Below are 115343 nucleotides of genomic sequence, written 5' to 3'. Positions count from 1 at the left end.
GCAGAAAGCTGAGAAAACCGGAGTCTTTATGGGCGCCAACCCCCTGCCCGCTCGCGGTCGCTTCACGCCCTGGATAACGGATCAGTTTGATATGTTCATTGGGTTTGTCGCCGTAGAGCGAATCAAATGCTTGTTCCGGCAGTGAAAGCGACAGGGCAAAGGCGCGCAACAGCCGCAGCGACATGGCGGTCATCGCCTGCTGCCATTGCAATAACAGCGGTTTCAGTTCGGGCAATGCCTCCGGCCATTGGTTCGGCCCTTGCAAACGCGCCCAGCGTGGGGTTGATTCAGCCAACGGCAGCGCCGCTCGCTCTGCACCGATATCAAACTGTTCGCGCCAGTCCGGCTGGCCGCGGGTCAATTCAGCCGCCGCACGGTTATAGCCGCGAAAATGCGGCGAATGCACCATCTGCACCGCCAGTTTGTCGGCTTCCGGCAGGGCGAAAAACTGCCTCGCCAACCGTTGCAGCTGTGCATTCAGGGCACTATCAACGCCGTGGCCACGCAAATAGAAAAAGCCGACGTCACGCGCCGCAATACGCAAACCGTCAAGAAACGCCTGCCGCTGCCCGGCGTCGCCATCAAGCTGCGAAAGATCCAGCAGCGGCAGCTTCTTCAGCGTCAGTGGGGGTGTCATCATCCTGTTCCTCTTCATCCCCGACAAAAATCGGGCCGGTATAAAGGCGAATTATCAGCATCTTCAACTCCTGGATAGCCAGCGTATTACCCCTATAGTTACCACTGCGGCTCAAGCGTCAGCCAATATTGTTGCGTTCTAAGTTATGCAAACCTTCAACAAAGCGTCGCAAAACTGTCATCAATGCGACTTATGCTCTGCGCAATTTCGTTGTCGCCACTGGCTGGCGACTAACGCTATCCGCTATTCTATAAACAGCCCCATTCCCCCTCCCTGCCTGCCGGAGAAATACTGATGGATTTAGCCTTATTCGACCTGGATGAAACCCTGATTGATGAAGACAGCGCCAGCCTGTGGATGCGTTGGTTGGTCACTGAAGGGTTTGCACCGGCGGAACTGGAACAGCAGGAACAGCAACTGATGCAGCACTATTATCAGGGCAAGCTGTCCATGGAGGACTACATGCAGGCCACGCTGGCGCCGCTGGCCGGCCTGAGTACCGAAACGGTGGCCGGCTGGGTGCAGCGCTATATTCGCCGCGATATCCTGCCGCGAGTCTACCCTGCCGCCCGCGAGCGGCTGCTGTGGCACCGCGAGCGTGGTGATTGCATTCTGGTCATTTCCGCCACGGGCGAGCACCTGGTGGCCCCCATTGCCGCCCAGCTTGGCGCCGACGGCGCGCTGGCCATCGGCGTCGAAGTGCAAGACGGCCGCTTCACCGGCAACACCTACGGCACCATGACCTACCAACAGGGCAAGGTTATCCGCCTGAAAAAGTGGTTGGCTGAACATCCGGAACTGAGCTTCGAGCACAGCCACGGCTACAGCGACTCCCTCAACGACAAGGCGATGCTGGAATACGTCGACAGCGCCACGGTGATCAACCCCGACAGCGAGCTCAACGCGTTGGCGCTGGAGAATGGTTGGGAGATCTGCCGCTGGGAGCGCTGAATGTGTCGCCCACGTCGGCAAAAAATGCCTTCCAGTGTGACAAGCGCTGAATTGTGGAGTAGGAATAATTAGTTAGGTTGATTAACCCACGTAAAAGAGGCGTTCTATGCTGACCATTTGGGGTCGTGAAAATTCGAACAACGTCAGGAAAGTGCTGTGGTGCGCCGCAGAGTTGGAGCTGAGTTACAGCCATATCAACGCCGGAGGCGCTTTCGGCAAGGTGAACGACGAACTCTACCGTTCATTGAACCCGAATGGTTTAGTACCGCTGCTGCAAGACGGTGACTTTGTGCTGTGGGAGTCCAACACCATAGTGCGCTATCTGGCCGCGAAGTTTGGTAGCGAACCTTTCTACCCGCAGGATCTGCAGGCGCGTGCCAGTGCCGAAAAATGGATGGACTGGACCACGGCCACCATTGTCAGTCACTTTAGCGTGGTGTTCTGGGGTTTGGTGCGTACCAAGCCGGAACTGCGTGACATGGCGAAGATCGAAGCGGCGATTGCCACACTGGAAAAGCATTTCGACATTGTGGAAGACACCCTGGGTCATCAGCCTTACCTGTCCGGTGAAGACTTCGGCATCGGCGATATCCCGCTGGGCAGTTTCGCCTACGCCTGGTTCTCCATGCCGATCAAGCGCCAAGCTCGCCCGAACATGGAGCGCTGGTATAAGCAACTGACCGAGCGGCCAGCCTATCAGCGCGGTGTGATGAGTGAGTTAACCTGAGTTTCCTGCGCCCCGCATCCGCTGGGGCGCAATTCTCTCCTGGAGCCCTACCCGCAGCAGCTTGCCGTTGCTTGCATCGGTTAACAGGTAAAGATAACCGTCAGGCCCGAGCCGCACTTCGCGAATGCGTTCACCGCGATCCTCCAGCAGCCTTTCTTCAGAAACCACGTTGTCTCCCTGCAGCGTCAGGCGGATCAGCGCTTCCTGGGCCAGCGCACCAATAAACAGCGAATGCTTCCAGGCAGGGAAACGCGGCGAATCATAGAATGCCATGCCGCTGATACCCGGCGACACCGGCCAATAATGCAGGGGTTGTTCGGTGCCCGCGACCTTCTGCCCTTTCGCCTCCGGGATCGCCAGCCCGGAGTAATTGATGCCATAGGTGGCTATCGGCCAGCCGTAGTTTTTCCCTGCCTGCGGAATATTGACCTCATCGCCACCGCGTGGACCGTGTTCGTTCTCCCACATCACCCCGCTCCACGGATTCAACGCCAGCCCCTGAGGATTGCGGTGACCGTATGACCAAATTTCCGGCCGCTTGCCGGCCTGGCCGACAAAAGGATTATCCGGCGGTACCGCGCCGTCGGCGGTTAAGCGCACCATTTTGCCCTGTAACTTGTCCAGATCCTGCGCCGTCGGCCGCTGATTATTCTCCCCGAGCGCGATAAACAGATTCCCCTGACGATCAAACGCCAGCTTGCCCCCAAAATGATTGCCGACCGACAGCTTGGGTTGCTGGCGGAAAATCACCTTGAAATTCTCCAGCCGTCGGTTGTCGGTGCTAAGTTGCCCGTAGCCTACCGCCGTCCCCGCTTTACCCTCATCGCCCGCTTCGGCGAAGCTGAGGTAAACTCGTCGGCTGGTGGAAAAATCGGGCGCCAGCAACACTTCCAGCAAACCGCCCTGGCCTTCGGCATATACCTGCGGCACACCGGCGATAGGGGCCGAAAGCCCCTGGCCCGGCTGCCACAGCCGTAAACGCCCCGGCCGTTCGGTGATTAACATTCCCTGTTCGCCGGGCAGAAATGCCAGCGACCACGGGTGTTCCAACTTGTCCTGCAATTGCGTTACCGTCGGCGCGGCGTGCAGCAAGCCGCTGAACAACAGCAAAGCGGCTATCATAGTCAATCGGTGCATAGCGTCCTCCTGGACAAAAAACAACCTACTCAGTGTAGTCCAGCAGGCTGATTTTGACGTTTGTTTTAAATTTCAACGTGTTGCCTTTTAGTCAGACTGTGCTTAAGTTAAGGGTTCACCAAGGAGGAAAGATGAACATCACCGTAACCGAGACGCTCAATGAAGACACCCTCGACGTTATTCGTCAGGGGCTTAGAGCCCACAACAGCCCCTATGTGGATCCCAGCTTGCGTAAGCCGCTTGGCATTTACACCCGGGACACCGCCGGCCAGGTGGTCGCCGGCCTGACCGGCGAGACCTGGGGCAACTGGCTGAGCGTTGAATGGCTATGGGTAGCGGACTCGCAACGCGGCAGCGGCCTGGGGCGTAAAGTATTGCTGGCGGCGGAACGGGAGGCGAAAGCACGCGGCTGCCGCTATGTTCGTTTGGATACCTTTAGTTTTCAGGCGCGGCCGTTCTACGAAAAACTCGGTTATCAACTGCAGATGACGCTGCAGAATTACCCGGTGGAACATGAATGTTACTTTCTCACCAAAACCCTAATTGAATAGCAGGTGACCTGATGGAAACCGCAACCATGGTTGTGAATTGCGTGGCATACAAGGCCGGTGAACGGCTGGGCGAAGTGACCATTGATGATATCAGCGAGGTGGTCAAACAGCCGGATACCTTCGTCTGGCTCGGGCTGTGGCAGCCGGAAGACGCCTTTATGCGCAAAGTGCAGGAGGAGTTCGGGCTGCACGATCTGGCGATTGAAGATGCGCTGTGCGCCCACCAGCGACCGAAGCTTGAAGCTTACGGTGACTCGCTGTTTATCGTGGTCAAAACCGCGCAATGGGGCAATGACGAAATTGAGTACGGCGAAACACACTTCTTCGTGGGCAAGAACTTCCTGATCACGGTACGCCACGGCGAATCACCGAGCTACGCCCCAATCCGCGCCAAGGCCGAAGAGAACCATAAGCAAATGTGCCGCGGCCCGGGCTTTGCCTTGTATTCGGTGTTGGACTTTGTAGTAGATAACTACCGTAGCGTGGTGGCGAAGTTCGAGGCGACCATTGAAGGCATTGAAGCCAACATGTTCAAATCGGAATTTGATCAGGCCGCCATCGAGAACGTCTACACCCTGCGGCGGCACCTGCTGGCGCTGCGCAATGCCGCGATGCCGATGGACGAAATCTGCAATCAGTTGATCCGCCTGCATGAAGAAGTGATCCCGAAAGAGCTGCGCGCCTACGTACGCGACGTGCAAGACCATGCGCATCAGGTGGTCAGCAATATCGACGATATGCGCGAAATGCTGACCAACGCGATGCACGTCAATCTGGCGCTGGTCACCGTAAAACAGAACGAAGTGGTGAAACGCCTGGCCGGTTGGGGGGCGATCCTGGCGATCCCTACGGTGATTTTCAGCCTGTACGGCATGAACTTCGCCGACATGCCAGAGCTGAAGTTCCCCTGGGCCTACCACGCCACGCTGGGGGTCACCGTCGTCGGCTGCTTCTTCCTCTACCAGAAGCTGAAGCGCTCCGGCTGGCTTTAAACGAGGATGGGGCTGCGCATGGCAGCCCCTGATTACCGGTTACTCGGGCTGTACCTGCGGCTGTGGGCTTGGTCGGGTCAGTAAGCTGCCCATCACGAAGGCCGCGCCGCCTGCCAGCAAGCCGCCGTAGATGGGGCTGTTGGCTTCAATACCCTGATAATACATCAGCCCCAAAACGCTCAGGCTGCCGGTCAGCATGCTGGCGATAGCGCCGGTGCTGGTGGCCCGCTGCCAGAAAATCGCGCCAATCAGCGGGATCAGCATGCCGCCCACCAGCAGGTTATAAGCCAGCGTCAGCGCCGCCATCACATCCCGCACCACAAACGCCAACCCCAGCATGATGCAGCCCATGATCAGCGTAGTAAATCGCCCGGCGGTCAGTCCGCCCGAGGGACGCTTGCGAATCGCCGGCAATACGTCCTCCAGCGCGATGGTCGATGACGCCAGCAGGCAGGCGCTGGCGGTCGACATCAGCGCAGCCAGTGCGGCGGCGGCCACCAATCCGCTGACGCCCGGCGGCAGTACCGCCTGCGCAATGGCGGCAAAAGCCCCGTCGGTATTAGCCAACTGCGGCAGCACCAGCTTGCCGGCCATGCCGATCAACGCACCGGCTACGCCATACAGCACGCAATACACGCCGGCCCCTAACCCGGCATAACGAGCAATAGTGTTGCTGCGGGCGGTAAATACCCGCTGCCAGATATCCTGACCAATCAAAATGCCGAAGAAGTAGATCAGGAAGAACACCGCGATAGTATCCAGCCCGATGGATGATAGCCGGTAGTAGCTATCCGGCAGTTGGCTACTGAACGCCGTCCAACCCCCGGCTTTGACGATGCTCATCGGCATCAGCACCAACATCATGCCAACGGTCATGATGATAAACTGGATAATGTCGGTCAGCGTCAGTGACCACATGCCGCCCAACGTTGAATACAGCACCACCAAACCGCCACCGAGCAAAATCGACGTGATAAACGACAGATCAAACATCACCTGCATCACGCTGCCGATGGCAATGATCGACGTCACCGCCACCATCAGATCGTAGGCCAACATAATAGCGCCGCTGGTGACTCTGGCCGCTGGGTGATAACGACGCGACAGCACCTGGCTGACGGTGTAGAGCTTTAGCTTAAGCAACGGCTTTGCCAACACCATGCTCAGCACCACGATGCCCGCCCCCAGCGCACCGCACAGCCACACGCCAGAGATGCCGTAGGTATAACCCAGTTTGACGCTGCCGATGGTTGACGCACCGCCCAGCACCACCGCAGACAGGGTGCCCAGATACAAACAGGGCCCCAGATTACGTCCGGCAACCAGATAATCCTCTTTGGTCGTCGCCCGGCGAACGCCTAACCAACCCACCGCTCCTATCACCAAAAAGTAAAACACTACTACCAGCAGATCGAGATTCATGAGTCACTCCGCATGTTTATTATTGTTATTGGATCCAGGCGCAACGGCTCCGCCGGTCAGGTATGGCGACGTCTTATCGCCCAGGCAGCACGCATAACATTTCAAACAGCAGGTTGGCCGCCAGCAGCGCGGTATTACCGGAACGATCGTAAGGCGGTGAGACCTCCACCACGTCGGCGCCGATCAGATTCAGCCCCCGGCATCCTCGGACAATTTCCAGGCCCTGCCACACCGACAGCCCGCCAACTTCCGGCGTGCCGGTACCCGGAGCAAACGCCGGATCCAGCCCATCGATATCAAAGCTGAGATAAACCGGCCCACTGCCCATCTGCTCGCGCACTTCAGACATCAGCGGCGCTAAAGAGCGATACCAACACTCTTCCGCCTGCACCACGCGAAACCCCTGCCGGCGCGACCAGTCGAAATCGGCAGCTTCATAGCCGCTGCCCCGCAGCCCTATCTGCACAACCCGTTGCGGTGCCAACAGCCCCTCTTCAAAAGCGCGACGGAAAGTGGTGCCGTGCGCCAGTTGCTCGCCAAACATCTCCTCATTGGTGTCTGAATGCGCATCCACGTGAATTAAACCGACCGGGCCATGACGGCCGGCGGCGGCACGCAGGATCGGCAACGTCAGCGTGTGATCGCCTCCCAGCGTCAGCGGGATGCAGCCATGGGCCAGAATGTCGCTATAGGCCAGTTCGATACGCCGAACGCTGTCCGCCAGACTGTAGGGATTGATGGCGACATCCCCCAGATCGGCAACCTGCAACCGTTCGAAAGGGGCAGCGCCGCTACCCATGTTGTACGGGCGGATCATCACCGACTCCTGACGGATCTGCCGAGGCCCATAGCGCGTGCCGCTGCGGTTTGAAGTGCCAATATCAAGAGGAATGCCAACGAAGGCCGCATCCAGACCGCGCGCATTTTCGGCAACGGGCAGGCGCATCATGGTAGGGATACCGGCAAACCGCGGCATGTCGTTGCCACTTTGGGGTTGATTAAGCATGTGTTTTCCTCGTTCTGGCATGATTTAATTTCAACATTTAGATAACAAATACAGGCTACCCCGATGGCCGACAGGGCTACCATTCCATCTTTGTGATGTAAGCATTGAAAACACCGATGTTTTGTAACGCTTTGAACTATTGGTTTTATTTGTAATCTGTGACATAAAAAGAGTGATTTTGGCCCATCAGGGTGACGCCATGGATGTTACCAATCGGTTAACAAGGAAAGTTTTGCGGAGGAAAAGATGCTCACAAATCTAAGCGACATCGATCTGCGGCTGCTGCGGGTGTTCGTCGCCGTCGCAGAAGCCCATGGCGTCAGCGCCGCCCAGGAGCCGCTGTTGATGAATCAGTCGACTATCAGCACCCATCTTGCGACGCTGGAAACCCGGCTGGGGTTTCGTCTGTGCCAGCGAGGGCGATCCGGCTTTATGCTGACGCCCAAAGGGGAGCGCATATTGATCGCCTGCCGCACGCTGTTTAACGCCGCACGCGACTTCACCCGGGTCAGCCAGTCGCTGAACGGTCTGCTGACCGGCGATCTGCAAATCGGGCTGGTGGATAATCTGGTGTCGCTGCCGGGCAACCCCTTCAGCCGTGCTATCAAACAGTTTCAACGCCGCCATCAGGACGTGCAGTTGCAGTGCCGAATTTGCGCCCCCGGCGAAATTGAACAGGGGCTGCTGAATCAGCAGCTCGATTTGGGCATCGGTTATTTCGGCCAGCAGTTGGAAGCATTGCAGTATCAACCCTGGATAAGCGAAACGCAGGCGGTCTACTGCAGCAGCGATCATCCGCTGTTTACCGCAGAGCAACCGGGTCGCGAACAAATTGAGAATGCGCGTTGGGTCAAGCGCGGTTATCTGTTGGCACAGCAGCTCTGCCCGTTGGCGCCGTTAAACCTTGGTGCCGTCGCCCACCATATGGAGGGGGTCGCCCATCTGGTGCTCAGCGGCGAATATCTCGGGTACCTGCCGACCCATTATGCCGCGCGCTGGGTTGAACAGGGAGCACTGCGGCAGTTAGGCGGGCAGGCGCTCTCCTACCAGGCAACCCTGAGCCTGGTGACCCGGCCCGGAGCGCCAAAGGAGGCTTTGTTGGCGCTGATAGAGGATTTGAGCGGATTGGCGCGAGCGCCACAGACAAAAAACCCCGCAGGCGCGGGGTCAGATACTGATATTAATTGACCGGCATGCGCGCCGGATCCGGATACTGATATTCGAACCCCAGCTCATTGCAGATGCGGCTACCGTCCACCAGGCGCCCACCCTGCTCTGCCTCAATGGCGAACTGCGGCGGGGCCAGATGCAGCTGTTCGGCCAGCGCCGGGTAAAATTCACGCTTGGTGGGATGGGCCGGGGCGCAAAGGTTATAAACGTGACCGCCTTTCGGCAGTTTCAGCAACAGTTGAATCGCGGCGATCACATCGTCCTGATGCACCAGATTCACCCCTTGCGAACCGCCTTTGACGTCGACTTTGCCGGCCAGGAAACGACCGGGGTGACGATCCACACCCACCAGTCCCGCCAACCGCAAGATATCCACCGACGTGTTTGGCAGTTCATGCAGCCAACGCTCCAGTTCCACCAGCACTCGCCCCGAAGGCGAAACCGGCTGCAGCGGCGAATCCTCGCGTACCGTGCCGGTAGTTTCACCGTATACCGAAGTCGAACTGGTAAACAGAATACGCGGTACGCCAAAAGCCATCGCGCTGTCCACCAGCATGCGTACCGCATTGAAGTAGTTCTCGCTGCCCTCGACAGTGCGGCGCGCAGGTAATGTCACCACCAGCGCATCGACGCGCAGCAAAGACTCCAGATCCTCGGGTTCGCAAATCAGCTCCGGCGTCATTTCCAACTGATAACATTCAATGCCGCTCATCCGCGCGGCCTCAACGCCATCCGGCGTCGTTTTACTGCCAACGACGTCAAACCCGCGGCTCATCAGCGACAGGGCCAACGGCATGCCCAGCCAGCCCAGACCAATAATGGCTACCTTTTTCATCACCTTCCTCTCCTGAAGATCGCAGCGCTTTACCCATTAAGGCTACGCCACTGCGTGAAGTGATACAATCCACCCAGTTTAAGCTTAGGTAAAGTCGCGTCCAGCTAATAACTCAACCTGTTTCAATAAATTAAATTTATGACCGTAAAAAAGGGTTGCGTGACAGACGGCGGATAGTTTAGGTTAATTAGCAATTGAGTTTGTAGCGACTTTATACAGAGAAAACACCATGACACGCATTCAGTTCAGCCACCATCATCACCATCATCCTGACTAGTCTTTCAGGCGATGTGTGCTGGAAGACGGTTTTTTAATCTTCCAGTGGCGCGCAGAATGCAAGAGAGAGCCCTCGGAAGATTTCTTCCGAGGGTTTTTTTTTGGCTCCGGACAGACAGAAAAAATAATTTTTAAAATAAATTCAAATACCCCAAATAATTCGAGTTGCTTGTAGGCGGCAACTGAGTGAATCCCCAGGAGCTTACTCAAGTAAGTGACTGGGGTGAATGAAGGCAGCCAACACCCAAGCCACTTGAAGTATGACGGGTATAAAATTACAGATTAAACAGAGGTTACCATGCTGGACAAAACACGTTTACGGATAGCAATGCAGAAATCGGGCCGCCTGAGTGATGAATCCCAGGAGTTACTGGCGCGCTGCGGCATTAAAATCAACCTGCAGCAACAGCGCCTGATTGCCTTCGCGGAGAATATGCCGATTGATATCCTGCGCGTCCGTGATGACGATATCCCAGGGCTGGTGATGGACGGCGTGGTCGATCTGGGGATTATCGGTGAGAACGTGCTGGAAGAAGAGCTGCTCACCCGCCGCGCTCAGGGCGAAGATCCCCGTTACTTCACCCTGCGTCGCCTGGACTTCGGCGGTTGCCGTCTGTCGCTGGCTACCTCGCTCGACACGGAATACACCGGCCCGCAAAGCCTGCAAGACGCCCGCATCGCCACCTCTTATCCGCACCTGCTGAAACAATACCTCGATAAACAAGGTGTGCGCTTCAAATCCTGCCTGTTGAACGGTTCGGTGGAAGTGGCACCGCGTGCCGGTCTGGCTGACGCCATCTGTGACCTGGTCTCCACCGGAGCCACGCTGGAAGCCAACGGCCTGCGCGAAGTGGAAGTGATTTACCGCTCGAAAGCCTGCCTGATCCAACGTGACGGCGAAATGCCGGAAGCCAAACAGCAATTGATCGACCGCCTGATGACCCGTATTCAGGGCGTGATCCAGGCACGCGAATCCAAGTACATCATGCTGCACGCGCCGAGCGAGCGCCTCGACGAAATCGTTGCGCTGCTGCCGGGCGCGGAACGCCCAACCATTCTGCCACTGGCCGGTGCGCAAAATCGCGTGGCAATGCACATGGTCAGCAGTGAAACCCTGTTCTGGGAAACCATGGAAAAGCTGAAAGCGCTCGGTGCCAGTTCGATTCTGGTGTTGCCAATTGAGAAGATGATGGAGTAACGCCATGTCGACTTTCAATACTCCGGTCAATTGGGCAGGCTGCAGCGCCGAACAGCGCGCGGCACTGTTGATGCGCCCGGCGATCGCAGCCGAAGACAGCATCACCCGTACGGTGAGCGAGATCCTCGACAACGTGAAGGCCAACGGTGACCAGGCGCTGCGCGATTACAGCGCCAAATTTGATAAAACCGAGGTTGGCGCGCTGCGCATCACCGCTGACCAGATCGCCGCCGCCAGCGCTCGTCTGGGTGATGATATAAAACAGGCGATGGCAGTCGCGGTCGCTAACGTCGAAACCTTCCACAATGCACAAAAGCTGCCGCCGGTGGATGTGGAAACCCAGCCGGGCGTGCGTTGCCAACAGGTCACCCGCCCAATCGACTCGGTCGGGCTGTATATTCCCGGTGGCTCCGCGCCGCTGTTTTCTACCGTACTGATGCTGGCGACGCCGGCACGTATCGCCGGTTGCCGCCGCGTGGTGTTGTGCTCACCGCCGCCGATTGCCGATGAAATTCTCTATGCCGCGCAGCTGTGCGGGGTAAAGGAAGTGTTTCAGGTTGGCGGCGCACAGGCGATTGCCGCTATGGCATTCGGCACCGACTCCGTACCGCGCGTGGCGAAGATCTTCGGGCCGGGCAATGCCTTTGTCACCGAAGCCAAGCGCCAAATCAACCAACGGTTGGACGGCGCAGCGATCGATATGCCGGCCGGTCCTTCCGAGGTGTTGGTGATTGCCGATGCCGGTGCGACGCCGGCGTTTGTCGCCTCTGATTTGTTGTCGCAGGCGGAGCACGGCCCAGACTCGCAGGTGATTCTGCTGACGCCGGACGCCGTTATGGCACAGGCGGTAGCCGAAGCGGTCGAACAGCAGCTGGCGCAACTGCCTCGCGCCGAAACCGCTCGTCAGGCGCTGGCCAGTAGCCGACTGATCGTCGCCAAAGATCTGGCCGAGTGCGTGGCGATCAGCAATCAGTATGGCCCGGAACACCTGATCATTCAGACCCGCGATGCCCGCGCCCTGGTCGACAGCATCACCAGCGCCGGTTCGGTATTTCTCGGTGACTGGTCGCCAGAGTCCGCTGGTGACTATGCGTCCGGCACCAACCACGTATTGCCGACCTACGGGTATACCGCGACCTGTTCCAGCCTGGGCCTGGCGGATTTCCAAAAACGCATGACGGTGCAGGAACTGACGCCACAAGGCTTTATGAACCTGGCCGCCACCATTGAAACCCTGGCTGCCGCCGAGCAGTTGATTGCCCACAAAAACGCCGTCACCCTGCGCGTTGCCGCACTGAAGGAGCAAGCATGAGCATTGAAAACCTGGCGCGCGCCAACGTTCGCGAGCTGACCCCGTATCAATCGGCTCGCCGCCTGGGGGGCAATGGCGATGTGTGGCTGAACGCCAACGAATACCCGATCGCCCCGGAATTCCAACTGACCGCTCAAACCTTTAACCGCTATCCGGAGTGCCAGCCGGCACGGGTGATCGAGCGCTACGCCGATTACGCCGGGGTTAAAAAGGAACAGGTGCTGGTCAGTCGTGGGGCGGACGAAGGCATTGAACTGCTGATCCGCGCCTTCTGCGAGCCGGGCAAAGACGCCATCCTGTTCTGCCCGCCGACTTACGGCATGTACGCCGTCAGCGCTGAAACCTTTGGCGTGGAGCGTCGCACCGTGGCGGCCAAAAAGGACTGGCAATTGGATTTAGCTGCCATTGCCGACAGCCTGGATAACGTGAAACTGATTTACGTCTGCAGCCCAAACAACCCAACCGGTAATCTGATCGATCCCAACGATCTGCGCACCCTGCTGGAAATGGCTAAAGACAAGGCGATCGTCGCGGTTGATGAGGCCTATATCGAATTCTGCCCGCAGGCCAGCGTGGCCGCCTGGCTGAGCGACTATCCGCACCTGGCTGTCCTGCGTACTCTGTCAAAAGCCTTCGCGCTGGCTGGCTTGCGCTGTGGTTTTACTCTGGCCAACGAGGACTTGATCGCCCTGCTGCTGAAGGTGATCGCACCTTATCCGCTGTCTACTCCAGTCGCCGATATCGCTGCACAGGCGCTCAGCACCGAAGGGATCCGCGTGATGCGTCAGCGCGTTACCGAGATTGCCGCCAACCGCAGTTGGCTGCAGCAGGCGCTGCAAAACTGCGCTTGCGTTGAGCAGGTTTTCGCCAGCGACAGCAATTACCTGCTGGCTCGTTTCACTGCATCCAGTAATGTGTTTAAAACCTTATGGGATCAGGGCATTATCTTAAGAGACCAAAATAAACAACCTGGGTTGTCCGGCTGCCTGCGCATCACCATCGGCACCCGTGACGAATGCCAGCGCGTGGTTGACGCGCTGTCTGCCCTGCCCGGTGCAACCGAGACTCGCCAGGAGCCAATGTGAGCCAGAAATTCCTCTTTATTGACCGTGACGGCACGCTGATTGCTGAACCCCCAGAAGACTTCCAGGTTGATCGCCTGGACAAGCTGGCGCTGGAGCCGAACGTCATTCCTTGCCTGCTTGAATTGCAGCAGGCAGGTTACCAACTGGTGATGATCACCAATCAGGATGGCCTGGGTACCGCCAGTTTTCCGCAGGAAACCTTCGATCCGCCGCACGGCCTGATGATGCAGATCCTCAGCTCCCAGGGCATTCACTTCGAAGATATCCTGATCTGCCCACACCTGCCGGCGGACAACTGCGATTGCCGCAAACCCAAAACCGCGCTGGTCAAAGGCTATCTGGAGCCCGGCGTGATGGATACCGCTCACAGCTACGTGATCGGCGATCGCCCCACCGACGTTCAACTGGCGGAAAACATGGGCATTCAGGGCTTGCGCTATCAGCGCGATACCCTGGGCTGGAAAGAGATCACCCGCCAACTGACCCAGCGCGATCGTCATGCGCAGGTTAACCGCGCCACCAAAGAAACCCAGATCGACGTCAACGTCTGGCTGGATCGTGAAGGCGGCAGCAAGATCAAAACCGGCGTGGGTTTCTTCGATCACATGCTGGATCAGATCGCCACCCACGGCGGCTTCCGCATGGACATCAATGTTAAGGGCGATCTGTATATCGACGATCACCACACGGTAGAAGACACCGGTCTGGCGCTGGGCGAAGCCCTGAACAAGGCGTTGGGCGACAAACGCGGCATCGCACGTTTCGGCTTTGTGCTGCCAATGGACGAGTGCCTGGCGCGCTGCGCGCTGGATATCTCCGGCCGCCCGCACCTGGAATACAAGGCTGAGTTTAACTATCAGCGCGTCGGCGATCTGAGCACCGAAATGGTCGAACACTTCTTCCGCTCGCTGTCTTACACCATGGGTTGCACGCTTCACCTGAAAACCAAAGGCAAAAACGACCATCACCGCGTCGAAAGCCTGTTCAAAGTGTTTGGCCGTACGCTACGCCAGGCGATCCGCGTTGAGGGCAATACCCTCCCGAGCTCGAAAGGAGTGCTGTGATGAACGTGGTGATTTTAGACACCGGCTGCGCCAACCTGTCTTCTGTCACCTACGCGGTGCAGCGACTGGGTTATCAGCCGCAGGTAAGCCGTGACCCGGAGATCGTGTTGCGCGCCGATAAGCTTTTCCTGCCGGGCGTCGGCACAGCGCAGGCGGCCATGGATCAGTTGAAGCAACGCGAGTTGATCGATTTGATCAAAGCCTGCACTCAGCCGGTGCTGGGTATTTGCCTCGGTATGCAGTTGCTGGCAAAAAGCAGCGAAGAGAATGGCGGTATCGACACGCTGGGCATTATCGAGACGCCGGTCACCCAGATGACCGACTTCGGTCTGCCGCTGCCGCACATGGGCTGGAACCAGGTGTCGGCACAGGCCGGCCACCATCTGTTCCGCGGCATTGAAGACGGTGCCTACTTCTACTTCGTTCACAGCTATGCGATGCCGATATGCCCAAGCACCATCGCCCAGGCGAACTACGGCGAGCCCTTCACCGCCGCCGTGCAAAAAGACAACTTCTTCGGCGTGCAGTTTCATCCAGAACGTTCTGGAGCAGCCGGTGCGCAACTGTTGAAAAACTTTCTGGAGATGTAGGCAGCATGATTATTCCAGCTTTGGATTTGATCGACGGCAACGTGGTGCGTTTGCATCAGGGTGATTACGGCCAACAGCGCGACTACGGTAACGATCCGCGCTCACGCCTGCAGGACTATCAACAACAGGGTGCACAGGTATTGCATCTGGTCGATTTGACCGGTGCCAAAGATCCTGCTGCACGCCAGATCCCGCTGCTGCGCCAACTGCTCGCCGGGGTTAACGTGCCGGTACAGGTTGGCGGCGGCATTCGCAATGAGCAGGACGTTTCGGCACTGCTGGAAGCCGGTGCGACCCGCGTGGTCATCGGCTCCACCGCAGTGAAACAACCGCAGTTGGTGCAGGGCTGGTTTGAGCGCTATGGCGCAGAGGCCATGGTGCTGGCGCTGGACGTGCGTATCGACGCCGACGGCACCAAGCGCGTGGCGATCAGCGGCTGGCAAGAAAACTCAGACGCCACTTTGGAACAGGTGGTGGAGCAGTTCCTGCCCTACGGCCTCAAGCACGTGCTGTGCACCGATATTTCCCGCGATGGCACGCTGGCTGGCTCCAACGTGGCGCTGTACCAGGAAATCAGCCAACGCTATCCGCAGATTGACTTCCAGGCATCCGGTGGCATCGGCAACCTGGACGATATCGCCCAACTGCGTGGCAGTGGCGTTAAAGGTGTGATTGTGGGGCGTGCCCTGTTGGAAGGTAAGTTTAGCGTTGAGGAGGCAATCGCATGCTGGCAAAACGGATAATCCCGTGCCTGGATGTCAAAGACGGGCAAGTAGTGAAAGGCGTGCAGTTCCGCAACCATGAGATCATCGGTGACATCGTGCCGCTGGCGCAACGTTATGCGCAGGAAGGTGCGGACGAACTGGTGTTCTACGATATCACCGCCTCAAGCGATGGCCGTGTAGTGGACAAAAGCTGGGTGTCACGGGTGGCGGAGGTGATTGATATCCCCTTCTGCGTCGCCGGTGGGATCAAAAGCCCGGAAGATGCCAGCCAGATCCTCTCTTTCGGCGCCGACAAGATTTCCATCAACTCTCCGGCGCTGGCCGACCCCGATCTAATTAGCCGTCTGGCAGATCGCTTTGGCGTACAGTGCATCGTGGTGGGTATTGATACCTGGTTCGAAGCCTCAACCGGCAAGTATCACGTTAACCAATACACCGGCGACGAAAGCCGCACCCGCGTCACTCAATGGGAAACCTTGGATTGGGTTAAAGAAGTGCAAAAACGCGGTGCCGGCGAGATTGTGTTGAACATGATGAACCAGGATGGCGTACGCAACGGTTACGATTTGGAACAGCTGCGGAAGGTCCGTGAGGTATGCAAGGTGCCCCTGATTGCCTCCGGCGGCGCGGGCACTATGGAACACTTTCTGGAAGCGTTCCGTGATGCGGACGTTGACGGCGCCCTGGCCGCGTCGGTGTTCCACAAGCAAATCATTAATATCGGCGAACTGAAAAAGTTCCTGGCCGCCCAAGGTGTGGAGATCCGCCTGTGTTAACAGAACAACAAAGAAGCCAGCTCGACTGGGAAAAAACTGACCACCTGCTGCCGGCGATTGTGCAGCATGCCGTCTCCGGCGAAGTGCTGATGCTCGGCTACATGAACCAGGAAGCGCTGACCGCTACCGAGCAAAGCGGCAAGGTCACCTTCTTCTCTCGTACCAAGCAGCGCCTGTGGACCAAGGGCGAAAGCTCTGGCAACTTCCTCAACGTAGTGAGCATCACCCCAGACTGTGATAACGACACGCTGTTGATTTTGGTCAATCCGATTGGCCCGACCTGCCATCTGGGCAATACCAGCTGCTTCCACCCGGCCGCCAGCGATTGGGGTTTTCTGTATCAGTTGGAGCAACTGCTGGCGGAGCGTAAATACGCCAGCCCCGACAGCTCTTACACCGCCAGCCTGTACGCCAGCGGCACCAAGCGTATCGCACAGAAAGTCGGTGAAGAAGGCGTGGAAACCGCATTGGCCGCGACGGTGAACGATCGCGAAGAGCTGACCAACGAGGCCTCCGATCTGATTTATCACCTGCTGGTGCTGTTGCAGGATCAGGATCTGGATTTGAGCAAGGTGATTGGTCGACTGCGTGAGCGGCATAAAAGATAAAATTACGTCATGAATGCCACAATTTTTTGGCATAAAAAAACCGGCATTAAATATCATCGGACGATATTTTAATGCCGGTTATTGACTAGAATCTTATATCAATAATTTAGATATATTTCTTCCAGAATTTCTTCCTGTTTATACGCTTATAGCCTTCTTTCCAGTAGCTCTGCTCAAACATTTCAGAATACTTATGCCCCTGAAGCAAGCGTTCTTTTAGACTTAATTTCTCCGCCAAGGCAATGCGGCCATTATTGGCCCCCGCAGCCTCCGAATGAGTGATGCCAACCAACGCATCCAGCTCGTAGCTGCTTGGATTTGACACAAGCTCAAAGAAAGGTTCGGATAGCAACCGGCTACTCATGGCCTCTGACGGTACAACCGCAAGAATAGAAGAAATGTATTCAAAGAATGACCGAATACCTTTTTGCAAAAGCTGTGCTTTTTTAAGATATTCCAACTCCTCCTCACTCACATTTTCTTTCACTGGCTGAGTTTTACCATCAATCTTTTGGTAACCTTTGGTCGACCCGGTATTGTCCGCCATTGCAAACTCCAACAGCTCGACCCCACCAGAGAGGATCAAATCATGTTGATTTCTAGGCTCCCCAAAATTAGTCAACCAACCTTTCATGTCATTATAATAGGATTTGTTATCCTTAGCCCCTTCAAAGGTTGCCAAGTATAGCCCGCTTATTTTCTTATCTGCCCAGATATCCCCTAAAGCACGGCTGAAGACTGATTGAATGTTTCCCATCCAACCAATATCGACTAACGCCACTGAAGAATAATCACCTACTGCTTCTTTGAAATAATCTGAGAATTCATCCCGATATTTCTTGTTTTGCAGCAAAGCATGCATGAACAGCTTATTAATCAGCCAATGGACTTTATCACGCTCGCCGTGGCTTGGAACATAGTTTACGTCAGGGAAGCCAACGTCGTGAATATCGGAAAGATGCTCTTCAGCATTTAGTCCAATAACAGAAAGAATGTTTTTTATGCTTTTTCTATTCTTACCACCAAACAGATGCCAGATACGATGCATTGGCCAATCAGTCATTCCCATTTTGTAAGTAGATGCACGGGAAAGATAAACATACTGATAGTCGAACTGGCGATCTTTATTATAGAAATCAAGGAAAATATCGCGAATCAAATGCGCATCTCGCGCCAAAAACAATAGCTTCTCAACATTAAGTTTTTTGGCCGTAGCATGGATCCAGGATGTGTAACCCAACATCAATGGACCAAAGATCTTGAAACCAATCTCAGTGAGCGGGTCATCAGAAAAAAACTGTCTCGCCTGAATATTCGTTACCGAGATATTAATAGACTCGCCAATAACATCTTTAATCTGCCAATGACGTGAAACACCGCCATCATATTCAGACCAATCAGCATGTAGCCCATCTATCGAATGATGCTTTGCCATTTCAACGTCAGAATGCTTATTATCGCCAATATGCAACCAACGTTTTCCAGTAAGGTTAAGTTTATTCCTAACCTTAGGATATAACTCTCCGGAGTGTTTAGACACCCCTTCTTCACCTGAAGAAAAAATGGCAACATCATCAAGATTTTTGTAGCCAGCATTTTCCAGTAACTCGCGTAGCACTTTCGAAGGTAAATACATATCGCTGATAACGATAATCTTACATCCTGCGGCCCTGGCCTTATTAAAAAGATCTTCTGCCGCTATACTTTTAAAAAGAACAGCCTTCTCCATCTCTATTTCTAGAGAAATAAGCATGTTAATAACATGCTTAGGCAATGTCGGGATCCTTTGGCTGACCTGATCATAGATGTCGGATATCAGAATTTCAGGCTCGCCTCCGTGCAAACTTACCTTATGTTGCCTGGCTTTTTCTTCCGCCTTTTCCCTGATAACAGAAAAATTATCGACCAAATCGGGCCATGCGATATATTGACTATCATACGATAAATTGGCTTGAATCAGTGAAAACAAGTCCTTGGGCCGCGCAATTTTTCGACTCAAAAGTGTATCAAATATGTCGAAACTCACGAAGTCGTAATTATTAAAATCCATAGTTCCTTCTACTCCTGAGCATAATTATTCAATGGCCGAAGTGATGACAAATTTTATTCTCAATCGAAGCTATTCGATGAAACATAGTTTCGTTAAAGATAAAATTAGAAATAAACCGACAGGTATAATCGTCAGAGGTATTTCTAGCTATACTATTGAGAATGACTTTTGATGAAAAACCATACTCTTCGGCATGAATAATGCTATAGTTGCCCAGGTTAAAGTCATCTTCCCGGCGGAAATGATAAAAAGACAAAGATTCGGGAACGATCCACACATCATTCTTGCTCATAAATGAAATCAAGAACACCCAGAAAAACGCTGGCTCCATGATATTATGAGACACGACAGTGCGTATAAATGCAGAAAAGTCAAAAATGCATGACGATGCTGGGATACTATTTCTATAATACAACGCATCGATATTCACCGGGCCAACCGAGAAATAATGATTCCACGGTTCGGTTCTGTCGATCTTTATCCTGTTGCCTTCAGCTATTTCATAAACTTTATTAACATGGCTGGCAACAGCACCAACAGATGGGTATCTGACTTTACTCTTTTCAAAAACGGAGATACAACGGGATAAATACTCTGGCGCCCAAGTATCGTCGTCATCAAGAAAACATGCATACTCAAATGGGAAGCTGTGTAGTGTTTTAATAAGTTCTTCCTGAGAAGAGACAGCATGAATTTTGTCGCTTTCAGAAATAAAAACCAACTCTTCAATATCTGACGGTATACCAGAACCGTTAGTCATGATAAAAACTTTATAATTTTGATATGATTGATTCTTCACGGACTCAAGAGCTCGCAAAAGCAAGCGCTTCCTAGTCTCATGATGTCTCAAAATAATAGCAACTGAGCCTTTCATAATTCCTCTATGAATACTATCTAGGCAAATTAATTAACATGGAAACATATTAAATAATTATAGTAACCTCTGATTCACTACCGATATAACAATTCAAGACCGATATAACAATCAAAGATCAAATCTTATAATAGCAAAAGCCGGGCATAGCCCGGCTATCTTATATTAATTAACTTATTCCATCCATTCGGTATGGAATACGCCTTCTTTGTCGATACGTTTGTAGGTGTGAGCACCGAAGTAGTCACGCTGCGCCTGGATCAGGTTGGCAGGCAGAACCGCTGAACGGTAGCTGTCGTAGTAAGAGATAGCCGCAGAGAAGGTCGGCGTAGGGATGCCGTTTTGCACCGCGTAAGACACCACGTCACGCAGCGCCTGCTGATATTCGTCAGCAATCTGCTTGAAGTAAGGTGCCAGCAACAGGTTAGCGATATCCGCGTCCTGTGTATAAGCGTCGGTGATTTTCTGCAAGAACTGTGCACGGATGATGCAGCCGGCGCGGAAGATCTTGGCAATGTCGCCGTAGTGCAGATCCCAGTTGTTTTCTTTGGAAGCCGCTTTCAGCTGAGAGAAGCCCTGCGCATAGGAAACGATTTTGCCCAGGTACAGCGCGCGGCGCACTTTCTCGACGAATTCGGCTTTGTCACCGCTGACTGGCGTCACTTTAGGACCGGTCAACACTTTAGATGCGGCAACGCGCTGGTCTTTCAGTGAGGACAGGTAACGTGCGAATACCGACTCGGTGATCAGCGACAGCGGCTCGCCCAGATCCAGAGAGCTCTGGCTGGTCCATTTGCCGGTACCTTTGTTGGCAGCTTCGTCCAGGATCACATCAACCAGGTATTTACCTTCTTCATCTTTCTTGGTGAAGATATCTTTGGTGATGTCGATCAGGTAGCTGTTCAGTTCGCCTTTGTTCCACTCGGCAAAGGTGTCAGCCAGTTCTTCATTGCTCAGGTTCAGCGCCTGCTTCAACAGGGAATAGGCTTCTGCAATCAGCTGCATGTCGCCGTATTCGATGCCGTTGTGCACCATCTTCACATAGTGACCGGCGCCATCAGCACCGATGTAGGTCACGCAAGGCTCGCCTTCCGCTACCGCAGCGATTTTCTCCAGGATTGGCGCCACCAGCTCGTAAGCTTCTTTCTGGCCGCCAGGCATGATTGAAGGCCCTTTCAGCGCGCCCTCTTCACCACCGGAAACACCGGTACCGATGAAGTTGAAGCCTTGATCAGACAGTTCGCGGTTACGACGGATGGTGTCCTGATAGTAGGTGTTGCCACCGTCGATCAGAATGTCACCTTTATCCAGGTGCGGAGTCAGGGAAGCAATGGTCTTGTCAGTCGCTTCACCTGCTTTCACCATCAGCAAGATGCGGCGTGGTTTTTCCAGCGATTCAACGAACTCTTCGACGGTGTAGTGCGGCACCAGGTTTTTACCTGGATTCTCGGCAATAACTTCATCAGTTTTATCGCCTGAACGGTTAAAGATCGAAACGGTGTAACCACGGCTTTCGATGTTCAGTGCCAGATTGCGGCCCATTACCGCCATGCCGACAACGCCGATTTGTTGCTTGGACATTGAAGAACTCCTGTCTGAGGATGACCCTGTTAACAACTGTGGCCAACAGGTTTTGTGATGTGGCACACATGTTAACTCAGGATTGAGCCGCGTGGGTAGTGATTGGTGCGATAGGCTTTATAACAGATAATAAACCATCAGAAATTATACAGTTGTGCCAATAAACGTTGTTTGGCTTGCTGAATCAGAACCCTTCCCGGCTGGCGGTCAATGCGTACTACAGGTGACAGCAGGGGTACCAATGCGTCCGCACTGATATCCGGCCTGACCATAGGCCAGTCAGACATGGGTTGTAAGCTGGCGAATTTGTTGTCGTAATAATCTGACCACGATAACGCAATACCATCGATACCCAGACTTGCAGCAATGACCTGAAAGTGGAAGCGTGAACTGATGCAAAAATCGTTAGTGGCAAATGCTAAACCATCTTGCCAAATCTGTTCGAACGGCACGAAACTTGCGTGAGGAAAACGCTCCTGCACCTGGTGAAAAAACGTACCATCTGTTCCTGGACGAAACTCATAAAAATTGATCGCGGCCGCAGGATAAATCTGACAAAACCTGGCTACGACCGTCTGCAACAGCGTCAACAGATTCTCGGCTAGAATACCATCTTCAGACAGTTCGGTATGGATACACAGATGAAGAGTGGGTTGTTCACGCTCCACAAGACGTCCGGTTGGAGAATCAGGGAAAGCAAAATAATCGTCCCCGGAGAAACCCAGTACAGGAATTCCAAAAGATTCCAATACTTTATAGCTGGCTTCGTCTCGTACATCAAAGTGATTAAACTGACGGATGAACGGTGCTAATTTAGCAGCATTTTCAGGCGAGAGCGGCTGCAATCCAAGCCCGGTTGCGTAACAGGCCAACTGATGCTTTTCAGCAAAATAAGCCGCAAGTTCTATCAATCGCGCATTGGCCCCCCAGAGTTCATTGATGTATCCCCCCCCAACAGATGGATACTTTCCGCAGAGATAAAGACCTCGGACATTAAGCGCTCACGAATCGGTAGCGCATGAGGATCGGCAAATTTGTCCTGAACGGACCCCTTGTCACCCAGCGCTTGGGCCAAACGCCATAGATAATCTACACATTTAACCCCCGGAAACAGCTCCGACGCCACCACAGCATCAACCGCATCAAGATAGATAACGCTATCAGGAAACTGCCGTTGCAATTCATTTATCCAGTATCGCGTTAGCATGTCATCACCAAAATTTGGCATACCTGCGGCTGAAACTAAATACAATGTTTTCTTCTGTACTGATGGAGCTTGAACATCCCTATCCTGCCTTTTCGTCCATAATTTCGCGAAAAAAGCCAAAATAGTGCCCCTCAAATTAATAGTTCCCGGTGGCAATTGCGCGCTGATAAAGTTTCAGAGTGTCATCAATAATCAATGATGATGCAAATTTGCTTTCAATTCGCTCACGACTACGAACCCCCATCTCTACACGCTTGTTTGGACTGGTAAGCAACTTTTCTAACTTTTCTGCCAAAAGCTTGATGTTACGTTTCTCCACTAAACTGCCCGTGTATTCATCGATGATAAGACTTTGGCAACCACCAACATCGTAAGCGATACAAGCACGCCCTACGGACGAGGCTTCAAGCAAGATACGGGGAACACCTTCAGAATATGTGGTAGGCAGTGCCACAACGTTAGAAGCCTCGATAAGACTGTAGACATCCGTACAGCGGCCAAGCCAGTTTATCAGCCCCTGCTGATGCCACTCTTCGATTTGTGACAAGGGTATAGCGTCAGGATCATCAACAATCGAAATCCCTGCTACATTGAGAACAAAGTCCACGCCTTTAAGCGCCAGTCGCTTTTTCACCTCAACCAAGTCACCCAGCCCCTTGCTCCACAATAGGCGACTCGCAAACAACACAATCGGTTTTTCGCGGTTGATTTCCAGTGAATAATGATAAATATCCGGATTGATACCGGCACCATCGATCACCACTGTTTGGCTTTTTTTGGCTTCAGTAATGGCAATGAGTCGATCGCGATCGTGCTCATGTTCAAAAGCCAACAGACACTTTTTATTCTTAACTATATGATTATAGGAGTGTAGCGTCAGAAAGCGAATAACGTTCATTGACAGCTTATCTTCCATAAACACGCGCCCCAGCCCAACGAAGCCAAGAATGATAGGCTTGTTATAAAAGCGGGCAAAAAATCCCCCCATCAAGCAAGGCTTGATGGTGATGCAGTGTAGAACATCCGGATTAATTCTTCTGAGCAGTTGCCATACCTTGACCAACGAACTGAAAAAATTTATCGGATTAACAGACTGTTCCGAGATAGAAGAGTCATGGCAAATGAAACCTTTTTCTGTCAGCGTTTGCTGAATGTCGCCCCCCACAAAATGGCTGACAACATGAATTTCATAGCCTGCAGCCTTAGCTGCCAAGGCTCTTTCAACCCAGTGAAGTTCAAAGTACCAATCCGAGTTGATAAAATAACAAATCTTTTTCATTAAACTCTTACCGGCTAATGTCGTTTACCATTTTTAAGTGATATACCGTCAACAATACCGCGTATTACATATCTAATATATTCGATTTTATTACCTTGAGAGGTAAAAGAAAGTAAATATTTAGCAATACGTAACACGATGGCTCCAAATGAGTAAGGCCTCTCATTTTTTTTAAACAACATTCTAGAAAGAAGCAAATTCCTGACCAAGTAATACACCTTCCATGGTGGATTTATTCCCCCACCGGCTGGTGCCACATCATGCAAGAACAGCAACTCTGGTGAGTATCGAAAGCGATACCCCTGTTGACTCAACCTGTAAGAGAAGTAAAGATCATCATAATAAATAAAAAGCTCCGAGCGGATAGACTCTGTGTTGGCAGCTAAAACGTCTTTGCGAATTATTGCACCAACGAATGAAAGCGTAATCACCTCTGACGCCTCCAGCCCTGTCGGAGTGTAGCGATCAGGTCTTGCAATATAATCGAGCGTGCGCATCAGTGATGTTGGCATCTTACTGAAGGGCACGTTCATTTTACAAAGCATGCCTTGCTTATCTATCACACGGCAACAGTATGCAGCATGATTGGTTTGTTCCAACTTAGCAAAACGCGCCAACAACTCAGCTTGCGGGTAAGCATCATCATCAAACATAAATACCCAATCGGTATCTATTTTTTCAGCAATGAATTCCGCTCCGAGTTTAAACCCACCGGCACCGCCATCATTTCGACCGGCGCGGAGCACGTGCAGGCGCGTATCCTCAATACCTTCCAACCAGGCCTGAGTATCATCGGTTGAAGCATTATCAACAATAACAATGTGCTCAAATGACAACGCAGCAGTTGCCATCCAGCACTGTTTCAATTTTTCCAGGCGATTAAAAGTAACAATTAACGCCGTGGCTTTCATCTGATGCTGACCGTAAAGACTGGCATAGTCGTTTTTTGCTCCAGACTGCTCAGATAAATCTCAGCGGTTTTCAACGCTTCGGCAATAGTCACGTCCATATCCAGATAGCGGTAAGTCCCTAAACGGCCGATGAAAGTCATACCGTTTTCTTTTTCCGCCAAATCGACATATTTTTCCAGAAGGCTCATTTCACCAACTTGTCGAATTGGGTAGTAAGGAATGTCGTTTTCCTCGCATGCACGGCTGTATTCTTTGTAACAAACCGAGCCTTCATGCTGCTCCCAAGGCGAAAAATATTTGTGTTCAGTGATACGCGTGTAAGGCACTGATTGTTCACAATAGTTCATAACCGCACACCCCTGATAATCACCCTCCACCGAGAATTTTTCAAAGTCTAACGTACGGTAACCTAAACGCCCAAACTGGAAGTCATAAAAAGCATCCAGTGGCCCGCTGTAGAAAACATGATCATACTGCTCGCGATCTTGCGGCTGGAACTGTACGCCTAGCGATACGGTAATGTTTGCATGGTTTAAAATACCTTCAACCATTTTGGTATAGCCATCTTTCGGCATCCCCTGAAACTTATGATTAAAATAGTTATCATCATAATTAAAGCGGATAGGCAAACGTTTAAGGATCGATGCTGGCAGTTGCGCCGGAGACATCCCCCACTGCTTAATGGTATAGCCTTTAAAGAAGGCTTCATAAAGCTCTTTGCCGACAAAACGCAGAGCCTGCTCTTCAAACGATTGTGGCTCAGTAATGCTGCGGTCACCCTTTTCAGCAATTAGCGCTTTGGCTTCCGCTGGCGAACAGGTTTGTCTAAAGAATTGGTTAATCGTATGAAGATTTATCGGCAACGAGAAAACCTGACCACCAACAGTCGCTTTAACCCGATTCACGTAGGGCATCATGGTGGAGTAACGATTAACAAAATTCCATACCTGCTCGTTGTCAGTGTGGAAGATATGGGGGCCATAGGTATGCACCATAACGTCCGTCTTCACATCGCGGGCATCGTAACAGTTTCCTGCAATATGATCCCGGCTGTCGATGATTTGGATCAAATGCCCCTGCTCTGCCAGTTGACGGCCGATTACCGCACCAGAGAAACCAGCACCCACAATTAGTATTTTTTTACTGTTTATCATTAAGTTACCCAAGAATTGCGCGTCTAACTTTGTAGTAGTATTTCGTCATAAAATTGCGTCGCGACGTGCCTATTGGTGCCCATTTGTTAAGCATGGGCATCAGAGCGCGTTTTAATTTAGTCTGCAGCAAAACCGGCGTATTACTCACAAGTTGCACTGTAGGAACATGTGATACTGCGGTGCCAATCAGACGTTCATAAGCTTCATACGCCCATGGCGTATTCACGATATTTTTATGATAGTTATCAAAAAAGTCAACGCGACGCGTGTTCCACGGTTTATTCTCACCCGCAAAATGAATCATCTTCGGATCTCTACGCGCCTCAAGAAAATTCATATAAGTTTTGAAGGGTAGATTGGGAAAGAAATCTTCCGTATTGCCGTTACCATGATAAACATTCCACTCCATTGGCAAATAGTGCACGCGGCCATGGAATACCTTATTCATAATATCCTGATCCAAGAACCAATAGGTTTTGCTTTTCATCGCATCCATCAGGCTGGAAAATGTATTTTCTTGGTTCATCTGCGCGATATTAAATACTAAAATCCCAGCTTGGAAATAGCCATCTGGGTTATCCATTCCCAATGAACTTTCCAAATACTCTTTGGCTGGCATTACACCATCACTGGACTGGGACATCGCGCCGAACAAAACGAAGCCCTCCATAACAATGTCTTTTACCGCAGCGATCAAATTATTCCCAAGAGGGATACTCATTAACTCAGCCAAGTCACTTTCAACTACCGTGTCCGCATCAATAAATATTACTTTATCAAACTCGGAAAATAGATTTGGGATAAACAAACGCGCATAGGTTGCAGCACTAAAATGAGCACGAGTAAAGACGTCTTTTATCTCAGTGAAAGCATTCACGTCAAAAAAACGAAGGCTAACATTCTTAAAATCGGCAACAAGCGATAAGAAGCGGTGCTTGTTTTTTAAATAAACCCCATTCTCCAGAACAACCAGATCATAATTTAGCTCTGGATTTGCATGAGCAAGAATAGAATTAATTAACGCCGCACCACTAATAGCATAATTATCATCAAAACAAATCACTACAGGAACATTTCTTGTCGAAAATGCAGGTTTTAGAGTAGCATTGAAAGTTTCTTTTTCGATAAAGGTTCGTTGTAACTCCTTAACTTTAAAAGAGTTCTGCTCGATTTGGTACGCCAGATAAATATTTAACAATCGTTCAGATATATGACCAACAACGCGCTTCTCTTGCGCATTATAATTTTTAAAGCGAAGTTTATCCTCAAGCCTTTCCAAAATCGCGAATAGCCACTCAGAATAATCATTGAAGATGTCCTTCCGCATAACAAACATATTAGTATAATAACCATCTGATGAGTTATTAAACATATCTGCAGCAGACTTATACTCCGGATAAATATCTGAAAGAATTTCTAATGCGGCATCGTAATCTTCAATATGCAGGTAGTTAGAAACTTTATAATGTTGATAGTTGTTCTTACTACCTGCAGCACTAACATCCCATTTTTTCGGCAAGATAATATCAACACCTGCCAGACAATCAGATATATTCTTATCGTTTAAACCAAATTTTTCATGATATAACGCATCAATCTTATCATAATTAATTACGCCCCAGTTATCTTCCGGGACTTGTTGATCTTCAGAAAAGTTAAAATGACGTCGATAATGCATAAACCCAACATAGTCTGCTGGTTGCGCATTCTTCCATACCCAATAATGAGCGGTCAATTCACAGTAAAATGGGTTTTTGAAAGAGATATTATCGCCAGAATCGTCACCAGGACAACCGATCTCATTTAAATTATTTGCCTTACCAACATGTATCGGCTGAATCAGTGTGGAATCAAGAAATGCACTGGGTTTATGATGGCAAGTGTAAATTTTAATAGAATTCATTTTAATTACCTAATAGTCATAATCATAAATTTCAGGCCATTGCTATTTTATATTGAGAGATAACAGAATGGGCTTCCCCCATGTCTCTCATTTTATGGTTTTCAATCCAAATGACTTTATCACAAATTTTTTCAACATCTTCAAGATTATGACTAACAAAAAGAATGGTAACGCCCTTTTTCTTAAATTCATTAATAGTATTCAGACATTTTCGCTGAAAAGCAATATCACCTACTGCCAGAACCTCATCGATGATTAATATGTCCGGATCTACCTGTGTTATTACGGAGAACCCTAACTTCGCCAACATACCACTTGAATAGACACGGATGGGTTCATCGATAAACTCACCCAATTCAGAGAACTCTATAATTTTATCCAGACGTTGTTTTAATTCTTTACGACGTAGCCCCAATAAGGTGGCATTAAGCCGTATATTTTCACGCCCAGTGAGTTCAGGGTGGAATCCCCCGCCCAACTCCAGCATCGATGCAACACGCCCAACGACGCTAACTGTACCCGACGATGGTTTCATTACTCCAGCTACCAAACCAAGTGAAGTACTTTTTCCTGCACCGTTACGACCAATAAGTGCGACGGACTCTCCTTTCTGTACCTGAAAGCTGATGTCTTCTATCGCTAAATAACTTCGGCCACTTAGCAAGCTCAACGCACGGCGTGGATTAAAAATCAATTCTTTAATGCCAGATCCAATATGATGATATAATGGATAGCGCTTAGTGACATTTTTAAATTCTATAGCCAAGCTCATTATAGTATCTCTGCAAATCTGTACTTTAATTTATTAAATATGCTAGTGCCAATGATGACGAATAAAAGAGCATATCCATAAAGCATACCAACTTGATGGTAATCAATAACCCCATTCATAAAGAGATCCCGCCAACTCAGTATCATATTTGCCAGCGGGTTATAATCAATCAAGAATTTGTACTCTTTTGGAATCATGTCACCAGAATAAAGAATCGGCGTGCAATAAAACATAAGCATAATGCCTAGCGTCACGAACCTTTCTAAATCACGGAAAAAAAGATTTAATGTCGACAACATCATAGCAATACCAAAAGTCATCAACATTTGGGCTATACCAATTAATGGAACACCCCAAATCCAGTCAACCGAAGGGCGCATGTCGTACACATAGAGGAAAACAATGATCACAGGAATGGTGCATAAAAAATGCAAACACTCCATGAGCACATTACTGAAAGGGATAACCGAGCGTGGGAATACTGTTTTCTTTATTATTTGCGCATTTGCTATAAAAGAATATAGAGAATTTGTCGTTGAACTAGCAAACCATTGCCATGGGAAAAGACCAGTAATAATGAATATTGTATAGTTTGGAATCTGAACACGCATGACCAACTTAAAGATAAAGTAATAGATCATGGCAAAGAGCAATGGATTGGCAATTGACCATAAATAACCGAAAAAACTACTTTTATATCTTACTTTCAATTCTTTCTCTGTGATGACTGCAGCCAAATCCCAGAGGTAACCTAAGCTATACTTCATATGAAAACTCGATTTAAGATTAAAATTCCCTAGCAATTGAAACCTAATGTTATTTCAACTGGCATCGATAATAATTAGTAACACTTCCAAGTCGCAGAATCGACCGAGTGAACTTCAGGATATTTTTCAAGAGCATTTGTAACCACGCTACCGCCCCTGGCATTGCGGCAACCAGAGCACTCTCATCATAACCGATTGATTTTAATATAACATTCAGCAATGCATATCCCTTAACACTCACCATGGCAACAGTGTCTTTTCATGGCGAGTGATGAGGATCCACGTTACATCCAGCCGTTTCATTTTACTTTAGGAATCGGCTGGATTCATCAGATCACTCTAATTCAAGCTAAGAGTTGGTCTCTCAGCCATGCAGTAAAGTCCTTACCTTGCGTAGAATGACGAAGTCCATATTCAACGAAAGCCTTCATGTATCCCAATTTATCGCCACAGTCATGGGAACGCCCTACCATTGCAAAAGCATCTACGGGATGTTGTTCCATTAACATTGCGATAGCATCTGTTAACTGAATCTCACCACCTGCGCCATAGGGTGTTTTCTCAAGCAATGGCCAAATATCCGCAGCCAGCACATAGCGACCAACCACTGCCAGGTTCGAAGGCGCTTCATCAACTGAAGGTTTCTCGACAATGGCGTGCATCGGCACACTCTGCCCCGGAGCTACTGGAGCACCACTGCAATCAACTACGCCATATTTAGAAACGTCTTTTTCAGGCACGGGCTCAACCATAACCTGGCTGCGGCCACTCTCGCCAAATATGGCGATCATGTTTGCTAAATTATCTTTTGCCAAATCACTTGCGACATCATCCATTAAAACATCTGGCAGCAGCACGGCAAAAGGCTCATCGCCGATCAGTGGACGAGCACAGAGAATCGCGTGGCCTAATCCTTTGGATTGGCCCTGCCGCACATGCATCAGCGTGACCCCTTTGGGACAGATCGATTGTACCTCATCCAGCAGTTGGCGCTTGACACGTGATTCCAGCATGCTTTCCAGTTCAAACGACGTATCAAAGTGATTCTCAATGGCGTTTTTTGATGAGTGCGTAACAAGAATAATCTCTTTAATACCGGCTGCGACACATTCATTCACGATGTATTGGATGAGAGGTTTGTCAACGACCGGCAACATTTCCTTCGGGATAGCCTTTGTCGCCGGTAACATGCGGGTACCGAGCCCAGCAACTGGAATGACAGCTTTTAGCATTTCTGTGGGGACTCCCAACAACTTCAGGTTCATTAATGCAACACGTCAAAAATCATCATAATGGCGTTTCATGGTCATTAACTGTTCTTAAGCGCGCTGCCAAAACGATATCAGTTTTCTTCGGCCTGAAGTATACACCGATGTTAGGCGTTAATACATTAACACGACATAGACAAAACGTTATCTGTCTAACGGTTAGTCGCTAACCGGCAGAAAAACACATAACACACTGAAAAACAACAATAAAAAACCAATTCACGTCCACTTGACACATTAACGAAATGAGCAATTGTGTATAATATACCGCTACCAATGCATCAAGACTTATTAGATAGCATAATTATAATACCTAACGTAATCATAATAATCCTTATTGAGAATGCTTATTAATTCTTTATTTTGATTGTCAATGAAAGCCTCTAACCAAACCAACAAAAAAGCCCATATCATATGGGCTTTTGAGAATTGTACTTAGATTTTCGCTAACTCTTGCTGCGGTAACCCTGTGGGTTATTTTTCTGCCAGTTCCAGGTATCGCGCATCATATCGTCAATACCGCGACGCACTTCCCACCCCAATTCCTTGCGCGCTAAATTGGCATCAGCCCAGAAAGCGGGCAGATCTCCGTCGCGCCGCGGTAAGATTTGATAAGGTATCTTCACGCCTGACGCCCTCTCAAAGCTCTGCACCATACTCAATACCGAGTGACCCACGCCTGCCCCGAGATTGTAAGCTTTAAAACCATCAACGTTCTTAAGATGGTCCATAGCCATCAGGTGCCCCTCAGCCAGATCCATCACATGGATGTAATCACGCTCGCCAGTGCCATCTTTAGTCGGATAATCTCCGCCGAATATACCCAGCTTTTCCAGCTTTCCAATGGCCACCTGAGAGATATAAGGCAACAGGTTGTTTGGAATGCCATTTGGATCTTCACCAATCAAACCAGATTCGTGCGCACCTACCGGATTGAAGTAACGCAAAGCGATAATGGAAAATTGCGGTTCCGCTTTAGCGAAATCCTGCAGAATTTGCTCAACCATCAACTTTGACGTGCCGTAAGGACTGGTGGTACCACCAATCGGCGTGGTTTCTACATAAGGAACCGGGGAGTTCGCACCATATACCGTAGCTGAAGAGCTGAAGATAAATTGAGCCACACCGGCACGACGCATTTCCTCTAGCAGCACCAACGTACCGGCAACGTTGTTTTGATAGTATTCCAGCGGCTTACGGGTCGATTCCCCCACCGCCTTCAATCCAGCGAAATGGATGACGGCAGAGATATCATGCGCATCGAATATGCTACGCAGGGAGTCGCCATTTTGGATATCCCCCTGATAAAAGGTAGCCGCTCTGCCCGTTAACTGTTCGACACGATGCAGTGATTCTTCTGACGAGTTCGACAGATTATCCAGCACAATCACTTCTTCACCGCGTTCCAGCAAGGCTAATACCGTATGAGAACCGATATAACCGGCACCACCGGTAACTAAAATTGCCATTCACCACTCCTTATGCGCGCCTGAAGCGCCAACGACACAAATTCTATTACTTTCTCAATCCGATAGCCTTTGGGAGTTACAGCCTAAAAATGGACAAGACAGCAAAGTGCTGACAGTAACCTCCATCGACGTCATTGTCTTTAGGATAAATCATATGTGCTCGATGGCAACGCCCATGATTGAGTCCGTTTTTATTGATCACAGCCCCGCTTATCGAACTCATTCAACAAACAGGGCTGCAAAACGCAGCCCTGTTCTGATACAACACCATCACGGCGAATTTAGCGAGACAGTATCGCTAAAATCTCATCCGTCATTTCTTTCATGAGGGCCACGTCTGCACGTGACTCAACATTGAGACGAACTACCGGCTCGGTGTTGGACGAGCGCAGGTTAAAACGCCAGTTACCAAACTCCATGCTGATACCATCGGTGTAGTCAACCTCGACTGCCCGCGACAGATAATGTTGTTTGACGCTTTCAATTGAAGCTGCCGGCTGTGCCAGTTTGATATTGATTTCCCCTGAAGATGGGTACGCCGCAATACGGTCCTGCACCAATTCCCCCAGAGTTTGTCCTTTAACACACACCAATTCAGCCACCAGCAACCATGGGATCATGCCGCTGTCGCAATAGGCGAAATCGCGGAAATAATGGTGCGCACTCATTTCGCCGCCATAAATCGCGTCTTCCGCACGCATGCGTTCCTTAATAAATGCATGCCCGGTTTTCGACATTACTGGTACCCCGCCCGCTTCGCTCACCACATCGATGGTGTTCCAGCTCAGGCGTGGATCATGAATGATTTTTGCACCGGGTTGTTTTTGCAGGAAAGCTTCTGCCAGAAGGCCAACAATATAATATCCTTCAATAAAGTCGCCTTTTTCGTCAAACAGGAAGCAACGGTCAAAATCGCCGTCGAATGCAATCCCCATATCTGCGCCATGTTCACGCACCGCATTGGCGGTATCTGCACGACATTCTGGCAATAACGGGTTGGGGATACCATTCGGGAAGGTACCGTCCGGCTGATGGTGAACCTTGATAAATTCCAACGGGACGTTCAAAGCTTTAAGGGAGGCTTCAATCGCATCGATCACATGACCGGCGGTACCATTACCAGAGTTGATCACCAACTTTAGTGGCTTAAAGTTCTCGACGTTCACATAGGACAGCACATGTTGCACATAATCTGCCAACACATCCTGACGAACATAGCTGCCACGAGTCGCGGCCGGCTCAGGGAATTGGTTTTTCTCCGCCAGCTCCTGAATTGCGCGCAAGCCTGTATCACCGCTGATAGGACGTGAGCCTTCACGCACCAGCTTCATTCCGTTGTAGTCAATCGGGTTATGGCTGGCTGTCACTTCCACACCGCCATCCGCTTTCAGATGAGAGGTGGCAAAATAGACTTCCTCTGTGCCGGTCATACCAATGTCGATCACGTCGGTGCCGGCGTCCTGCAGACCCTTTGCCAACGACAGCTTCAAGCTTTCGCTGGTCAGGCGTACATCGCTACCGAGAACGATGGTCTTCGGTTTTAGGAATTCGCCATAAGCGCGCCCAATGCGGTAGGCGATATCATCATTCAGTTCCTCACCCAACTTACCGCGCACATCATAAGCTTTAAAACAGGCTAACTTTTCCATCACCAAATCCTTTAATTAAACTCGGCCGTACCGATCATGTAAACGTTCAATGTCATCTTCTTCCAGGTAAAATCCTGATCGAACCTCAATGATTTCAAGGTCGATTTTCCCAGGGTTCTCCAGGGTATGGACACTGCCGGCAGGGATGAATGTAGATTGATTCTCAGATAAGAAGAATTCTTTGTCTTCAACATTCACTTTCGCCGTACCGCTAACGACGACCCAGTGCTCTGCTCGATGAAGGTGGCGCTGTACTGACAATCCCTCACCAGGACGAACAATGATCTTTTTGACCTGGAAATGCTCGCCGTTGTCGATATCACAGATCTTGCCCCATGGGCGATAAGAAGAGGAGTGCTGACGGAAGTGATGAAGATTGCGTTTTTTGAGCTCATCGACCACTTTCTTAACGTCCTGAACGCGATCTTTTGTCGAAATCAACAATGCATCATTGGTATTGATCACGATAAGGTCGTCCAACCCAATAGTCGCAACTAGCGCAGCGTCAGATGATATATAGTTATTATTCGAATCGATGGAGATAATCTCGCCGACGTTAACATTTCCGCGAGCATCTTTTTCGGAAACCTCCCACAGCGATGACCATGACCCCACGTCGCTCCAACCTGCATCGATAGGGATCACCACCGCATCCTGTGTTTTCTCCATGACAGCATAATCAATGGAGTCGCTAGGGCAGTGCTTGAAGATTTCCTGATCAACGCGAATAAAGTTCATATCGCGCTGACTGGCTGCCACGGACTGTTGCGTAGTGCTGAAAATTTCTGGGCTAAACTGTTGTAGTTCTTGCAAAAATTTGGCAGTTTTAAACATAAATATGCCACTATTCCAACTAAACTCACCACTTGCCAAATATTCAACGGCTTTTTCAAGGCAAGGTTTTTCTACAAAAGCGTCAACTTTAAAACATTCGCCAGAAAGTGCATTGCCACGCTTGATATAGCCGTAGCCCGTTTCTGGATGTCCAGGAATAATACCGAAAGTCACCAAGTTATTTTCAGTAGCATGTTGAATAGCCGCTTTTATTGCCGCGTGAAAGTTTTCCACTTTCGTAATCAAATGATCTGCGGCCAACACCAAGAGCATGCTGTCATCATCTTCTTCTGCGGCCAGATGTGCTGCCAATGCAACAGCTGGCGCAGTATTGCGTCCAACCGGTTCTAAGATAATGTTTGTCGCAAGCTGCCCGATTTCACGCAGTTGTTCCGCGACCAGAAAACGATGATTTTCATTGCAGATGACCAACGGTGCGGCGACTTCGACGCCCTCCAGTCCAGATAAGCGCTGTAAAGTTTGCTGCAGCAAACTAAATCCACTGTCATCAATGGAAAGGAACTGTTTGGGGAATGATTCGCGCGACAGTGGCCACAACCGGCTGCCGGTACCACCGGCCATAACCACAGGAATTAGTTTTGACATTATTAACCCTTAACTCAGTCGTCTGTCTTATAAACGAGAGTGCGGCGTAGCGCCAGCCAACCCAGCATTATAAAAGTCATACAATTACATACAGAAGTTACATGTATGTTAAAAACCCCTGCCTATGCCAATATCTTCCCATAGATCTATACGCAATGATTTATAGCGAAAAGTACTGTTTTACAGGCGAGGCAGGAGCACCACCGGTTGCTAACATAACGTATTGAGACAAAAAAGAGCAGCTTGAGGCTGCTCTTTCAGACAAATACTCATGGTGAGTATTTGAACCATTTATCCCTACCCGGTCAACGATTCATAGAGAAATACTGCGCCACTCGTTTCACGTCCTTTTCGTCAAGCGTTCCAGAGTCACTCAACAGGGTGATCCAGGACTTTATGTAGGTGTACTTAGCCGAAGCCAGGTCTCGCTGCGCGCTGTAAAGTTGTTGCTCGGCATTCAGCACATCGACGTTGACGCGCTGCCCTGCCAACACGCTCTGGCGGGTGGCCGTTACCTGCGTTGTCGCCGATTTTACCGCCAGTTCATACGCCGCTAATTTTGCTCGACTACTAATGCAAAGATTGAACTGCTTACGCAGATCGTTCAGCGTGGTACCGACTTGTGCATCCATTTCATACATCGCCTGCCCATAGCGTGAAGCCGCCTGACGAGTCGACGCGGACACCCCACCGCCGGCATAGATCGGCACGCTCACCTGCACGCCGATACTGTCGGTGCGGTATTTTTGGTTAACCGTGTTATCACTGCTGGAGTCATTTTCCGAATGGGAAGCATAGAGCTGAACCTGCGGCATGAAGCCCGCTCGGTTTCTCTCTACCTCATACTTGGCGGCATCAACGCCATGGCGAGAGGCAGCCAACATCGGGTTATTCTCCAGGGCAATTTTTTGCCACTCTTCAAATTTCGAAGGGATTAACGGCGCCACCTGGAATTTACCGGGGCGCAGTACCTGTAGCTCATCCAGTTGATCGAGCGGTACGCCAATAATCACCTCCAGCTCGCGTTGTGCCGCATCCAGGGCATCACGTGCCTCAATTTCCTGCGCCTCTGCCAGACTGTAGCGCGCCTGGGTCTCTGAAACGTCGGTAATGGTGCCTTCACCCGCGCTCATTAAGCGATCGTTCAGCGCCAATTGCTCTTTGTAAGCCGCCTTTTGCGCTGAGGCCAGCGCAATCTGGTCTTTGGAGTAAGCCACTTCAACATAGGCGGAGATCACCCGCACAGCCAGATCGAGATACTTACTGCGGTAACGCTCATCTGACATCAGCGTTTGCGCCACGCCGGCCTTGTAACGCGCATAGGCTTCGTAATCGAACAACGGTTGCGTCAGCGTTATCGAACTGGAATGGCTGCGATACTGTTGTCGTTTGGTCGCCTCACCAAGGCTATTGCCAAAAATGTCACTCGCCGGATACTTTTGCGTCTGCCAGTTACGGGGTGAATTCTGGTAATTGGCCGACACCTTCGGCAGCAGCCCCGCCCTGCCGATGTTTTCGTTTTCATCCCCCGCTTCTTTTTCTTTTATAGCCGCCCGAAAGGTCGGATCTTTTTCAAGTGCCAGCGAATATGCGTCTAGAATCCCTATCGAATGAACCGGCGCAGATATCGCAAACAAGAGGGTACTGATAGCAAGGCCAGCAACCTGTCGTTTAAATTGAATCAAAATTATTCCTCGGTTAATGAAGTATGAGCGCGATCCAAAATAGGTTTAAACAAATAGCTCAGCAGTGAGCGCGACCCTGTCTTCACGAATACCTCAACAGGCATACCCGGTTTAACATCCTCCCCACCCAGCATTTTCATGCCTTCTGGAGATACCGTAACCTGCATTTGGTAGTAGGGTTCGCCATTGGCCTTGTCAACCAAACGGTCGGCAGAAACCAACGTCACCGTCCCCGGAATTTTCGGGGTTTTATTCTGGTTGAAAGCGGTAAACATCAAATCCACCGGCAACCCGTTGTACACCTTGTCAATCAGCTCTACCTTCAGGCGGGAATCCACCACCAGCGTAGCCTGGCTAGGTACAACGTCCATCAGGTGGTCACCCGCTCCCACGACGCCCCCCTGAGTAAAGATATTTAATCCGACTACGGTGCCATCCACCGGCGAGGTGATAGCGGTGTTGCCGAGATCAAAATTCGCCATTTCCAGCTTGTTTCGGAATTCACTGGCGTCCATCTGCGTTTGCGCCAGTTGGGTTCTGACCTCGCGCTGATAGTCGGCAAAACGCTGATCGATCCGCTGCTGAGATTCCTGCAGCTGTTTTTGTACTTGGCCGATCCGCCCGACGGTTTCATCGATGCTGCTGTTAACTTCCGCAAACTGGCGCTGTACTTCAAGATAACGGTTACGCGGTAAATAGCCGTCGGCAGCCAGTTGTTTCATGCTGTTCATCTGCTCACGCAGGCTGGAAAGCTGGATCTGTTTATTGACCCTGGAATCCTGCAGGCCTTTTAACTGGAAGCGCATACCGTCCATCGACTGTTTATAACCGTCGACTTCGCTTTGCAGCCCCTGACGGCGCGAGGAGAAGAGCTGGGTTTGCAGCGCGATGATCTCGGCAACCCGCGGCTGAGCCTTGAGTTGTTCGAAGACCGGCGAGAAAGTCACTTTGCTTAATCCATCACGTTCAGCAAGTAGGCGGCCTTCGGTGGCCAGGGTGGTGTAGTATTGATCGCGCAGAGAATCAACCTGCGCCTGCGCCTGTACCTGACTCAGTTGCACCAATACTTCACCGGCTTTAACCCTGTCGCCTTCTTTTACGGTGATGCTTTTAATGATGCCGCTGGCTGGCGCCTGCACGGTCTTGCGGTTGCCGGAAACAATCACCGAGCCTGGCGAAGCAACCCCTTTATCCAAAGGTGCAAATGCAGCCCAGGCGAAAAAACCAAACAGGCCAAGCCCCACCACCAACCATCCCATGCGGGTAAAACGCCGCTCGTCCTGTGGGATCTCTTCTGAATACGAGTCTTGCGGCTCGCCAATGTGCGTAGACATACCAACTCCTTCGACTGCAGGCGGCGCTTTTGCCCCGCCCGGCAAGTTCACGGCTTAATTAATTTGAGTTTTTGGGATATTGCCTTCGTCCGGCTCGGAATTGACCGCACGCACGGCTTGCTGTGGAGTCTGCGCTTTTTGCGCATTGGCCAGGGCTTGCAGAACCTGCTGCGTTGGGCCAAACGCATTGACGCTACCGTTGACCAACAGCAGCAGCTTGGTGGTCATCGACAGCAGGTTGGTGCGATGGGTAATCAGAATCACCGTTTTATTACGCTGCTTGAGGAACAAAATGGCCTGATTCAGCGCTTTCTCACCGGCGTCATCCAAATTGGAGTTAGGCTCGTCCAACACGATCAGAGATGGATCGCCATACAGCGCACGCGCCAGGCCAATTCGCTGCTTCTGTCCGCCGGATAACCCTGCCCCGCCGTTACCGATGATCGAATCGTAACCATTAGGGAAGCGCAAGATCAGTTCATGCACCCCGGCCAGCTTGGCGGCTTCAATAACTTTCTCGGAGTCGATATCGTTAAAGCGAGCGATGTTTTCAGCGATGGTGCCGGCAAAGAGTTCGATATCCTGCGGGAGGTAGCCAATGTAAGGCCCCAGCTCATCTTTATTCCACTGGTAGATATCAGCATTATCAAGACGCACAATGCCTTCACTGACTGGCCAGATACCGACCAGTAAACGCGCCAGCGTAGACTTACCGGAAGCGCTTGGCCCGATAATCCCCAGCACGTCGCCCGGTTGAATAGCAAAGCTGACATTGTGCAACACCGCATCGGCTTTTGATCCCGGAGGGGTGGCGGTGACGCCTTCGACCGAGATGATCCCTTCAGGACGGGGAAGCGACATCCCCATTCCGCGCGGAGGATGCTTATCAAGCAGTTTGACCAAACGCTGATAGGACAGTTTGGCTGAGCTCCAGCTTTTCCAGACGTTAATCACCTGCTCGATGGGCGCCAGAGTGCGCCCCATCAAAATAGAGCCCGCGATCATCATGCCGGGCGTGATATGCCCATCAATCGCCAACCATCCCCCTAGCCCCAGGACCAATGACTGCAGAGAGAGACGAACAAATTTGGTGATGGAACTGACGGTAGTCGCGCGCTCGCTGGCAACACGCTGGCTATTGAGAAATCTCTGATGCAATCCAAACCAACGTCGTTTTAGATTAGGCAGCATGCCCAATGCTTCGATCACTTCAGCATTGCGCAAATTGGTACTTGCCAGGCTGCTGGACATGATCGATAACTTGCTCGCTTCGCCCAAGGGTTGCTTGGAAACCATTTCGTTGACCACCGCCAACGCAACCAGCAGCAATGAGCCAACCAGAGCAAACAAACCCAACCACGGGTTGAACAGAAAAATCACCAGCAGGTAAATCGGGAACCAGGGCGCATCGAAGAAAGCAAACAGTGCGCTGCCGGTCAGGAACTGCCGTACGGTAGTCAAATCACCCAGCATCTGCCCTGCATCGGAAGAACCATTCTTAAGGTTAGATTCGTACGCTGCCGTATAAACCCGCGTATTCAAACGCATATCCAATTGGCTACCGATACGGATCACCACCATGCTGCGCACATACTCCAGCAGCGCCATCATGCCGAACATTCCCAGCATAATCAGCGTCAGCATCAGTAAGGTGATTTCATTGCGCGAAGGAAGCACCCGGTCATAAACCTGGAGCATATAGATTGAAGGAACAAGCATTAACAAGTTAATAAATGCGGTGAATATGCCAACGGTCCAAAAAACTTTACTGCGTGTCCGTATAACATCCGCAATTTCATTGCGCGGTATAAATTGATTCACATTCTGCCCTTACATCATGTGCACTGTCAGTCCAATCCGCATTGATTTCTTCTAAGGAAATTCCTAAAAAAAACAAAAATAAAGAAAATCCGAAAGAAGCCTCCCCAAACATGCTCGAGACTGCAGATACTTTTTTTAACTATAGGTAGAGAAAGCACATATCAGCAAGGCAATACGTAAAAAAAAACCGCAGAAACATTTGTTAGAAATGCAGGGAAAACAACAAGATGAAAGACATGATGAAATATGAGGGAATTATGAGGAATGGAATAAGTTAGAGATAATGATGCCGATCACAAAATAAAACAATACGGGAAGTTTGACCTCCCCGTATTATTTAACTAATAACAGTTTCAATGGAAACTATTAACCTGCAGAGCTTACCTTATGCGTAATGCAAAGTATCCAGTAGTTGCTGATGGTTCTGGCCTGTCAGGTAAACGACGCTGTCGTTAGCATCCAGCGTGTGGTTATTGTTGTTATCAATAATCACATAAGAGCTGGCATTATCGCCGGTACCGCCAAACACCACTGACGCCACACCCACTTTAGCCGTCAGTGCGTTGCTGCTACCAAGGCCGAGGATACCGCCCAACAGGCCAATAACGCCGTTGGTCAGGCCGCCAACCAGAGTACCCAGCAGCGCATCCAGAGTATCAGAAGCACGAGTGCCGTAATCCGCCACCGCGGTGCCGCTGGTATTGCCGGAGATGGTCAAAGCAGAGGCTGCATCAACGATCTTGTCTTTGGTGCTGTCAAAGTCGGTAATGGTAACACCGGCCTGAGTGGTACTGGACTTCAGTTGATAGGTATTCACACCATTGCCACCGGCCAGGGTGGTGTTACCCAGAACGTTGAAGCTGTCAGCCGCGCCGGTCCCTTCTACAGTCAGTTGATAACCGTTCAGGCCCAGCGTGTTCAACAGTGGGGTCAGCAACGCTGTAGTTACCGCACTCAACGGCAGGATGTTCAGCAGTTGAACGATAATACCGTCACCGGTACCGGCATGGTTTGAATCAAGATTCAGACCGGCGGTATTGGTGGATGCGTTAACATCACGCACATTACTGAAGCCGCTGCCAAGCGTTAAATTCAGAACATGATCGCCAGTAACGTTTATGTTCTGAACCTGCGCGTTGGTACCAGCCAATGAGACGATATTGCTAAACGAGCCCGTACCGCCAGACGCAATATTCACCGTACCTAATGCCGTTCCCAACAACGCACTGCTGCTACTGGTCAGACTGATAGCGCCAGCATTGACGTTTGAAGAACTTACTGCATCGAAATTGATATTGAAGTGGTCGGTCGCATTCTGAACAAAAGTGAAGCCCAGGGTGCTTGCAGATGTTGCATCGCCCTTCACTTCCAGTTGTGCAGCGTTACCGCCCGCAGCGTTAATGACACTGGCATTGGTTAAGCCAGAGATCACAAAACCTTGAGAGCCCAGGTTAGTTGCTGCTGCGCCTTGAGTTACCGTGCCCCCAGTAGTCCCTTCAACTGTCGCCGTCCCGTTGGTTAAACCAAAATCAAAGACGTGCGTCGGTGTGGTTACGCTGGTAGTGGTTGGTGAACCGATCAATGGCGTGGTAATCAGGGTACCAACAGATTTGCCGATAAATCCTGTCAGATCAATCTTCTCGAAATTCGAGAAGTTATTAGCATTACTGGTGACAACGCTGCTACGAATGCCCAAGGCGTTTTGGTTAGTCACAACAGACTTGGTGATAAAGTTGGCGGAGATAGAGTCAATACCTGACCCACCATCGGCTTTAATGGTGGTCGCTACCGTGTTAGCACCGTTTGATACTCCATTACCCGCCCACGCCAGGCTGTCGTTACCTGCACCAAGGTTAAACTGACCGGTGCCGGTGGCAATATTAGCCGTTGAAGTAACAACCACTGCGTCCGCACCCGAGCTGGCGTTCAAAATGACATTGCCGTTGTTGACGGTAATGCCTACGCCCGGGTTAACGCCATTGTCTGACAGGTTAACCGTTGCTGCACTGGTGCCGTTAATGGTCAGGTTCGCCAGGTGATCGGCGAACTTCAGGTTAACGACACTGGCCGCGTTGGCGTTTAACAACACATTTTGCAGTACGGCGGTTTCAGCATTACTGATCTGGTGTGAAGCACCGGTGTTAACCGTGCCGGTGGCATTGCCGCCAGCGGCGGTTGCAGTGAGTGAAGCTGCTGTTTTGTACAACAAGCTGGTGCCGATATCGAATTCAAACCCGTGCTGTTGAGTAACAGTAGCGGCATCGGTTGCGGTTGAAGTGCGCAGATCGTTGATAATTGCCTGAGTAATGGCTGATTTATCAGAGCCTAAAGCAGCATATACCGCCAGTTGGCCAGCATTAGCCGCAGTACCATGCACCGCAGTATAAACATGCTGGATAAAATCATCGCCTGTCAGCTGTGCGCCTTTACGTTGAAATTCTGCAGAACCTAAGACAGAACTGATGAAATTTTTATACGTAGTAGTACTTAACGATAGATACTTACTCCAATTATCTAAAGCACCAGCATCAATACCACGCTCTGGTACAGCTAAATACACAGCAGCAGCTTGCTCCTGAGCAGTTAAACCAGCAATTTTTCCTTGAGCATACGTAACCGTTGCATCATTAAAATGCTGCTGCGCAACAGTATCTGTAGATGAGACAGCACCGCGAAGAGAGGTGATGATTTCTGCAACGATCTGACCACGCGTGCTCCCACCTGTTAACTCACTCAGATAATGAGAGAGCTCAGTGGAAGATGGTGCACGTTCATAACTGGCAGTGAATACACGCAGAAGAAAGTCATTGTTATTTAAAGAAGTTAGATATGAACGATCGGCGACAAATTTATCTGCAATTTGCGCAACTGATTTGGTTCCTGCATTCAAAATAGAGCCAAATAAATTCACATTACTTGACTGCGCGACTAAACCCAAAACATGATATATAGCTTGTACATCCGATGCCCCCTGACCAGCCGCCGCAGGACTTGTGGCAGGGAACAATACCTTGTTAATTTGCGTATCAAAGTTATTCTGAGACGTCGTTATCGAAGAATCAAAACCTTGATAATTAATAAGGTCAGAAAGCACCTTAGAAATTGACTCGGACAAACTAGATGATGCCAATAGATCCTGCAGTGTTGTAGTTAGCGCAGCACTGCCGTAGGCTTTTGTATAAACAGCTTGTAGAATATTTAAATCACTTTGGCCCCCAAATAATGCCGAGCCATCTGCCGACGAAAGAAGGTTGGTGACATAAGTGCTGGCCGTAAGTGTCCCACTCTCGAACTGCGCACCAACGCTATCATAATCTGAACTTGACGCATTTTTCCCCAGAACAGCATACAAAATTGCAGCTGCCTCTTTTTGAAACGCCAGAGAAGCCATAACAACCCCCTTCGAGGTGAATTTCCGATTAAGCAAAAACCTGTCTCATCGCAAAGAATAACTAAGCATGAGAATCAGGAAGTTATAAAAAACATCAACTTACCAAACAGGAAAAATATTTAATGAACGTTCTACCCCCTAACTCTAACGAATTACATCTATCTAAGTTAAAGAAAGGCCATAAACTAAATATTGTCAAGGTGGTGAAAAGCACTCATTACTGGAACAAGGAGAAAACCATCACATTGATTAATATAATTTTTTTAATACACCAGTGTTTTTCATTACAAAATAAAGACAGCCAAAAAATTTTGGGCAAAAAAAACATCCTAAACATATCAAACCCAAAAACGAAAAAATACACACTGAACTCTCGATAAAACATAAAGTTAGGAAAGCCGGACAACGCTACCAATCTAAGGATTTTCTTAAAATTCGAAATATCGCGTTAACAACATTAAATTTATAATCATAAGCATAGGATTTTTATTTTAAAAAAAGCTTACCCCCTTAGTCAGCCTATAATAATATTTTACTTATAACACAAATAACCATGCGATTAGTGTTGTTAATGATGGAGGTTGTCTTAGGGATAATAAAGATGCTTAGCATTAACACTGGAAGGGGGAAACTAAGAGGAAGATGATTTTGGAAAGAATAGTACCAATGATGATTATATACATTCAAATCATGGCAATTCGAGGTAGGACGGAGAGGTAGCAAGTTTGAACAACAATAACAATCGAAATCAACACGCCGATGTTATTCAAAAAACTTCGGCGTGGTAATCATACAATAGTACAGGATGGTCTCAGCTCCCACGATTAACTAAAACAGATAATATAGTGTCTTTTACATTCAATTTTTCGTCTCCATAATTACTGACCGTAATCATTATAAGATCGTTCATTGGGATAAAAGCAGTAAAAGAGGTTTTTTCAAGTAGCTTAGAAGAGGTAACTGAGGTCACTACCCATCCAACTTTGACCCCTGATACTGGGAATTTAAAAGTCATACTTTCGCCCGAAGCTAGAACAATCATTAGCGCATCACTACGGCCACTAATATTAGCGAACTTTTCAATATTCCAGATACCTGGAGAGCCACCTTCGACGCAAACCCATTCTGATGGCATACCTGCCACCGGGCTAACTTCAATAGCTCTATCTCCAGCTTTGAAGTAACCTTCTTTTGGCAACCCAAAAAAATATATTTTATTACCAAAAGTCGAATAGTCGGTATCAATCAGATGGCTTGCACTCATCATACCGGTGAAAATATCTTTCGCTGGGGATTCAATATGATTGTTCTTTATCAAAATCCGACCTGTAGGATCAGACCCCAAATGGAAAACTGAGAAGGGTGATGATAAATTAATTTTGTTTGCAGTAAAAATAAGATTGGAGATTTTATTAAGCCGAATATGCCCCTTGCCATCATTATTAATTACATTACCAACAAAGCTAATATCCCCACTAAACTTGAAGTCTGCATATTTATCACCACCATTTTTCTTAAGGCTACTTCCGAAATAGTTGGCATTTACGATGCAATCTGTTGCACTAAGCAAAGTACTACTATCACTAATGCGATTAGACGATATCGTAGCATTGGTAGCCGAAATGGCTGGATAATCCGCATTCTTTTGAAGACCAGATCTTTCAACTATATTTTCTGAAATAATCGTGTTTTCTACACTTATACCATTAGCAGTATAAAAGGCTATCCCCGCCTGACCTGTATTTTTAACTGTATTTCCGGAAACAATTGTTTTCTTGATCGGATATTTTTGCGGATTGTTATAAACAGCGTTATCAACAATAATACCAAAACGATTAACTGTATCAATATCATTCCCGAAAACCTTTAAGTTTTGGATATTAGTGAAGGCAATGCCATATGATGTGTTACTTATCGAGTTACCACTAACCAAGAGGTTACTAAAAGTAGTACTTGAACCAGTTTTCTCATCATTAAGTGTTATCCCTCCTCCCAGAGTTCCCTTTAAACCAAAAATATCTGTCGCAGAGAAAATTCTGTTACAGATAATTTTCCCATCATAAGAAGGCGAACCACTAGTTTTCAGGAGAATCCCATCACCATTATGTTCATAAATATCATTATTAAAAATCAGCCAAGAAAAACTCGCCCGTATCGCAATACCCTCTTCACCCAGCTTGTGTACAAGACAATTTTCAACTCTGAAATGCGAAGAATCGGATATAGATATCGCGTCCGTGCGATAACTGATATTTAAAGAAATGAGTTCGAAATTAGAGCATCCGCGAACAACGACTCCACTACAAGACTTCCCCCATAGGCCGGTGTTTTTTGATGAGGATAGAGTTATATTCGAAAGACTAAAATCTTGTTGATTTTCAATTTTAAATATATTTAAATCATTACTATCGCTATCTAAAAAAATAGTACCACCACCGAAAACATGGCAATTTGATGGTAATTCAAAATCCCCAGAAGTGACTCTATAATAACCTCCAAGAACAATCTCAACGATATTTTCCGATGATAAATCCTTGGCTCTTTGAAACATCAGATTAAACTCTTGATAACTATCTTTAATCTCTTCACCTGAGGTTATTGAATTAGCTTGAGCGTGTTCATCACCAATATTCTTCTTGATAAACATTTCTGGATTAAGTTTTACGGTTTTTGCCCTATTGTGCTGAAGAGAACCAGGACTCTTTTTATCAAACCTTTTTATCTCAGGAATAGTTGAAGTGCTTATATCAGCAGCTGAAGAGACTCTTACAGCTGCAACACCTGCTGCTGCAATAAAAATATTTTTGACAAGCTTTCTTCGTTCCATAATCCAAGCACCTATTATGTAGGGATAAAATCACAAACGAAAGGATCAATAAGCACCATCACGTTTTAATACTACCGCAATAGTTTTAAAAAGAATGGCAATATCATTCCAGAGGGCCCAGTTCTTAACATACCACGCATCAAAATAAACCCGGGTGTCGTAATCAATATCATTACGACCGCTAACCTGCCAAAGTCCAGTCATTCCAGGCTTTGCCATCAAATAATAATCAACATCACCTGCATAACGTTCTAGCTCCGCCTCAACCACCGGGCGTGGGCCAACTAGGCTCATTTCACCTATAAATACATTCCATAGCTGAGGTAATTCATCTAAACTCGTTTTACGAATAAAAGCGCCGATCTTAGTTATTCGTGGATCGTTCTTGAGTTTAAAATCCTTATCCCATTCTTTCTTAGCTTCCGGATCTCGCTCAAGAAGTTCTCTGAGTACTTCTTGTGAGTTTGTAACCATTGACCTAAATTTAAGACACTTGAATTTTTTTCCGTCACGACCAATGCGTTCATGACCATAGATAGGTTTTCCACCATCTCTAGAAACTTTATAAGCAAGAAATAACAAAACTGGGGTTAATACAAGCATGATAAAAAATGAACCTGCAATATCAAACGTTCTTTTAAGAAAACGTGATGATCGTTTAGCTAAATTATTGCTAACGCGTAAAATCATTACTTCATGACTGAATATAAACGACATGTCGGTACCATACAGTGGCACACCACGTAAAGTAGGAATGACAGAAACAGAACGGCAATTATGCTTCGCAAGGTTCTTCAACCACCAATCTCTCAGTGCATGTTGTTCAAATTCAAGCGCTATGATGAACTGTGTATTTTCAATATCAGAACATTGCCACAGCTCTTGTTCATTGTTGATAACGGGTATACCAAATTTATTTTCATGACAGGGAATATCGGTACATACAAATGCCGCAACTTCGAATCCTAGAACCTCTTCGCTTTGAAGAGCCGCGTAGGCCTCGAAAGCATTTTTACCCGACCCGATGATTATCGTATGCTTTTTCCAAATATTCAGTTTGTTAAGAATTTTTTTCGTTAGCGTTCTCCCAACAGGGACCAAAATCACAATTAGCGCCCAAGAGATCATCCAAACGTATCTCGAAAAATTCCATTTTGAGAAAGCGACTAATGCCAAGTCGAGAATCGCGAAAATAATAAGAGTTCTGACAATTTCTTTTAATTCAAACCAAAATGGTTTCCTATAGGTATAATGTCTTAACCTTGTCCAAAACCAAAAAACACAAAGTAATGATAAAACAAATTGTGCCAGTGCTCTTATTGCAAACTCGTCTTGAGGAACAAATTCATCCAAGCCACCAAACACTTTGTAGATAATCAAATACGAAAGGTAAATAGAAATATTAAAGAAAAATACATCTGAAAGTGCTAAAGAGAATTTAGTGACATAATTTGCCATAAACCCATTTATTTTATTCATGATTTTCGCCCGAGACTAACACCATTGACAATTTAAATACAGAAACGAATGATTTTTGACCATGTGTTAATAACCTTACCAAAGTAAAATAAACACTTAGACTAAGGAAAATATAACAGAATTGCAATAACTGAAAGTAAGCTAAAGCATACTCTTACCCTTCATTTTTTCATGCTTAATCAATGACAACCCCATAGATTTCACTCTTCATTATTTTATAGAAAACACAAAAAGCATCAATCAGAATCTATTAATAAATCTTCGTATATTTTGTTAGTCTTCTCTATCATTTGTATAGCTGTGTATTTTTCTAAAAATACGCGATTGGCATTTTTACCTAATTTTTTCCAAGTTTCTTTTTCTGTGTTTTCAAGATAGCTAATCAGGCTTTCAATATCCTCAGATTCGAAAAGTAAACCATTATAACCATGCTCAATCATCTCTGGAAAAGAACTACAATTACTCGCTAAGACTGGTATACCATGACTCATAGCTTCTAAAGCCACCATAGCAAACCCTTCCCAGCGACTAGGCATAACCAATACATCAGCATACATAAAATACGGGACCAATCTCTCAGTACTCAGCCAACCAGTATATACTATTTGAGGTCTTTCTTTTGGCGGCTCTTCACCATGTACAGCACTGCCAACGGCTGTCAAAAAAATAGGTTTTCCTTCAAGCAACTTCATCGCGTCAAGTAAAATATCAAATCCCTTCTGATAGTCAAAGCGACCTACAAATAAAACGTTAACGGCTTCATTTTTATACGGACTGACTAATCCTGGTTTGAATATAACGTCTGGTACGCCATTGTGAACCACTTTGAGTTTTCTTTTTGGCAAACCAAATTTTATAGCACTATCTTTTTCATGTTGACTAACACAGATAATTGCATCCGTTGCTGGAGAAAACAACCGTTCCAGTAATGCAAATAATTTCATTTTTTTAATATTGCCACGCATCATAAAAGAAAATGCATGAGGACAATAGACCACCTTAGGCCTACGTACTGGCAATAGAATAATCAAGCCAATCCTACCCAATACGCCAGAAAAGGTACTATGAAGGTGAACTAAGTCAGGATTAAATTTATAGACGGTTTTAATGAACAAAAAAAAGAAATTTAAAAAAGAACGTAAGTTACGGCCAGTCCGTGAAAATGAAAGAATATTATCATCAGCAATGGAATATAATTCAGACAACTGTTCACTTGGGGCGATACACTTAACTACATTCGAATTATCCTGAATTTGGCCAGTCACAATTTGACGAACTACAGTTGCCACCCCACCCTTTATTGTCTCCGCTGCATGTAAAATTTTCATTTAATATTCGACCTGAACGTTTAAAAATGAATCGACTATATCACTAATCCTTTGAGCTGAAGTATTCCAAGAAAAACGCTTTATATTTTCGTTCCCTTTTTTTATCAGTTCTTTTCGCAATTCCGGATCCGAAATAATTTTCTCCATCGCATTTTCAATAGCTTTAATATTACTTGGGTCAAAATAAATCACACTATTTTTTAAAACTTCGGGCATAGAAGCAGTATTCGATGAAATAACAGGACAACCACATGACTGAGCTTCCAATGGTGGAATACCGAATCCTTCATAAAATGATGGGAAAACAAAAGCTAATGCATTTTGATAAAGCTTGATCAATTCCTCATCATCAACCCTGCCCATAAACTCCACTTTATCGGACTGAGAAAGCAACTTAGAAAAATCCTGCTTAGAGAAACTTACTGCTGTTTTGCCTATTATCTTTAAAGAGATATCATACTTCTTCGAGATCGTTTCAAATGCAGACAACATTCCATGGAAATTTTTATGAAAATTAGGTGAAGAGACAGCAAGAAGGTATTCGTTTCGCGTATCTGAGAAGTCTTCATTTAAATTATGAAATGCATTACTTACTGCATTATAGATTACAGATATATTGTTTTTAGGGTATTTAAAAACACTATGAATTTCGTTTTTTGAAAACTCACTCACTGTTAATAAATGCCGACTATTCTTTAGAATCCTGGGAATTAAAACACCGTATACCAATCTGAATTTCTTAGAGAAACTTGCTGGGTAACGCTTATAAGTAACATCATGATGAGTAACAATCTGGTTTTTATAAAACGCAGGTGCTGTACTACACAAATTAAGTAATAGAGGTGAGTCCTTTCCCTTTAAAAATTTAGGTAATTCTATTTGCTCCCAATAATGCCCTTTTTTTTCACCAATTATTTCAATATTAAATTCATTGAGAATAGATTTATTTAAAACCTCCTTAGGCGCCAAGATAACTACATCCTTTCTTATTTTATTTAGCTGGCGTGATATTTCTTCAGCAAATCGTTGCACCCCTGTCATTTCTTGAGTCAAGAAACGCCCATTGATATATAGCATACTCCTCCCGTTTTAAAAAAATTAAAAGATAAGATATTACATCAAAGTTAAAGAGTCTTTTTTTACCTTTTCTCTAATTAAATAAAAAAGTAATAATAACTTAGCAAATGTTACTATTATCATTGGGGTGGGTTGTAAGACAACACTAGTACCACACATTATCCACATGATATTAAAACAAATGGCATTATAAATGACGTTAACTGGTAGCGACATGTTCATTCTCGTCATATATAAACCAGCAAACAGTGCAAAAACTATAGTTATACCGAACCCGATAAGACCACCATTTTTTATTTGAGTGAGTAACGGTGTCTGTACGCTTTTTCTATAGTTTGCTGTCCCGTTTTCTACATCGATTTCTTTTATCTCACCTTGGTCGTCAGTATCCGATGGGGAGTAATACTTCCCTCCGTACCCAATGCCTATTGCTACAGCAGGAAATTTGCTACCTGTGTATTCCCAATAATCCCCAAACTGACTAGAGCGAGTGTTCATTGCTTTACTGTTCGATAACATTAATACAGCGGATAACGCCGCAACCAACCCAACAGTTAGAAATGACATTTTAACTACAGCGATCTTTCCTCGAAACGCATTAACAAAGAATTCGTATACAACATAAATAAATGCCAACAAGAAAATAAATTTATACATATTGGAAAACATGACCAGACCAATCAGAGCAGAACATATATATATTAATTTATATTTTAAAGGCTTAGTGAATAGCAGTGATGTTAGTAATAACGCATACAATACAAAATAAGTAGTTGCCTTATCTTGGTCAATGATCGTTATTTTCATTCCGTATCGTTCCCAGACATAATCGTGGAAGATTAAACTAGAGATAAACCCTGAAATGAGGTTAAGTACATCTATAATACAAAAGATAGTGAACAGTTTATAGAAATCGAAATCTTTTAGATTTTCACACGCCTTTTGGAAAAGAAATATTAAAACTAAAAAATAAATAATCCCTCGACAATAAATGATCTGATCGTTTATTTCTCCTTGCCCACCGCTTTGAATATAGGAAATAAACCCCATGGTGGAAACAACACCCAGTAATAATGCCTGTAATGTTATATATTTAGTAATTATTGATGTACTTTTTACTATTTGGTAAGTGAACATACTTCTCGTGATGATTTTTTTGAAGCATACAAAGGAAAAAATCAACAAAAAAATAACATCTATCGGGGCTAGAGGGCCTGCAACTTTAAAATGGTATATAGCAGTCCGAGGGATTGCGATATTGAAGTCATGGATAGGCTTCACCATTATATTATAGGAAGAATATGAACAAATTATATAAATTAAGAAAATCAAAACAGTATATATGTTGAATTTATTTTTCTTTGCTGTTTTATAAAAATAAATGAGAGCTAAAAATAAAAAAACAAAGAATAATATTGAATCTTCTAAAATTAGAATACCCATGTAACACCCCAATTTATAAAAACAATACTAGTTATATTTGTCACAAGGTGTTTTCCATCACTTCTGGTACATCCTCATTATTAAATTGTTGACGATATACCATTAAATAGTTAGAGGTGATCGTACCCTGGCTGAACATGGCGATTTGCCTCTCGGTTACCTCAACTATCTCCTTAGGTGAAATTCCTGCTATTTCCTTACCTATAAAATAAATATTAGGTAAAAGATTTTTTAATTCGGTGATACCACCAACAGAATTTGTCATAACAACTTTATTTGCCAGCACACATTCAACAATTACTCGACCAAAAGGCTCTTGCCATTTCACAGGCAAAAATGCAATATCAATTCGGGATAGAAAACTCTCTACTGTTACAAAGCCTAGCAACTTTATATTGCTATCTGAGGCTTTTTTTTTCAACTCTTTACCTTCGGTATCATTTGAAAAGCGACCTGCCGCATAATATATAGATCCGGGATTTCTTTTCGCATAAGCACAGTAATCGTCAAACCCTTTATCCCTTGTCAATCGACCGATAAAACCAAATCGAGTGATGCTAGATTCTTTTCCTGTAAATATTGGTTTATTTACAGCATTATAGATGAAATAATTTTCACTCTCGGAGAAAAATCCATTTTCAATATGAAAAGTTTTTATAAAATCACTAATTCCGACATAAGAATCAATATTACTACTAGCAAGTCTCTTAATAAATGACCAGAACTTAACAGGTAATGAACTTGTTGCTATGTTACCACTGTCAGAATATAGAGTTGAGTTCGGATGCAGCAAATAATAATCCCGTGAGGTATGGATTAGTTTTATTTTTCTTTTTTTAACCTCTTTCCAAATAGCTACAGAAAAACCACAAATATTATTAGTGTGCACAACATCTGGTCGAAAATCATCTAGTTCTCTTCCAAAAGATTTTGCCATCAGTGGATTATAGTTATCAACTAAGTGCCAAATTATTTTTTGAAACGCTGTTTTTTTACCAGCCTCATTATCAAATGGCCAATATATATTCTTAAGAGGTAAGTAACTAACATCGACCCCATTAATGCTGGCTGATTTTTTAATGTTATCATCATGTAAAGTGACAACGCGTACCATATGGCCTTTCTTTACTAATTCCTCAGCCAATAACTGTACAGAGACTTCAGCACCCCCGACTTTATATGGTGAGTATATAGTATTAACAATCAATATTTTCATGATTTCAACCAAACAATGAAGTTATGCCATTGAAAATTATCATTCCTAAGTTAAAATAGTCTATTGCTACAATAACTATAATACAGAATCCCGCAGTATAGATCCAAGATAACAAATACTCTTTAAAACTTACACCAACGACTGGTTTTATAAATAATGGGTAAACAGTAATGCTCATAATTACTTGAGCAACGGATAATGACATTGCTACAAGTGTAATACTCCCGGCAATAAGTGACAGACTGACAACAGAAACGACAATTAAACTCGCCCAAACATTCCAGATAAATTCTTTTTTAGTACTGCCATTCGCTTGAGAGATTGCGCCTGTTAGGCCCCCCATAGGCCTTAATACTCCAAGGAGGAGCATATAGGGTATAAGAGTAGCTACCTCTTCATGTTCATTGCCATAAAGCAAACGGACGCCGATGTAAGCCCCCAAACCGATGAGTAAATATACTGCAGCACTGATATTCACAATTACAGATACAGACCGAATAAATAAATTACGCAATTCTGTTACAGCGTGCTGTGTCTCCGCAAATCGCGGCAGTGTCAATCTATTTATTACTGGTGTCAATAACTTAAGGGGTTGAAGTATTAACTCTTTAGCCAAAGAATATACACCTAAAAACTCAGCTCCTAAATATTTCCCAATGATAAATGAATCGGCTTGAGTTCGTAACTGATTGATTGTCTGTGAGCCTAGTTGATAACCGCCGTAACTCACGGCGGCCTTAAATGTTTTGCCACAGAATTGGAATGTAGGATGCCAATTTTTATCACTAAACAAAAGCATTAGGAACAGCCGAAAGAATGCATTTAAAAACTGTCCAATAATTACAGCTGCGATTGTAAATTGCATGGCGAGTATAAGAAAGATAGTAGCGAGAAATGACAATACTTTAGCTATCATTTCTATTTTAGCTAATAAAATCAATTTTTTTGTTTTTACAAAACATGCCTGGTATTGTGACATTGCCCCTAATATAAAAAAGTTAGCACTAACCAAAAAAAGCAAGTACGTTAACTCTTTAATATTATAAAACAATGATAGCGGGTAGGCTATAATTGTAATCAACCCACCTGTAGCCAGCCCAAAAAAGACATTAACCCAAAATATTGTACTCTGTTCTTTCCTTTCTAAGGTCTGCCGATGGATAAGATAACTACTCATTCCCATATCTTGCAAAACCATAGCTACCATAAGTACTGCGTTGACAATTGCCAATATACCTAACTGTTTTACATCAAAAGCTCGAGCGACAATTCCTAACTGCACTAACTGTAGAACTGCAGCTAACACGGTACCTGCCAATAACCAAATAGCCTGTTTTTTTATTTCGCTACCCATGCTTAATTAGCTCAACTAACTTATCATTCAAAATTTCTTGATTAAATTTAGTCTCAATAACTTTCCTTGCTTCTAATGTTATTTTATATACTGCTCCAGTTCCTTGAGCAATTCCCTGTATAATATCAGCTAGCTGAGTGAAGTTTTTTTCATCAGCCAACCATCCTGACTTTTTATCTTCAATTAATTCTGGAATTCCACTGTGCCTTGTTGATACAACAGGCAAGCCCGTTGACATAGCCTCCATAAGGGCTACGGGTATACCTTCCATATCTCCGTTTGCAGCAGTAACTGATGGCAATAAAAACACATCCGAGCTTTCTAGCATTTCTCTAACTTTTTCTTGTGGCTTAAAACCTTCCATAGTGACACTCCCCTGCAATGCTAATTCATCAATTAAATGCACTAAGCTCGCCTCTAATGGTCCGGTACCTACAATAGAAAAATGATAGTCAACACCACGCCTTTTTAACTCTGCGCATGCATGTAAAGCGTATTCCAATCCTTTTTTCTCAATTAATCGGCATACACTCGTTATTTCAAGTGGAGAGTTAACTTTATTTCGTAATTTAAATGTGAACTGATTAATATCAATTCCCATTCGGCAAACATGAATTTTACTTTTGTCACACCCCATGCCTGCTAATTTTTCAGCCCACAGCTCGCTAATGGGTAATATAAGCTCACCTTTTACAAATAAATCCTTATAATCTTTTCTATAATCTGATATTGTTTTCGTATGAGATACATCTAAGCCATGGAATACGGTGGCTAATTTACCATGTAATAAACCAAGATCTCTCAATTTATTAGCAAGAACACCCACAGTTCCAAAATGTGCAATAAAACAATCGGATACAATCTGGTCCGAGTTTTTTGATAAAATATAAGGAAGCAACAAATTTAAGGAATGACGTCCGTATTTAAAAAAATTCAAACATCTTAGAACTGGTATTTTGTTCAGATCATGCAGTATACTAAAAAATCTTTTTTTTATTTTTTTTTCACCACTAACATCTTCTGCCGGCAATAAATATCGCGTCCTACTCAGCAAATCATAATCTTCAACAACAGCATGCTTTTTACTATAGTCGCCAGGCCAAACCGAAACTATTTTTACATCAAGCCCTCTATCAATAAGCCCAACTATTTGATGGATAACAAATGTTTCTGAATAATTAGGGAAACGGTCCAAAAAAAAAGTCACAGTCACACTATCCACCTATTCTTTTTAATAATTCTTTAGTGATTTCAGTCCCTTTATCTCGCTCATTAGCAATTGATACAGCAACCTTTTCTTTTAAAAGTACAATTTCATCCAGCATAGCGGTGATTTTTATCACCAAACTGCCATTAATCAACGATTCAACATCTGCAGACAATTCTGGTAATTGTAACTGTTGCATAATTCCTGCAGATTTATGTTCATAGTTAATAGCTACTGCTGGAGTGCCAAAGTTCATAGAAATAATAGCAGAATGAAGGCGAGTGCCTATTGTAAGCTGACAATAAGAAAGAATATGCCCCAGCTCAACATCATTAAGTTCATCCATAACAACATGAAATGAACCTGTATCATTTACCCTACTGGCGACTTGTTGAGCAACCATTCGATCATCTTTATGATAGCTATCAATGCCAGTGCAAGTTGAAACACAAAGCACTTGAAAACCAGTTGCAATCAATTTTTTAATCAAGTTTGAAAATGCAATTTCGTATTGCTCTTGAGTTACACCTAAACGCTTATCAAAAGGTGCGAGTTCACGCATTGTAATCGCGACTGTAGGCTTTTGCGAGATTAGCTTCAGCCAGTGCTGGATGTTATAACTACTTTCATCTATTTGAGATTTATTATCAACTAACCAGGCAGTGTCCACTCCATGAATAACCTGTCCCACTGGGATGTTGCCTTTCTTCATTAAGTCAAGACTAATTGACTCTCGAAGGACTAACATCTCGACCCGAGAAAACACCAGTTCCGCGATTCCCCTAAATACATTATTTTCAAATGGGCCAACACTATGACCAATCATATAAATTGGCTTTTTAGCAAGTAATGCACAAAGAGCATGCTCGAATTGGTTGATACCATACAAATCAACGAAAAAGGAACCGCCTACTTGAATAATTGCATCATATGTCGAAATTACTCTGATATGCGTTTCGAATTCTTTAGGCATCGGGAAGTATTTCAAAATGCCGTTACCGTTTACTTTAGATGCTAATACACGAGGTAACAGCCTATTAATCATTGCTTTCTTGATCTTTCCAACCAAACCACCTTTACTCTTAAAATGATAGCGATATAGTTCATCATCTTTAATATGACGACCAAGCAAATAGCTAGAACTGACAGGATAGCGACTAATAATATCGATTGATGTGTCAGGGAACACATGTTCAATAGATTGAACCAGGCCTCTTAAAATGGCCCCATCGCCACGGTTTCCACAAGTGTGATTTCCCACAAGAAGTAATTTCATGAGTGCATCCTGACAAAAATTTATATGATATGAATTAAAACAAACCAACCAGCACTATAGTGCTGGTTGTAAAATAATCTATTTAGGCTTTATCAGATGAACGATACTCATATTGATAATAACCATAACCACCATAATAACTGCTTGCCCTTTTTTCGACAGCGTTGAGTATCACGCCTTTAATATCGATTCCGTTTTGCTCAAATCGACGCACACTAACTTCTATTTCTTTCACTGTATTCATACTAAAACGTGCGATCATGAGAGCGGTACCAACATGATGACCAATAATAGCTGCATCCGTTACTGCCAAAATAGGTGGTGTATCGACCAGTACGATATCGTAATTTTTACTCGCCCAATCAATCATTTCTTTAAGGCGGGCTCTCATCAGTAATTCTGATGGATTAGGAGGAATCTGTCCGCGAGGAATAAAGTCCATCCCTTCAATTTCAGTTTTCCTGATCGCATTCTCGAACGTTGTTTGTTGAGATAAAATATCAGACAAACCGTTTTGCCAACCTACTCCAAGTAAAGTATGTGAATAACCTTTACGCATATCTGCATCAATCACAAGTACCCGTTGCCCTGCCTGTGCGATTACCGCCGCCAAATTTATACTGACGAAAGTTTTACCAATATTTGGGCTTGCACCAGAGATCATCAAAACATTATTTTTTGACTCAAGCATGGCAAAATGTAAGCTCGTTCGTAAACTCCGAATTGCCTCAATCGCTAAATCAGCAGGGTTACCTACAGCTAAAAGACTATTGGAACGGGTATTCGATTTACGCTTGGAAGACAATAATGTTTCTCTGTCTTTTTTCTGCTGCCATTCGGAGAGCGGTATGCTTGCATATACATTAATACCGTCTTGTTCCAGCTGTTCAGGGGTCTCGATTCCTTTATGTAACATCGTCTTCAACAATACGATTGCTACAGAAAGCATTCCTCCCAGGAAAGTCGCTAGAAGTACTATAAGTGTTTTTCGCGGTTTTACGGGATTTGGCTGAGTAACAGCAGGATCAACAATACGTACATTACCAACGGTGCTGGCCTTAGTAATGCTTAACTCTTGCTGCTTATTTAATAGTTGCATGTAGATTTCTTTGCCAGCGTCTACATCTCGAGTCAAACGAATAATTTCTTGCTGTGTCTTTGGCATACCGCTGACACGTTTATTTAGCTTCCCTTTTTCTTGTTCAAGTGTAGCTCTTTTTTCCATTAAAGCGCGGTAAGCCGGGTGTTCACGGGTATACAATTTTGAAATTTCTGCTTCACGGAAAGTTAATTCATTCAGTTGTGATTCAACAGAAACTATCGTATCTAACACTGATTTAGCTTCGAGCGAAAGATCTACCGAGTCATTTTGCTGTCTGAAGCGGTTTAGTTTATCTTCTGCAATATCTAGAGCTGCCCGTACTTCCGGAAGCTGCTCTTTCAAGAAGTTGAGGCTTTTGGCCGCTTCTTCAGATTTACGCTCTACGTTTTGTAACAAATAGTTTCTAGTAATACTATCCAGAGTTTTACGCACCAGCGTCGGGTTCTCGCCAATCAGGCTTAGTGCCAATACACCTGTATCTTTGCCCTTATCCTGTACCGTCAGTGACTCCAATAAATTGTTAATAGTTATCAGTTTTGGTTGTTTTACGATTAGAAATTCTGTACCAGGTTTAGCAACGAGATCACTAATTAACAATGAAATACCATTGCCACTAGTGACTTCACCTACCTTCCCTTTCAGAATTTCAGTGCCGTCATTGCTCAAAGTATAATTTTTATCATCGATAACGGTTAGATCCAATGGGATATTCTCCCAGGACGCTGGTACGTTGAGGCGAGATAACGCAATTTCGCCTGGCACTTCCCCCTTCAAACGAGCCCAACCACGACCGAATACGGGAAAATACTTTTGCTCAACGACAGTATCTAAATTTAGATCATCAATCGTCTTTCCTGTAACCATTCTGGACTGAATCAGTTCAATCTCAGTAGAAGAACCTGGTTGGCTAGACGGCATCATATCCGACAAATTATTTAGCAGTGAGTTTCCAACATTTTGTTCTACCTGGACTAATGCATCTGATTGGTATACAGGGGTGGCGAAAAGCGAGTATACGATCCCCACCACAGCAAAAAGTGCCGTTACGCCAATAATGAGCCAGCGATGGTCTAACAGTGTTCCTAATAATCGCCCTAAATCGATCTCATCATTACTACTGCCTGCTGCAGTATTCATCTTTGTAGTTTCAGTCATTGTAATCTCTGGTTAACGATTTAACGCCTGCGCCCATTTCTCAGCGCCCTCGGCAAGTAAGCGGTATACGAATTCAAAAGCCTCATGACTCTTTCCATAGGGATCTGGTATTTCCCGCTGCCCAAGCCAATGGGCAAAAAGCATCGTTTTTCCTCTAACCTCAGGGGCTAAACGACATACAGCGTCGATGTGACCTTTTTCCATAACTAAAATAAGCGAATACTCTCTACACATCTCTTTGGTCAGTTGCTTTGCAATATGCCCATATAGTGACAATTGATGTTCTTCTGCTACCTCAATTGCCATAGCATCCGCAGGTTTACCAATGAGGGCACCAACACCGGCAGATGATATTTTTTTGCCCGGAACCAATTGCTGCAAAAGCCGTTCCCCGGTGGGGGAACGGCAAATATTGCCAACGCAAACAACCAATATTGAATCAAACATCATTCATTCCTATGGCCAATTACGAATACGCAATGTACCTTCAGTGAGGTCATTAAAGCTGGAGATTGTCGGTGCCAACTGACTGATCAAACGGTTCCAGCGTACGATTGGAGCAGCCGTCACATAAACAACATCATAAGGCTGCAATTGGAACTCAGCCCCCATCACCATTGCAGTGGCATCCGCCATGTTAAGCTGGTATATATCGGCCAGCTTATTTCCTTGGGTGCCATGGAGAGGACGGATAACGAATACCCCCGTAGCATCTGCTGCCGTTTGACTAATCCCTTCACTATTCCCCAGCGCCTCGGTCAGGGTCATTCCGCTTCTATCCATTTTCAGCGTCGCCGGTGCTTTGACTTCACCCATAACGAACACCTTGAGATCGTCATTGCGCGGTACATAAAGGATGTCGCCCGGATACAGCAGTCGGTTCTGAGTCAAATCGCCATTTTGCATCAGTTTCTGCAGTGACAAACGCTGCTCCTGACCGTTATGGGTTAGTACTATGTTTCTCCAATCGGCATTATCGCTAAGTCCCCCCGCAGCATTGATTGCATCAAGCACCGTGAGAGGAACGTTCGTGATAGGCTGCTGTCCAGACGTTTTAACTTCGCCAGTGACGTATGTTTTTTGAGAACGGAAAGCTGCAATATTGACGTCAACCTGTGGGCTTTCAATATATTGTGCCAATCGATTTGAAATTTCCGCGCGTACCTGACTCGCGGTTTTACCCGTAACCTTCACCTTGCCAATATAAGGATAGAAGATTGTGCCGTCAGATTGCACCCAGTTACCGGTATCACTAGCGCTACGGTACTGGCCAGCTGGAGTCGTTAGTTCAGGGTGATCCCAAACAGTTACGTTTAAGACGTCACCAACCCCGATTCGGTACTCATAAGTACGCAATGAGGCTTCCAGCAGGGAATTAGGTTGCGCAACTACCTTTGCAGGGCGCAATTTCTGAATTAATTTTGGCGTCACAGGATAAACATTCACGAGATCGTCAATATCGAAGTCACTATCCTCCTGTTTTACTACGCTTTTCCCAGTAGTATTCAAATGTTGCCCTGGGAGGACCGTACAGCCACTGATTATACTTATTGATACCAATACCGATATCATTTTCAATTGTCGTTTTGCCATCGAGTTATCATCACTTTCAAAGTAAATGTATCCGCAAAGCTACCAAGCTAGCCTACCTTGGCTGCATATTGTAACCTTACCAAACTGCATTGTTACTGACCTGGATTGAGGTATCTACGCCAAGGCAGGCGCTCTTCAAAGATAGCTGAAATATCGGACCGTTAAGCCATTGTTGAAGTTAAAAGAGTTAGTATGGCTTATTACAAAAGTGTGGCCTTGCTGCTGAAAAATAGCCTTATCATAGTGCCAATAGCTATTAAATCCACTGAATTACAGCACACAGTGGGTTTTGTTGCACAATCGTTGCGACCTATCACTTGAACGCCGCATTATTCCACAAGCTATCAGATACTAATATAAAAACATTTATGTGAAATGAGGCGGCTAACGTAATAAACAAGACATGTTTATGCCAGCCGCCCAAGATTTGAGGGATATCACAACTTCAGCGTTTCAGCCCATTCGCGAAACGCTTTGCCTTGGGTAGGATGGCGTAAGCCGTAAGTGACAAACGCTCTCAGATAGCCCATTTTTTCGCCACAGTTAAACGACTCACCCACCAACTCCATCGCCTCGACCGGCTTGTGTTTTAACAGTTCAGCAATGGCATCTGTGAGCTGAATTCTTCCCCAAGCGCCTGGCTCTGTTTTCTCCAACAGTGGCCAGATATCCGCGGACAAAACGTAGCGCCCTACTGCAGAATAATTCGATTTCAACTGAACCTCACGGCCCGGTTTCTCGATAATAGAGGTCATCCTCGAACTCTCACCGGGTTGCAAACTGTTGGTTTCACATTCCACAACGGAGTAATCATGCAGGACATGTTCATCAGCAGCCTGTACCAGCACCTGACTCAAGCCCGTTTGTTCAAAGCGAGCAATCATATGCGGTAAGTTGTCTTTCTTCAGATCGGCTTTCGCATCGTCAAGCAAGACATCCGGTAACAGAACCACAAAAGGTGAATCCCCTACCAGAGGTTTGGCACACAGTACAGCATGCCCTAAACCTTTAGGCTGCCCCTGACGAATATGCATCAGGGTTACCCCTTTAGGGCAAATAGACTGCACCTCATCCAGCAACTGGCGCTTTACGCGCGCTTCGAGCATCGCTTCCAATTCGAACGAGGTATCGAAATGGTTTTCTATCGCATTTTTTGATGAATGCGTCACCAAGATGATCTCTTTAATCCCGGCAGCGACGCACTCATTGACAATGTATTGAATCAACGGCTTATCAACGATTGGCAACATTTCCTTCGGAATAGCCTTGGTTGCAGGCAGCATACGCATACCCAGACCTGCAACAGGAATGACAGCTTTCAACTTAGTCATGATAATCCTCTATCGATCTTGTGATCGTATTTTAGCCGTAACTCTTACTTGCTGTTCAACGTCTGCTTCAACCATTGGGTAAAGCCTTCGCCTTCCGAGCTGTGACGCAGACCATACTGCACGAATGCCTTCATATAACCCAACTTATCACCACAGTCGTGTGATTTGCCGCTCATGTGAAAAGCCTCGACGGTTTCCTGCCCCATCAATGCCGCAATGGCATCGGTAAGCTGAATTTCATCACCGGCGCCCGGCAAGGTTTTTTCCAGCAGTGGCCAGATATCGGCAGACAGAACATAACGTCCCACTACCGCCAGATTAGAAGGCGCATCTTCAAGCGCTGGCTTTTCAACGACCGCCGTCATCGGGGTACTCTCACCTGCAGATAAGGTTGCACCACCGCAATCGACAACCCCGTATTTAGAGACGTCTTGCTCCGGTACCGGTTCCACCATGATCTGGCTAAAGCCAGTCTCCGTAAAACGTTCGATCATCTTGGCCAGGTTTTCTTTACGCAGATCTGCCGTGGAATCATCCAGCAATACGTCAGGCAGCAAAACGACGAAAGGCTCATCACCTACCATAGGTTTGGCGCACAACACCGCGTGCCCCAAACCTTTAGCCTGACCCTGACGCACTTGCATCACCGTCACATCTGCCGGGCAGATAGTCTGTACTTCTTCCAGTAACTGGCGCTTAACGCGCGATTCCAAAACCGCCTCAAGCTCAAACGAGGTATCGAAGTGGTTTTCGATCGCATTTTTGGAGGAGTGGGTGACCAACACAATATCTTTGATCCCGGCGGCCACACACTCATTCACAATGTACTGAATCAGTGGTTTATCGACCACCGGCAGCATTTCTTTAGGAATAGCTTTTGTCGCCGGCAACATACGGGTTCCCAGGCCAGCTACAGGGATCACAGCCTTCAGTCTCTTTTGCATTTTTTTATCCACAATCTAATAACTATAACGTAGCCGACTTAAGCCTGTTCCCAGATACTTACGAAACCGGGGCCGTATGATTTGGACACGCTACCGCCCCTGGCTTTCAGCTACCAGTGCACTGTCATCGTTCTCTATGGGTTGATTGGGGGTTCCAATCTCACTTTGATGTAAATTAGGGGCCGTATTCGTTTGTTAAGCGATAGATAGATCACAGAAAAAACAAAATAAATACGCCCTTATAACCAAACGATGATACTTGTAAATGTTTATGTGGCTAAGATTCTTATACTATTACCTTATCGATACAAGCCTAAGATACCCGTTGGATGCCCTTTTCAGAATAAGACTACCCACTGGAGCAGACTGAACAAAGTGTAGCAGCCAGCCAAACCTATAACGGATTGATTTTTAAAATTTATACTAACGCTGATTTTATCATCAGGCGTCTGATGCCATGCTCCGGCCAGGGACTCTCTTTTCCGAAAACCACCTATTTCTCGCCACAGTTCATTCCGAATGCCCTTCAACGGGGTGATTTTTTATGCATTATTTTAGTGATTTCCGTCATGTTGCATCCTTAGCCTTCCAGGCCATGGTTTAAAAGTTGAATTTTCCCGGTGCAACACCCATCATTCACTGGCGGCATAAGCCGTCGAACTTACAGGTGAAATTGGGCGTATGGAATGGATCGCGGATCCAACAATTTGGGCCGGCCTGGCCACTCTGGTCGTGCTGGAAATCGTTCTGGGTATAGACAACCTTATCTTTATCGCCATTCTGGCGGAAAAATTACCTAAACATCAGAGAGATAAGGCTCGCGTCGTAGGCCTGTTACTGGCATTGCTGATGCGTTTGGCCCTGTTGGCCTCCATCTCATGGTTGGCTACGCTGACCCAACCGCTGTTTTTTGCCGCCGGACATCCGTTTAGCGGTCGCGACCTTATCATGCTGATTGGGGGGATCTTCCTGCTGTTCAAAGCCACGATGGAGCTTAACGAACGGCTGGAGGGTAAAGATGAAGAGCAACATGGCTCGCGCAAGGGTGCCCGTTTCTGGCCGGTGGTGGCGCAAATCGTGGTGTTGGATGCCGTATTCTCGCTCGACTCGGTGATCACTGCCGTCGGTATGGTTGATCACCTCGCCGTCATGATGATTGCGGTTTGTATCGCTATCGGCTTGATGTTGCTGGCCAGCAAGCCCTTAACACGCTTCGTCAACGCCCACCCGACAATCGTTATCCTGTGCCTGAGCTTCTTGCTGATGATCGGCTTTAGCCTGGTCGCCGAGGGCTTCGGCTACCATATTCCAAAAGGCTATTTGTACGCTGCAATTGGCTTCTCGGTGATGATCGAAGCGTTGAACCAGCTGTCGCAGTTCAATCGGCGCCGCTTTCTTTCCAAAGTGCGACCATTGCGCGAACGGACGGCAGAGGCCGTGTTGCGCATGCTGAGCGGCAAACATGAAGAAGCGGAAGTCGACAGCCACTCAGCCAACCTGCTGGCCGACAGCGACAGTGAGAGCGGCGAGATTTTCAATCAGCAGGAACGCCATATGATCGAACGCGTGTTGGGCATGGCCCAGCGTACGGTAAGCAGCATTATGACTTCCCGCCATGATGTGGAATACCTTGAGCTGAATGACCCACAGGAAAAGCTGACCCAACTGCTGGAAAAAAATCAGCATACACGCATCGTGGTGGTGGAAAACAGCGCCAGTGATGAACCGCTCGGCGTTATTCACACCATTGACTTGTTGAAACAACAGCTTACCCAGGCCCCGCTAGATTTACGCGCGCTGGTGCTGCAACCGCTGATCTTCCCCGAGCAGTTAACCCTGCTGAGCGCGCTGGAACAATTCCGTCAGGCGCAGACGCATTTTGCCTTTGTGGTCGATGAGTTCGGCTCGGTGGAAGGGATCGTCACGCTGACCGATGTGATGGAAACCATCGCCGGTAACCTGCCGGAAGCCGGTGAGGAAGTGGATGCCCGGCATGATATCCAGCAAAATGAGGATGGCAGTTGGACCGCCAACGGCTATATGCCACTGGAAGATTTGGTGTTGTATCTGCCGTTGCCGTTGGAAGAAAAGCGTGAGTATCACACGCTGGCCGGCCTGTTGATGGAGCACAGCCAGCGTATTCCTCAGGAAGGCGAGCAGTTGCGGATCGGTGACTACCTGTTCGAACCGCTGGAAGTCAGCAGCCACCGTATCTTGAAAGTGAAAATCACCCCGCTGTCGGTGCCCGAGCCGGACTACGAGGTGTAAAGCCTGGCCGGGTATGACCCGGCCCCTTTTATAAATGCTGGGGAACCAGCAGCTCCGTCGCCACAATCACCACGATTAACCCGACAATCACCGGCACCGAAGTGCGTTTTACCACTTCAAAAGGCGAGATTTTTGCCATACCGGACACCGCAACCACCACGCCAGATACTGGCGACAGGGTGCGCCCCAGATTTGAAGCCTGCAGCATCGGGATCACCAGATAAGCCGGATTAACCCCCATCTGCGCCGCCAACTTGGGAATGAGCTCAACGAAAGCATAGAAAGGTGCGTTCCCCGAACCGGTCGTCATGGCTGCCAGCATGGTAATCACCACCAGTACCAGCATCATGATAATGCCACCGGTACCGAACGACTGCGCCAGACTGATCAGCCCGCTGATAAATCCGACGGTGCTAAGCCCCTGTGCGAAAACGCCAGCTGCCACCAACAGCATCACGACGCTGGCAAAAGCATCCGCCATACCGCGATAAGCAACCTCCAATCCCGTGAACACCTGTTTGGCGCTAAAACTGCGCAAGAATTCGATTACCGCTGCCAGTAACATGCACCCGACCAACACGGTGATGATATGCAGTTCCGGCCCCCATTTACCGTCAAATACCAACACCCCGAGGATGGGGGTGAAAGGCAGCACGGCGTAGAACCCCGGTGCGTGAGTAGTGATTTCACTCACATCCATAATGTGATGCTGTTCGTTGCCCTTTTTGTCCAGATAACGTTGCCAGAAGAAATGCGCGATGGCCATGCAGACAATGGCCGCAATGGAAATGGGCAAAGTGGTTTTAAAAGCAAAATCGACCAGCGGCATTTCCGCTGCCTTGGCGGCCAATACCACATCACCGGAGGTTGGCGCCAGGATAATCGCCGCAGGCGAAGCGCAGATAGCCGCCGCTGCACCGCGGCTGATGCCGACATTAACCATCAACGGGAATAGCGTTGCCATCAGCAATACGCCCAGGCCGGTAGCGGATGATACCGCCAGTGACATCAGGCAAGCGACAAAGTAGGCTGCCACCATTAAAAGATAAGGAGAGTTGATCATCTGCAATGGACGTGAGGCCAGCTTTACGACGACATCATTAGCACCAATGTGCGTCATATAAGCTGCAAAGCCACACAGCATCATAATCATCATGCCAAGATCGCCACCGCGACTCATCAGCAAGATTTTGACGTATTCGATGATGTCAGTCGCACGCCACCCGGTAGTGGCAGCACTGGCAGGCAACAGGCTTTTGCCCATCAGGGCGCTGATTGCCAACAGCAATAAGCCCCCCACCATCAACACTCCGGTAGCGGAGTAACCCTTGATGATGTAGCGGCCAACGCCCGCCGCGACGACCGCCCCAATCAGAAGCTCTATCATATTCCCTCAACTTATCATTATCGTTATTGACCATGCCAAAGCGTATAAATCGCCTTACTGCGCACACTCTGCACAAACTCAGTCAAATGCATCATGATGTTCGTCAATGTTACGGGAGGAAATTATTGGGGGGAGAAACACTTTACGGGGTTTATCAAAAATGCGGGCCGAGAACCGACCCGCATCGTTAAGATTAGAGTTTATCGAGCAGCTTTTTCAGATCCTGCCCTTCGCGTGAATCCTGGTTCTTTTCTGCCCATTTGTTCAGCGCGTCCTTCGCCCGGTCCTGCAGCGTTTTACGCAATATCTGATCGACCTGCAATTGGTAGTTAAGCTGGTTCCACGGGCCATAAACCCGCAGTGGGATCGGCGTTTTCTGCAGTTGTTGGATCAGATCGTCGCGTCCCTGCCAACCGCCGGTTACCCGGACATTAAGCGCCATATCGCACTGTTTGCCCGGCATATCCACGGTACCGCCGCCACTCAGGTTCAACAATGGGGAATCTGCGCCCAGCTCGGTAATTTTTACCGTGCCCCGGTTAAGGCTGGCCTTCGCCGACAGTTGTTTCACTTCGGTATAACGTTGATATTCGTCTTGCCCGCGTACGCTGCTGTCGTTACGCGCCACCGCTTGCTGAATCAACTGTTGAATATTCAGACCATGCAACTGCGCGTCCTGCATCGTCATCTGAGCCGTGCCCTGCCAACGTCGTTCAAATGACTGTGAGGTAAAGCGATCGCCGGTTAAATCCCCCTGCATGCTGAATTTGCCGGTCAACACCTGTGGCATCTCGAACGCTTTCAAAACGGTGCCAAGTTCAACCTGTTTCACAACCGGCTGCACCGTGATGACCGGACGGCTCCCCCGTGCGTCCAACGTCCCTGGCAACGCAAAATCACCGCCAGCCAACTGTCCGGAGAGCGAATGAGATGTCAACAACCCCTGCCGGTTATCCGCTTGCAGCACCAAATGGGCAATGTTCATGCCGCGATAAGTCAGTTGAACCACGCTTAAATTGAGTTGAGCATTAAAATCTCGCAGCACCTCAAGATTGTGCTGAGGATCGTCCATTTGGCTGGCTATGACCGGTGCTGAGGTCACAACCTGTGATGGCTGAGCTTGTGAACTGCTGGCTTGCCAACCGGTAAATGTATCCAAATTAAGCACAGTGGACGCCAGGTTAAGCGTGTAGGCCGGGATTTCACCGAACTTAATGTCGGCGTCACCGGTGAACGTGCTGTCATTTGCGCTAACGCTAAGCTTGCTTAGTGCGACTTGCTGTGGCGTTTGCTGATATACCACCTGAGCGCTGCCTTCGCCCTTAATACCGCCGGCCAGAATGTCAGCACCTTCCAGTTGATAACTGAACTGGCTCACATTGGCGGCAATGCGTCGTGGAAATTGCTGCAAATCGATATCCGCCGCCATACTGAAACTCAGATCGCGCTGATTGCGGTTCACCCGGCTGGAAAGTTCCATTTGCGCCTGGCGTTTGGCATTTTGCTGCAGGGTGAGGTTGATATCGCGAACGTTAATCTGCTCGTTGTTGGCACGCTGCCAGATCAGCAGACTGTCCACCACGCGAAGATTATCGATATCAAATTTCCACGGCGCCTCTGCCGACTCTTCGGAATGGCCCGCGGGGGCGATCGGTGCGTCAGGTTGGGTCTGCTCTTCACTGTCGGGCGTCAGGCGGATAACGGCGTTTTTCAACATCACCTGTTTCACAAACAGCTGATGCGATAACAACGGCAGCAGTTTGACATCCAGCCGCATGTTGTCGGCGCTCACCACCGGCGCAGTGGCTCCGGGGGCTGTCAACGTCATGCGCCCTGCAAGGATGCTGAGCTGTGGCCAGATGTGCCAGCGCAGCTCACCGTCCAACGTCAGATGATAACCGCTCTTTTGTTCGACCTTCGTGACCATATAGGCGCGAAAATCATTCGGATTAACCAACAGCACCAGCGCAGACATTCCCGCCACCAGCACCACCAGCAAAATCACCAAAGTCGTCAGTAATCTTCTCATGCCATCCTCTTGTCAACGCCCCACCGACAGTGCTTCCAGCGCTGTTAGTCCTTGTCGATTCGACTGGCTACCGCACCCTGCTGATCGCGGTATTTTGCATCCTGCCGGCTGTTGTAAGGACGTGCCGCCGGCCCAGAAAGCGGTTCAAAACTCAGCGCGCCAATCAGCATGCCCGGGCGTAATGCCAATGGCAGCTTACCTGAATTATAGAACTCCAGAACAATTCGGCCCTGCCAGCCTGGGTCGATACGGTGTGCGGTAACGTGCACCATTAATCCCAGGCGCGCCAGAGAAGAACGCCCGTCCAGCCACCCCACCAGATCGTTTGGCAGCGTTACCGACTCCAGCGTCACCGCCAGCGCCAGTTCGCCCGGATGCAGGAAGAAGGCTTCGCCTTCTGGCAGAACGATTTCATCACTCATCACGCGATCCAATGCGGCACTGACTTCGTCTTTCGGCCCACTGAGATCGATAAACGCGGCGGTGTGGCCGCGAAACACGCGGAACTGATTGCCTAAACGGACATCCACTGTGGCCCCGTTAATACGCTCAATCGGCGGACGCGGTGAAATCACCAGCTTTTCGCAATCCAGCCAGGCTTCTATATCACGGTCGCACAGTCTCATTTCTTTATCTCCATCAGGCGTGTCACTAAAACAAAAATTGCCACACAACGGGCGAAAGGTCTACGCCGCAGCGCAAATAGTTGCCCGCTGACCGGAAACACAGGTTTTCCGGCCATTGAACGGCATTATTCAAAGAATTGGCTGATTTTGGCTTTCAGAATATCGATCGCAATGCGGTTTTTGCCGCCACGAGGGACAATAATGTCGGCATATTGTTTGGAAGGTTCGATAAACTGCAGGAACATCGGACGAACGGTTTTCTGGTATTGCGCCATTACCGAATCCATTGAACGACCACGCTCATTCACGTCGCGCTTCATACGACGCATCAAGCAAATATCCAGCGGCGTATCGACAAAGATCGAGAAGTTCATTTCCTGACGTAAACGGATGTCCGTTAACAGCAGGATCCCTTCCAAAATAATCACCTTTTTCGGTTCCAGGTGAACAGTCTCTTTTTTGCGCGTGTGTTCGGTGTAGCTATACAAAGGTAACTCTATCGCCCTGCCCGATTTCAGCATTTGCAGATGCTGGAACAGCAGATTGTGATCCATGGCGCTCGGGTGGTCATAGTTTGTTTTGACCCGTTCTTCCATGGTCAGGTGTGTCTGGTCTTTGTAGTAACTGTCTTCAGGAATAACGCCGATATGTTCATCGCCAACCTGATCGCGAAGCTCACGATACAACGTACTGGCGATAAGGCTTTTTCCGGAGGCAGATGCGCCGGCGATACCAATAATGACGCACTGATGCGGCTTGTCAGTCATAAAATTAAAGACCTGATTTCGTAGTGTGAAGGGGGGGACTAAAACGCGACAATTATAGGGAGTTAGCGGGCATTGCGCCAGACTATATTGGCGCTGGTGGTTGCTATCTGCAGTTATTTCGCCACAACGGTGCTTGCAACGTTTTAAGATTATTGCGTCTAGGGCAATTGGGCGTCACGAGATAAACTCCCCTGCTTGCTCATCATCCTACCCATGGGGTGCTGTATTTTATCGGAGTCTGACGTGCTGGATTGGTATTTTCTGACATTTTTTGGCGACAGCATGTTGCTGTTGCCATGTTCATTCATTCTCTTTGTCGTATTGGTCGTCCCGCGTGCCACCAGAACCGCCGGCTGGCAATGGGCGTTGATCTTCGGCAGCGCCGGCGCTGTGGTATGCGTGTCCAAGCTGGCCTTTATGGGCTGGGGGATTGGCATCGAAAGTTATGACTTTACCGGTTTTAGCGGTCATTCAGCCCTGGCCGCCAGCATCTGGCCAGTATTCCTCTGGACGCTGACCGGACGTTTTTCCCATGCCGTACGCAGCATGGCGTTAGTGTTCGGCTTGGTCCTGCCACTCACCATAGGGCTATCGCGGTTGGCCATTCAGGTGCATTCACCTTCGGAAGTGGTTAGCGGGCTAGTGCTTGGTTATCTGGCCAGTACCTTATTTCTGTTGCTGCAACGCGGTAAGGTGCGGCCACAGCTTTCATGGCCGAGAATTATCGCCGCTCTGGCCTTACCACTGGCGCTGATGGGCAATCGACAACCGGCGCCCACGCAAGGCCTGCTGGAACATATTGCTGTAACCCTCGCGCACATCGAACACCCTTATACCCGCGCCGATTTGCACAAACACGTCACAGCACCATAAGAAAAACCCCGGAGATAGCCGGGGTTTTTATTTTCCTGCCTGCGGCGATTACAGCGCGCGGAAAGAGATTTCCGTCGGGATCGCCTCGCCCTGCCAGTACATTTGCGCAGCAACCCGTCCGGCAAGTTGGCGATACAGTTCGGCAAACTCGCTGTCCGGTCGGCTTATCACCGTTGGCGCACCGCGATCCAAATCCTCGCGCAGAGAAATGTGCAGCGGCAGTTGCCCCAACAGGCGGCTGTGGTATTTCTTCACCAGCTTCTCCGCCCCGCCGGTACCGAAGATCGGTTCGTGATGTCCGCAGTTGCTGCAAATATGCACGCTCATGTTTTCCACGATACCCAAGACCGGCACATGCACTTTTTCAAACATCACAATGCCCTTGGCGGCATCGAGCAGCGCAATATCCTGCGGTGTTGTAACAACCAGAGCGCCAGTGACCGGAATATTTTGCGACAGCGTCAACTGGATGTCGCCGGTGCCCGGCGGCATATCCAGCACCAAATAGTCCAGATCCGGCCACAGCGTGTCCTGCAGCAGTTGCATCAGCGCCTTGCTGGCCATTGGGCCACGCCAAACCATGGCGTTGTCATCAGTCACCAGATAACCGATCGAGTTGGTCGCTAACCCGTGGGCCACGATCGGCGCCATGTGCTGACCATCCGGCGAGGTTGGTCGCTCGTTTTCGGTCCCCAGCATGTTCGGAATTGACGGGCCATAGATGTCGGCGTCCAAAATACCGACCTTGGCGCCTTCTGCCGCCAGCGCTAACGCCAGGTTAACCGCTGTGGTGGATTTGCCCACCCCGCCCTTGCCGGAACTGATGGCGATAATATTGCGCACGCCCTTGATGCCGGCCTGATCGTTGGCGCGTTTCAGCGTGGTGATATCATGCTTCAGTTTCCAGTCAATCGCCTCGGCGCCGGTCACGCGCAGCAGTTCTGCGCTGACGCTGTCTTTGAGCGCCTCAAAACCACTTTGCCAGGCAAAGGGCATGGTCAATTCAATATGCAGCACATTATCCAGCAGCGCGCAGTGGTGAATTGCCTTCAGCGCAGTCAGATTGTTTTTTAACGTCGGGTGTTCAAAGGCGGCCAGTACACCGGTCACCAGGGCACGCAGAACTTCGGGGTTGGTCTGCTCGGGGGATTTTGCGTTCATCCCGGCTCCTTGATTTTGAATGGATAGCTTCCCGCTAAGCATATCAGAAGTGAGCGCCGGTCGGCGCATGTCCGCACAAAGAAACCGCCCTAGCCGTAGCGGGCGCGATCGGGTAACATCGAAGACCCTTTTTATTCATTACAGAAACCAAGTTCTCACTATGGCTCAAGTCGCGAAAAAATTATTGGTGACGTGCGCGCTACCGTACGCAAATGGTTCCATCCATCTCGGTCACATGCTCGAGCATATCCAGGCAGATATCTGGGTTCGTTACCAACGAATGCGCGGCAACGAGGTTCATTTCATCTGTGCGGACGACGCGCACGGCACGCCAATCATGCTGAAAGCTCAGCAGTTGGGCATCAAGCCGGAAGAAATGATTGCGGAGATGAGCCAGGAGCACCAACAGGATTTCGCCGGTTTTGGCATCAGCTATGATAACTATCATTCCACCCATAGCGATGAAAACCGTGAACTGTCGAGCCTGATTTACGGCCGCCTGAAAGAAAACGGCTTTATCAAGAACCGCACTATTTCCCAGCTGTACGATCCGGAGAAAGGCATGTTCCTGCCCGACCGTTTCGTCAAAGGCACCTGCCCGAAATGTAAATCACCGGACCAATACGGCGACAACTGCGAAGTCTGCGGCGCGACCTACAGCCCGACCGAGTTGATCGAGCCGAAATCCGTGGTTTCCGGGGCAACGCCGGTATTGCGTGATTCAGAGCACTTCTTCTTTGATCTGCCGTCGTTCAGCGAAATGCTGCAGGCCTGGACCCGTTCCGGCGCGCTGCAAGAACAGGTGGCAAACAAGATGCAGGAGTGGTTCGAATCCGGCCTGCAACAGTGGGATATCTCCCGCGATGCGCCGTATTTCGGCTTTGAAATCCCGGACGCGCCGGGCAAATACTTCTACGTCTGGCTAGATGCGCCTATCGGTTACATGGGTTCATTCAAAAACCTGTGCGACAAGCGCGGCGATCTGGATTTCGACGAGTTCTGGCGTAAGGACTCCACGACCGAGCTGTATCACTTTATCGGTAAAGACATCGTTTATTTCCACAGCCTGTTCTGGCCGGCGATGCTGGAAGGCAGCAACTTCCGCAAACCGACCAATCTGTTCGTGCACGGCTATGTGACGGTGAACGGCGCCAAGATGTCCAAATCTCGCGGCACTTTCATCAAGGCCGGCACCTACCTGCAACACCTGGATGCCGACTGCCTGCGTTATTACTACGCCGCCAAGCTGTCTTCACGCATTGACGATATCGACCTGAATCTGGAAGATTTCGTGCAGCGGGTGAACGCCGACATCGTCAATAAAGTGGTCAACCTGGCTTCGCGCAACGCCGGCTTTATCAGCAAGCGTTTCGGTGGCCAACTGGCCGACAAGCTGGCCGATCCGGCGCTGTACCAGACCTTCGTTGACGCAGCGCAAAGCATCGCCGATGCCTACGCCAGCCGTGAGTCGGGCCGTGCAATCCGTGAAATCATGGCGCTGGCAGATTTGGCTAACCGCTATGTGGACGAACAGGCTCCTTGGGTGGTGGCGAAGCAAGAAGGCCGCGATGCCGATCTGCAGGCCATCTGTTCCATGGGTATCAACCTGTTCCGCGTGCTGATGACCTATCTGAAACCGGTGCTGCCGTCACTGACCGAACGTACCGAAGCCTTCCTCAACTGCGAGCTTACCTGGGACAGCATCCAGCAACCGCTGTTGGAGCATCAGGTCAACGCATTCAAGGCGCTGTTCAACCGTATCGACCTGGATAAGGTCAATGAAATGGTTAGCGCCTCGAAAGAAGACATGGCGGCAACGAAAGTGGTCAGCGGGCCGTTGGCGGACGATCCTATTCAGGAAACCATCACCTTTGACGATTTCGCCAAGGTTGATATGCGCATTGCGCTGATCAAGAGCGCCGACTTTGTTGAAGGTTCAGACAAGTTGCTGAAGCTGCAGCTGGATCTGGGCGGCGAATCACGTCAGATCTTCTCTGGCATTCGCTCCGCTTACCCGGATCCGAAAGCGCTTGAAGGCCGTCTGACCATCATGGTCGCCAACCTGGCACCGCGTAAGATGCGCTTCGGGATTTCTGAAGGCATGGTGATGGCTGCCGGCCCAGGAGGGAAAGAGATCTTCCTGCTGAGCCCGGACAGCGGCGCACAGCCAGGAATGCAGGTGAAATAACACCGGTTTTCCAACCTCTAAAGGGTCGAGCTTGCTCGGCCCTTTTTATGCGCTTAGTCCAGTAGTGATACGCCAGGCTTCAGGCTAAAACCGGCAAGTAATCCCTCTCCAGGAGGTTACCGAGGTAACCTCTTTTTTTACATCGCCTCTTCCCAGACGGCCAAAATGAGCTATGTTATCCATACTGGTTTTATCACTGTATGCATAAACAGGTCTGATATGAAGGGATTCCCACCGCTGATTAACGCCTTGCTGGTCAGTTCGCTGGTACTGACCATTGGCCGCGGCGTAACGCTGCCGTTCATTACTATCTATCTGACCGGGCATTTTCATCTGCTGCCCAAAAGCGTCGGCATCATTCTGGGTATCAGCCTGGCGATCGGCATTTTCGCCAGCCTGTATGGCGGCTACCTGGTAGACAAATTCAACAAAAACACGCTGATCCTGATTTCCATTCTTTTGTTCGCCCTGAGTTTTTTCGCTATCCCGTGGATCCCGCGGCCGGGGGGTATCGTTGTGGTTTTGGCTATTTTACATACCGCCTATTCCGTATTGGGCATCACCATTAAAGCGTGCTTTGCCGACTGGCTGCCGGTCGCGCAGCGCATCAAAGCCTTTTCAATAAACTATACGCTGGTCAACGTCGGCTGGGCGGTTGGATCATCGTTGGGGGTACTGGTGGCAGGTCTGGATCCGCTGTTGCCGTTTTACCTTTCCGGTGGATTGGCTTTATTCACGGTGGCGACGCTGAACGTCATCCTGCGCAGGCAGTCCGCTACGGCCCCGGTCGCGCTGGATGCAACGCCCGCCGCGCGCCTTAATTTTCGCCAGACGCTGACCATCCTGCGTAACGATCGCCGGCTGATTTACTTTACCCTTGGCAGTACGCTGGGTGCGGTGGTTTTTGGCCAGTTCTCCGGCTATTTATCGCAATACCTGATCACCGTTTCTAATGCAGAGTTCGCTTATCAGGTCATTGGGGCGGTGATGATCGTCAATGCCTGTATCGTCATCGCCCTGCAGTATCTGCTCAGCCGCGGCATGCGTCAGGAAAATATGCTGCGCTGGCTGGCGCTGGGCACGCTATTTTTCATTCTGGGGCTGATCGGTTTTTGGCTGGCCGGGCAATCGCTCTGGCTCTGGATCCTTGCCATGGCGATATTCACCCTGGGCGAAATCATAGTGATCCCGGTGGAATATATGTTTATCGACTTCATCGCGCCACAGCACCTGAAAGGCAGCTATTACGGCGTACAAAACCTGAGCGCTCTGGGCGGCGCCATTAATCCGGTACTGTGCGGTTTTATTCTCAGCTACGCCGCGCCGCAAATGATGTTTCTGATGTTGATTGCTGCTGCGCTGCTCAGCCTGCTATTCTTTTTTCTCGGGCATCGCCTGGCGCAGAGGCAACAACAGAATGCCAACTTCGCCAGTGCAGAATAAACCCGCGTCCCTTTTCATCGCGGTTGTCAACCAGCCCCATCGGCATGGTAGCCATAGAGAGAATTCATGGTGTGATTTGTGGCGAAGATCACAGTTTAATTGTATGATGAATGCATCGGTTAAACGGGATTAAGTTATGGCCAAGCTACTCACTCTGTGCTGGAAATACCTGAGGGCATTCGTCCTTATCTACCTTTGTCTGTTCGCCGGCAATGCCATCGCGGCTCTGCTGCCGATCGCCATTCCGGGCAGCATTATCGGCATGCTGTTGCTGTTCGCCCTGCTCTCCACCCAAATTCTGCCGGCCAAATGGGTCAAACCCGGTTGCCACCTGCTGATCCGCTATATGGTGCTGTTGTTCGTGCCTATCGGCGTGGGAGTGATGAAATACTATGACCAAATTATCGAGCATCTGGGGCCGCTGGTGGTGTCCTGCATCGTCAGCACCCTGATGGTGTTGGTGGTGGTCGGCTACACCTCACATTATTTCCACCGGGAGCGCAGCATCATCGGCAAGCCTGATGCCGCGGAGGGCGAAAAATGATCCATGAAATCTGGTGGTCATTACCGCTGACGCTGGCCATCTATTTTGCAGCGCGCAAACTGGCGCAATGGCTGAACATGCCGTTGCTGAACCCACTGCTGGTGTCGATGGCGGTAATCATTCCCCTGCTGTTGCTGACCGGTATTCCTTATGAGCGTTATTTTCAGGGCAGTAAAATCCTCAATGACTTGCTGCAACCGGCCGTAGTGGCACTGGCTTATCCGCTGTATGAACAGCTGCATCAGATCCGCGCGCGCTGGAAGTCCATTATCGCCGTCTGCTTTATCGGCAGCCTCACCGCGATGATCAGCGGCGGCGCCATCGCTTTATGGATGGGGGCCACACCGGAAATTGCCGCTTCCATCATGCCAAAATCGGTCACCACGCCCATCGCCATGGCGGTCGCAGAGTCGCTCGGCGGCATTCCGGCAATCAGCGCCGTTTGCGTGATTTTCGTCGGTATTCTCGGCGCTGTTTTCGGGCATACGCTGTTCAAAGTATTGAAAATCACCACCCGCTCGGCACGCGGGTTGGCAATGGGGACCGCGTCACATGCGCTCGGCACGGCACGCTGTGCGGAAATGGACTATCAGGAAGGGGCATTTGGTTCACTGGCCCTGGTGATCTGCGGCATCATCACCTCGCTGCTGGCGCCGTTTCTGTTTCCGGTACTGTTGCACCTGTTTGCCTAAGGCCTAAAACTTGCGATACATCTCGCATTTATCGTTTTCATTGCATTGATTTCATCAATAAAGAGATTTGCATCACACTTTATTCGCGCCGGGCTGCCTAGAATGTTATCCCGTTAACCTGTAGAGAGAGTTTCTATGCACCCGCGTTTTCAAACCGCTTTTGCTGAACTGCCCGCCACATTGCAATCCGCCCTGCTGCCTTATTTTGATGCGCCTGATTTTCCGGCCATGCTCAAGGCGGAACAAGTGGATGCTATCAAGCAGCGCTGCGGGCTGGATGATGATGCTCTGGCATTCGCTCTGCTGCCGCTGGCGGCGGCCTGCTCGTTAGCGCCGATTTCGCAGTTTTATGTTGGCGCCATTGCTCGCGGGCAGAGCGGCAACCTGTATTTTGGCGCCAACATGGAGTTCAGCGGCGCGCCGATGCAACAAACCATTCATGCAGAGCAGTGTGCCGTGACTCATGCCTGGCTACGCGGCGAATCAGCGTTAGCCTCCATCACCGTTAATTACACGCCTTGTGGTCACTGCCGTCAGTTTATGAACGAACTCAACAGTGGTACCACGCTGAAAATTCGTCTGCCCGGTCGCGAACCGGCCACCCTGGGCGACTATCTGCCGGATGCCTTCGGCCCGAAAGACCTGAATATCGCCACGTTGCTGATGGACCGCGTCGATCATGGTTTCCAACTGACGCTGACCGACGAACTGGAGATGGCCGCGTTGGCTGCCGCCAATCAGAGTCACGCGCCCTACAGCAATGCCCACAGCGGCGTCGCACTGGAAGCCGAAGACGGGACGATTTATAGCGGTCGCTATGCGGAAAACGCAGCCTTCAACCCCAGCCTGCCACCGCTGCAGGCCGCACTGATTCTGATGAACGTCTCCGGCGGCGACTGCCAAAAAGTGGTTCGAGCGGTGCTGGCCGAGCCCGACAGTGCCATCCTCACCCAATGGGATGCCACCCGCGCCACGTTGGCCGCGCTGGGTTGCCAAAATGTCAGTCGTATCACTTTCTAAATCTGCCCCCCGGCGGTGCTGCCTGGCACCGCTGTTACCAGCCCCGCCAGCCGATTACAATGGCATTCACGTCCTAAAACACTTTCTTTAGTTAAATTAGGACTTGATCGTCGATAATTACGCCAATTTACCTCATGATCCGATAACAATTGCTGTACATATTTCCCCGATCTTTTAGGATCTAGCCCATAAAGTTATCCGATACGTTGAAGAGCAAAAGCCATGGAACTTGAATACGAAAGCAAACGCCCTCTCTACATCCCTTATGCCGGCCCTATTCTGCTGGAATTTCCGCTGCTCAATAAAGGCAGCGCTTTCACCGAGGATGAACGCAGCCATTTCAACCTGCACGGGTTGCTGCCAGAAGCGGTAGAAACCATCGAAGAGCAGGCGGAACGTGCCTACCGCCAGTACCAGGATTTCAAAAACGACAGCGATAAACACATTTATCTGCGTAATATCCAGGACACCAACGAAACCCTGTTCTATCGCCTGCTGGAAGCGCACCTGAGCGAGATGATGCCGATCATCTACACGCCGACGGTGGGCGAGGCCTGTGAGCACTTCTCCGATATTTACCGCCGGGCGCGTGGGCTGTTTATCTCCTACCCTAATCGCGACCGCATTGACGACATGCTGCAAAACGCCACCAAGCAAAACGTTAAGGTGATCGTCGTCACCGACGGTGAGCGCATTCTCGGTCTGGGCGACCAGGGTATCGGCGGCATGGGCATTCCAATCGGTAAACTGTCGCTGTACACCGCCTGCGGCGGCATCAGCCCGGCCTATACCCTGCCGGTGGTGCTGGACGTCGGCACCAACAACCCGCAGCGCCTGAACGATCCGCTGTACATGGGCTGGCGTCACCCGCGTATTTCAGGCGACGAATACCACGCCTTTGTTGAAGAGTTTATCCAGGCGGTCAAACGCCGCTGGCCGAACGTGCTGCTGCAGTTCGAAGATTTTGCGCAGAATAACGCCACACCGCTGCTGAACCGCTACCGTGACGAAATCTGCTGCTTCAACGACGACATTCAGGGCACCGCAGCCGTCACGCTGGGCAGCCTGATCGCCGCCAGCCGCGCCGCCGGCAGCCAACTGCGCGATCAGACCGTCACCTTCCTGGGCGCCGGCTCTGCAGGTTGCGGCATTGCCGAGCAAATTATCGCGCAGATGAAATCCGAAGGCCTGAGCGAAGACGAAGCCCGCGCGCGCGTCTTTATGGTCGACCGTTTCGGCCTGCTGACCGACAAACTGCCTAACCTGCTCGATTTCCAGAGCAAGCTGGTGCAAAAAAGCGAGAATCTGACCGCATGGCAGACAGAGAGCGATGCCATTTCCCTGCTGGACGTGGTGCGTAATGCCAAGCCAACCATTTTGATCGGCGTTTCGGGCCAGCCAGGCCTGTTTACCGAAGAACTGATCCGCGAAATGCACAAGCACTGCCCGCGCCCGATCGTCATGCCGCTGTCCAACCCAACCTCCCGCGTGGAAGCCCGCCCGGAAGACATCATTAACTGGACCGAAGGCGCTGCATTAGTAGCAACCGGCAGCCCGTTTGCGCCGGTGAGCTACAAAGATCAGGTATTCCCGATTGCCCAGTGCAACAACTCCTATATCTTCCCGGGGATTGGATTGGGCGTACTGGCCTCCGGCGCCACCCGCGTCACCGACGCGATGCTGATGGCCGCCAGCCGTGCGCTGGCCGACTGTTCGCCGCTGGCGACCGACGGGCATGGCGCACTGCTGCCGAATATCGACGATATTCAGGGCGTGTCCAAGTGCATTGCCATGGAAGTGGGTAAAGCGGCACAGCTGCAAGGCGTTGCTGTGGTCACCTCAGAAGAAGCGCTGTCGAAAGGCATCGAACACAACTTCTGGCGCCCGCAATACCGCAGCTATAAGCGCACTTCATTCTGATTTGCACAGTTAAACATCAGGCCCGGCTCGCCGGGCTTTTTTTATGCTCAAACCGCCTAAAAATGCGGTGCAATGCTTGCTTGATAGGGCGTCAAGCTTGCGTCGGCCTGTCAGGTAAAGTAGCCTTGAGCCATCTTTTTTGGCCCCTGTGCGCGTAAGGCAATAACATGTGGAAACGCCTGATAATCAGCCTGTTCATCATCACTGCGCTGTTGATGCTTTCGGCTCTCGCGCTCGATCGTTGGATCAGCTGGAAAACCGCGCCTTACGTCTATGACGAACTGCAAGGCCTGCCTCATCGCCAGGTCGGCGTGGTACTGGGCACGGCCAAATATTACCGCACCGGCGTGATCAACCAATATTATCGCTACCGCATTCAGGGCGCGATTAATGCCTATAACAGCGGCAAAGTGAAATACCTGCTGCTGAGCGGCGACAATGCCCAGCAAAGCTACAACGAGCCGATGACCATGCGCCGCGATTTGATCGCCGCCGGCGTGGCGCCCAGCGATATCGTGCTGGATTATGCCGGTTTCCGTACTCTTGACTCTATCGTCCGCACCAGAAAAGTGTTCGACACCAACGACTTCATCATTATCACCCAGCGCTTCCATTGCGAGCGCGCGCTGTTTATCGCGCTGCATATGGGGATCCAGGCTCAGTGCTACGCAGTACCTTCGCCAAAAGACATGATGACGGTACGGGCACGCGAGATCTTCGCCCGCCTTGGCGCGCTGACCGATTTGTACATACTAAAACGCGAGCCGCGCTTCCTCGGGCCACTGATCCCCATTTCCGCCATGCATACCGTACCGGAAGATGCCCAAGGCTACCCGGCAGTTTCGCCAGAGCAATTGGTTGAGCTGGAACACAAGCTGGCTGCGGAAAAACAAAAGGCCAAATAAGCTTTATGCCGCCCTGGAAACAGCAACGGCCAGCATTTGCTGGCCGTTTTCATAGCTGAGACACAACTATTTTTTCTTGGCGTATTTTAAGGAGTCCAACGCCACGGCGAAGATAATGATGCCGCCCTTGATGATGTACTGCCAGTAAGGGTTAACGCCAATGTAGGTCAGGCCGTAGTTGATAACCGTAAAGATGATGACCCCGGTCACGACCCCCAGAACCGTCCCGACGCCGCCGGCAAAGGACACCCCGCCCACCACGCACGCCGCAATGGCGTCCAGTTCATACATAAAGCCCAGGTTATTGGTGGCGCTGCCGATACGGCCCGCTTCCAGTAAGCCGCCGAAGGCGTAGAACACCCCGGACAGCGCATAAATCATGATCAGGTTCAGCGGCACGTTCACGCCGGAAACCTTGGCTGCCTCAGGGTTGCCGCCGATGGCGAAAATATTTTTGCCGAAGCGGGTTTTATTCCACAGGATCCAGACAAAAATAATCGCAATGATGGCGTAGAAGGTGATGTACGACAGCTTAAAGTCGCCAAAACGCAGGAACCCCTGGGCAAAGGTGGAAAACTTGGGATCAAACCCCGCCACTGGCGAGGCGCCAACGGAGTCGTAATACAGCGAGTTGATGCCGTAAACGATGATCATGGTGCCCAGCGTGGTAATAAACGGCGTCACATTGAGGTAAGCGATGATCAAACCGTTCACCAGACCGATCACCGCACCCACGGCGCACACCAGCAGGATCACCAGCGGGATCGACCAGGTTTCCATATGCGGGAATACCTTGTTCACGTTATCCATCGACTGCAACAACGTCGCCGCGATCACCGCCGCCAGGCCAACCTGGCGCCCGGCGGACAGGTCAGTCCCCTGGGTAACAATCAGCCCCGCCACGCCCAGTGCAATAATGATGCGCACCGAAGACTGGGTCAGGATATTGCTCAGGTTCATTAGACTGAGGAAGGTCGGGTCCTGGATAATAATAATTGCCAGCAGCACCAGCAACACTACGTAAATGCCACCTTCCTTGAAATAGGTGAACAAAGTTTTTTTATTCAGCGCGTTCATAATTCTGATCCTTAAAGGTGCAGGGATGCGAGACGTAAAATTTCATTTTGCGAGGTCTGTTTGGTGTTGACGATGCCCGCAACCTGACCATTACTCATCACCAGTATTCTGTCGGTAATTCCCAAAAGCTCCGGCATTTCAGACGAGACAATAATGATCCCCTTGCCCTTCTTCGCCAGTTCGGTCATCAGCTGATAAATTTCGAATTTGGCGCCGACGTCAATGCCGCGCGTCGGCTCATCCAGCATTAATATTTCCGGCTGAGTCAGCAGCCAACGGCCGATGATCACCTTCTGCTGATTACCGCCCGACAGCGAACCTATGTGGGTATGGTGGCCCGGGGTTTTGACCCGCATGGCATCGATCACCCACTGGGTATCGCTTTTCATGCGGGAGTTATCCAACAGGCCGATTTTATTTTTGTAGTTGCGAATATTGGAGATCAGCGAGTTGAACCCCACGTCCAGATAGGCATAAATCCCGGTGGAACGACGTTCTTCGGTGACCAGTGCGAAACCGTGGTTTATCGCCTCATTGGCGCTGTGGTTGTTGATGGTTTTACCGTGCAGCTTGATGGTACCCGCAATTTTTTCGCGGATGCCAAACAGGGTTTCGACGATGTCGGTACGTTTGGCCCCCACCAGCCCGGCGATGCCGAGGATCTCGCCCTGATGCAGATCGAAAGAGACGTCGCGAATCGAAGGCTGGCGCAAGGAGGTCAGGTTCTTCACCTCCAGGATCACCTCGCCCGGCGTATTCTGTCGATCGGGGAAACGCTGGCTGAGCGAACGCCCCACCATCATCGAGATGATCTTGTCCATATCCAGCCCTTCCAGCGGCTGGGTGGCGATCCACTGGCCATCACGCAGAATGGTGATTTCGTCGCACAGCTGGAAGATCTCTTCCATCTTATGCGAGATATAGACGATGCCGCAGCCGCGTTCCTTCAGCTTGCGGATAATGGTGAACAGGTGGTTCACCTCTTTTTCCGTCAGCGATGAAGTGGGCTCATCCATAATGACAATCTTGGCGTCATAGGAGAAAGCCTTGGCGATTTCAATCATCTGCATTTGCGATACCGATAGCGTGCCCACTTTATCCCGCGGGTTAATATCAATATCCAGCTCGTCGAATATCGCCTGGGTATCTTTCAGCATCTTGTCCTGATCGACAAACATGCCCTTGGTCGGGTAGCGCCCCAACCACATGTTGTCCATCACGGTGCGCTGCAAGACCAGGTTTAATTCCTGATGCACCATGGACACGCCGTGTTCCAGCGCCTCTTTAGAGCTTTTGAAATCTATTTCCTGGCCCTGAAAAATAATACTGCCGGCATCCTTTTTATAAATGCCGAACAGGCATTTTAATAATGTCGACTTCCCCGCGCCGTTCTCTCCCATTAATGCATGAATGGAGTGCGGACGAACGCGCAGATTCACATTATCCAATGCCTTGACGCCGGGAAATGATTTATTGATATCAGTCATTTCCAGCAAAAATTCGCGTGGGCTGTCGGCCATAAATACACCTGGCTATGTGATCCGACACCTTCCAAACCACCGCCTGATTAGCTGCAGCTTGAAACTCATCGGATCTGGGCTGTGATTTTAAGAAAAATTACCCCGCCGGCGGCTTTCCTGGTGTTGGCGCTGGGCAGCGCACCGCAGGCGGGGCCATTCAGAACTTACTTAACAAATTTGGACAAATTGTCCTTATCTACGCCAACGTAAGGAATGCGCACCACTTTATTGTCGATTTTATATTGGGTGCCGTCGGCAGCAGGTTTGCCCGCAGCCAGGTTTTTCGCCAGCTCGAAGGTGGCTTTGGCCTGGTTGTCGGCATCGTTCAGCACCGTCCCCGCCATTGCGCCGGATTTCACCATCGCCAGAGCCTCTGGCAAGGCATCGACACCGAATACCGGGATGCTGGATTTGTTGTGCGCTTTCAGCGCTTCTACCGCCCCCATCGCCATGGCATCGTTGTTGGCGATAACCACTTCGATTTTGTTGGCGTTAGGGCCGGACAGCCAGGCGTCCATCTTGTCTTTTGCCTGTGCGGTGTCCCACATCGCGGTGTCCATCTGCAGTTGCTGAGTTTTGATACCGTCGTCATTCAGCGTTTTCACCACGTAAGTGGTACGTGCTTCTGCATCCGGATGGCCCGGTTCACCTTTCAACAACACGTACTGGATCTGGCCGTCTTTATTCAAATCCCAGTTCGGGTTGGCCTTCCAGTGTTTCTCAATCAGTTGGCCCTGGATCACGCCGGACTCTTTAGAGTCGGTGCCCACGTAATAGGCTTTGTCATAGCTGTCCAACGCTTTACGGGAAGGCTCTTTGTTGTAGAACACGATAGGGATATCGTTTGCGCGTGCCTTATCAATCACCACCGGAGCAGCCGCTGGATCCACCAGGTTGATGGCCAACGCTTTAACGCCCTTGGCGATCAGCACGTCGATCTGGTCGTTTTGTTTGGATTGGTCGTTCTGCGAGTCATTCATCAGCAGGGTGACATCCGGAGAGGCCTTGGCGTCTTTCTCGATTGCCTTGCGCACCACCGACATAAAGTTGTCGTCATATTTATAAATCGTGACGCCAATACGGGTATCTGCGTGAGCTGCGGCGCCAAACATCATGGCTGCGGCCGTCGCGGCCAGGGTGAAAACCTTCTTATTCATTGTGTGTCTCCGGTTTATGTAGGGTCTTGCTCGGTATTAGGCCAAGGGTTACCGGCGGTGAATGCACGACCGGGCCTGGCAGTTTCCCTGTCATCCGTGAATCATGTTATTCCTGAAAAATGTGGCGCCAGCGTGAGATAAAACAGCAGCGGCAAGTGCCTTTACGCTGGAAAACGCCTAGAGCATAGACGGCGTGATGTTAATAATCTGTGAATTTTCTCACAGATTGAAAACGGTTACACAAGATTAAATGTTCAGAGAGTGACCGCCGCCTCACTTTGCCAAGGGGCCACAGAATGGCGTCGGACCAGGGTCGGCATAAACAAATGGCGGGCCTGCGGCTCCAGCTTGCCTGCTGCGCCCAGCAAGGCCAGTTCGGTGGCCAGCGTCGCCATGGTGACAATCGGATAACGTACCGTGGTGAGCTTGGGGCTGGTGTAGCGGGCGATGGGGATGTCGTCGAACCCCACCAGCGAGAAGTTTTGCGGTATTGTGATACCGTTTTCTTTCAGCACCGCCATCGCCCCGGCGGCCATGGCGTCGTTGTAGGCGAATACCGCACTAAGATGCAGGTTGCGGCCAAGCAGTTCGATCATCGCCTCTTCCCCGCCCTGCAAATCTGGCGAACCATAGGCGCGCCAGCTGTCGGGCGTTGCCAGCCCGGCCGCCGCCATCGCCTGCGTGTAGCCTTGCTGGCGCAGCGGCCCGTCTTCGATTGGATGGTTCGAGCCCAGATAACCAATACGCTGGTGGCCCTGCGACAACAGCAAACGCATCGCCATCTCTGCGCCACTGACGTTATCGAGCCCGACGCAGCGATGTTCATAGCCGGGTATGATTCTGTTGATCAGCACCATACCCGGCACCTGATCGAGAAAGGCGATCAGCTCGGCATCACACAAAGTTTTAGCATGAACAATCAAGGCGTTGCAGCGTTGGCGAATCAGCACCTCGATGGCGTGGCGCTCTTTATCCGCCTGGTGATAGCTGTTACCGATCAACAGATATTTGTGGTGCTGTTGCGCCACGGTGTCTACCGCTTTCACCAGTGCGCCGAAGAAGGGATCGGAGACGTCCATCACCACCACCCCAAGGGTATCGCTGCTCTGGGTGGCCAGGGCTTGCGCATTGGCATTGGGTCGATAGCCCAGTTCAGCCACCGCCTTCAATACCTGCTCGCGCGTCTCTTTGCTGGTCAGGGCGCTGTGATTCAGCACGCGGGAGACGGTCGCCACAGACACGCCCGCACGCTTCGCCACGTCGCGAATGGTGGTTGGGTGAACAGAGGTCATGAAGGATCCTGAGGTCGGGGTAGTTGACAGTGGCGCTATCCTACCCCGTTTGTCATCCTCCTCTGCGTGAATTACGTCACAGGAAAGAAAACGTTTACATACATTTTTTTAACCTACCTGCGCCAGATCTCAATTCACCGCCTTGGGCTCTACCTTGCCGGTAGCCAGGGCGGTGAGTTTGCGCCACAGCCACTCCACCGGTCCCTGCTCGAAATAGCGCAGCCACAGGTTTGAAAACAACAGGTTAGCCAGCCAGACCAACGGAACGAAAGCCAAAAGTTGCAGGCGGTCAAACTGTTGATACAGGCCAAAGCGATAAAACAGCGTGGTGCAGATCAGCGTTTGCAGCAGGTAATTGCTCAGCGCCATGCGCCCGACCTGCGTCAACAAGTGCCCAATGCGCAAACGCGACAACGTCGGCCAAAAACCGTAGCACAGCGCCAGATAGCCCATCGCCTGCAGGGGCGCCCCCAGCTCACGTGGCACCTGCAATAAAAAACCGCTCCAACGGTAGTCCCAGTGAAGATGCCATTGCAGCACCACGGCCGGCAGTTGGATCAGCAATGAAAGCGGTATCAGCCATGCTGCCTGCCGGCGGTAGTAACCCGGTGAATAAGTGCCGCGTAGCCAGCCACTGCGCATTAAACCGGCGCCGAACAGCATCAGCCCCGCCAACTCCCAACCGTATTGCGCGCCAATCGCCAGCAGGCTGGAGGAGAGAAGATCGGTGCGGCTGCGCCAGGCTTCCATCCCGCCCTGCAGCTTCCAAAACTTCTCATACTGCAGCTCTGCCACGCCGGGTTGCCAGAAACTGCCAGGTTCACCGTGCGAAATGAAGCCCAACAACAACAGCACCCCGACGCCAATCAGGTACAGCACCACGCCGGTTTTCAACAGTTGATAGGTTTCTTTCGCATCGCGGATCATCCGCCAGCACACCAGCCCGATCAGCCCATAGGCCAGCAGGATATCGCCGTCCCAAAGGAAAATGGCATGTCCCAGGCCAAACAGCACCAGCCACGACAGCCGTGCACGTATCCAGCCTTTGCCGCGGCGCAGCAGCATCTGCAGCCCGGCGCCAAATAACAGGGCGAACATCGCCAGGAATTTAGCCTGCGCGAAAATGTCCAGCAGCGCCCAGGTCCAGGCATCGCGCGTTGTAGGCAAGCCCAGATAGGCCGGATTGAGATAGGCCGCCTTCGGCAGGCCAAAGGCGCTAATATTCAGCAGCAAAATGCCAAGGATGGCGATACCGCGCACGCAGTCCAGCGTGGCGATGCGCGGCAAAGGAGCCGTTGGGCTAGTGTTCATTATTTTATCGCTGTATTCCGCTCATTAAAAAGGCGCCCGCAGGCGCCTGTTACCATTCTAGCGACCCATCACGACTGGTGATGGCGCACCGCGCGCAGGAATTCCTGACGGGTGTTCTGGCTGGACTTGAACAGCCCGCCCAGAGAGGTCGTGGTGGTGGCGCTGGTCGCGTCACGGATACCGCGCGCCTTAACACAATAATGGACCGCATCAATTGATACCGCCACATTATTGGTGCCCAGCAAGGTTTGCAATGCCACCAGGATCTGCTGAGTTAAGCGCTCCTGCACCTGTGGGCGCTGGGAGAAGAACTGCACGATACGGTTGATTTTCGACAGCCCAATCACCGCATCCTTGGGAATGTAGGCAACGGTCGCCTTGCCATCGATGGTGACAAAATGGTGTTCGCAGGTGCTGGTCAGCGTGATATCACGTACCGTCACCATTTCATCCACCTTCATCTTGTTTTCAATGACGGTGATTTTTGGGAAGTTGGCGTAGTCCAGGCCGGAGAAAATCTCATCGACATACATTTTGGCGATGCGGTGCGGAGTTTCCGCCAGGCTGTCGTCGGACAGATCGAGATTAAGCAGCTGCATGATTTCGGTCATGTGCTCTTTAATACGACGTTTACGCGTTTCGCGATCCAGCACTTCGCCGCGCAACGGAGTTTCCAGACCGCGCTCTTCGAGCGCCGCGTGAACCAATGCAGCTTCTTTACTTAATGATGATGTCATTTCTTCTCTCCAACGGACTTGAACTCACCCATCCGGCTGTTTTACCGAGCAGAGGGATGAATTGCATACTCTCCTGACGACAGACGTTTCCGCAGTTAATAACGTGAACCCAGTCAAGATTTTGCCCCCACTCTAGATGAGAGCGAGGGGATTATCCAGTGATTGTGTTTCATCCGCAGGTGAAATATTCGCATTTAGCACAATCAGGCCGGCTGCGGCTATTCCACGTTTTTTGTACGGAATTTAATCACTGCGCCATCGGTTTTCGCGCCAGCTCGCGCGCCGACGTATTGACCACCAGCAGACCGGCCACAATCAGCGCCGCCACGGCCACGTACAATGCCGGTTCCAGCCGGTGGGTCAATGCGGTTGACAACGCCGACAGCGTCGGACCAACCAGTTGGCCAATCGCATAACCGGTGGTCAGCAGTCCCGCCATATAACGGGCATGGTTGGGGGCCAACTCACGGCCATGCTGGATCGACAGCTGCACCACGCTGAGGAAGCCGCCACCGGTCAGCAACGCGCCCAGTGCCAAGCCGGCAACTCCCGGTACGATTTCCGCGCTTAACACCCCCAATGCCTGTACCCACAGGGTGATAGCCAGCCGGGTTTGAGTGGTCAGCCGGTGACGGGTCAGAATACCGATGACAATCCCCAGCACCGCCGCCCCACCAAAGATCGGCCAGACAAATTGCGCGAACAGGCTGCCGGGAAAACGCGCCGCGGCCATTTGCGACAAAAAAGTGGCCGGCAGAATATAACCAAATCCCGCCAGACTGTAGCTCCACACCAGACGTTTCAGCGCCGGAGTCAACAACAATGGCTCATGCGCCACGTCAGGACGATGCAATTCGCCGGTCTTCGGCAGATTAATGCTGATCGTGCCAATCAATACCAGCGCCAGTACGCCGTAGACCAGCCAGGCCTGTGACGCGGTCAACGCCAGGCTGTGGATCCCCACCGCCAGCATGCCGCTGATAAAAATCCCGGCTCCCGGGCCGGCAAATACCGCCGCGCTGAGCGCCGGTCGGCCGTAGTGCGCCAACCGTTCGTTGGTCCAGGCCGCTACCAGTACCATCGACCAACCGCTGGCCCACCCGATGAAGAAACGTACCGCTCCGTGCCACCACTCCCCCTGCACCCAGGCGGAAAGCAGCGTCAAGATCACCGCCCCCCACACGCCCAACCACAGCCGACGTTCCACGTGTCGGCTGGCGCGCATGGCGTCATAAGCGCCACACAGATAGCCCAGATAGTTAATGGCGGCCACCAGCCCGGCGCCGGTCAGAGTAAACTGATGCTCAGCAATCATCAGCGGCACCTGCGGGGTAAAGGCGAAACGGCCAATCCCCATGGCAACGATCAACGCGATAAAACCGCTCAGGGCAATTCTTAAGGCCATGTAGAGTTATCCATACTGTTAAAAGAAAGTTGCCAGTATCATGCAGCAGTATTACACTCACAAAAACTGAATAATACTCATCAAGTTCATCACGAAAAGAGAAGATAATGGATCTGACCCAGCTCCGCATGTTTTGCAGCGTCGCCGAAACCGGCTCCGTCGCCCGTGCCGCAGAGCAATTGCACCGCGTCCCCTCGAACCTGACTACACGCCTGCGTCAGCTCGAACAGGAACTGGGCACCGATCTGTTTATCCGTGAAAAACAGCGACTGCGCCTTTCGCCGATGGGCCATAACTTTCTCTGTTATGCCAACCGTATCCTGGCACTGAGTGAAGAAGCCATGAGCATCACCCATGCCGGTGAGCCGGCGGGTAACTTCGCCATCGGCTCGATGGAAAGCACCGCCGCCACCCGGCTGCCCACCCTGTTGGCGGCGTATCATCAGCGTTTTTCGCAGGTATCGCTGTCGCTGACCACCGGCACCTCCGGCGAGATCACCGAGCGAGTCCGCGCCGGTACGCTGGCGGCCGCGCTGGTCGACGGGCCGGTACAGTATGACGAACTTAATGGCTGTATTGCCTTCCCCGAACATATGGTGGTGATCTCCTGTCTCGACCACCTGCCGATCCATAACGCCAAAGATGCCAAGGGCGAAACCCTTTTTGCGTTCCGCGCAAGCTGTTCTTACCGTCTGCGGTTGGAGTCTTGGTTCAAGCGCGAAGGTGCGCTGCCAGGCCAGATTATGGAAATCCAGTCCTACCACGCCATGCTGGCCTGCGTCGCCAGCGGCGCCGGGCTGGCGATGATCCCGCATTCGGTACTAAGCCTGCTGCCCGGCCATGAACGGGTGAAAGTACACACCCTGCCGGACGACATTGCCCAAACTGCCACCTGGCTACTGTGGCGACGCGACGCCTTTGGCCCGAACGTTCGCGCCCTGAAAGAACTGATTATTGAACAGGCAGAAACCGTTGCGGTTGAAAATACTGCCCATGACTTACCCGATGCTATCGACATAGCCTGATTTAAAAAATAGACCACTGGAGACTATGATGGAAATGATCAAAACCCGTGCCGCCGTTGCCTGGGGACCGAACCAGCCGCTGAAGATCGAAGAAGTCGATCTGATGCCACCGCAAAAAGGCGAAGTGCTGGTGCGGATCGTCGCCACCGGTGTCTGCCACACCGACGCCTACACCCTGTCCGGTGCCGATCCCGAAGGCGTGTTCCCGGCAATCCTCGGCCATGAAGGCGGCGGCGTGGTGGAAGCCATCGGCGAAGGCGTGACCAGCGTGGCGGTAGGCGATCACGTGATCCCGCTGTACACCCCGGAATGCGGCGAGTGCAAATTCTGTAAATCCGGCAAAACCAACCTGTGCCAGGCGATCCGCGCCACCCAAGGCAAGGGCCTGATGCCGGACGGCACTACCCGCTTCTTTAAGGACGGCAAGCCTATTTTCCACTACATGGGCACTTCAACCTTCTCCGAATACACCGTGGTACCGGAAATCTCACTGGCCAAAATCAGTAAAGAAGCGCCGCTGGAAGAAGTCTGCCTGCTCGGCTGCGGCGTGACCACCGGCATGGGCGCGGTTATCAACACCGCCAAAGTGCAAAAAGGCGATACCGTCGCCATCTTTGGCCTTGGCGGCATCGGTCTGTCGGCCATTATCGGCGCACAGATGGCCGGTGCAGGTCGCATCATCGGCATCGACATCAACACCAGCAAGTTCGATCTGGCGCGCAAGCTGGGCGCTACCGATCTGATCAACCCGAAAGACTACGATAAGCCGATCCAGGACGTGATCGTTGAACTGACCGACGGCGGCGTAGATTTCTCCTTCGAGTGTATCGGCAACGTCAACGTAATGCGTTCAGCGCTGGAATGCTGCCATAAAGGCTGGGGCGAATCCGTAATCATCGGCGTCGCCGGTGCAGGCCAAGAAATCTCTACCCGTCCGTTCCAACTGGTGACCGGTCGCGTCTGGCGCGGCTCTGCCTTTGGTGGGGTGAAAGGCCGTTCGCAACTGCCGGGTATCGTCGAGCGTTATATGAACGGCGAATTCGCGCTGAATGACTTTATTACCCACACCATGGGCCTGGAGCAGATTAACGAGGCGTTCGATTTGATGCACGAAGGCAAATCCATTCGTTCCGTTATTCACTTCGACAAAAAATAAGCCAGGAGGCAGAGATGACCTTGTCATTAGAACTTCTCGAAGAGCACCGCATGTTTGGCGGCTGGCAACAGCGTTACCGCCATGCGGCGCAGAGCCTGAATTGCAACATGACTTTCAGCATCTATCTGCCGCCACCGCGCGATGATAACCCGCCGCCGGTGCTGTACTGGCTGTCGGGGCTGACCTGCAATGACGAAAACTTCACGCTGAAGGCCGGTGCGCAGCGTATCGCCGCCGAGCTGGGACTGGTATTGGTGATGGCCGACACCAGCCCGCGCGGCGACGATGTGCCGAATGATGAAGGCTACGATTTGGGCCAGGGCGCAGGCTTCTATCTGAATGCCACCCAAGCACCGTGGGACAAACATTTTCGCATGTACGACTACATCAGCGATGAGCTGCCGGCGTTGATCAACCAGCATTTCAGCGTCAGCGAGCGCCAGTCGATTTTCGGCCATTCGATGGGCGGCCACGGCGCACTGATGATGGCGTTCCGCAATCCGCAGCGCTTCCGGTCGGTATCGGCGTTTGCGCCGATCGTCAATCCCTGTCAGGTGCCCTGGGGACGTAAAGCCTTTGCCGCCTATTTGGGCGACGACGAAAGCCAGTGGCTGCAGTATGACAGTTGCCACCTGCTGGCCAACGGCGCGGAAAAAATGCCGGTATTGGTGGACCAAGGTGACGACGATCAGTTCCTGGCAGATCAACTGCAGCCGGCAAAACTGGCCGAGCTGGCACGCCAGCGCGACTGGCCGCTGATCCTGCGCATTCAGCCGGGCTACGATCACAGCTACTTTACCATCGCCAGCTTTATCGAAGACCATCTGCGCTTCCACGCCGAACATCTGTTCCGCTGATCATAAAACCGTAACAGTGCTTGCGATAATCGCTATCGCAAGCACTTATTACGGCGACTGCTTATTCCCGGCCATTAAACCAATAATAAAAATTCTCAACAGAAGTCAGTACCGCCTTCACGCCAAAAAAGGCGAAAACCGCCACGGCAATATCCACATAGCTATTATGAGGTTTCATAAGGGCCAGTGAAGAGTATTGAATTAAATCAAATGATATCCATATCCATAAAGCGACATATATAACATCTTTCATTTGATATTCCATTGATGCGGTGGATATTACCAACGGCACTGACCATTCACACTATTAGGGCTATTATTTCCACCCGAAATTAAATCAAGATCCTGTGATGTTAACTCACGAATAGCCATATTATTCACTCCATGAAGTAAAGTGATTAGATCCTCACAAACAAACACACCGGACAACCATGGCGATAATATAACCATGAGAATGAAACGCAAATTTTAATTATTAAAAACGTGACGAGGGCAATAGGTTACTCAAGTATTCCGCAGTTAATTACCGACAACACTAAAACACTCTATTTAATTAAAAAACTAAAAACTTAGCGTATTAACCTTGAGGTAAATTAATCTTATCCGGTACGTTAGCCTTCTCTCACGCTAAAAATCATGAAATATTTTCGATGCCGTTATACCAGCGGTAAAAAGCTTGCATCAGGTTACAGACCTTCCAGATACCAAAATACACCAGTAGACCAATAACCACATCGACATAGCTGATATCGGGGTAGGCTACCAGAAGCGACGAATTGCGTACCAGGCTGAGCCCCCCCAGATAGGTGATGATGTAAATCAGCATGCCTGTTTTAATTCCCTTTTTACTCACATTGCTCATAGCCAACTCCTTTGGACTAAAAAACGGTTATCCCTTCAACTTCGGATCCAACGCATCGCGCAAGCCATCCCCCAACAGGTTAAACGCCAGCACGGTGATAAATATCGCCAGGCTGGGGAAAATCGCGACGTGCGGCGCAATCACCATATCCGCCCGCGCCTCGTTGAGCATTGCGCCCCATTCCGGCGTTGGCGGCTGGGCACCCAACCCGAGGAACGACAGGCTGGCGGCGGTGATGATTGAAGTGCCGATACGCAGGGTAAAATACACCACAATCGACGAAATTGTCCCCGGCAAAATATGCCGCATGATGATGGTCCAGTCTGACGCGCCAATGCTGCGTGCCGACTCGATGTAGGTCAGATGTTTCAACACCAGGGTGTTGCCCCGCACCAACCGGGCAAATGCCGGAATGCTGAAAATGGCCACGGCAATAATCACGTTGGCCATGCCGCTGCCCATAATCGCCACCACGCCGATCGCCAGCAGAATGCCAGGAAAGGCGAACAGCACATCGCAGATACGCATGGTAATGCGATCCCACCAGCCTTCGTAATAGCCCGCCAGCAGACCCAGCAGCGTACCGATCAGCCCGCCCACCAGCACCGAGAACACTCCGGCGGCCAGCGAAATACGGGTCCCCATCAGAATGCGACTGAAAATGTCCCGCCCCAACGAGTCCACCCCCAGCCAATGCATCAGCGAAGGCCCTTCGTTCAGGCGGTCGTAATCAAAATAATTTTCCGCGTCAAAGGGAACCAGATAGGGTGCCAGCAGCGCAGCAAACACCAACAGCAGCACCAATAGCGCTGCGACCAGCGCAACGCGTTGCTGACGGAACCGCCGCCAGAATTCATGCCACGGCGTTCGTACCGCGTTAGGATCGATTGTCGGCATCGCCTTCAGTGCGGCGTCGCGTCGCCAATGCTTAATCATGCAGCGCCCTCATTTGTATCGTATTGCCGGGTTAATTGCCGCATACAGCAGGTCCACCAACAGGTTAATCAGAATAAACTCCAGCGAAAACAGCAAGACTTCGGCCTGGATCACCGGGTAATCACGCATCTCCACCGAATCGACCAGCAGCCTGCCCAACCCCGGCCAGTTGAAGACCTTCTCCACGACGATCGAGCCGCCGAGCAGGAAGCCAAACTGCAATCCCATCATGGTGACGACCGGGATCATCGCGTTGCGCAGCCCGTGTTTCACTACCACCATGGTTTCCCGTACGCCTTTGGCGCGCGCGGTACGCATGTAGTCTTCCTGCAGCACCTCAACAAACGAAGCGCGGGTAAAACGCGCCATCACCGCCGCTACCGCAGCCCCAAGGGTGATGGAAGGCAAAATATAGTGCCGCCAACTGTCAGCGCCCACCGTCGGCAACCAACCGAGATTGACGGAAAACACCTGCATCAGCAGCATACCCAGCGCAAAGGCGGGGAACGAAATCCCGGAGACCGCCAGGGTCATGCCGAGACGATCGGGCCAGCGGTTGCGCCACACGGCAGACACCATGCCGATGCCCATACCGAAAATCACCGCCCACAGCATGCTGCTCAGCGTCAGCCACAGTGTCGGTAAAAAGCGCGAGCCGATCTCTTCGCTCACCGGGCGCTTGGAAACCATCGAGGTACCGAAATCCCCCCACAGCGCATTGACAAAAAAGTGCACGAACTGTTGCGGCAGCGGCTTGTCCAGCCCCAGATCCTTACGCACCAGCTGCACTACCGCTTCGTCGGCCTCCGGCCCTGCCGCCAACCGCGCCGGATCGCCAGGCAGCATATGGACGAACAAAAACACCAATACCGCGACAATCAGCAGCGTCGGGATCAGGCCCAGCAGTCGTTTAAGAAAATAATTAAGCATCTTGGGTGCGTCCCTTCACCCCGCCCTCCAGGAGAGCGGGGATCGGTGCCTTATTTAAGATCGGCATTATCAAAGTTGAACGAGGTATCCGGCATCACGTAAAAGCCGCTCAGCTGTTTATTGTTAGCCGACAGCAAGCGTTCGGTGGCCAGGAAGATCCACGGCGCATCTGCCCAGATACGATCCTGCGCGTCCTTGTACAGTTTCTGCTTCTCGGCGCGGTCAGTGGTCGCCAGCGCGCCGGTCAGATCCTGATCCACCTGCGGATTACTGTAGAACGCGGTATTGAACTGCTTCGGCGGCGCAGCCTGGGTTGAGAACAGCGGTGACAAGGCCCAGTCCGCTTCACCGGTTGATGCTGACCAGCCGGTATAGAACATACGTACGCCGGTGTCTTTCACCCCAACGCTTTCCACCTGGGCCGCGCGCTGACCGGCATCCATCGCCGTCACCGTCACTTTCACGCCTACCTGCGCCAGCTGCTGCTGGGCAAACTGCAGCACTTTCTGCGCGGTGCTGTGGTTATGAGACGACCACAGGGTGGTGGTGAAACCGTTAGGATAACCGGCCTCTTTCAGCAGTTCGCGCGCCTTGGCCGGATCATAAGGCCACGGCTGGTAACGGGTGGCAAAATCGATCGCCGGCGGCACAGGGCCTTCCGCCGGAACGGCGTAGCCGGAGAACGCGACCTTGATCAGCGCATCTTTGTTGATGGCGTAGTTCAACGCCTGACGCACTTTCAGGTTATCGAATGGCTTTTGAGTCACGTTCAAGCTGATATAACGCTGCAGGATCGACGGCGCGGCCACCAAATCGAGCTTGGCATTGCCTTCCAGCACCTTGGCCTGCTCATACGGGATCGGGAAGGCAAAGGTCGCTTCACCGGTCTGCAGCATGGCGGCGCGGGTATTGTTATCCACGACCGGCCGCCAGGTGATGCTGTCGAGCTTCGGCAGCCCCTGTTTCCAGTAACCGTCAAACTTTTTCACCTTGACGAAATCGGTCTGGTTCCAGGTCACGAACTGATAAGGGCCGGTCCCCACCGGGTGGAAACCAATCTCTTTGCCGTACTGCTTCAGCGCGGCCGGCGAAATGATCACCGCCGCCGGGTGCGCCAGGTTGTTGATAAAGGCCGAGAATGGCGCTTTCAGCACGATCTTCACCGTATTGGCGTCCACCACTTCGGTTTTGTCGATCATTTTGAACAGGTTGTAGCGCTTGAGGTGATTGTCCGGGTTGCTGGCGCGATCCAGGTTCACCTTCACCGCTTCGGCGTTAAACTCGGTGCCGTCATGGAATTTCACCCCCGGATGCAGCTTGAGGGTGTAAGTCAGGCCGTCTTTGCTCACCTCATAGCTGTCCGCCAGCACGTTCACCAGTTTCATGTCTTTATCGAAACCGAACAGGCCCTGATAGAAGGATTTGGCCACCGCCTGCGACAGCGTATCGTTGGCGTCATACGGATCAAGCGTGGTGAAATTGGACGCGACGGCGATCACCGCATCTTTCGCAGCCCAGGCTGGGCCGGCGACCGCGGCCGCCAGCAGCACGGCGCCCGCTAATGCCTTACGTTTGAATGAGTGCTTCATGGTGCTTGTCTCTCCTGAGGTCACTAAAAGGCACCGGCGATCGGATGGCGGGCGACAAAATGCCCCGGTCCAACCTGCACTAGCGGTGCGGTAACGGGTTCATCGCCCAGCGCGCGGATCGGGCTGGGGATTTCATCGACCAGCAGCGGCTGGCGTTTATAAGCATGGTTAGGATCGGCCACCGGCACCGCCGCCATCAGCTTGCGGGTGTAAGCGTGCTGCGGGTTCTCAAACACCGCCCGACGTGGGCCAATCTCGACAATCTGCCCGAGATACATCACCGCAACGCGGTGACTGATGCGCTCTACTACCGCCATATCGTGCGAGATAAACAAAAAGGCGATGCCGAACTCACGCTGCAGATCGAGCAGCAAATTGACGATTTGCGCCTGAATCGACACGTCGAGCGCCGACACAGATTCGTCGGCGATCACCACCTTGGGATTAAGCGCCAACGCGCGCGCAATGCAGATTCGCTGCCGCTGGCCGCCGGAAAACTCATGCGGATAACGACGCGCATGCTCCGGTTTAAGCCCGACGCGTTCCAGCAGCCAGGCCACGCGCTCTTGTGCCGCCTTGCCACGCGCCACGTTATGTACCAGCAGCGGTTCCATGATCGAGAACCCGACGGTCAGACGCGGATCGAGCGAGGCGTAAGGATCCTGGAAGATAAACTGAATGTCCCGCCGCAGGTGCTGCAGCGCCGGGCCTTTCAACTGATTGATTTGACGACCGTCAAAGGTAATGGTGCCGCGCTGGCTGTCCACCAGCTTCAACAACGAGCGGCCAGTCGTGGATTTGCCGCAGCCGGACTCTCCCACCAGCCCCAGCGTTTCGCCGGGGTAGAGATCAAAACTGACGTTTTCCACCGCATGCACTTGCCGGGTGACGCGATTTAAAATACCGCTGCGGAGGTCAAAGCGCGTAACCAGATTTTCTACCCGCAGGATCGGCGTCGACCCTGGCGGTACGGTATCCTGTGGCCCGCCATTGTCTGCGCCGTTCGGCAACGGGAATTTCGCCGGGAAGTCCAACTCCGCCATTGATCCCAGTCTGGGCACCGCCGCCAGCAGCGCTTGGGTGTAGGGCTGCTGCGGCGCGGCAAACAGTTCGCGCACCGACCCCTGCTCCACCTGTTCCCCCTGACGCATGACCAGTACCCGATCGGCTATCTCCGCCACTACGCCCATATCGTGGGTAATAAAAATCACCCCCATCTGCATTTCCTGCTGCAGTACGCGGATAAGCTGCAGGATTTGCGCCTGAATGGTGACGTCCAGCGCGGTGGTAGGTTCATCGGCAATTAATAAGGCCGGCTTGCAGGACAGCGCCATGGCGATCATCACCCGCTGGCGCATGCCACCGGAGAGCTGATGGGGATAACGGTTAAGTACGTCTTTGGCCTCGGGAATGCGTACCAAATCGAGCATCTGCAAGGCGGCTTGTCTGGCGGCGCGGTGGTCCATCGCCTGATGCAGGCGCAGAGATTCGGCGATCTGTTCCCCTACCGGGAATACCGGGTTCAGCGAGGTCATCGGTTCCTGAAAGATCATCGCCATATCGGCACCGCGCACCGTGCGTAAAGTGCCCTGACGTGCGTGGGCCAGATCGAGCACCTCGCCGTTACGCCGACGAAAGGGCATCGTCCCGCTGACGATGTTGCCACCGCCCTGTTCGACCAGGCGCATCAATGCCAGAGAGGTGACAGATTTACCCGAACCGGATTCACCGACGATCGCCAGCGTCTCGCCACGATCGAGATCGAATGACAGGTTGCGCACCGCTTCTACGGTATCGCCCTGCTGTTGAAACTGGACGCTCAGATCGCGCACCGACAGCACGCGCTGCGGCGGCAATAATAGCCCGGCGTCGGCCGCAAGCGGCATTAAGGCATCGGTCATGCACCCTCCTGGCGATCGGTCAGCGGTAAATCCCTACGGACGGCGCATCGCCGACATAACCGAAACCGCGGTACATGCCTTCACTGTTGAAAGGCAGCGCCACGTTGCCGTGACTGTCGATGGCAATCATGCCGCCGCTGCCACCCATCGCCAGCAGTTTTTCCATCACCACCCGGTCAGTAGCCTGCTGCAGACTGAGCCCGGCGTACTCCATCAACGCGGAAACGTCATAGGCCGACACGCCGCGCATGAAGGTTTCCCCCGTACCGGTGCTGGAGACCGCCACCGTGGCATTGTTGGCGTAACAACCGGCACCGATGATCGGCGTATCCCCCACCCGGCCGGCCTGTTTGTTGGTCATGCCGCCCGTCGACGTTGCGGCCGCCAGGTTGCCCAGGGCATCCAGCGCCACCGCGCCAACGGTACCGAATTTACGATCGGGGTCGATCGGCTCACCGCTTTGCGCAGCGCCATCGTGATCGAGCAACACACGCCCAAGCTCTGCCTGAGCACGGTGCAGTTGGTCAAAACGTGGTTGGGTAAAGAAGAAATCGGGTGCGACCATTTCAAGATCGTGGGCGGCGGCAAATTTCTCCGCACCCTCCCCAGCGAACAGCACGTGCTGGCTGTTTTCCAATACCGCGCGCGCAGCCAGCACCGGATTGCGTATCCGGCTGACGCAGGCCACGGCACCGGCATCGCAGGTGCTCCCATCCATCACACAGGCATCCAACTCGTGGGTGCCCTGATGGGTGAATACCGAGCCTTTACCGGCATTAAACAATGGGCACTCTTCCAGCAGCCTTACCGCCTCGGTGACCGCATCCAGGGCGCTGCCACCCTGGGCCAGGATCTGCTGGCCGGCGGCGACGATATCGGACAACGCCTGAATATACTCCTGTTCCTTTTCAGCACTCAGCGCCGCACGGGTAATTGCGCCCGCGCCGCCATGAATGGCAATCACTGGTTTGCTCATTTGCCTGTCACCCTGTGTTAATCCTGTCAATCCCGCCCCTCATTGAAGGGGAAATAGATTCACCTCGGCGGCAGCCCACAACGCGGCGGCCGGCAAGGCGACGGGTATAATTATTATTCGGCCTTTTCCCGACTATATTTAGCCGCGCAATCGAAGTAAAGCATAAAGTCTTCGCCCAGCTTTTAGCGTAGCCCGCTTAGATTATTTCGCACATTGAAATAGCTTAATGGAATAAAAACAGAGGGTTATAAATTGGAAAAACCGTTCTGAATAACGATTGGGATTTTTGGTAGAAACCCGTGAGGGGCACACAGTAATTACCGGCAAAAATAATCGATATCTCTAAATATCCGGCCGTTGTGCGTTCAACCTGCTGTTTTTTAGCCGGCTGAACGCAGATGATCAATATTTAGAATCCTGACCCCGGCAACAGCAGAAAAGCTTCCTCCTCCGTGGTAGAGACTCGGCCTAATATCGCATTACGGTGTGGATAACGGCCAAAGCGGTCAATAATGGCTTTGTGCCGCACTTCAAACTCCAACTGATTGGCATTGCCCAGCTCGGTATACAACGCCAAAGCCTGTTGATGAATCAACGCCGACTCTGAATGCATAAAGGGCAAATAGAGAAAGCCCCGTTGCTCTGGCGTAAGTCGTTCACATTGCCCACTACGGACCGCTTCCTGTGCCAGCACTAACGCCATACAGTCGCTGGCAAATGAACGCGGCGTGCCGCGGAACAGGTTGCGACTGAACTGATCGAGCACGATCACCTCGGCCAACCGCCCCTCAATGGTTTCTCGCCAGTGCGCCAGCTCGCCGGCGGCGGCGGCCTGCCAGATCTGACCAAAGCGCGTATGCAACAGGCGATCGAAATCATCGTCCTTTTTGAACCACATTGCCGGTTCGATCTCGTCAAACCAAAAGTCTAATACCTGTCTGTGCATCACTGCCTCCCGTTGTTTACTTCAGCATAGCATCCTTCATAATACCCCCACTTTGCCGCTATTTGTCGCGCACCCTGATTACGGAGTTCCTTATGGATCATTGCCATACTTCCGATCTTATTTCCCTGGAGCAGGCGCTGGAGAAGATGCTCAGCCAGATCTCCCCCCTTCAGCAGACCGAATCCATTGCCCTGACCGCCGCCGCCGGCCGCATTACCGCCGCGCCGGTCATTTCGCCGATTGATGTACCGCCCTTCGCCAATTCGGCCATGGACGGCTATGCCGTGCGCCTCGCCGATCTGCAAGCCAACGCGCCGCTGCCGGTCGCGGGCAAAGCTTTTGCCGGTGCTCCGTTCGACGGCGACTGGCCAGCCGGTACCTGCGTACGCATCATGACAGGCGCGCCTGTCCCCGCAGGGGCCGAGGCGGTGATCATGCAGGAGCAGGCCGAGATCAGCGATGCCGGCGTGCGCTTCACGGCCGAAGTGCAAGCCGGGCAAAATATTCGCCTGGCGGGGGAAGATATTCGCCAGGGTGCCGGGGTTTTACCTGCGGGTATCAGACTGGGCGCTGCGCAGTTGCCGCTGTTGGCCTCGCTCGGTGTCGCCGAGGTGCAGGTGGTACGTAAGCTGAAGGTGGCGGTGTTCTCCACCGGCGACGAGTTACAGCCGGTCGGGCAGCCGCTGCAGGCGGGCCAAATCTATGATACCAACCGCTTTGCCGTACGCCTGATGCTGGAACAGTTAGGGTGCGAAACGCTGGATCTGGGCATTATCCGTGATGACCAAAACGCGCTGCGCGCCGCCTTCGAGCAGGCAGACCGCCAGGCCGATGTGGTGATCAGCAGCGGTGGCGTCTCGGTCGGTGAAGCCGACTACACCAAGCAGATGCTCGACGAGCTGGGCGAAGTCGGCTTCTGGAAGCTGGCGATCAAACCCGGTAAACCCTTTGCCTTCGGCAAGCTCAAGCAGGCCTGGTTCTGCGGCCTGCCGGGCAACCCGGTTTCTGCAGCGCTGACCTTCTACCAACTGGTGCAGCCGCTGTTGGCGAAGCTGGCGGGCCACAGCGACTGGCATTTGCCACCGCGTTTGCAGGCTCGCGCTCTGACCCCCCTGAAGAAAGCGCCGGGACGCCTTGATTTTCAGCGCGGTGTATTTAGCAGCAACGCTCAGGGCGAGCTGGAAGTGAGCACCACCGGCCATCAAGGGTCACACGTGTTCAGTTCCTTCAGCCAGGGTAACTGCTTTATCGTGCTGGAGCGCGAACGCGGCTCCGTGGCAGTGGGCGAAAAAGTGGACATTGAGCCCTTCAACGCCTTGCTGAGGAGCTGAGCATGCTGCCGGAATTAACCGATGCCGAAGCGCTGCGCTATAACCGCCAGATTATCCTGCGTGGCTTTGACTTCGACGGCCAGGAAAAACTGAAGGCCGCCCGGGTACTGATTGTCGGCCTCGGCGGTTTAGGCTGCGCCGCCGCCCCCTATCTGGTCGCGGCGGGCGTCGGCCACCTGACGCTGGTTGATTTCGACACCGTTTCACTCTCTAACCTGCAGCGCCAAATCCTGCACCGCGACGCGCGCATCGGTATGGCGAAAGTTGAATCGGCCCGTCTCGAACTCAGTGCCATCAACCCACATGCTCAGATTGAAACTGTTGATGCACAGCTGGACGACGACCAGATGGCGGCGCAGATTGCCGCCTGCGATTTGGTGCTGGACTGCACTGACAACGTGGCGACGCGCAATCTGCTAAATCGCCTCTGTCATGCTCAGCGCAAACCCCTGGTGTCCGGCGCGGCGATCCGCATGGAAGGGCAGCTCAGCGTCTTCACCTATCAGCCCGGAGAACCCTGCTACCGCTGCCTGAGTCGGTTATTCGGTGACAACGCCCTCACCTGCGTCGAGGCCGGTGTCATGGCACCGCTGGTCGGCACCATCGGCACGCTGCAAGCGATGGAGGCCATCAAACTGCTGACGCAGTACGGCCAACCGCTCACCGGAAAACTGCTGATGTTTGATGCCATGACGATGCAGTTCCGCGAGATGAAGCTGCCGAAGGATCCGCAGTGCGAAGTTTGCGGCGGGGAATAGCAGAGACAAAAAAGGCGGGAATGCTCCCGCCTGAGATTTTTTGACAAAGGGGGATAAAAGCGTGGTTTTTCCCCCTTTGTGTTATCAGCCGAAAATCAATAAATTGATTTTCCTGATTTGTTTTCAAAACCTTTAGCGCCTGCCGCCAAACATTATATGTTTGTCAGCAGTCTCTGGCGGGAATGCTCCCGCCCGAGTTTGATGACAAATTCGTCACCGGTTATAGCTTCGGGCGCAGCATGCCGCGCCCCTGCCGCTGGGTTACACGATACCCTGGCTACGCAGATAATCTTCGTAGTTGCCGGTAAAGTCAATCACTTTGGTCGGCGTCATTTCCAGTACCCGGGTCGCCAACGAGCTAACGAATTCACGGTCGTGAGAAACGAAGATCAAGGTGCCTTCGTACATTTCCAGCGCCATGTTCAGCGACTCGATGGATTCCATATCCAGGTGGTTGGTCGGTTCATCCATAACCAGGATATTAGGACGCTGCATCATCAGCTTGCCAAACAGCATGCGGCCCTTCTCACCCCCGGACAACACCTTCACTTTCTTCTTGATGTCGTCCTGGCTGAACAGCAAACGGCCCAGCACGCTGCGCACCGCCTGCTCGTCGTCTTTTTCCTGCTTCCACTGGCTCATCCAGTCGAACACCGTCAGGGTGTCATCGAATTCGTATTCGTGATCCTGAGCGTAGTAACCGATCTTGGCATTTTCAGACCATTTCACGGTACCGCTGTCCGGCAACGTATCGCCCACCAGCGTTTTCAGCAGGGTAGATTTACCGATACCGTTCGGGCCCAACACCGCCACTTTCTCGCCCACTTCAACCATCAGGTTGAACTTGCTGAACAGAGGACCGTTGTCGAAACCTTTGGCCAGCGCTTCCACTTCCAGCGCGTTACGGAACAGTTTTTTGTCCTGTTCGAAACGGATGAACGGGTTCTGACGGCTTGAAGCCTTAATTTCTTCCAGCTGGATCTTGTCGATCTGGCGGGCACGTGAGGTTGCCTGCTTGGATTTGGAGGCGTTGGCACTGAAGCGGCTCACGAACGATTGCAGTTCGTTAATCTGCGCCTTCTTCTTGGCGTTATCCGCAACCAGACGTTCACGCGCCTGAGTGGCCGCCGTCATATATTCGTCGTAGTTACCCGGATACACGCGCAGTTCGCCGTAGTCCAGATCCGCCATGTGAGTACAAACCATGTTCAGGAAGTGACGGTCGTGCGAAATGATAACCATGGTGCTGTTACGTTCGTTCAGCACCTGCTCCAGCCAGCGGATGGTGTCGATGTCCAGGTTGTTGGTCGGTTCGTCGAGCAACAGAATTTCCGGATCGGAGAACAGCGCCTGCGCCAGCAATACGCGCAGTTTGAAGCCCGGCGCGATTTCGCTCATCGGGCCATAATGCTGTTCAACCGGGATGCCGACGCCGAGCAGCAGTTCGCCGGCGCGCGCTTCGGCGGTATAACCGTCCATCTCGCCGTAGGCCACTTCCAGATCGGCCACTTTATAGCCGTCTTCTTCGCTCATTTCAGCCAGCGCATAAATGCGATCGCGCTCTTCCTTCACCGCCCACAGTTCGTTGTGGCCCATGATGACGGTGTCCAGCACGCTGTATTGCTCGAAAGCGAACTGATCCTGACGCAGTTTACCCAGGCGCTCGTTCGGATCGAGGAACACGTTGCCGCCGCTCGGCACCAGATCGCCGCCCAGGATTTTCATAAAGGTAGATTTGCCGCAGCCGTTGGCGCCGATCAAACCATAGCGGTTACCGCCGCCAAACTTAACGGAGATGTTTTCAAACAGCGGCTTACTGCCAAACTGCATAGTGATGTTGTTAGTGCTTAACACAGCGCTCGCTCTTCATATCATTGGGAATGTGATTTGGCGCGCATTATGCCATAACGGGCAACAGAGATCGCGGGAAGTTTCGGTGACAATTTGAGCAAAGGTACGGCGGCAGCCGAAGCCAGACAATACTCGGTACCACAAGGCCGGATACAATAAATCCCATCCGCTGAGTTAAGGGGCAGCTAATACACTCACCAGCATCCGTGCTTTAAGATACTGAAATAGACATCTTTAAACTTTTCTTTCCTTAAAATATCCCCTTTCAATACCGAAACCGGTTGATCCCACAGTGGGGTGAAATTGGGTTCGCCGGTTTTGTTATTGAGCTTTTTTAAGCCACAGGCAGCATAAAGTTTCGCTTCTGGGGTCGCCTGCGGGTTATTGGCAATACGCAAGAAAACGGCCCCCGCGTCCTGGTAGGTTAGGATTTCTATTACTTCGGTTTCTCCGGCACTACCAATGCCAACAAACCCGTTCATTCCCAAAGAGAAATGAGTCACCTTGGATAAATTATTTTCTGTCGCTTCACGGTGTTGATCAGCGGCGTAACCGTTGAGGGAAGAGAAAGAAACAAAAACCAAAGTCATAACGCTCAAGATCCTTTTCACAAAAACCTCCCTATTCAGCCAAGAATGAAAGTGACGATCGGACCAGCTCGGTGCGCCACACTACCACGGTATTTAGTCGATTTTATAGCGGACCGGAATGTGCCTGGCTAAATTTTTGTTGATGCAGAACCTCGACAAACGCCCGTGACGCCGCGCTACGGTAGGCGTCCTTACGCTGCAACAGCACCGCTCGGCGAGCGGGCATGACCTCGTTAAGCCGTACCGTGTGCAACTGCGGGTTTTCCTGCGCAACCGCTGCCGGTAGCAGGGTAGCCAGTTGGCCACGGCGCACAATTTCAATGATGGCGCCAATTGCGTTAGCCTCCATTGCTACCCGGGGGCGGATCCCCTGTCGACGACAATAATCGTCGATAAACTGACGGGTAGCGAAGTCCTCGCTTAATAACACTAGCGGTTGCTGTTCGAACACCTGCGCACTCAAAGGCTCACGCTGTTGAACCAGCGGGTGCTGAGCCCCAACCATCATATTCAGTGACTCGGTAAACAGCTCCTCGGCCACGATGTCCACCGATTGCGCCTGACTGAACGCGATCCCCACATCCAGCCGGTCTTCCGCCAGAAGCGCCTCGATCCTGTCCTGCGTCATTTCATGAATACTCACCGAAACGCCCGGATATTGCCGATAAAAAGCATCGATAACAGGCCCCACCAGATAGGCGGTAAAGGTTGGCGTCATCGCCAGCCGCAAATTACCGCGTTCCAGCGTCGCCACGTCGTGGATCGCCCGAGTGCCGGCTTCCAGATCCTGCAGCGCCAGCCGGGCATAGCGCATCCAGGCCATACCGGCGTCGGTCAGGCGCACCGTTCGGCCAGAACGATCAAACAGAGGCGTCCCCAGGTTTTCTTCCAACTGCTTGATTTGTTGCGACAGCGTCGGTTGCGAAACGTGTAGCGCTTCGGCGGCGCGGGTGAAGTTGCCCTGTTCGGCAACGGCAAGAAAATAACGGATGTGTCGCAGCAGCATAACGCCTCAACTATTAGTAATTCCTATGGAGACCATTATAAATGGGTCTTAGACCCTATAGCCAGAGTGGCGCATCATGCCCCCATCGCTTAACAGCATCCTGATGGAGACAGCATGAAAGAGGTTATTGAGGGTTTTTTGAAGTTCCAGCGCGAGGCGTTTGTCGAACGGTCCGAACTGTTCCGGCAGTTGGCCACGCGCCAGAACCCACGCACCCTGTTTATCTCATGTTCCGACAGCCGCCTGGTGCCGGAACTGATCACCCAGCGTGAGCCGGGTGACCTGTTCGTGATCCGCAATGCCGGCAATATCGTGCCTTCGTTTGGCCCGGAGCCGGGCGGCGTAACTGCTTCTGTGGAATATGCCGTCGCCGCACTCGGCGTGGAAGATATCGTGATCTGCGGACACTCCGACTGCGGCGCAATGACCGCCATCGCCACCTGTCAGTGCCTGGATCATATGCCAACCGTAGCGAATTGGCTGCGTTACGCCGATTCAGCCAAGGCGGTGAATCAGGCCCATCCGCATACCTCTGAAAGTGAACGCGTCAGTTCGATGGTGCGTGAGAACGTCATCGCACAACTGACCAATATTAAAACCCATCCTTCAGTGGCGCTGGCGCTTGAGCAGGGCCGGTTGAAGCTGCACGGTTGGGTCTATGACATTGCCAGCGGCTGTATTGAAGCGCTGGATGGCGAAACCCGCCGCTTTATTCCACTGGCCACCAATCCAAATGTCACGGCTACCCCTGCCGTATCCCGTTTTTAATCTCAATAAGGAGATAACATGACACAGTCCCTGCATTATTCATCCCCACGCGAAACCTTGACCGACACCATTATGGCCGCCAAGATCCGTAAAAACCTGACCTTCGAAGCGATCAACCAGGGTACCGGGCTGAGTCTGGCCTTCGTCACCGCCGCTCTGCTGGGTCAGCATCCGCTACCAGAACAGGCGGCGCGTGTGGTGGCCGCCAAGCTCGATCTGGACGAAGACGCCATCCGTCTGCTGCAAACCATTCCGCTGCGCGGCAGCATCCCTGGCGGTGTGCCGACCGATCCAACCATTTATCGCTTTTATGAAATGGTGCAAATTTACGGCTCCACGCTGAAAGCGCTGGTGCATGAGCAGTTTGGCGACGGCATTATCAGTGCGATTAACTTCAAACTGGACATCAAGAAAGTGCCGGATCCGGACGGTGGCGAACGCGCGGTGATCACGCTAGACGGTAAATACCTGCCGACCAAGCCTTTCTGATCCTGACGATGCCGGCGATAGCGTCGCCGGCATTGGATGCTTTTCTCCGCGGTCTCTGCGCTTCACCCCATCTATTCACCGTATCTGATAAGGCTCAGGCGTTCTTCCTCGGTAGGGGCGACAAAATATTGCGTGAGCAGATCGAAAGTCTCTTCACTGAGCACAAAGGGATGTTCACCTTGCTCATTTCTGTGTTTTATTCTGCTCTTGCACTGCGCATTGCTGACGTCCAGAAAATGCAGGCAGTGCGCTACACCGGCCTCCTCCGCCAGTTGTCTGGCCCATAAGCGCCGATCCGGCGTATTCATCGGAAAATCCAGCACCACCGACAGACCATGCCGCAGCAGTTGCACCAAATGCTCGCTCAGCACCTGCCGCAGGTTGGCGGAATAACGAACGTAGTCCTGTAGGGTTTTCATCTGCTGGTCATATAATGTTGCCAACCAGCTATCTTCAACGATCAGCAGCGTATGGGGCTGCTGCGCAAGTCGATTTGCCAAGGTTGATTTGCCGGAGCCGGCTTTGCCGCACATCAAATGTAAAACGGCGTGGGAGGAATTATTCATGGCGTTCTCCTGAAGGTGAGTACCGGCAGGAGGAAAAGATGACCCGCCTTACCGGCGGGTTTTAGCATGACAGAGACGCGCTATCCCACCACTCCGAGAATGGTGATAATAATCTGCGCGAATGAAACCTTGTTTATGCTCATACATTATCAATAAGGCAAATCCCCACATATTGTCAACAACGCTGTGCCTCACAGAGTCATAACTGATAATGGCCGCGCACTTTACCCTGCGTGATAGCCGCGGCTGTCATGCGGGGTCTGTTCTCGCTGATCCAGACCATAGTCCCGCACCACCTCAGCCACCCGCAGGCGATACTGTGCCAGCACGCCATGGCGGCCCCGTTTCTGTGCGGCTCGGTGCTGCTCGACATTTCGCCACTGCTGTACCGCCGCCTCATCACGCCAAAAGGACAGTGACAGCAGCCGCTGCGGATCGGCCAGGCTTTGAAAACGCTCAATGGAAATAAAACCGTCAATTTCTGCCAGTAGCGGCTTCAGATCGGCGGCCAAATCAAGGTAGGTCTCACGCTGACCGTCAGCGGCCTGCAGCTCAAAAATAACGGCAATCATAGGGCGCTCCTGTCAGAGGTAAAACTCAGGCACACATTCATTTTGTGAACCCATCCTAACGGTGGACGCACAGCCATACTTCGCCTAACCTCGAAGTATGAATAACATCGATATTGAAGATCGTCTGGCGGCACTGAGCGGTGCCATTGCCGACCGCACCCGGGCGCGCATGCTGTGCCTGCTGATGGATGGTCGCGCTTATACCGCCACCGAACTCAGCGCCGCGGTGGACGTTGCCGCCTCTACCGCCAGCGGCCATCTGGCACGCCTGCAGGAACAGCGACTAATCGCCTGCGTCAAGCAAGGGCGTTACCGCTATTTCCGTCTGGCGGGGCCGGAAGTCGCCGCCGCGCTGGAAACGCTAATGGCACTGGCCGGCGTCGAAAAGCCCGTGGTGAAAAGCACCACCCCGACGTCATTGCAATTCGCCCGCACCTGTTATGACCATCTGGCCGGCGAGATAGCGGTAAAACTGCATGAGCGCCTGCATCAGCTAACCTGGTTAGAGGGTGAGGAAGACTACCGACTAAGCGAGGCAGGCCTAGCGGCACTTACTCGGTTAGGCGTCGACTGTTCCCCTGCGCCTTCGCGAAGGCGCTTCGCCTGCGGTTGCCTGGACTGGAGCGAGCGCAAGGCCCATCTGGGTGGTGCATTAGGTGCGGCGATGCTTACCGCATTTATCCGTCGTGGCTGGATAAAACGCCAGTTGGAGAGTCGTGAACTGCAGCTCACCGCCAGCGGGAAAAAAGCGCTTAAAGCACATTTTGACCTCACTGTTTAACCTCACAACAGGTTAGTTTTGGTGCAATACTCAATAAGCAAACCGTCAACCCGAGGACTCCCCATGCTCGATCAAACCCAATTCCCAATCACCAAACTGTGGCCGGCGCAGCATCCGGAGCGGCTGCAGCTCTATTCGCTGCCCACGCCGAACGGGGTAAAAGTTTCTATCATGCTGGAGGAGATCGGCCTGCCGTATGAAGCGCACCTGATCGACATCGGCAAAAACGAGACCTGGACGCCAGAGTTTCTGTCGCTGAACCCCAACGGCAAGATCCCGTCCATCATCGATCCCGATGGCCCTGGCGGCAAGCCATTACCCCTGTTCGAATCCGGTGCCATTCTGCTGTATCTGGCGGAAAAAAGTGGCAAGTTCCTGCCGCAGGATCCGGCTCTGCGTTATGAAACCATTCAGTGGGTGTTTTTCCAAATGGCAGCCGTTGGCCCCATGTTCGGTCAGCTCGGCTTCTTCCACCGTTTCGCCGGTCGTGAATACGAAGATAAACGCCCGCTTGAGCGTTATAAGAATGAGTCGAAACGCCTGCTGGGCGTACTGGAAAGCCGGCTTGAAGGCCGCGACTGGATCATGGGCCAGGATTACACCATTGCCGACATTTCACTGTTGGGCTGGGTGCGTAATCTGATCGGCTTCTACGAAGCCCGCGAGATAGTCGATTTCGACAGTTTCCCACGCGTAGGGCAATGGCTGGAGCGCGGTCTGGCACGACCGGCGGTGCAACGCGGCGTCAACATTCCCGCCCGCAGCGAATAATGGCTTGCCTGGGATAGCCGCCCGGCTATCCCTTTTGCGTCTTCTTTACCGTCATAAAAGTGTCACACCCCTGCATTACCCTCCCTGCCTAACAAGTTCGTGTTATACCCCTATGATTTTTAAGCCACAGTCAGGCACCCAAGGCGCTTACTCCAGTAAGTAACCTGGGGTTAGCGAGTACTGGTAACCACGCTGTAGCTTGAAAGGCGACCGGGTATTTATGTTTTTTTATTACGACAAGGAGCTTTCCCCGATGTTGCAGCCTGTTTCCCTGATCGCCAGTGCCGTGTTATCCGCCTTATTATGCTCCAGCGCCTTCGCCGATGAGACGCCGGCCAACGCTGCCGGACTTTCCGAGCGTGCGGCTCGCGGCAATATCGTTGAACCCGGCGGAGCACGTCGCCTGAGTGGCGATCAAACCGCGGCATTGAAAGCTTCGTTGTCTGATAAAACGGTCAAGAATGTGATTTTGCTGATTGGCGACGGCATGGGCGATTCGGAAATCACTTCGGCGCGCAACTATGCCGAAGGCGCAGGCGGCTATTTTAAAGGCATCGATGCCCTGCCGTTAACCGGCCAATACACCCATTATTCGCTGGACAAGAAAACCCACAAGCCGGATTACGTCACTGACTCCGCCGCCTCGGCGACTGCCTGGTCCAGCGGCGTAAAAACCTACAACGGTGCACTGGGCGTTGACGTTAACGGCAAAGACCAGCCGACGCTGCTGGAAATCGCCAAAGCGGCGGGTAAAGCCACCGGCAACGTCTCCACCGCAGAGTTGCAAGACGCCACACCTGCGGCGCAGATTTCCCACGTCACCTCGCGTAAATGTTACGGCCCGGAAGAGACCAGTGAAAAATGCGCAACCAACGCGCTGGAAAACGGCGGCCGCGGTTCGATCAGTGAGCAGTTACTCAAAGCCCGCGCCGACGTCACCTTAGGCGGCGGAGCAAAATCCTTTAATCAGTTAGCCAAAAGTGGCGAATGGCAGGGAAAATCACTGAAAGAGCAGGCAACTGCATTAGGTTATCAGTGGGTGGAAAACCTCGATGCCCTGAACGCCGTTAACGTCGCCAATCAGCAAAAGCCGCTGTTGGGGCTGTTTGCCGCCGGCAATATGCCGGTACGCTGGCAGGGGCCGAAGGCCAGCTATCACGGTAATCTCGACCAACCGGCGGTGACCTGTCAGAACAACCCGGCACGTACGGCGGATATCCCGACGCTGGCGGTCATGACCGAGAAAGCCATCGACCTGCTGAAAACCAATAAAAACGGATTCTTCCTGCAGGTTGAAGGCGCATCGATCGACAAACAGGATCATGCCGCCAACCCGTGCGGCCAGTTCGGGGAAACTGTCGATCTGGATGAAGCCGTGCAGAAAGCATTGGAATTCGCCCGTGCCGACGGCAACACTCTGGTGATCGTCACCGCTGACCATGCTCACTCCAGCCAGATTATCGCCGCCGACGCCAAAGCGCCGGGCCTGACGCAAATGCTGACCACCAAAGATGGCGCGCCGATGACCATCAGCTACGGCAACTCGGAAGAGGATTCGCAGGGCCACACCGGCACCCAGCTGCGTGTTGCCGCCTACGGCCCGCATGCCGCCAACGTCGTCGGTCTGACCGATCAGACAGATTTGTTCTATACCATGCGTGACGCCATGGCGATCAAGTAAGCTAACGACCCCGTCCACTGATTAATTAAACCCTGTTCATCGTTGCTCACGCCGGCGATGAACAGGGTTTTCGCCGTTTGAAACCTCCAGGCTACTGCTATATTGTGGGACCTGTATTCCTCGCAAAAATGTTCTGCCCTGTCCGTAAACAAACCAATGTGATCCCACCCGACAATAAGGATGAGCTCTTGCATTTGATTACCCTGCCCTTCGACACCGAACGCCTGCAACTGCGCCGCTTCACGCCCGACGATCTCGAAGCCTACTCGACTTACCACCGTTTGCCGGAGGTCTATCGTTATCTGTATGCCCCCACCCCGGACAACGCACAACTGGCCGATCAGCTTGATCAGGCGATAGCTTCGCGCTTCAGTCAGGACGGCGATATTTTTTATTGCGCCGTCACCCTAAAGGACAGCGGAGAGTTGATCGGTGAAGTGTTGTTGAAACTGGCTAACCGCGCAGCATTACAAGCCGAGATCGGTTATATCTTCAGCCCGGCCTATGCCGGTAAAGGTTATGCCAGCGAAGCCGTGCAAGGGGTGTTGGATCGGGGATTTAACCAAGTGGGCTGTCACCGCATTTTTGCCCGGCTCGATGCTGCCAATAAGGGGTCTATCGGGGTCGTCGAACGTCTGGGGATGCGCAAAGAGGCGCACCTGCGACAAAACGATCGTTTCAATGGCCAATGGGGTGATGAACTGATTTATGCACTGCTGAAAGAAGAGTGGCCGTCGGCAGCAATGAAGGCCCGCCGCTAAGCGTCAACCAGCATTTTGGCCGCACTGAAATGCCCGGCGGCCATTTTCATTTTGTTACCTGCTGCTATTTGCCATTATTCCATAAATATTGTGTGATAATGGCATATCGTTTAAATCAGCGGCAATTAGACCTTATTAATTTAGCGGTTATATTTAAATAAAAATAATAAATGAATGATTCCTGCCTTTAATGGGCTTTTTTTAGTTACAAAAGTAGTTTTTAACAATATTGCAAACAATAATATCCCCGCAGTAACCAGAGTTGAACAACCTGTCCCCAGACAGCCTGTAATAATCCACTTTTCGTTAAGAAAACGATTAACAAAAAGACATTATCACTGTCACTCGGCTTAGCCGGGCGGGTTAGTTTTACTTATTTCCAGGGTAACTCCCGATAAATTCTTTCACCTGCAATGAGTAGAATTTACACACAAGAGATTTGATTCAATGAGAAAATTACTCGTCCTGATCTTCTGTCTGAACCTGTTCGGCGTTACGCAACAGGCGACGGCGGAAGAGAATAAGTCCGTTGATGTGGTACTGATCGGCGGTGGCATCATGAGCGCCACGCTGGGGACCTACCTGCATGAGCTGGAGCCAAACTGGTCCATCGACATGTATGAGCGCATGAACGGCGTGGCTGAAGAAAGCTCCAACGGCTGGAACAACGCCGGTACCGGTCACTCCGCCTTCGCTGAAATGAACTATACCCCGGAAAAAAAAGACGGCACCATCGACATCAGCAAAGCCGTGGTGGTTAACGAGTCTTTTGAAATCTCGCGTCAATTCTGGTCTTATCAGGTGAAAAATAACGTCCTGAAAGATCCAAAATCCTTTATTAACAGCGTGCCGCACATGAGCTTTGTCTGGGGTGACGACAACGTCAACTTCCTGCGCAAACGCTATGCCGCACTGCAACACAGCACCCTGTTCCGTGGTATGGAGTACTCAGAAGACCCTAACCAGATTAAACAGTGGGCTCCGCTGGTGATGAACGGCCGCGATCCGGCGCAGAAAATTGCTGCGACCCGCATGCCGCTGGGTACCGACGTTAACTTTGGCGTGATCACCCACCAACTGGTGGACACGCTGACCAAAAACCCGAACTTCAAGCTGAACCTGAGCCATGAAGTCCGCGACATCAAGCGCAACGCCGACAACACCTGGCGCATCACCGTGGCCGATCTGAACCGCGACGGCAAAGAAACCACCGTGAATGCCAAATTCGTGTTTATCGGTGCAGGCGGTGCTTCTCTGACGCTGCTGCAGAAAACCGGCATTCCCGAAGCCGAAGGCTACGGTGCCTTCCCGGTCGGCGGTCAGTTCCTGGTCACCACCAACCCGGAAATCGCTGACCAACACCTGGCCAAGGTTTATGGCCTGGCCAGCGTAGGTTCACCGCCGATGTCGGTTCCGCACCTGGATACCCGCATGCTGGACGGCAAGCGTGTCTTGCTGTTCGGACCGTTCGCCACCTTCTCCGGCAAGTTCCTGAAAAACGGTTCACTGTTCGACCTGCTGCACTCCCTGAGCACTTCGAACCTGATGCCAATGACCCACGTCGGGCTGGACAACTTCGACCTGGTGAAATACCTAGTAGGTCAGTTGATGATGAACGACGACGATCGTTTCGCTGCGCTGAAAGAGTACTTCCCTGAAGCCAAACAGGCAGACTGGAAACTGTGGACCGCCGGCCAACGCGTGCAGATCATCAAAAAAGATGCAGATAAAGGTGGCGTACTGCAGTTCGGTACCGAAGTGGTCAGCTCCGAAGATGGCAGCATTGCCGCTCTGCTGGGTGCATCACCGGGCGCATCAACTGCCGCACCGATCATGCTGCACCTGATGGAGAAAGTGTTCAAAGATAAAGTGGCTACGCCGGAATGGCAGAGCAAACTGAAAGAGATCATTCCGTCTTACGGCCACAAGCTGAACGGCGATATTGAAATGACCAACAAGATCCGCGGCTACACCAGCAGCGTCTTGCAGTTGGACTATATCGAAGTGAAGCCGGAAACTAACTGATCCCCGTCTTTCCCCTCTTTGCTCAAGGCCGCCACGTGCGGCCTTTTTCATTTCCCTGCGACCCAAAGAGCACGTTTAGCCACCTTTTTCCCCCGGGTTAACACTTGCGTAACCCGTCTCCGCGGCCTATTATCAAAGCATCAACTTGGATAATTACTGTTACCTACTGTGACCTGAATGTCGTACCCGCAGGAGAACTAAAACAATGGATCGCGTTAATATCATTCACGATTTGCTGGACTGGATTGAAACCCATCTGGATCAGCCGTTACTGTTAGACAACGTAGCGGCGAAGTCAGGCTACTCCAAGTGGCACCTGCAAAGGATGTTCCGCAGCACTACCGGGCATGCTTTAGGCAGTTACATCCGCGAGCGTCGACTGTCGCAAGCCGCGCAAGCGCTGCGTTCGACCCCGCGCCCTATTCTCGACATCGCCCTGCAATTCCATTTTGATTCCCAACCGTCTTTTTCACGCGCATTTAAGAAACAGTTCGGCAAAACGCCGGCGGTTTACCGTCGCACTACCCGCTGGGACGTTGCAGAGATGCATCCACAGCCGATAGAACCGCTGAACGGGCATCGCCATGAGTCCCCTGGCGTGCATCTGTGGTATGCCGGTAAATGCCTGGACAGTGTCTGTACCAACTGGGTTGGTCAACACTGAGAGAAATTGCATTAAAAAAGGGGTTCAGCCTGCGCTGAACCCCTTTTTTTACGGCAAAATATTACTTAAAGGTGACGTCGATATTGGCCGACGCGGTGAATGGCCCAACCTGTGGATTGGTATTCAACCATTTCAGACTGGCCAAAAAGTTCTTTTCAACGATGGTGCCGTTGACCAGGCCCAGATCAACCGGGGAGTTCATCATGATCGGCGTGTTTGGTGTCGCCGCCTGCGAAATCAAAATACCGAAGCCGCTGTTGCTGGTTGGCATAATCAGACT

Annotated in this window: 100 protein-coding genes and 1 other annotated feature (2 of these 101 running past the window's edge); of the genes, 36 read left to right on the top strand and 64 right to left on the bottom strand. The window is 50.8% G+C overall.

Annotation, left to right across the window (positions count from 1 at the left end):
* Positions 1-637: the 5' portion of an isopenicillin N synthase family oxygenase gene (locus EBA31_RS07120; protein WP_122077981.1), read on the bottom strand. 383 nt of this gene lie to the left of the window's left edge; the window shows 637 of its 1020 coding nt (coding positions 1-637); it begins with the start codon at positions 635-637; the stop codon falls past the left edge of the window.
* A 294-nt stretch (positions 638-931) separates the two neighbouring features.
* Between EBA31_RS07120 and EBA31_RS07115 the strand changes: the two genes are divergently transcribed.
* Positions 932-1588 carry an HAD family phosphatase gene (locus tag EBA31_RS07115; RefSeq protein ID WP_020826057.1) on the top strand — a complete coding sequence of 219 codons (657 nt, stop codon included), beginning with the start codon at positions 932-934 and terminating at the stop codon, positions 1586-1588.
* A gap of 106 nt (positions 1589-1694) precedes the next feature.
* Entirely contained in the window at positions 1695-2315 is a 621-nt protein-coding gene (locus tag EBA31_RS07110) for a glutathione S-transferase family protein (RefSeq protein ID WP_122077978.1), read from the top strand.
* Here the strand turns inward: EBA31_RS07110 and EBA31_RS07105 are convergent.
* Positions 2307-3452 carry a PQQ-dependent sugar dehydrogenase gene (locus EBA31_RS07105; RefSeq protein ID WP_122077975.1) on the bottom strand — a complete coding sequence of 382 codons (1146 nt, stop codon included), beginning with the start codon at positions 3450-3452 and terminating at the stop codon, positions 2307-2309. The two genes, EBA31_RS07110 and EBA31_RS07105, sit on opposite strands and share 9 nt — an antisense overlap.
* 131 nt (positions 3453-3583) lie before the next feature.
* On the opposite strand from EBA31_RS07105, the gene EBA31_RS07100 reads away from it, so the two are divergent.
* Positions 3584-4003 (top strand): N-acetyltransferase, encoded by a 420-nt coding sequence (locus tag EBA31_RS07100; protein ID WP_122077973.1) that lies wholly within the window; start codon positions 3584-3586, stop codon positions 4001-4003.
* An 11-nt stretch (positions 4004-4014) separates the two neighbouring features.
* The gene (gene corA, locus EBA31_RS07095; protein ID WP_122077970.1) at positions 4015-4995 is read left to right on the top strand and encodes a magnesium/cobalt transporter CorA; all 981 of its coding nucleotides are present in this window, start codon (positions 4015-4017) and stop codon (positions 4993-4995) included.
* Between the two features lie 39 nt (positions 4996-5034).
* Here the strand turns inward: corA and EBA31_RS07090 are convergent, their stop codons facing one another.
* Positions 5035-6417 (bottom strand): sodium:solute symporter, encoded by a 1383-nt coding sequence (locus EBA31_RS07090; protein ID WP_115059337.1) that lies wholly within the window; start codon positions 6415-6417, stop codon positions 5035-5037.
* 73 nt (positions 6418-6490) lie between these two features.
* A complete protein-coding gene (gene speB, locus EBA31_RS07085) occupies positions 6491-7423 on the bottom strand; it encodes an agmatinase (RefSeq protein WP_122077967.1) in 933 nt (310 codons plus the stop codon).
* A 246-nt stretch (positions 7424-7669) separates the two neighbouring features.
* Between speB and EBA31_RS07080 the strand changes: the two genes are divergently transcribed.
* Positions 7670-8611: a LysR family transcriptional regulator gene (locus tag EBA31_RS07080; protein ID WP_020826050.1), complete on the top strand. Its 942-nt coding sequence runs from the start codon at positions 7670-7672 to the stop codon at positions 8609-8611.
* Here EBA31_RS07080 and EBA31_RS07075 read toward each other — a convergent pair.
* Complete coding sequence (locus tag EBA31_RS07075; RefSeq protein WP_020826049.1) at positions 8604-9428, bottom strand: SDR family oxidoreductase; 825 nt, start codon at positions 9426-9428, stop codon at positions 8604-8606. The two genes, EBA31_RS07080 and EBA31_RS07075, sit on opposite strands and share 8 nt — an antisense overlap.
* A 229-nt stretch (positions 9429-9657) precedes the next feature.
* On the opposite strand from EBA31_RS07075, the gene hisL reads away from it, so the two are divergent.
* From hisL to hisIE, 9 genes are all read left to right on the top strand, one after another.
* On the top strand, positions 9658-9705 hold the full coding sequence (hisL, locus tag EBA31_RS07070; RefSeq protein WP_101495319.1) for a his operon leader peptide: 48 nt from the start codon (positions 9658-9660) through the stop codon (positions 9703-9705).
* Positions 9681-9807 (top strand) — a sequence feature (His leader region). Its footprint overlaps the gene before it by 25 nt.
* Positions 9808-10002: 195 nt before the next feature.
* On the top strand, positions 10003-10902 hold the full coding sequence (gene hisG / locus EBA31_RS07065; protein ID WP_041414374.1) for an ATP phosphoribosyltransferase: 900 nt from the start codon (positions 10003-10005) through the stop codon (positions 10900-10902).
* A gap of 4 nt (positions 10903-10906) precedes the next feature.
* Entirely contained in the window at positions 10907-12214 is a 1308-nt protein-coding gene (hisD, locus tag EBA31_RS07060; RefSeq protein WP_122077964.1) for a histidinol dehydrogenase, read from the top strand.
* Positions 12211-13299, top strand: coding sequence for a histidinol-phosphate transaminase (gene hisC / locus EBA31_RS07055; protein ID WP_122077961.1), 1089 nt, complete (start codon positions 12211-12213; stop codon positions 13297-13299). Before hisD ends, hisC begins: the two co-directional genes overlap by 4 nt.
* On the top strand, positions 13296-14363 hold the full coding sequence (hisB, locus tag EBA31_RS07050) for a bifunctional histidinol-phosphatase/imidazoleglycerol-phosphate dehydratase HisB (RefSeq protein WP_122077959.1): 1068 nt from the start codon (positions 13296-13298) through the stop codon (positions 14361-14363). The genes hisC and hisB overlap by 4 nt, the downstream gene beginning before the upstream one ends.
* On the top strand, positions 14363-14953 hold the full coding sequence (gene hisH, locus EBA31_RS07045; protein ID WP_046374040.1) for an imidazole glycerol phosphate synthase subunit HisH: 591 nt from the start codon (positions 14363-14365) through the stop codon (positions 14951-14953). Before hisB ends, hisH begins: the two co-directional genes overlap by 1 nt.
* 5 nt (positions 14954-14958) lie before the next feature.
* The gene (hisA, locus tag EBA31_RS07040; RefSeq protein WP_020826043.1) at positions 14959-15696 is read left to right on the top strand and encodes a 1-(5-phosphoribosyl)-5-[(5-phosphoribosylamino)methylideneamino]imidazole-4-carboxamide isomerase; all 738 of its coding nucleotides are present in this window, start codon (positions 14959-14961) and stop codon (positions 15694-15696) included.
* Positions 15678-16454, top strand: a complete 777-nt coding sequence (gene hisF, locus EBA31_RS07035) for an imidazole glycerol phosphate synthase subunit HisF (protein WP_046374042.1) — start codon at positions 15678-15680, stop codon at positions 16452-16454. The genes hisA and hisF overlap by 19 nt, the downstream gene beginning before the upstream one ends.
* Positions 16448-17062: a bifunctional phosphoribosyl-AMP cyclohydrolase/phosphoribosyl-ATP diphosphatase HisIE gene (hisIE, locus tag EBA31_RS07030; protein WP_122077957.1), complete on the top strand. Its 615-nt coding sequence runs from the start codon at positions 16448-16450 to the stop codon at positions 17060-17062. The genes hisF and hisIE overlap by 7 nt, the downstream gene beginning before the upstream one ends.
* Before the next feature lie 106 nt (positions 17063-17168).
* On the opposite strand, the gene EBA31_RS07025 is transcribed toward hisIE, so the two are convergent.
* From EBA31_RS07025 to galU (EBA31_RS06860), 33 genes are all read right to left on the bottom strand, one after another.
* The gene (locus EBA31_RS07025; RefSeq protein ID WP_122077955.1) at positions 17169-19112 is read right to left on the bottom strand and encodes an HAD-IA family hydrolase; all 1944 of its coding nucleotides are present in this window, start codon (positions 19110-19112) and stop codon (positions 17169-17171) included.
* Between the two features lie 28 nt (positions 19113-19140).
* Positions 19141-19986: a glycosyltransferase family A protein gene (locus EBA31_RS07020; RefSeq protein WP_122077953.1), complete on the bottom strand. Its 846-nt coding sequence runs from the start codon at positions 19984-19986 to the stop codon at positions 19141-19143.
* A gap of 174 nt (positions 19987-20160) precedes the next feature.
* Complete coding sequence (gene gndA / locus EBA31_RS07015; RefSeq protein ID WP_122077951.1) at positions 20161-21567, bottom strand: NADP-dependent phosphogluconate dehydrogenase; 1407 nt, start codon at positions 21565-21567, stop codon at positions 20161-20163.
* A gap of 137 nt (positions 21568-21704) precedes the next feature.
* Entirely contained in the window at positions 21705-22478 is a 774-nt protein-coding gene (locus EBA31_RS07010) for a polysaccharide pyruvyl transferase family protein (RefSeq protein ID WP_238387434.1), read from the bottom strand.
* Complete coding sequence (locus tag EBA31_RS07005) at positions 22475-22894, bottom strand: hypothetical protein (protein ID WP_128864050.1); 420 nt, start codon at positions 22892-22894, stop codon at positions 22475-22477. Before EBA31_RS07005 ends, EBA31_RS07010 begins: the two co-directional genes overlap by 4 nt.
* A gap of 16 nt (positions 22895-22910) precedes the next feature.
* Complete coding sequence (locus EBA31_RS07000; RefSeq protein ID WP_122077945.1) at positions 22911-24053, bottom strand: glycosyltransferase family 4 protein; 1143 nt, start codon at positions 24051-24053, stop codon at positions 22911-22913.
* Between the two features lie 14 nt (positions 24054-24067).
* The gene (locus tag EBA31_RS06995) at positions 24068-24964 is read right to left on the bottom strand and encodes a glycosyltransferase (RefSeq protein ID WP_122077943.1); all 897 of its coding nucleotides are present in this window, start codon (positions 24962-24964) and stop codon (positions 24068-24070) included.
* Positions 24961-26115, bottom strand: a complete 1155-nt coding sequence (gene glf, locus EBA31_RS06990; RefSeq protein ID WP_122080595.1) for a UDP-galactopyranose mutase — start codon at positions 26113-26115, stop codon at positions 24961-24963. Before glf ends, EBA31_RS06995 begins: the two co-directional genes overlap by 4 nt.
* A 7-nt stretch (positions 26116-26122) precedes the next feature.
* Positions 26123-28021 carry a DUF4422 domain-containing protein gene (locus EBA31_RS06985; RefSeq protein WP_122077942.1) on the bottom strand — a complete coding sequence of 633 codons (1899 nt, stop codon included), beginning with the start codon at positions 28019-28021 and terminating at the stop codon, positions 26123-26125.
* Positions 28022-28052: 31 nt separating this feature from the next.
* Positions 28053-28793 carry an ABC transporter ATP-binding protein gene (locus EBA31_RS06980; RefSeq protein ID WP_122077940.1) on the bottom strand — a complete coding sequence of 247 codons (741 nt, stop codon included), beginning with the start codon at positions 28791-28793 and terminating at the stop codon, positions 28053-28055.
* Entirely contained in the window at positions 28793-29560 is a 768-nt protein-coding gene (locus EBA31_RS06975; RefSeq protein ID WP_122077938.1) for an ABC transporter permease, read from the bottom strand. Before EBA31_RS06975 ends, EBA31_RS06980 begins: the two co-directional genes overlap by 1 nt.
* Positions 29561-29904: 344 nt before the next feature.
* Positions 29905-30792 (bottom strand): UTP--glucose-1-phosphate uridylyltransferase GalU, encoded by an 888-nt coding sequence (gene galU / locus EBA31_RS06970; protein ID WP_122080594.1) that lies wholly within the window; start codon positions 30790-30792, stop codon positions 29905-29907.
* 482 nt (positions 30793-31274) lie between these two features.
* A complete protein-coding gene (galE, locus tag EBA31_RS06965) occupies positions 31275-32297 on the bottom strand; it encodes a UDP-glucose 4-epimerase GalE (protein ID WP_122077936.1) in 1023 nt (340 codons plus the stop codon).
* Positions 32298-32578: 281 nt separating this feature from the next.
* Complete coding sequence (gene cpsG, locus EBA31_RS06960) at positions 32579-33946, bottom strand: phosphomannomutase CpsG (RefSeq protein ID WP_122077935.1); 1368 nt, start codon at positions 33944-33946, stop codon at positions 32579-32581.
* A 15-nt stretch (positions 33947-33961) separates the two neighbouring features.
* On the bottom strand, positions 33962-35386 hold the full coding sequence (locus tag EBA31_RS06955) for a mannose-1-phosphate guanylyltransferase/mannose-6-phosphate isomerase (RefSeq protein ID WP_122077933.1): 1425 nt from the start codon (positions 35384-35386) through the stop codon (positions 33962-33964).
* Positions 35387-35691: 305 nt separating this feature from the next.
* Positions 35692-37071: a TolC family outer membrane protein gene (locus EBA31_RS06950; protein WP_044549370.1), complete on the bottom strand. Its 1380-nt coding sequence runs from the start codon at positions 37069-37071 to the stop codon at positions 35692-35694.
* Between the two features lie 2 nt (positions 37072-37073).
* Positions 37074-38405, bottom strand: a complete 1332-nt coding sequence (locus tag EBA31_RS06945; protein ID WP_122077931.1) for an HlyD family type I secretion periplasmic adaptor subunit — start codon at positions 38403-38405, stop codon at positions 37074-37076.
* A 54-nt stretch (positions 38406-38459) separates the two neighbouring features.
* Positions 38460-40226 carry a type I secretion system permease/ATPase gene (locus EBA31_RS06940; protein WP_020826025.1) on the bottom strand — a complete coding sequence of 589 codons (1767 nt, stop codon included), beginning with the start codon at positions 40224-40226 and terminating at the stop codon, positions 38460-38462.
* Positions 40227-40611: 385 nt separating this feature from the next.
* Positions 40612-43617 (bottom strand): DUF4214 domain-containing protein, encoded by a 3006-nt coding sequence (locus EBA31_RS06935; protein WP_122077930.1) that lies wholly within the window; start codon positions 43615-43617, stop codon positions 40612-40614.
* Positions 43618-44428: 811 nt separating this feature from the next.
* Positions 44429-46444, bottom strand: a complete 2016-nt coding sequence (locus EBA31_RS06925; protein ID WP_122077926.1) for a right-handed parallel beta-helix repeat-containing protein — start codon at positions 46442-46444, stop codon at positions 44429-44431.
* Positions 46445-46489: 45 nt separating this feature from the next.
* Positions 46490-47923: an undecaprenyl-phosphate galactose phosphotransferase WbaP gene (gene wbaP / locus EBA31_RS06920; protein ID WP_236591367.1), complete on the bottom strand. Its 1434-nt coding sequence runs from the start codon at positions 47921-47923 to the stop codon at positions 46490-46492.
* 236 nt (positions 47924-48159) lie between these two features.
* The gene (locus tag EBA31_RS06915) at positions 48160-49251 is read right to left on the bottom strand and encodes a glycosyltransferase (RefSeq protein WP_122077924.1); all 1092 of its coding nucleotides are present in this window, start codon (positions 49249-49251) and stop codon (positions 48160-48162) included.
* Entirely contained in the window at positions 49252-50328 is a 1077-nt protein-coding gene (locus tag EBA31_RS06910; RefSeq protein WP_122077922.1) for a glycosyltransferase family 1 protein, read from the bottom strand.
* Between the two features lie 36 nt (positions 50329-50364).
* On the bottom strand, positions 50365-51771 hold the full coding sequence (locus EBA31_RS06905) for a hypothetical protein (protein WP_122077920.1): 1407 nt from the start codon (positions 51769-51771) through the stop codon (positions 50365-50367).
* 40 nt (positions 51772-51811) lie between these two features.
* The gene (locus EBA31_RS06900; RefSeq protein ID WP_122080592.1) at positions 51812-52987 is read right to left on the bottom strand and encodes a glycosyltransferase family 4 protein; all 1176 of its coding nucleotides are present in this window, start codon (positions 52985-52987) and stop codon (positions 51812-51814) included.
* Positions 52988-52991: 4 nt separating this feature from the next.
* Complete coding sequence (locus EBA31_RS06895; RefSeq protein WP_122077918.1) at positions 52992-54341, bottom strand: oligosaccharide flippase family protein; 1350 nt, start codon at positions 54339-54341, stop codon at positions 52992-52994.
* Entirely contained in the window at positions 54334-55548 is a 1215-nt protein-coding gene (locus tag EBA31_RS06890) for a glycosyltransferase (protein WP_238387433.1), read from the bottom strand. The genes EBA31_RS06895 and EBA31_RS06890 overlap by 8 nt, the downstream gene beginning before the upstream one ends.
* 7 nt (positions 55549-55555) lie before the next feature.
* A complete protein-coding gene (gene wcaK, locus EBA31_RS06885) occupies positions 55556-56824 on the bottom strand; it encodes a colanic acid biosynthesis pyruvyl transferase WcaK (protein WP_122077914.1) in 1269 nt (422 codons plus the stop codon).
* A gap of 82 nt (positions 56825-56906) precedes the next feature.
* The gene (gene wzc, locus EBA31_RS06880) at positions 56907-59081 is read right to left on the bottom strand and encodes a tyrosine-protein kinase Wzc (protein WP_122077912.1); all 2175 of its coding nucleotides are present in this window, start codon (positions 59079-59081) and stop codon (positions 56907-56909) included.
* 12 nt (positions 59082-59093) lie between these two features.
* Positions 59094-59528, bottom strand: coding sequence for a protein tyrosine phosphatase (locus EBA31_RS06875; RefSeq protein ID WP_122077910.1), 435 nt, complete (start codon positions 59526-59528; stop codon positions 59094-59096).
* A gap of 9 nt (positions 59529-59537) precedes the next feature.
* A complete protein-coding gene (locus tag EBA31_RS06870; protein ID WP_122077908.1) occupies positions 59538-60674 on the bottom strand; it encodes a polysaccharide export protein in 1137 nt (378 codons plus the stop codon).
* Between the two features lie 437 nt (positions 60675-61111).
* Entirely contained in the window at positions 61112-62005 is an 894-nt protein-coding gene (locus EBA31_RS06865) for a sugar phosphate nucleotidyltransferase (protein WP_044549347.1), read from the bottom strand.
* A 44-nt stretch (positions 62006-62049) separates the two neighbouring features.
* Positions 62050-62949 (bottom strand): UTP--glucose-1-phosphate uridylyltransferase GalU, encoded by a 900-nt coding sequence (galU, locus tag EBA31_RS06860; RefSeq protein WP_122077906.1) that lies wholly within the window; start codon positions 62947-62949, stop codon positions 62050-62052.
* A 681-nt stretch (positions 62950-63630) separates the two neighbouring features.
* Here galU (EBA31_RS06860) and EBA31_RS06855 point away from each other — a divergent pair.
* Complete coding sequence (locus EBA31_RS06855; RefSeq protein ID WP_122077904.1) at positions 63631-65217, top strand: TerC family protein; 1587 nt, start codon at positions 63631-63633, stop codon at positions 65215-65217.
* A 28-nt stretch (positions 65218-65245) separates the two neighbouring features.
* Here the strand turns inward: EBA31_RS06855 and dcuC are convergent, their stop codons facing one another.
* From dcuC to udk, 4 genes are all read right to left on the bottom strand, one after another.
* A complete protein-coding gene (gene dcuC / locus EBA31_RS06850) occupies positions 65246-66604 on the bottom strand; it encodes an anaerobic C4-dicarboxylate transporter DcuC (protein WP_122077902.1) in 1359 nt (452 codons plus the stop codon).
* A 193-nt stretch (positions 66605-66797) separates the two neighbouring features.
* Positions 66798-68633 (bottom strand): outer membrane assembly protein AsmA, encoded by a 1836-nt coding sequence (asmA, locus tag EBA31_RS06845; RefSeq protein ID WP_122077900.1) that lies wholly within the window; start codon positions 68631-68633, stop codon positions 66798-66800.
* Between the two features lie 44 nt (positions 68634-68677).
* Positions 68678-69259 carry a dCTP deaminase gene (dcd, locus tag EBA31_RS06840; RefSeq protein WP_012006010.1) on the bottom strand — a complete coding sequence of 194 codons (582 nt, stop codon included), beginning with the start codon at positions 69257-69259 and terminating at the stop codon, positions 68678-68680.
* Positions 69260-69384: 125 nt separating this feature from the next.
* On the bottom strand, positions 69385-70026 hold the full coding sequence (gene udk / locus EBA31_RS06835) for a uridine kinase (RefSeq protein WP_020826003.1): 642 nt from the start codon (positions 70024-70026) through the stop codon (positions 69385-69387).
* Positions 70027-70269: 243 nt separating this feature from the next.
* On the opposite strand from udk, the gene EBA31_RS06830 reads away from it, so the two are divergent.
* Positions 70270-70899 carry a phosphatase PAP2 family protein gene (locus tag EBA31_RS06830; protein WP_122077898.1) on the top strand — a complete coding sequence of 210 codons (630 nt, stop codon included), beginning with the start codon at positions 70270-70272 and terminating at the stop codon, positions 70897-70899.
* A 48-nt stretch (positions 70900-70947) separates the two neighbouring features.
* Here the strand turns inward: EBA31_RS06830 and apbC are convergent, their stop codons facing one another.
* Positions 70948-72060, bottom strand: a complete 1113-nt coding sequence (gene apbC, locus EBA31_RS06825; protein ID WP_046374069.1) for an iron-sulfur cluster carrier protein ApbC — start codon at positions 72058-72060, stop codon at positions 70948-70950.
* A gap of 160 nt (positions 72061-72220) precedes the next feature.
* On the opposite strand from apbC, the gene metG reads away from it, so the two are divergent.
* The 7 genes from metG (at position 72221) to sanA (ending at position 80772) form a co-directional block, all read left to right on the top strand.
* Positions 72221-74248, top strand: a complete 2028-nt coding sequence (gene metG, locus EBA31_RS06820) for a methionine--tRNA ligase (protein ID WP_122077896.1) — start codon at positions 72221-72223, stop codon at positions 74246-74248.
* A gap of 219 nt (positions 74249-74467) precedes the next feature.
* Positions 74468-75691 carry an MFS transporter gene (locus EBA31_RS06815; RefSeq protein WP_122077894.1) on the top strand — a complete coding sequence of 408 codons (1224 nt, stop codon included), beginning with the start codon at positions 74468-74470 and terminating at the stop codon, positions 75689-75691.
* Between the two features lie 136 nt (positions 75692-75827).
* Positions 75828-76235, top strand: coding sequence for a CidA/LrgA family protein (locus EBA31_RS06810; RefSeq protein ID WP_122077891.1), 408 nt, complete (start codon positions 75828-75830; stop codon positions 76233-76235).
* Positions 76232-76927, top strand: coding sequence for a CidB/LrgB family autolysis modulator (locus EBA31_RS06805; protein ID WP_020825997.1), 696 nt, complete (start codon positions 76232-76234; stop codon positions 76925-76927). The genes EBA31_RS06810 and EBA31_RS06805 overlap by 4 nt, the downstream gene beginning before the upstream one ends.
* A 135-nt stretch (positions 76928-77062) precedes the next feature.
* Complete coding sequence (gene cdd, locus EBA31_RS06800) at positions 77063-77947, top strand: cytidine deaminase (protein WP_048761681.1); 885 nt, start codon at positions 77063-77065, stop codon at positions 77945-77947.
* A 222-nt stretch (positions 77948-78169) separates the two neighbouring features.
* A complete protein-coding gene (locus tag EBA31_RS06795; RefSeq protein ID WP_020825995.1) occupies positions 78170-79867 on the top strand; it encodes an NAD-dependent malic enzyme in 1698 nt (565 codons plus the stop codon).
* 167 nt (positions 79868-80034) lie between these two features.
* Complete coding sequence (gene sanA / locus EBA31_RS06790; protein ID WP_020825994.1) at positions 80035-80772, top strand: outer membrane permeability protein SanA; 738 nt, start codon at positions 80035-80037, stop codon at positions 80770-80772.
* Positions 80773-80838: 66 nt separating this feature from the next.
* On the opposite strand, the gene mglC is transcribed toward sanA, so the two are convergent.
* The 7 genes from mglC to EBA31_RS06755 form a co-directional block, all read right to left on the bottom strand.
* Positions 80839-81849: a galactose/methyl galactoside ABC transporter permease MglC gene (gene mglC / locus EBA31_RS06785; RefSeq protein WP_012005998.1), complete on the bottom strand. Its 1011-nt coding sequence runs from the start codon at positions 81847-81849 to the stop codon at positions 80839-80841.
* Between the two features lie 11 nt (positions 81850-81860).
* A complete protein-coding gene (mglA, locus tag EBA31_RS06780) occupies positions 81861-83369 on the bottom strand; it encodes a galactose/methyl galactoside ABC transporter ATP-binding protein MglA (protein ID WP_122077889.1) in 1509 nt (502 codons plus the stop codon).
* Between the two features lie 164 nt (positions 83370-83533).
* Entirely contained in the window at positions 83534-84526 is a 993-nt protein-coding gene (gene mglB / locus EBA31_RS06775; RefSeq protein WP_020825992.1) for a galactose/glucose ABC transporter substrate-binding protein MglB, read from the bottom strand.
* Between the two features lie 254 nt (positions 84527-84780).
* Positions 84781-85818 (bottom strand): HTH-type transcriptional regulator GalS, encoded by a 1038-nt coding sequence (galS, locus tag EBA31_RS06770; RefSeq protein WP_122077887.1) that lies wholly within the window; start codon positions 85816-85818, stop codon positions 84781-84783.
* Between the two features lie 129 nt (positions 85819-85947).
* Positions 85948-87129 (bottom strand): DUF418 domain-containing protein YeiB, encoded by a 1182-nt coding sequence (gene yeiB / locus EBA31_RS06765; protein ID WP_122077885.1) that lies wholly within the window; start codon positions 87127-87129, stop codon positions 85948-85950.
* Positions 87130-87197: 68 nt separating this feature from the next.
* Positions 87198-87866: a GTP cyclohydrolase I FolE gene (folE, locus tag EBA31_RS06760; protein ID WP_041414357.1), complete on the bottom strand. Its 669-nt coding sequence runs from the start codon at positions 87864-87866 to the stop codon at positions 87198-87200.
* A gap of 247 nt (positions 87867-88113) precedes the next feature.
* Complete coding sequence (locus tag EBA31_RS06755; RefSeq protein ID WP_122077883.1) at positions 88114-89271, bottom strand: YbfB/YjiJ family MFS transporter; 1158 nt, start codon at positions 89269-89271, stop codon at positions 88114-88116.
* Between the two features lie 107 nt (positions 89272-89378).
* Between EBA31_RS06755 and EBA31_RS06750 the strand changes: the two genes are divergently transcribed.
* From EBA31_RS06750 to fghA, 3 genes are read left to right on the top strand one after another with little or no spacing between them, the layout of a single operon-like run.
* Positions 89379-90296 (top strand): LysR family transcriptional regulator, encoded by a 918-nt coding sequence (locus tag EBA31_RS06750; RefSeq protein ID WP_046374078.1) that lies wholly within the window; start codon positions 89379-89381, stop codon positions 90294-90296.
* A gap of 28 nt (positions 90297-90324) precedes the next feature.
* Positions 90325-91452, top strand: coding sequence for an S-(hydroxymethyl)glutathione dehydrogenase/class III alcohol dehydrogenase (locus EBA31_RS06745; RefSeq protein WP_020825986.1), 1128 nt, complete (start codon positions 90325-90327; stop codon positions 91450-91452).
* A gap of 14 nt (positions 91453-91466) precedes the next feature.
* Complete coding sequence (fghA, locus tag EBA31_RS06740) at positions 91467-92309, top strand: S-formylglutathione hydrolase (RefSeq protein ID WP_020825985.1); 843 nt, start codon at positions 91467-91469, stop codon at positions 92307-92309.
* Positions 92310-92370: 61 nt separating this feature from the next.
* Here the strand turns inward: fghA and EBA31_RS06735 are convergent, their stop codons facing one another.
* From EBA31_RS06735 to EBA31_RS06700, 8 genes are all read right to left on the bottom strand, one after another.
* On the bottom strand, positions 92371-92562 hold the full coding sequence (locus EBA31_RS06735) for a hypothetical protein (protein WP_048761662.1): 192 nt from the start codon (positions 92560-92562) through the stop codon (positions 92371-92373).
* Between the two features lie 381 nt (positions 92563-92943).
* Positions 92944-93171: a hypothetical protein gene (locus tag EBA31_RS06730; protein WP_122077881.1), complete on the bottom strand. Its 228-nt coding sequence runs from the start codon at positions 93169-93171 to the stop codon at positions 92944-92946.
* A gap of 27 nt (positions 93172-93198) precedes the next feature.
* Entirely contained in the window at positions 93199-94107 is a 909-nt protein-coding gene (gsiD, locus tag EBA31_RS06725) for a glutathione ABC transporter permease GsiD (RefSeq protein ID WP_170868507.1), read from the bottom strand.
* Between the two features lie 9 nt (positions 94108-94116).
* Positions 94117-95037 (bottom strand): glutathione ABC transporter permease GsiC, encoded by a 921-nt coding sequence (gene gsiC, locus EBA31_RS06720; RefSeq protein WP_122077879.1) that lies wholly within the window; start codon positions 95035-95037, stop codon positions 94117-94119.
* A gap of 50 nt (positions 95038-95087) precedes the next feature.
* The gene (gene gsiB, locus EBA31_RS06715; RefSeq protein ID WP_020825980.1) at positions 95088-96626 is read right to left on the bottom strand and encodes a glutathione ABC transporter substrate-binding protein GsiB; all 1539 of its coding nucleotides are present in this window, start codon (positions 96624-96626) and stop codon (positions 95088-95090) included.
* Positions 96627-96649: 23 nt separating this feature from the next.
* Positions 96650-98527, bottom strand: a complete 1878-nt coding sequence (locus EBA31_RS06710) for a dipeptide ABC transporter ATP-binding protein (protein ID WP_122077877.1) — start codon at positions 98525-98527, stop codon at positions 96650-96652.
* 19 nt (positions 98528-98546) lie between these two features.
* Positions 98547-99503 carry an isoaspartyl peptidase/L-asparaginase family protein gene (locus tag EBA31_RS06705; protein ID WP_020825978.1) on the bottom strand — a complete coding sequence of 319 codons (957 nt, stop codon included), beginning with the start codon at positions 99501-99503 and terminating at the stop codon, positions 98547-98549.
* A 409-nt stretch (positions 99504-99912) separates the two neighbouring features.
* Positions 99913-100449, bottom strand: coding sequence for a DUF924 family protein (locus EBA31_RS06700; protein ID WP_122077875.1), 537 nt, complete (start codon positions 100447-100449; stop codon positions 99913-99915).
* A gap of 92 nt (positions 100450-100541) precedes the next feature.
* On the opposite strand from EBA31_RS06700, the gene moeA reads away from it, so the two are divergent.
* Together moeA and moeB are read left to right on the top strand one after the other, a co-directional pair.
* On the top strand, positions 100542-101780 hold the full coding sequence (moeA, locus tag EBA31_RS06695) for a molybdopterin molybdotransferase MoeA (protein ID WP_020825976.1): 1239 nt from the start codon (positions 100542-100544) through the stop codon (positions 101778-101780).
* 2 nt (positions 101781-101782) lie between these two features.
* A complete protein-coding gene (moeB, locus tag EBA31_RS06690) occupies positions 101783-102538 on the top strand; it encodes a molybdopterin-synthase adenylyltransferase MoeB (RefSeq protein ID WP_122077873.1) in 756 nt (251 codons plus the stop codon).
* 261 nt (positions 102539-102799) lie between these two features.
* On the opposite strand, the gene EBA31_RS06680 is transcribed toward moeB, so the two are convergent.
* The 3 genes from EBA31_RS06680 to cynR form a co-directional block, all read right to left on the bottom strand.
* Complete coding sequence (locus tag EBA31_RS06680) at positions 102800-104392, bottom strand: ABC-F family ATPase (protein WP_071827008.1); 1593 nt, start codon at positions 104390-104392, stop codon at positions 102800-102802.
* 191 nt (positions 104393-104583) lie between these two features.
* Positions 104584-104979, bottom strand: coding sequence for an MchS3 family protein (mchS3, locus tag EBA31_RS06675; protein ID WP_238387432.1), 396 nt, complete (start codon positions 104977-104979; stop codon positions 104584-104586).
* Between the two features lie 103 nt (positions 104980-105082).
* A complete protein-coding gene (cynR, locus tag EBA31_RS06670; protein WP_122077867.1) occupies positions 105083-105985 on the bottom strand; it encodes a transcriptional regulator CynR in 903 nt (300 codons plus the stop codon).
* 114 nt (positions 105986-106099) lie between these two features.
* Between cynR and EBA31_RS06665 the strand changes: the two genes are divergently transcribed.
* Both EBA31_RS06665 and cynS read left to right on the top strand, forming a co-directional pair.
* A complete protein-coding gene (locus EBA31_RS06665) occupies positions 106100-106753 on the top strand; it encodes a carbonic anhydrase (RefSeq protein WP_046374088.1) in 654 nt (217 codons plus the stop codon).
* Positions 106754-106771: 18 nt separating this feature from the next.
* A complete protein-coding gene (gene cynS, locus EBA31_RS06660) occupies positions 106772-107242 on the top strand; it encodes a cyanase (protein ID WP_046374089.1) in 471 nt (156 codons plus the stop codon).
* Positions 107243-107313: 71 nt separating this feature from the next.
* On the opposite strand, the gene EBA31_RS06655 is transcribed toward cynS, so the two are convergent.
* Positions 107314-107808 (bottom strand): ATP-binding protein, encoded by a 495-nt coding sequence (locus tag EBA31_RS06655; RefSeq protein ID WP_046374090.1) that lies wholly within the window; start codon positions 107806-107808, stop codon positions 107314-107316.
* Between the two features lie 224 nt (positions 107809-108032).
* Complete coding sequence (locus EBA31_RS06650; RefSeq protein WP_020825969.1) at positions 108033-108380, bottom strand: antibiotic biosynthesis monooxygenase; 348 nt, start codon at positions 108378-108380, stop codon at positions 108033-108035.
* Positions 108381-108477: 97 nt separating this feature from the next.
* Between EBA31_RS06650 and EBA31_RS06645 the strand changes: the two genes are divergently transcribed.
* The 6 genes from EBA31_RS06645 (at position 108478) to EBA31_RS06615 (ending at position 115063) form a co-directional block, all read left to right on the top strand.
* Positions 108478-109161, top strand: coding sequence for a helix-turn-helix transcriptional regulator (locus EBA31_RS06645; protein ID WP_122077865.1), 684 nt, complete (start codon positions 108478-108480; stop codon positions 109159-109161).
* Between the two features lie 63 nt (positions 109162-109224).
* Complete coding sequence (locus EBA31_RS06640; protein ID WP_122077863.1) at positions 109225-109932, top strand: glutathione S-transferase N-terminal domain-containing protein; 708 nt, start codon at positions 109225-109227, stop codon at positions 109930-109932.
* 253 nt (positions 109933-110185) lie between these two features.
* On the top strand, positions 110186-111613 hold the full coding sequence (gene phoA, locus EBA31_RS06635; protein WP_162302869.1) for an alkaline phosphatase: 1428 nt from the start codon (positions 110186-110188) through the stop codon (positions 111611-111613).
* Between the two features lie 188 nt (positions 111614-111801).
* The gene (locus tag EBA31_RS06625; protein ID WP_122077860.1) at positions 111802-112374 is read left to right on the top strand and encodes a GNAT family N-acetyltransferase; all 573 of its coding nucleotides are present in this window, start codon (positions 111802-111804) and stop codon (positions 112372-112374) included.
* Between the two features lie 447 nt (positions 112375-112821).
* Complete coding sequence (locus EBA31_RS06620; protein ID WP_122077858.1) at positions 112822-114399, top strand: malate:quinone oxidoreductase; 1578 nt, start codon at positions 112822-112824, stop codon at positions 114397-114399.
* Between the two features lie 205 nt (positions 114400-114604).
* Complete coding sequence (locus EBA31_RS06615; protein ID WP_044549267.1) at positions 114605-115063, top strand: helix-turn-helix domain-containing protein; 459 nt, start codon at positions 114605-114607, stop codon at positions 115061-115063.
* Between the two features lie 61 nt (positions 115064-115124).
* On the opposite strand, the gene EBA31_RS06610 is transcribed toward EBA31_RS06615, so the two are convergent.
* Positions 115125-115343 carry the final stretch of a fimbrial protein gene (locus EBA31_RS06610; RefSeq protein ID WP_122077856.1) on the bottom strand. It continues 825 nt past the right edge of the window, so the window shows 219 of its 1044 coding nt (coding positions 826-1044); its start codon lies beyond the right edge, outside the window — the gene reads right to left on this strand; it ends in the stop codon at positions 115125-115127.

The organism is Serratia sp. P2ACOL2 (genome assembly GCF_003691565.1).
Lineage (GTDB): Bacteria > Pseudomonadota > Gammaproteobacteria > Enterobacterales > Enterobacteriaceae > Serratia > Serratia liquefaciens.
The sequence above is the reverse complement of the archived record's forward strand: the minus strand, read 5'-3'. Positions and strand labels throughout refer to the sequence as shown.

What these genes read in the sequence shown, in the direction of transcription:
- folE (WP_041414357.1), bottom strand. Translation starts at nt 87,866, where the DNA reads ATGACATCATCATTAAGTAAAGAAGCTGCATTGGTTCACGCGGCGCTC.
- EBA31_RS06805 (WP_020825997.1), top strand. Translation starts at nt 76,232, where the DNA reads ATGATCCATGAAATCTGGTGGTCATTACCGCTGACGCTGGCCATCTAT.
- EBA31_RS06995 (WP_122077943.1), bottom strand. Translation starts at nt 24,964, where the DNA reads ATGAAAGCCACGGCGTTAATTGTTACTTTTAATCGCCTGGAAAAATTG.
- mglA (WP_122077889.1), bottom strand. Translation starts at nt 83,369, where the DNA reads ATGGCCGACAGCCCACGCGAATTTTTGCTGGAAATGACTGATATCAAT.
- EBA31_RS06755 (WP_122077883.1), bottom strand. Translation starts at nt 89,271, where the DNA reads ATGGCCTTAAGAATTGCCCTGAGCGGTTTTATCGCGTTGATCGTTGCC.
- EBA31_RS06985 (WP_122077942.1), bottom strand. Translation starts at nt 28,021, where the DNA reads ATGAATTCTATTAAAATTTACACTTGCCATCATAAACCCAGTGCATTT.
- EBA31_RS06915 (WP_122077924.1), bottom strand. Translation starts at nt 49,251, where the DNA reads ATGAAAATTTTACATGCAGCGGAGACAATAAAGGGTGGGGTGGCAACT.
- cdd (WP_048761681.1), top strand. Translation starts at nt 77,063, where the DNA reads ATGCACCCGCGTTTTCAAACCGCTTTTGCTGAACTGCCCGCCACATTG.
- galS (WP_122077887.1), bottom strand. Translation starts at nt 85,818, where the DNA reads ATGACCTCTGTTCACCCAACCACCATTCGCGACGTGGCGAAGCGTGCG.
- EBA31_RS06750 (WP_046374078.1), top strand. Translation starts at nt 89,379, where the DNA reads ATGGATCTGACCCAGCTCCGCATGTTTTGCAGCGTCGCCGAAACCGGC.
- mglB (WP_020825992.1), bottom strand. Translation starts at nt 84,526, where the DNA reads ATGAATAAGAAGGTTTTCACCCTGGCCGCGACGGCCGCAGCCATGATG.
- EBA31_RS06730 (WP_122077881.1), bottom strand. Translation starts at nt 93,171, where the DNA reads ATGAGCAATGTGAGTAAAAAGGGAATTAAAACAGGCATGCTGATTTAC.
- dcd (WP_012006010.1), bottom strand. Translation starts at nt 69,259, where the DNA reads ATGAGACTGTGCGACCGTGATATAGAAGCCTGGCTGGATTGCGAAAAG.
- EBA31_RS07090 (WP_115059337.1), bottom strand. Translation starts at nt 6,417, where the DNA reads ATGAATCTCGATCTGCTGGTAGTAGTGTTTTACTTTTTGGTGATAGGA.
- sanA (WP_020825994.1), top strand. Translation starts at nt 80,035, where the DNA reads ATGTGGAAACGCCTGATAATCAGCCTGTTCATCATCACTGCGCTGTTG.
- wbaP (WP_236591367.1), bottom strand. Translation starts at nt 47,923, where the DNA reads ATGAATAAAATAAATGGGTTTATGGCAAATTATGTCACTAAATTCTCT.
- cynR (WP_122077867.1), bottom strand. Translation starts at nt 105,985, where the DNA reads ATGCTGCTGCGACACATCCGTTATTTTCTTGCCGTTGCCGAACAGGGC.
- EBA31_RS06855 (WP_122077904.1), top strand. Translation starts at nt 63,631, where the DNA reads ATGGAATGGATCGCGGATCCAACAATTTGGGCCGGCCTGGCCACTCTG.
- yeiB (WP_122077885.1), bottom strand. Translation starts at nt 87,129, where the DNA reads ATGAACACTAGCCCAACGGCTCCTTTGCCGCGCATCGCCACGCTGGAC.
- galU (WP_122077906.1), bottom strand. Translation starts at nt 62,949, where the DNA reads ATGCAAAAGAGACTGAAGGCTGTGATCCCTGTAGCTGGCCTGGGAACC.
- EBA31_RS06910 (WP_122077922.1), bottom strand. Translation starts at nt 50,328, where the DNA reads ATGCTATATATCAATGGGCGTTTCTTGACTCAAGAAATGACAGGGGTG.
- mchS3 (WP_238387432.1), bottom strand. Translation starts at nt 104,979, where the DNA reads ATGACTTTGGTTTTTGTTTCTTTCTCTTCCCTCAACGGTTACGCCGCT.
- EBA31_RS06865 (WP_044549347.1), bottom strand. Translation starts at nt 62,005, where the DNA reads ATGACTAAGTTGAAAGCTGTCATTCCTGTTGCAGGTCTGGGTATGCGT.
- EBA31_RS06645 (WP_122077865.1), top strand. Translation starts at nt 108,478, where the DNA reads ATGAATAACATCGATATTGAAGATCGTCTGGCGGCACTGAGCGGTGCC.
- EBA31_RS07105 (WP_122077975.1), bottom strand. Translation starts at nt 3,452, where the DNA reads ATGCACCGATTGACTATGATAGCCGCTTTGCTGTTGTTCAGCGGCTTG.
- EBA31_RS06640 (WP_122077863.1), top strand. Translation starts at nt 109,225, where the DNA reads ATGCTCGATCAAACCCAATTCCCAATCACCAAACTGTGGCCGGCGCAG.
- galU (WP_122080594.1), bottom strand. Translation starts at nt 30,792, where the DNA reads ATGCTAAAAGCTGTCATTCCAGTTGCTGGGCTCGGTACCCGCATGTTA.
- moeA (WP_020825976.1), top strand. Translation starts at nt 100,542, where the DNA reads ATGGATCATTGCCATACTTCCGATCTTATTTCCCTGGAGCAGGCGCTG.
- EBA31_RS06895 (WP_122077918.1), bottom strand. Translation starts at nt 54,341, where the DNA reads ATGGGTAGCGAAATAAAAAAACAGGCTATTTGGTTATTGGCAGGTACC.
- EBA31_RS06925 (WP_122077926.1), bottom strand. Translation starts at nt 46,444, where the DNA reads ATGGAACGAAGAAAGCTTGTCAAAAATATTTTTATTGCAGCAGCAGGT.
- EBA31_RS07000 (WP_122077945.1), bottom strand. Translation starts at nt 24,053, where the DNA reads ATGAAAAAGATTTGTTATTTTATCAACTCGGATTGGTACTTTGAACTT.
- EBA31_RS06945 (WP_122077931.1), bottom strand. Translation starts at nt 38,405, where the DNA reads ATGTCTACGCACATTGGCGAGCCGCAAGACTCGTATTCAGAAGAGATC.
- EBA31_RS07080 (WP_020826050.1), top strand. Translation starts at nt 7,670, where the DNA reads ATGCTCACAAATCTAAGCGACATCGATCTGCGGCTGCTGCGGGTGTTC.
- EBA31_RS06955 (WP_122077933.1), bottom strand. Translation starts at nt 35,386, where the DNA reads ATGTCAAAACTAATTCCTGTGGTTATGGCCGGTGGTACCGGCAGCCGG.
- cynS (WP_046374089.1), top strand. Translation starts at nt 106,772, where the DNA reads ATGACACAGTCCCTGCATTATTCATCCCCACGCGAAACCTTGACCGAC.
- cpsG (WP_122077935.1), bottom strand. Translation starts at nt 33,946, where the DNA reads ATGGAAAAGTTAGCCTGTTTTAAAGCTTATGATGTGCGCGGTAAGTTG.
- asmA (WP_122077900.1), bottom strand. Translation starts at nt 68,633, where the DNA reads ATGAGAAGATTACTGACGACTTTGGTGATTTTGCTGGTGGTGCTGGTG.
- wcaK (WP_122077914.1), bottom strand. Translation starts at nt 56,824, where the DNA reads ATGAAATTACTTCTTGTGGGAAATCACACTTGTGGAAACCGTGGCGAT.
- EBA31_RS06870 (WP_122077908.1), bottom strand. Translation starts at nt 60,674, where the DNA reads ATGGCAAAACGACAATTGAAAATGATATCGGTATTGGTATCAATAAGT.
- EBA31_RS06705 (WP_020825978.1), bottom strand. Translation starts at nt 99,503, where the DNA reads ATGAGCAAACCAGTGATTGCCATTCATGGCGGCGCGGGCGCAATTACC.
- EBA31_RS06620 (WP_122077858.1), top strand. Translation starts at nt 112,822, where the DNA reads ATGAGAAAATTACTCGTCCTGATCTTCTGTCTGAACCTGTTCGGCGTT.
- metG (WP_122077896.1), top strand. Translation starts at nt 72,221, where the DNA reads ATGGCTCAAGTCGCGAAAAAATTATTGGTGACGTGCGCGCTACCGTAC.
- EBA31_RS06935 (WP_122077930.1), bottom strand. Translation starts at nt 43,617, where the DNA reads ATGGCTTCTCTGGCGTTTCAAAAAGAGGCAGCTGCAATTTTGTATGCT.
- hisH (WP_046374040.1), top strand. Translation starts at nt 14,363, where the DNA reads ATGAACGTGGTGATTTTAGACACCGGCTGCGCCAACCTGTCTTCTGTC.
- hisF (WP_046374042.1), top strand. Translation starts at nt 15,678, where the DNA reads ATGCTGGCAAAACGGATAATCCCGTGCCTGGATGTCAAAGACGGGCAA.
- udk (WP_020826003.1), bottom strand. Translation starts at nt 70,026, where the DNA reads ATGACTGACAAGCCGCATCAGTGCGTCATTATTGGTATCGCCGGCGCA.
- EBA31_RS06810 (WP_122077891.1), top strand. Translation starts at nt 75,828, where the DNA reads ATGGCCAAGCTACTCACTCTGTGCTGGAAATACCTGAGGGCATTCGTC.
- mglC (WP_012005998.1), bottom strand. Translation starts at nt 81,849, where the DNA reads ATGAACGCGCTGAATAAAAAAACTTTGTTCACCTATTTCAAGGAAGGT.
- EBA31_RS06665 (WP_046374088.1), top strand. Translation starts at nt 106,100, where the DNA reads ATGAAAGAGGTTATTGAGGGTTTTTTGAAGTTCCAGCGCGAGGCGTTT.
- hisG (WP_041414374.1), top strand. Translation starts at nt 10,003, where the DNA reads ATGCTGGACAAAACACGTTTACGGATAGCAATGCAGAAATCGGGCCGC.
- fghA (WP_020825985.1), top strand. Translation starts at nt 91,467, where the DNA reads ATGACCTTGTCATTAGAACTTCTCGAAGAGCACCGCATGTTTGGCGGC.
- gsiB (WP_020825980.1), bottom strand. Translation starts at nt 96,626, where the DNA reads ATGAAGCACTCATTCAAACGTAAGGCATTAGCGGGCGCCGTGCTGCTG.
- EBA31_RS06875 (WP_122077910.1), bottom strand. Translation starts at nt 59,528, where the DNA reads ATGTTTGATTCAATATTGGTTGTTTGCGTTGGCAATATTTGCCGTTCC.
- EBA31_RS06615 (WP_044549267.1), top strand. Translation starts at nt 114,605, where the DNA reads ATGGATCGCGTTAATATCATTCACGATTTGCTGGACTGGATTGAAACC.
- hisA (WP_020826043.1), top strand. Translation starts at nt 14,959, where the DNA reads ATGATTATTCCAGCTTTGGATTTGATCGACGGCAACGTGGTGCGTTTG.
- EBA31_RS06710 (WP_122077877.1), bottom strand. Translation starts at nt 98,527, where the DNA reads ATGACCGATGCCTTAATGCCGCTTGCGGCCGACGCCGGGCTATTATTG.
- hisC (WP_122077961.1), top strand. Translation starts at nt 12,211, where the DNA reads ATGAGCATTGAAAACCTGGCGCGCGCCAACGTTCGCGAGCTGACCCCG.
- hisD (WP_122077964.1), top strand. Translation starts at nt 10,907, where the DNA reads ATGTCGACTTTCAATACTCCGGTCAATTGGGCAGGCTGCAGCGCCGAA.
- gsiC (WP_122077879.1), bottom strand. Translation starts at nt 95,037, where the DNA reads ATGCTTAATTATTTTCTTAAACGACTGCTGGGCCTGATCCCGACGCTG.
- EBA31_RS07020 (WP_122077953.1), bottom strand. Translation starts at nt 19,986, where the DNA reads ATGAAAGGCTCAGTTGCTATTATTTTGAGACATCATGAGACTAGGAAG.
- EBA31_RS06655 (WP_046374090.1), bottom strand. Translation starts at nt 107,808, where the DNA reads ATGAATAATTCCTCCCACGCCGTTTTACATTTGATGTGCGGCAAAGCC.
- EBA31_RS06745 (WP_020825986.1), top strand. Translation starts at nt 90,325, where the DNA reads ATGGAAATGATCAAAACCCGTGCCGCCGTTGCCTGGGGACCGAACCAG.
- gndA (WP_122077951.1), bottom strand. Translation starts at nt 21,567, where the DNA reads ATGTCCAAGCAACAAATCGGCGTTGTCGGCATGGCGGTAATGGGCCGC.
- EBA31_RS07110 (WP_122077978.1), top strand. Translation starts at nt 1,695, where the DNA reads ATGCTGACCATTTGGGGTCGTGAAAATTCGAACAACGTCAGGAAAGTG.
- dcuC (WP_122077902.1), bottom strand. Translation starts at nt 66,604, where the DNA reads ATGATAGAGCTTCTGATTGGGGCGGTCGTCGCGGCGGGCGTTGGCCGC.
- apbC (WP_046374069.1), bottom strand. Translation starts at nt 72,060, where the DNA reads ATGAACGCAAAATCCCCCGAGCAGACCAACCCCGAAGTTCTGCGTGCC.
- corA (WP_122077970.1), top strand. Translation starts at nt 4,015, where the DNA reads ATGGAAACCGCAACCATGGTTGTGAATTGCGTGGCATACAAGGCCGGT.
- EBA31_RS06815 (WP_122077894.1), top strand. Translation starts at nt 74,468, where the DNA reads ATGAAGGGATTCCCACCGCTGATTAACGCCTTGCTGGTCAGTTCGCTG.
- speB (WP_122077967.1), bottom strand. Translation starts at nt 7,423, where the DNA reads ATGCTTAATCAACCCCAAAGTGGCAACGACATGCCGCGGTTTGCCGGT.
- EBA31_RS07025 (WP_122077955.1), bottom strand. Translation starts at nt 19,112, where the DNA reads ATGGATTTTAATAATTACGACTTCGTGAGTTTCGACATATTTGATACA.
- EBA31_RS06905 (WP_122077920.1), bottom strand. Translation starts at nt 51,771, where the DNA reads ATGGGTATTCTAATTTTAGAAGATTCAATATTATTCTTTGTTTTTTTA.
- EBA31_RS07115 (WP_020826057.1), top strand. Translation starts at nt 932, where the DNA reads ATGGATTTAGCCTTATTCGACCTGGATGAAACCCTGATTGATGAAGAC.
- EBA31_RS06735 (WP_048761662.1), bottom strand. Translation starts at nt 92,562, where the DNA reads ATGAAAGATGTTATATATGTCGCTTTATGGATATGGATATCATTTGAT.
- EBA31_RS06795 (WP_020825995.1), top strand. Translation starts at nt 78,170, where the DNA reads ATGGAACTTGAATACGAAAGCAAACGCCCTCTCTACATCCCTTATGCC.
- phoA (WP_162302869.1), top strand. Translation starts at nt 110,186, where the DNA reads ATGTTGCAGCCTGTTTCCCTGATCGCCAGTGCCGTGTTATCCGCCTTA.
- EBA31_RS07100 (WP_122077973.1), top strand. Translation starts at nt 3,584, where the DNA reads ATGAACATCACCGTAACCGAGACGCTCAATGAAGACACCCTCGACGTT.
- EBA31_RS06700 (WP_122077875.1), bottom strand. Translation starts at nt 100,449, where the DNA reads ATGCACAGACAGGTATTAGACTTTTGGTTTGACGAGATCGAACCGGCA.
- EBA31_RS06900 (WP_122080592.1), bottom strand. Translation starts at nt 52,987, where the DNA reads ATGAAAATATTGATTGTTAATACTATATACTCACCATATAAAGTCGGG.
- EBA31_RS06980 (WP_122077940.1), bottom strand. Translation starts at nt 28,793, where the DNA reads ATGAGCTTGGCTATAGAATTTAAAAATGTCACTAAGCGCTATCCATTA.
- EBA31_RS07075 (WP_020826049.1), bottom strand. Translation starts at nt 9,428, where the DNA reads ATGAAAAAGGTAGCCATTATTGGTCTGGGCTGGCTGGGCATGCCGTTG.
- EBA31_RS06975 (WP_122077938.1), bottom strand. Translation starts at nt 29,560, where the DNA reads ATGAAGTATAGCTTAGGTTACCTCTGGGATTTGGCTGCAGTCATCACA.
- galE (WP_122077936.1), bottom strand. Translation starts at nt 32,297, where the DNA reads ATGGCAATTTTAGTTACCGGTGGTGCCGGTTATATCGGTTCTCATACG.
- wzc (WP_122077912.1), bottom strand. Translation starts at nt 59,081, where the DNA reads ATGACTGAAACTACAAAGATGAATACTGCAGCAGGCAGTAGTAATGAT.
- EBA31_RS06650 (WP_020825969.1), bottom strand. Translation starts at nt 108,380, where the DNA reads ATGATTGCCGTTATTTTTGAGCTGCAGGCCGCTGACGGTCAGCGTGAG.
- moeB (WP_122077873.1), top strand. Translation starts at nt 101,783, where the DNA reads ATGCTGCCGGAATTAACCGATGCCGAAGCGCTGCGCTATAACCGCCAG.
- gsiD (WP_170868507.1), bottom strand. Translation starts at nt 94,107, where the DNA reads ATGATTAAGCATTGGCGACGCGACGCCGCACTGAAGGCGATGCCGACA.